This window comes from Serratia sp. CY29653 (genome assembly GCF_052169255.1).
Classification (GTDB): Bacteria; Pseudomonadota; Gammaproteobacteria; order Enterobacterales; family Enterobacteriaceae; genus Serratia; species Serratia sarumanii.
The window spans coordinates 340539-453570 of the sequence record NZ_JBJNLC010000001.1 but is presented as its reverse complement, the minus strand read 5'-3'; the positions used below and the strand labels follow the sequence as shown (position 1 = coordinate 453570).

Below are 113032 nucleotides of genomic sequence, written 5' to 3'. Positions count from 1 at the left end.
GGCGGTCCGCGCGAAAGCCTGGCGCAGAACCTTTCACGCGCAGCGCGCAAGTTCGACGTCATGCAGCAATTGGGCTGCTCGCGCATGCTGCTCTGCAGTAATGTCTCGCCCGACAGCAGCGAAGACATGGCCACGCAAGTGAGCGATTTGCGCGCGTTGGCGGAGTTGGCCGCCGAGTATGATATTACTGTCGGTTATGAAGCGCTGGCATGGGGACGTCACGTGAACCTGTGGCGCGACGCCTGGGCGCGGGTTAAGGCCGTAGACCATCCGGCGCTGGGGATCATTCTCGATAGTTTTCATATCCTGTCGCGCGGCGATAATCTTGACGGCCTTGATGAAGTCCCGCCCGAAAAAATTGTGTTTGTACAACTGGCGGACGCCCCGCTGCTGAAGATGGACGTGCTCGCCTGGAGCCGCCATTTCCGCTGTTTCCCCGGCCAAGGGGAGCTGAACCTGGCTCAATTCATGACTCAACTTTCCGCGCATGGCTATCGCGGCGCCTGGTCGCTGGAGATATTTAACGATGGTTTCCGCGCCTCGCCGGTGCTTCCCACGGCTCAGGACGGTTTCCGATCGTTGTTGTGGCTGGAGGAACAAACCTATGACTGGTTGGCCAAACAGCCTCTGCTGCCCAACGCCATGGCCTCGCTCATAGAACATTCATTATTTCATTCAGAAGCGCATCCCCCCTTGCTGGCGCTGGAGTTTATCGAATTTGCCGTCTCGCACAGCGATGGGCTGGCGATGGGCCAATGGCTGACGCAGTTGGGATTGGTTCACGCCGGCGAACACCGCTCCAAAAGCGTCGCCCTCTATCGCAACGGCAAAGTGAATGTCATTCTGAATGCCCAGCCGGAAAGTCAGGCCAGCGGCTATTATCACTTGCACGGCATTTCTCTTTGCGCCGTGGCGTGGCGGGTTCGCGGCGTAGCGCGTTTACTGCAACGGGCGCAAGACTACGGTTACGCCCTCTGGCAAGGAGAAACCGGCCCCAACGAGCGGCAAATTCCCGCCCTGTGCGCACCGGACGGCAGCCTGATTTATCTGGTCGAGGCGGACGAAGATCCCAAGAACGATATTTATCACACCGATTTTCATCTGACTCATCGCAGCGCGCCGCCGCCTGCACTGCAGAGCATCGATCACCTCGCGATAGCGCTGACGGACGAATCTTGCGGCAACTGGATCATGTTCCTGCGCAGCGTGCCGGGTTTTGTGCAGGACAACGAGTGGGAACTGCCCGATCCGTTGGGTTTGGTGCGCAGCCGCGTGTTGCGCAGCCCCAACGACGCCATCCGGCTGCCGCTGAATATGTCGGTGAGCCGGGAAACCCAAATCGCCCAGGCATTAACCACCTATCAGGGCGCGGGATTACAGCATGTCGCCTTTGGCTGTAATGATTTGTTCAGCGTCGTGAAAGCGGCTCAGCAGCGTGGATTAAAAACACTGAGCATCCCCGATAACTACTATCAAGACCTCAGAGCGCGTTTCGATCTTGATCCCGTTTTCCTTTCGCAGCTGCAAGCGTTCAATGTGCTCTACGATCGAGACGAGCAAGGTGGAGAATTACTGCACGTCTACACCGTCGCCTACGAGAAAGGGCGCTTCTTCTTCGAGTTATTGGAACGTCGGGGCGGCTACCGCGGCTTCGGGGCCGCCAACGCCCCGGTTCGGCTCACCGCCATGCGTTAACCGTGCGGGCCATCAAGGCCCGCTCATTCTTTCATCTTACTGAAAAGGTTAATGATCGCGCTCACACTCTCAACCGCTTCCGGCTCAGCCATTCCCACGGCAATCCCTTTTCATAACATAAGGTTAACATTCCACCCTCACTTCCCTCTCACCTCATCGTCCGATAAACGCACATTATTTCGATAATCGACATTTATTGCCCCACCAACGGCTGCTTATAGTGATGACACTAAACTACTGCACCGGGAGCCCCCCATGTCGGGAAACAACGCAATCAATGTTCGGGCGCTGATCGACAGCCGCCCCTTAGGGAAATGGCAAAAGATGGTCGTGCTGCTCGGCTTTTGCATCATTGCTCTGGATGGATTCGATATCGTTATCATGGGATTTATTGCGCCAGAGCTTAAGGCCGATTGGCAAATCACTAATCGCGAGCTGGGGCTGGTGATCAGCGCGGCGCTGATTGGCCTGTCGCTGGGCGCGATGCTTTCCGGGCCATTGTCAGACAGGTTCGGCCGCAAAGTGGTCATCATCAACAGCGTATTCTTTTTTGGCGTTTGGACGCTGGTGACGGCGTTTTCTCAAAATATGGAGCAGATGATGTTATTTCGCCTGCTCACCGGCTTGGGGCTGGGCGCCGCCATGCCGAATGTCGGCACCCTGGTGGCGGAATTCGCGCCTGCCCGGCGCCGCGCTTTCTTGATTACCGTGGTCTTCTGCGGCTTCACCTTTGGCGCCGCCTTGGGCGGATTCGCCGCCTCCTGGCTGATGCCACGCTTCGGCTGGCATTCCGTGCTGCTGCTCGGCGGGATCTTGCCCCTGCTGTTCGCGCCCGTGCTGATGGCGGCATTACCCGAATCGGTGTGTTTCCTGGTGGAGAAACGGGCGAAAAACGACGGAATTCAGCGGATTTTGGCGAAACTGGCGCCCGACCTCGATCTTCGGCACAGCACCATCATATTGCCCCCGCCAAACCAGGCCTGCGCGCACCCCATCAAATTAGTGGTGAGCTCGCAGTACCGTTTCGGCAGTTTAATGCTGTGGGGATCGTATTTTTCCGCGCTGTTTCTGTTCTATACGTTGGGCAGTTGGCTGCCGTTGCTGATTAAAGACGGCGGCTTCAACGTCACGCAAGCGGCGATCATCACCGCCCTGTTTCAGGCGGCCGGCACGCTGGGCTCACTGTTTTCCGGCTGGCTGATGGACAGATCCGAACCGCATCGCGCTTTGGCGTCCATTTATGGGATGGGGGCGCTGTTCACCCTGCTTATGGGGCCGGCGATGGGCTACCCCGTCCTGATGGGAGGCTGCGCGATGGCGATCGGATTCTGCATCGGAGGAGCCAACACCGGCATGAACGCCCTGTCGGCCAGTTTTTATCCCACCGAAGCCCGGGCTACCGGCTCCAGCTGGATGCACGGCATCGGTCGTTTGGGCGCCATATTGAGCGCGCTGGCCGGCGCTGAAATGCTGGCGCTCGGTTGGAGTTTAAGCACCATTTTCACCGTGCTGGCGCTGCCGGCGCTATTGACGGTGGCGATGATCGTCGCCAAAGGGCGCCATCAAGTTCGCCAAGCGGCAGGGCATGGGTATAAGGCTTACCTTGACGCACGTTCAAATGACATGCGCTGAACGCGCGGAGTAGCCCCTGTTTGAACAGCGCGACAGGATAGCGGGAATGACATTCCCTCCCTTCCTTTCTTCGGTACAGACGCCTTCCGGCTGCAAACACGCGACGCCTGAGACGGAAGGCGCACCGCCACCTCATTCCCCTTTTTAACCGCCTCAGAGAAAAATCACTAAGGAGCTCATATGCAAAAAGCGCACAGGACGCGGGACGGGAAGAAGTACCTCCTGTGGTTTCTTGCCGGATTGATGTTCATTATCGGCCTGGCAATCTGCCTTCTCGGCGCCAGATTGGCCTTCGTCGGCGGAACGTTTTATTTCGTGGCGATGGGTCTGGCGATGATTATCGCCGCCGTACTGATTGCCCGGCGCCGTCGCAGCGGCATTATCCTGTACGCGATCGCCTTCGTCGCCTCCCTGTTTTGGGCCGTCGCCGATGCCGGCTGGCATTACTGGCCGCTGTTCTCGCGCCTTTTCACCCTCGGCGTTTTAGCATTTCTTTGCGCTATCGCCTGGCCATTGATGCCAGGCCATTCGGCCAAAAAAGGCCCGGCTTTCGGCTTAGCGGCGATCCTGGCCATCGGGCTGGGGGTCAGCTTCGGGTGGATGTTCAGATCCCAACCGCTGGTCAGCGCGACGAAAGCCATCCCCGTATTTCCAGTAGCCGCCGGCGAGCAACAAAAGAATTGGGAGCACTGGGGAAATACCCCGCACGGCGATCGCTTCGCCGCACTTGATCAAATAAACAAGCAGAACGTTTCCCGCTTGCAGGTGGCCTGGACTGCCCATACCGGCGATCTTCCCGTGAGCAAAGGTTCGGGTGCGGAAGATCAGAATACGCCTTTGCAGGTCGGCGACACGCTTTATGTCTGCACCCCGTACAGTAAAGTGCTGGCTTTAGATGTGGATAGCGGGAAAGAAAAATGGCGTTTCGATCCGCAAGCCGCCTCGCCGAACTGGCAGCGCTGCCGGGGCCTGGGTTACTACGAGAATCACGCCGCTCCTGCAGCAACAGGCTCGAGTCGCCCACCCGCGATCTGTTCGCGTCGTTTGTTCCTGCCCACGATTGACGCCAGACTCATCGCCCTTGATGCCGACACGGGGAAATTGTGCGACGCCTTTGGCGATCGCGGTACCGTCGATCTCGGCAGCGGCATGGGCGAAATCAAACCGGGTTATTATCAACAAACCTCCACACCGCTGGTGGCCGGAGAAATCGTCGTCGTGGGGGGACGCGTAGCGGACAACTTTTCCACCGATGAGCCTCCCGGCGTTGTTCGAGCTTATGATGTTCACTCCGGCAACCTCGTGTGGGCCTGGGATCCGGGCAACCCTGAACTGAGCGGCCTGCCGCCGGAGGGGCAAACCTATACTCGCGGCACGCCGAATGTCTGGTCAGCCATGTCCTATGACAAGCGGTTGAACCTCATCTATTTACCCACAGGCAACGCGACGCCAGACTTTTTCGGCGGCACTCGCAGCGCGCTGGACGACAAATACAGCTCCGCCGTCGTCGCCGTAGACGCCGCTACCGGCAAAGTTCGCTGGCACTATCAGACGACCCACCACGATTTGTGGGACTTCGATCTGCCCTCACAGCCACTGTTGTTCGATTTGCCCGACGGCAAAGGCGGCATTACGCCGGTTCTGGTGCAAACCAGCAAGCAAGGCATGATTTTCATGCTCAACCGCGTGACCGGCGAGCCCGTCGCGCAAGTTGAAGAACGCCCGGTGCCAACGGGAGCTATCAAGGGTGAACGCTATTCCCCCACTCAGCCGTACTCAGTGGGGATGCCGATGATTGGCAATGAACAACTGAAAGAGTCGGATATGTGGGGCGCAACGCCGATTGACCTGCTGTTATGCCGCATTCAGTTTAAAGAAATGCGCTATCAAGGCATTTTCACCCCGCCGGGTGAAGACCGCGCCCTGCAATACCCTGGCTCTCTGGGAGGAATGAACTGGGGCAGCGTCGCCGTGGATCCCCACAATAACCTGATGTTCGTTAACGACATGCGTCTGGGATTGGCGCATTATCTGGTGCCGCGGGATAAGGTGCCGACCAACGCCAGCGGTATTGAAATGGGGATAGTCCCGATGGAGGGCACCCCGTTCGGGGCCCTGCGAGAACGGTTCCTCTCCCCGCTGGGGATCCCCTGCCAGAAACCGCCGTTCGGCACGATGTCCGCCGTGGACCTGACTACCGGCAAATTGGTGTGGCAGGTCCCTGTCGGGACAGTCGAGGATACCGGGCCGCTCGGCATCAGCATGCATATGCCGATCCCTATCGGCATGCCAACGCTGGGCGCGCCGCTGTCGACGCAGTCGGGTCTTCTGTTTTTCGCCGGCACGCAGGACTTCTATTTACGCGCCTTTGACACCGCCAACGGTAAAGAGATTTGGAAATCACGCTTGCCGGTCGGGAGCCAATCCGGCCCGATGACTTACCTTTCGCCGAAAACCGGCAAACAGTACATTGTCATCAATGCGGGGGGCGCACGCCAATCACCGATGCGCGGCGACTACATTATCGCCTATGCGCTGCCGGACAAGTAATCTCGCACGAGAAATATCAAGGCGCATCGGGTTTACAGAGTGAGTCAATCCCATCGGCAACGGGCGGCGTCAAACCCGCCCTATCGTTCACAACATGACAAACGGTAAGACGAAAAGACAGTTTGATAACGTCGGCAAAGGGTCGGGACAGGAAAATAAGGACGACAGCCGATAAGAACGGTGGTTTTACTGTGATGGGGATCGTTGAAAGATTTATTCGTAAGTGATTGAATAGTGGCGGAGAGAGGGGGATTTGAACCCCCGGTAGAGTTGCCCCTACTCCAGTTTTCGAGACTGGTCCGTTCAGCCGCTCCGGCATCTCTCCTGACAACGCTTGCTATCATGCCCGCTTTTGCGGCATTTTTACAGCATTAGCATACCGCTGAACGTTCAAGTGATGAGTTTACGAGCAACCTGATGATTAAATGGCCGTGGAAAGCGACTCAACCCTCTCAATCCCAGGCAGACATCGAGGCCCAGTGGCAGGACGCGCTGGCGATCCCGCTGCTCTCGCCGCTGAATGAGCAGGAGCGGCAGCGGCTGGTGGCCGTCGCCGGGCAAATCTTGCAGCAAAAGCGCATCGTGCCGCTGCAGGGGCTGCAGCTCACCTCACAAATGCAGGCGCGCATCGCCCTGCTGTTCGCCCTGCCGGTGCTGGAGCTCGGCGCGGAGTGCCTCGACGGCTTCAACGAAATCCTGCTCTACCCCACCCCGTTCGTGGTGGAAGACGAATGGCAGGACGAAATCGGCCTGGTGCACTCGGGGCCGGTGGTGCAGTCCGGCCAGAGCTGGGAACAGGGGCCGATCGTGCTCAATTGGCAAGACGTGCAGGACTCTTTCGATCTCTCCGGTTTCAATCTGGTGATCCACGAAGCGGTGCACAAGCTGGATATGCGCAACGGCGGCGTCGCCACCGGCGTGCCGCCGATCCCGCTGCGCGAAGTGGCCGCCTGGGAGCACGATCTGCACGCCGCAATGGAAAGCCTGCAGGACGAGATCGACATGGTCGGCGAAGAGGCCGCCAGCATGGACGCCTACGCCGCCACCGATGCGGCCGAGTGCTTCGCCGTGCTGTCGGAGTATTTTTTCAGCGCCCCCGAGCTGCTGGCAGAACGCTTTCCGGCGCTGTATCAGCACTTTTGCCGCTTCTACCGCCAGGATCCGCTGGCTCGCCTGCTGCGCGGCCAGGCGGAAAACGATGCGCAATGGGCTGACTGACGGGCATATTGCTCAGATACCGAGCAGTCGCGCCGCCTGGGGCAATTTAGCGTTGACACACCCGGGGCGGCTGGATATGATGCGCCCCGTTCACACGATTCCTCTGTAGTTCAGTCGGTAGAACGGCGGACTGTTAATCCGTATGTCACTGGTTCGAGTCCAGTCAGAGGAGCCATATTTAGAGAAGCCCGCTTAAGGAAACTTAAGCGGGCTTTTTGCTGTTGGGCGTTTACAGCCCGCGTTTTTCCATCAGCAGCGCCAGATCGACCAAGCGGTTGGAGAAGCCCCACTCGTTGTCATACCAGGCGAGCACCTTCACCAGATTGCCGCCGATCACCAGCGTGGACAAACCATCGATAATCGACGAGCGCGCATCGCCCCGATAGTCGCTCGACACCAGCGGTTCATCGCTGTACCCCAGGATCCCTTTCAGCGGGCCGGACGCCGCCGCCGCGCGGAAAGCGGCGTTGATCTCCTCCACCGTCGCCGGGCGTTTCAGCGTCACCGTCAGATCGACGATCGAGACGACCGGTACCGGCACCCGCAGCGAGTAACCGGTCAGGCGGCCGTCGAGATCCGGGATCACCTTGCCGAGCGCCTTGGCCGCGCCGCTGGAGTAAGGCACGATCGACTCCGCCGCCGCCCGCGCGCCGCGCAGATCTTTTTCCGGCTGATCGTGCAGCGCCTGGCTGTTGGTATAGGCGTGAGTGGTGTTCATCAGCCCGTATTCGATGCCGAACGCCTGATGCAACACCTGCGCGGCGGGCGCCAGCCCGTTGGTGGTACAGCTGCCGTTGCTGACCACTTTATGCCGCGCCGGATCGTAGAGCTGGTCGTTAACCCCCATGACGATGGTGATGTCGTCGTTCTTGGCCGGCGCCGAGATAATCACCCGCTTAGCGCCGCCGTGCGTGATGTGCACTTCCGCCTTGGCTTTATCGGTAAAGAAGCCCGTCGCTTCGATCACCACGTCCACGCCCACGCTGCGCCAGGGGATCTCGGCGGGATCGCGCTGGGAAAACACCTGAATTGGCCGGCCGTCCAGCAGCAGCCGATTGTCGCCGGCTTCCACTTTGGCCGCCAGCGTGCCGGAAAGCGTGTCGTATTTCAGCAGGTGCGCCAGCGTTTTGCTGTCCGTCAGATCGTTGATCGCCACCACTTCAAAATCGCTGCGCCCCAGCGCCGCGCGCAGCACGTTGCGCCCGATCCTGCCGAAGCCGTTAATGCCTACTTTCACCATGATGCTCTCCTCATTTGGGCTTTGCCTCAAATCTAGCCCTGCCCCGAGGCGGCGTAAATGACGTTTAACGATCAATTTACGCCAACTTGCGCGCGTGGAAGCGTTCGCGGTATTCGCTTGGGGTCAGCTGCAGTTTGCGCTCAAACACCCGCCGCAGGTTAAGGCCGTTGCCGAAGCCGGTGGCCAGCGCGATCTGTTCGATGCCCTCCGCACTCTGCTCGAGGCGCTGTCTGGCGGTATGCAACCGCCCCTCTTCGACGAATTTGGCGGGAGAAATGCCCGTCTCGCGGGTGAACACGCGGGTAAAGTTGCGCGGGCTCATCGCCACGCGTTCGGCCAACCGATCGACGCTGAGATCGTCGGCGAGGTTTTCCAGGATCCAGGACTGCAGGTCGCGGATCGGGCCCGGCGATTTGGCCTGGTTGAGCGGGTAGCGGCTGAACTGCGCCTGCCCGCCGGGGCGGCGCAGAAACATCACCAGATCCTGCGCCACTTCGCGCGCCTGCACGAAGCCGTAGTCGTCCTCCACCAGCGCCAGCGTCAGATCGAAGCCGGAACTGACGCCGCCGGAGGTCCAGATCGGCCCGTCCTGCACGTAGATCGGGCCGTTCTCGACCTGCACCCGCGGGAAGCGCGCCTGCAGCGTTTCCGCCAGCCGCCAGTGGGTAGTCGCCCGCCGCCCGTCCAGCAATCCGGCTTCGGCCAGCAGCAGAGCCCCGCCGCAAACGGAGGCAATACGGCGCGCCTGCGGGGCCGCGCGGCGCAGCCAATCCGCCACCAGGGCGCCCTCTTCTTCGGTCGCCCCCTTGCCGGCGACAATGACGGTATCGCGCGGCAGGGCCGGATCGAGATCCGCCAGGCGGTGGTCGGCCAACAGGCTCAGCCCGGACAGGCCATGTACCACCCGATGGGATTGCGTGGTGGCGACCGCGATCTGATACAGCGGCGCCTCGGCAGGGCTCAGACGGTTAGCCTGCATCAGGATATCGGCGATGCCCGCCGCTTCGAACAGCATGCCCCCTTCAGGGACGATAATCAGGAATGTATGCATGGCGATAATAGGAAGAACAAGCAAAACAGGTCAGACAGCCACTGTATAAGAAAAGCCTCGCCGGTTCACCCTGCGAGCATAAAAAAGCCCGCCGGCAAGCGCCGACGGGCCAACAAAGCACTGTCCTCAAGCCTGCGGCAGGCTCACCCCGCCGGCGCGCGCCAATTGCGCCAGCAGCGCTGTTTGAAACGCCTCGTCGTATACCGCCGCGTGAGGTTCGAAGCGCTGTTGATGGTGCCAATAGCCGCCGGACGCCAGAGCCTGCGGCTCATCGCTGCTCACCAGCCACGCCTGCGTCACATGCCCCAGCGCCAGATCGTCTGACGCATCCGCGCCGCCCATTTTGGTCGGCACCCAGCCGGGATCGACCGCGCTGCTGATCACGTCAGGCCACAGGCGCGCCACGGCGGCGGCCAGCGCGGTGACGAACAGTTTGCTGTCCGAATAGGAGCCGGCTGCGCCGCCGAGCCAGTCCACGCCGCTCAGTTCCGCCACGCCGTCAAAGTGCATGCTGCTGCTCAGATAGACGATACGCTTGGGGCGTTCGATCAGGGCCGTCAGCAGGTAGGGCGCAACGACGTTCACCGGCATCACCTGCGGCCCGGTAAACATACCGGCGTTGTGGATCACCGCGTCCGGGCGGCCGAGGCGGTTGACCTGCTCGGCAAGCTGCCGGATCTGCTGCACATCGGACAGATCGCCGATCGTCGCCTGTGCGCCGCGATCCAGCAGATCGCGCACCGCGTCCAAACGGCCGGGCTCACGCGCATGCAGAATTACCTGATGCCCTTCGTCCAACAGCGTTTGCGCGGCGGCGCGGCCCAGCCCGTCTACCGAACCGGTAATGAAAATGCGTGACATGCCACTCCTCCGTTTAGCGCCAGCCGAGCGCCGGCGCGACATGGGTTAAAATCGATTCGATGACGTGGGCGTTGTAATCCACGCCCAGCTGGTTAGGCACGGTCAGCAGCAGCGTATCCGCTTCGGCGATGGCCTCGTCCTGCGCCAGCTGCTTGATCAGCTCGTCCGGCTCGGCGGCATAGCTGCGGCCGAAGATCGCCCGGGTCTGCGCGTCGATATACCCCAGTTGATCGCCCTCCTTGCCGCCGCCGCCGAAGTAGTTGCGATCCCGCTGATCCACCAGCGCGAAGATGCTGCGGCTGACGGAAACCCGCGGCTCGCGCGCATGGCCCGCCTCTTGCCAGGCGGCGCGGTAGGCGCGGATCTGCTTGGCCTGCTGGATATGGAAGGGTTCGCCGGTTTCGTCGTTCTTGAGCGTCGAGCTTTGCAGGTTCATGCCCAGCTTCGCCGCCCAGACGGCGGTGGCGTTCGAACCGGCGCCCCACCAGATGCGGTCGCGCAGCCCGGCGGAAAACGGCTCCGGCCGCAGCAGCCCGGGCGGATTCGGGAACATCGGCTGTGGATTGGGCTCGGCGAACCCTTCGCCGCGCAGCGCTTCCAGGAACACTTCGGTATGGCGGCGAGCCATGTCCGCGTCGCTCTCGCCGTCGGCCGGGGCATAGCCGAAATAGCGCCAGCCGTCGATCACCTGCTCCGGCGAGCCGCGGCTGATGCCAAGCTGCAGCCGCCCGCCGGCGATCAGATCCGCCGCGCCGGCGTCTTCCACCATGTACAGCGGATTTTCATAACGCATGTCGATCACGCCGGTGCCGATCTCGATGCGTTGGGTTTTGGCGCCGATGGCGGCCAGCAGCGGGAACGGTGACCCCAGCTGGCGTGCGAAGTGGTGTACGCGAAAATAGGCGCCGTCCGCCCCCAGATCTTCGGCGGCGACCGCCAGATCGATGGACTGCAGCAGCGCATCCGCCGCGGAACGGGTGCCGGACTGGGCGGAAGGCGACCAGTGGCCAAACGAGAGAAAACCAATCTTTTTCATCGGGAATCGTCCTCAAAGGCAAATCATCGGCCTACAGTGACAAAAACCGCGCGCCCTGCGCCAGCAAAATCGCCCCCGATCGCACTAAACGAACCGATTGCCGCCGCGCCGCCCGGCGATTGTAATCAAAAAACAAATGTCGTATAACAAGCAGCTCCGAGGGGTGTCCTGTTACGGGCTGAGATGGCGCAAGCCGAACCCTTTGAACCTGATCTGGGTCATGCCAGCGAAGGGACGGTTAGGCAACAACGCTCTCACCCGTTGCCTGTTCATACCCCAGCGTGCCCGGATCTCCACTGACTCAAGGAGGTCCCATGTCCATCACCACCCTGTTCGAAAGCGGTCTTTACGGCCGGCTGCGCCAACATGCCGGCAGCCACTGGCAAGACTACGTCGATCACCCGTTTCTGCAGCAGCTGGCCGCCGGCACCTTGCCCGAACGCGCGTTTCGCCGCTACCTGACCCAGGACTATCTGTTCCTGCTGCACTTCGCCCGCGCCTATGCGCTGCTGGTCAGCAAGCTGCGCACCCTGCCGGAGATGCGCGCCGCCACCGCGTCGCTCAACGGCATCGTCGCCGAACTGCCGCTGCACGTGGCCTACTGCGCCGAATGGGGGCTGAGCGAAGCGCAGATCGCCGCCCAGCCGGAAGCGGCGGAAACCATGAACTACACCCGCTACGTGCTGGATATCGGCCATGCCGGCGACGCCCTCGATCTGCTGGCCGGCCTGCTGCCCTGCGTGGCCGGCTATGCCGAAATCGGCCTGCGGCTGCTGCACGACCCCGCTACCAAAATGGAGGGCAATCCTTACGCCTCCTGGATCCGCAACTACGGCGACGAGGGCTATCTGGCCGGCGTGCGTGCCGCCATCGAGCTGCTGGAAACCGTCGGCCACCAGCGCGGCGCACCAGGCCGCTTCACCGAGCTGGCGCAGATTTTCACCACCGCCACCCAGCTGGAATCGGCATTTTGGCAAATGGGGCTGAACGCCTCATGACCTCCCCGCTTCTCCCGCCCGGCATCCAGGTGCGGGATCTCACTCTGCGCTTCGGTCAACAGACGGTCTTTGAGCGGCTGAGCTTCGACATCGCCGGCGGCAGCTTCGTCGCCCTGCTCGGCGCCAGCGGCGCCGGCAAAACCAGCCTGCTGAAGATCATCGCCGGCCTGGCGCAGGCCACCTCGGGCACGGTGACCGGCAGCGACGGCCTGCCGATCGCCGGGCGCATCGCCTACATGGGGCAAAAAGACCTGCTCTACCCGTGGCTGACCGTCGAAGAAAACGTCGCCCTCGGCGCGCGGCTGCGCGGCGAAACGCCGGACCGGGCGTGGGCGGCGCACCTGCTGGAGCGCGTGGGCCTGGCCGTTCATGGCCGCAGCCTGCCCGCCGCGCTGTCCGGCGGAATGCGCCAGCGCGCCGCCATCGCCCGCACGCTCTATGAACGCCAGCCGATCGTGCTGATGGATGAACCCTTTTCGGCGCTGGACGCCATCACCCGCGCCGAGATCCAGAGCCTGGCCGCCGAACTGCTGGCGCAAAACACCGTGCTGCTGATCACCCACGACCCGATGGAAGCCTGCCGCCTGAGCCACCGGCTGCTGGTGCTGTCGCCCTGGCCGCTGGGCCTCGACGATACCCACCGCATCAGCGGGCGGCCGCCGCGCGCGCCGGATGACGCCGGCCTGCTGAAAAGCCAGGCCGAGCTGCTGCAGCAGATGGTGAGGGCCGCGCAATGAATATCGCCAAAGAGCGCGGCCTCACCCGCCTGCGGCGCGGGCTGACGGTGTTCGTCGGCCTGCTGCTGCTGTGGTGGCTGGCGGCGCAAAGCGGCATTCCGGCCTTTCTGCTGCCCACGCCGAGCGCGGTGGCGCAGGCGCTGTGGGACGGGCGCGGCTATCTCGCCTGGCACACGCTGATCACCGCTTCGGAGATCGTCAGCGGGCTGGCGCTGGGCGTGCTGCTCGGCGCGGCGCTGGCGCTGTGCATGATCTTCTCGCCGCGCCTACAGCGCTGGCTGATGCCGCTGGTGCTCACCAGCCAGGCGATACCGGTGTTCGCCCTGGCGCCGCTGCTGGTGCTGTGGTTCGGCTTCGGCATGAGCGCCAAGGTGGCGATGGCGGTGCTGGTGATTTTCTTCCCGGTGGTGTCGGCCTTTTTCGACGGGCTGTGCCGGGTCAACAACGACTATCTCGATCTGGCGCGCACGATGCGCGCTTCGCGCTGGGCGCAGCTGCGGCACGTGCGGCTGATGGCGGCGCTGCCGGCCTTCGGCTCCGGCCTGCGCATGGCCGCCGCCGTGGCGCCGATCGGCGCCATCATCGGCGAATGGGTCGGCTCGGCCGAAGGGCTGGGCTACGTGATGCTGAACGCCAACGCGCGCATGCAGACCGACGTCTGCTTCGCCGCGCTGTTTATTTTGGTGCTGATGACCGTGCTGCTGTGGGTCGCGGTGGATGCGCTGCTGCGGCGCCTGATCGCCTGGGCGCCGGAAAACGAGTGATGATTGCAACCATAACCAGGGATAAAGGAACGACCATGATCAAACAAACCGTTTGCGGGCTGCTGCTGGGCGCCGCCCTCACAGGCCAGGCCGGCGCGGCCGACAAGCTGACGCTGGTGCTCGACTGGTACATCAACCCCGATCACGCGCCGATTATGGTGGCCGAGCAGATCGGCGCCTTCAAGGCCGCAGGGCTGGACGTCAAGATCGTGCCGCCGTCCGATCCGGCGCTGCCGCCGCGGCTGGTGGCCGCCAAACAGGCCGACCTCGCCATCACCTATCAACCGCAGTTGCACTTCTTCGCCGATCAGGGTCTGCCGTTGATGCGCGTCGGCACGCTGATCAACACGCCGCTGAATACGGTGATCGCGCTGGATAAAAACATCACCTCGCCGGCGGATCTCAAGGGCAAAACGGTAGGTTACTCGGTCAGCGGCATCGAACAGGCGACGCTGGCCACCATGGTCGAACACGAGCGCCTCAAGCCGCAGGACATCAAGCTTATCAACGTCAACTTCCAGCTGACCAGCGCCCTGCTGGCGGGCCAGGTCGATGCGGTGATCGGCGGCTACCGCAACATCGAAGCGCTGGAGCTGAAGCTGCAGGGTAAAGAACCGGTGGTGTTCAACGTCGAAGATTACGGCGTGCCGGCCTACGACGAGCTGATCATCGTCGCCAACCGCGATGCGGTGAACGAGCCGAAAATCCGCAAATTCCTCGCCGCGCTGAAGCAAGGCAGCGACTACCTGCACGCGCACCCGCAGGACACCTGGCTGGCGTTCGCCAAGGCGCACCCGGAGCTGAATACCGAGCTGAACAAGCAGGCGTGGCAAGCCAGCCTGCCGCTGTTCGCGCGCGATCCGGCCAAGTTGGATCGCGCCCGCTACCAGGCTTACGAACAGTTCCTGTTCGACAACAAGCTGATCAAGAAAATCACCCCGGTGGAACAGTACGCGGTGGAGCTCGACTGATCATGCCGAGGCGGCCGGCGGCGCCACCGTCACCTCGCCCTGGCCACTGCGCTGCAAGGCCGCCTTCACCAACCCGTTGGCCTTGCAGCGTTCGATAAACGCGTTCACGTAGGCGGCGCCCTGCGTTTTTTGCCGCGGCACCGCCATCGCCTGGCGGATAGCGGTGAAATGCCCGTCCAGCACCCGGTAGCCGGGATGGGCGGCCGCAGCGGCCAGCAGCGGTTGGCGCACGCCGGCCGCCGCCTCCAGCCCCCGGTCGAAAAACAGCGCGATCGCCTCGGCAGAGGTTGCCGCCCGCACCAGTTGCGCCTGCTGCAGCGTGCGCGATAAAAACAGATCGTACGCCGCCCCCTGGCCGACCGCGATGCGCACCTCCGGCCTGTCGAGCTGCGCCACCTCAAAGTAAGGCGCGTCGTTCGCCACCAGGTAAGTCCCCTCGATGATCACGTACGGCTCGCTGAAGGCGATCTGCGCCGCGCGCACCGGCTCGATGGCCATAAACGCCAGGTTCCAGGCGCCGCTGTCCAGATCGGCGAACACCTTGCCCGCCGCGTCATAGGTGACCAGTTCGAGCGCCACGCCCAGCTCCTGGGCCAGCGCGGCGGCCAGCTCCACCGAAGCGCCTTGCGGTTTGCCGCCGGCTCCGGCCTGCGCCAGCACCGGATTGCCGTAGTTGATCGCCGCGCGCAACACGCCTTGCGGGGCCAGATCGTCGAGTACCGCGGCGGGAATCGTCTGCATACTTCCTCCTGAATGGCTGATGGGCGCGCCGTCGTGGCGCTCATTAAGCGTAGAGCGAAACCTCGGACCAGCAAGCTTTCGCCGCCGAAGCCGCCGCCGGCGTGATTAACGTCACACTATTGTCATAAAAATGTACAATAGCCGCCGTTCGTCGGCCGTAGCGGGAGATCGCGCGTTGTTCCGCCGCCGGCAATAGGCTATACCCTTCACTTTTCGCGCCGCGGCACGCTCGGCGGCGCAGACCAGGGCAGCAACGGTTTTATTTCAATCAGACAGGGTTTGGCGGATGGTTTTAGCAGTCGTTTCGTTTGTTCTCTTTTTGGCGTCGATTTTGATTTATCGCACCCGGGCCGCCGCCAACCGCTGGTGGTTCGCCATTCTGCTGACGCTGCTCGGCAGCTATCTGGTGCTGAACGTCATCCTGATCGCCAGCAACTACTTCACCGGCGACGGCATCACCGACGCGGTGATCTACACCGTCACCAGCAGCCTCAAAGGCGCGGGCATCAGCAAATACGTGCTGCCGTTTATCGGCCTGCTGGCGGCGCTGGGGCTTATCTTCGCGGTGCTGGCTCGCAGCCTGCTGCGCCGCAAGGCCAAAGGCAGCAGCGTGGCCTACAGCATCGTCGCCGTGCTGCTGGCGCTATTTTCGGTCGGCACCACCCCGGCGTTTCAGGACATCTCGCTGCTGGTCAAGAGCCAGATCGTCGGCGATACCGCCGATTTCGCCACCTATTACAAGGCGCCGAAAAAGACCGTGCAGGGCAAGCGGCCGAACCTGGTGTACATCTATGCCGAGAGCCTGGAGCGCACCTACTTCGACGCCGAGCTGTTCCCCGGCCTGGCCGACGAGCTGAACGCCCTGCGCACGGACAGCATCGATTTCAGCAACACCCAGCAGTTGCCGGGCACCGGCTATACCATCGCCGGCATGGTCGCCTCGCAGTGCGGCATTCCGCTGTTCGCGCCCTTCGACGGCAACGCCTCCAGCGCGGTCTCCACCTTCTACCCGGAGAACGTCTGCCTGGGCGACGTGCTGAAGGCCGCCGGCTACAGCAACTATTTCTATCAGGGCGCCGAGCTGGCGTTCGCCGGTAAAGACACCTTCCTGAAATCCCACGGCTTCGACCACGTTTACGGCTTCAAAGAGCTGCGCGAACAGGTCGCCGATCCGAGCTACAAAAACGACTGGGGCTGGTACGACGACAGCGTGCTGGACGTGGTGTACGGCAAGTTCGTCGAGCTGTCCAAACAGCGCCAACCCTTCTCGCTGTTTACCCTGACCGTCGATACCCATCACCCGGACGGCTTTATCTCCGCCGGCTGCAGCAAGAAAAGTTACGCCTGGCAGAACAAGGAAAACCGCTCGCTGAGCGCGGTGGCCTGCAGCCAGCAACACATCGCCGCGCTGATCGACAAGATCAAACGCTCGCCCTATTTCAGCAACACCGTGATCGTGGTGTCCTCCGATCATCTGGCGATGAACAACACCGCCTACGACATCCTGACCAAACAGAAGCGCCGCAACCTGTTCTTCATCATCGACGGCACCCGGCCGCTGGCGGAACAGCGCAACGAGAAGCGCAGCACGCTGGACAACGGCGCCACGGTGCTGGACGTGATGGGCGGCGACAACTACATCGGCCTCGGCCGCAGCAGCCTGTCGGCGCCGTCGCTGTCTACGGTGTTCCTGAACATCGAAGAGAAAATCAACGGCTGGAAACCGGCGGTGATCAACCAGTGGGGCCTGCCGAACCGCATCAGCGACTACAGCGTGGACACACGCCAGCGCAGCTTCAGCTTTTCCGGCGTCACCTACAAGGTGCCGTTCATCCTGCGGGTGGGCGGCAACCGCATCGAACCGATGTTCAACGTCTACCTTTCCACCCCGCTGCGCAAGCAGCTGGCCGGGCTGGGCGCGGGGGAGAAATTCGTCTGGGTCGATAAATGCTACGAGATCGGCCGGGTCTGGGCGCCGCAGCTGGCGCTGAGCACCGACATCTGCGTGGCCTCCGGCACCCTGGCCTCGCCGCCGCAGATCGTGCAGGCCAGCGGCGAACGCTTCCGCGGCAAGGTGAGCTTTACCGCCCCGGCGGCGGACAGCGTCGCCGATTATCAAAACGCCGTCGCCCGCCTGCAGGTGGACGACGCGGCGATGAAGTACCGGGCGGACAGCATCGAGTTCATGCTGCCCGGCCTGCCGGAGCAGGTGAAGGCCATCACCGGCGTTTCCGGCGTCGAGGAGTGGGGCCGCTGGTCCGACGCCAACCTGGCGCCGGCGGTCGACATCGATTACGTCGATCCGCTGCCGAAGCGCTTCGATCTGGTGCTGCGCGCCCGCGCCTACGGCAATAACGTCGGCGAACCGATTTCGGTGCGCGTCGGCGACGAAGAGCGTTTCGTGTCGCTCGGCGAACAGGACAGCACCGTCACCCTGCGCTTCGACAACCCGCGCGGCGCGCAGAAGATCAGCATTACCCCGCCGGCGCCGACCGAGCCGAAAGAGAGCGCCAGCGGCGGCTTCACGCCGAAAAAGCTGGGCATCGGCCTGGTGTCGCTGAAGGTCGAGGCGGCCGCCCCCTCCTCCTGATCCCCACGCCTTCACGGGCGCGGTATTTTCTTTGCCGCGCCCGTCATTTCGACCAAGCTTTTACGCCTTTCTTCGGCTAACCTGTGACGGTAAAACGCCGCAACCCCGCTACAGAGCCGGGACATCCAAGGAGAAAGTATGAGCTATGCCCCACCTCGCAGCGGCCTCAGCGCCGATCAGGCACTCGATCAACTGGAAGCCCTGTATGACGCCGCGGTAGACGCGCTGCGTCAGGCGGTCAGCGACTTTATCAACCACGGCACCCTGCCGGATGCGCAGGCGCGCGCCGCCGGGCTGTTCGTGTATCCCGAGCTGCGCGTCAGCTGGGACGGGCAGCAATCCGGCCCGAACAAAACCCGCGCCTTCGGCCGCTTTACCCATCCCGGCAGCTACAGCACCACCGTGACCCGGCCGCAGCTGTTCCGCCATTATCTGGCCGAACAGCTGGCGATGCTGGAGCACGATTATGCCGCCCATATCGAAGTGGCGCCGTCGCAGCAGGAGATCCCGTTCCCTTACGTGATCGACGGCTCCAGCCTGGCGCTCGATCGCTCGATGAGCGCCGGCATCGCGCAGCATTTCCCCACCACCGAGCTGGCGCAGATCGGTGACGAGACCGCCGACGGCCTGTACCACGCCACCGACAGCCATTTCCCGCTGTCGCATTTCGATGCGCTGCGCGCGGATTTCTCGCTGGCGCGGCTGCGGCACTACACCGGCACGCCGGTGGAACACTTCCAGCCGTTCGTGCTGTTCACCAACTACACCCGCTATGTGGATGAGTTCGTGCGCTGGGCCTGCGCCCAGATCGCCGATCCGGCCAGCCCCTACATCGCCCTCTCCAGCGCCGGCGGCACCTACATCACGCCGGAAACCCGCGCCCCGGAGCAGGCAGTGTCCGATCTGGCGTGGAAAAACCACCAGATGCCGGCCTATCACCTGATCTCGCGCACCGGCCAGGGCATTACGCTGATCAACATCGGCGTCGGCCCGTCCAACGCCAAAACCATCTGCGATCACCTGGCGGTGCTGCGCCCGAGCGCCTGGCTGATGATCGGCCACTGCGGCGGCCTGCGCGAAAGCCAGAAGATCGGCGATTATGTGCTGGCCCACGCCTATCTGCGCGACGATCACGTGCTGGATGCGGTGCTGCCGCCGGATATTCCGATCCCGAGCATCGCCGAGGTGCAGCGCGCCCTGTACGACGCCACCAAGATGGTCAGCGGCATGCCCGGCGAAGAGGTCAAACAGCGTTTGCGCACCGGCACCGTGGTCACCACCGACGATCGCAACTGGGAGCTGCGCTATTCCGCTTCGGCGCGGCGCTTCAACCTCAGCCGCGCGGTGGCGGTCGACATGGAGAGCGCCACCATCGCCGCCCAGGGTTACCGCTTCCGGGTGCCGTACGGCACGCTGTTGTGCGTCTCCGACAAACCGTTGCACGGCGAAATAAAACTGCCGGGCCAGGCCAACCGCTTCTACGAAGGAGCGATCTCCGAGCACTTGCAGATCGGCATCTGCGCCATCGATCTGCTGCGCGCCGAGGGCGATCGCCTGCACTCGCGCAAGCTGCGCACCTTCAACGAGCCGCCGTTCCGGTAACGGTTCTCAGGCCCGCTGCGGCGGGCCGCTTTTGTTCCTCAACGCACCAACGCCAGCGCGCGCTTCTCCTGGCTGCGGCCGCCGGCGATCGACAGCAGCAGGTCTTTGACCAGCAGCGCCGGGGCGGACAGCGCCTGTTGGCCCGACATGCACAGCGACAGCGGCACCGACATCGTCGGCGCATTGATGCGCGCCATCCAGGCCTTGGCCGGGCCGATCATCGCGCGCGCCACCGATTCCGGCAGCACGGTCGCCCCCAGCCCGCTGGCGATCGCGGCGCTCAGCGCGCCCGAGGATTCGATCTCCCCCACCACGTTGACAGCCAGCTTGCGCAGCGCCATCGCCTCTTCCAACTGATTGCGCACCGCATCGCCCTCGCGCGGCAGGAACAGGTTTAGCCGCGCCACGTCCAGCAGCTCGACGCTGTTGCCGGGATGCGGCACCGCGCGCGTCGCCACCAGATAAAGATCTTCTCGCATCAGTGCGATGGCGTGCAGCCCGGCGGGCATTTTGGCGCCGTAGACCATCGCCATGTCCAACGTCTGGTTGGCCACCTGCCCGGCCAGCGCCGCGCCGCCGTTTTCATGCAGGCTGAGCAGGATGCCCGGCTGCTGATCGCGCAGGCTCTGCAGCAGCGGCAACGCCAGCTGCGCCGCGGTGCTGCCCGACGCCAGCCCGAGAGACACCTGGCCGCTCATCGCCTGCCCGGCGCTGTTGACCGCACTCTGCGCCTGCTCGCACTGGCGCAGAATGGTCTGCGCGTGGGCATACAGAATGTTGCCGGCCTCGGTCGGCTGCACCCCGCGCTTGGTGCGGATCAGCAGCTGTTGCTTCAGCTCCCCCTCCAGCGTCGCCAACTGCTGGCTGAGCGCCGGCTGGGCGATGTGCAACACCTCCGCCGCCTGGGTCAGGCTGCCGATATCGACGATTTTCACGAAGTACTTCAGACGTCTGAAATTCATAGTGCCTCCAGCGAGCCGCTAAATTGAGAATGCCGAAATCCGGTCAGGCAACCACAGCAAGATCCAGGCCAGAGTCGGTAAACGGCCACGGAAGCGGGATATACGGCGGTCAACGGCCGTTCGCCGGGCGGCGCGCGCCACCGCGCAGGGCAGCCGTTGCACCATCGGCAGGCAAATGCGCCAAACAACGGGCAACCCGGCGGCGCTGCGCGCGGGATAAGCGACAAAAGCGAGAAAAAGCAGCAGGTTGGGCAATCTTGCAGCAAACGAACGCGTCGGGCGTTTTCACGCTTTACAAGCCGCAACCGCCCCGCTATTATTCGCCCCGTTCACACGATTCCTCTGTAGTTCAGTCGGTAGAACGGCGGACTGTTAATCCGTATGTCACTGGTTCGAGTCCAGTCAGAGGAGCCATATTTAGAGAAGCCCGCTTAAGGAAACTTAAGCGGGCTTTTTGTTTTTCTGAGTTTTCAATCACATCAAGAATATTGGCTAAAAGTGGCTCGCTATATGAACAGCACTTCATTCACTGTAGCATCAGGTATACGCCCGAGACACTAGCTGCTAGAGGTTTCCATATCAAGGACTCTGGGCTGCTCACAGCAAATAACTCCCGTTTTTATATCTTTCATCCACCAGCGAAGAGGCAAAACCCATTGCGTGAGTAAAGATTCCGCCGCTGATGATGGGTACAACAAAGGGAGCCTAGTTAACTGATTAACTAATGCCGCAGTTAGCCAATAATAGCAAGCGAAGGGTTCAGGAAGCATATCACAGACAATAAAAACTCCGTAGACAAGGCCATCCTAACAGGAAAGATCTAATGTCTGTTAGACAGCATATCGTTGCTGCGGAATGTGATGAATGTCAATAAGTTGTATAACGCGGTCAGCAGTTGATAAAACAGTCCCCAATAAAGAAAAAATGCCTTACTATCTCTGGTAGAAGTAAGAAAAATCAGGCGCAGCGCTCCTTTCTGCTGGAATATTTGGGCTATTCAAAGCGAAGCATTTTGTAACTATGAATTCAATCTTCTATCTTGAACGTAATTTTACTCACGGTGACAGGACGTACACAGAGACAGAGTTGCTGGCTGCATCAACGCACATTGTTGTGTTAGCAGAACCCGGTGGCGGGAAAACAGAGCTGATGAAAAGTATCGCTCAGAAACTGAACACTTCTGTCTTAAATGCCAGCGTATTCGCTTACGTGGGAGCAGATAAAGAAAATAGCCCACTGGTAATTGATGCCGTTGATGAGGTCGCTAGGATCGATCAATCAGGTATTCATAAACTCCTTGCGCTAGCCAGAACATCAAAGCCAACTCGCGTAATCATGTCGAGCAGGTCAAGCGAATGGGGGCTGGCCTCTACCGGTATTTTTGAGAAATTTCTTGGTTTCTCCCCTATGATTGTCAGGCTGAGAGAATTCGATCAAAACGAACAACACGCCATCTTTAAGTACCATGCGCCAGAAGAAGACTTCTTTACATTCCAGACCGAAGTAACACAGTTTAGTTTAGAAATGTTGTTACCAAACCCTCAGTTTCTGAAAATGTTCACCGATGCCTACTTAGAAAGTGGCAGGCGATTTGCTGACAAACGTTCAATCTTTGCTTTAGCGGTCGAACGACTGGCTAAGGAAGTCAACCCAGATATGCCGAAAGCCTCTATACCTCTTTCAGTTGCACAGAAGATTTCATTTTCTGCCGAGGTTTATGTCAAACTTCTGTTGTCGGGCGCAGAGGGAGTCAGCACCATCGACGCGACGGCAAGCCGGATGTATCCCATGCTGCCAGCATTATTTAGCGGCAGTACTGCCTGTTACGACATATTGTCAACTCAGCTTTTCAAACCCGGCGATAAGGAAGATCAGCACCGCCCGGTTCATAAGATCGTCGCTGAATACTGCGCAGCGGATTATCTTATTAAACGAATAACCGACCCAGGGGATGTTCTCACTTTAACAAAGTGCTTGTCTGTTATTGCACCGAACGGTACTGCCAGGGATGAGTTGAGAGGTCTGCTCGGATGGATGGCAGCATTGGGCAACAAGTCAGTACAGGAATCCATTATTGAGCTTGACGCCTATACGGTTCTCGCAAACGGCGATCCATCACAACTTGAACGCTCATCGAAACGACAACTTCTTCATCGACTCAAAGAGATTGAAGCCGCAGACCCCTACTTTCGTCGGAGCGATTTCTGGCGTCGGTTCAGCGCGGCTGGTTTTTTCACGCAAGACGTTATTGAAGAAATAAAGCCTCTTTTAACGATGGGTAATGATGGTCATTTACGTGATTTAATTTTAGAGCTTCTGACAGACTCACCGGTAAACTGTCAGTTGACGCCTGAATTAAGTCTGCTTACCTTAAACCCTAACGAGTCTAAACACATTCGTACCTTAGCAAGCAAATGCTTACTAAATGTCAAAGAATACGATTTCATTGGCGCTTTAGCCATTTTGATTTTTGAGGCCAGTAATATTTCACTCAATATTGCAGCTAAAGCCATCGAAGTCACAGGGCCAGAAAAATTTAACCACACATATCTCTCTGGATTCTTACGCGTCTGTGCGAACCTCTACCCTGCTCACGAAGAACAATTTGAAAGAGTGGTCGGCTCTCGTTATTTTATTAAAAAGCTCATTTCCTGTTTTTCACAGCATACTCTCGAATCTCTTCTGGATGAGCTAACCCATAACCTTCATTGCCACTGTGGGAAAAAATCCTATGAATGTAATTGTCGCAATGGGATAAGCAAGATCGTCGGTTCAATGGTCGATCGCTATTTTGAACTGACTCAAGCACCGTTTGACCCTGTCAGGATCTGGCAATGGATAGGTAATCTCAATTTTCATCGCCAATGCCAACCCGATCAAAGCAAATCGGTACAGGTGCTTCGGGAAAATGACACACTTCGTCAGGAGATCATTTCTTATATATTCGGGCCATTAACGGATCGTAAAGAAATATTCAACATAAGAGTAGAAAAATTCGACGGACACCTGCACTCACATTCAGGCCTTCATTTATGGAGGAATGACTATAAATTCATCCTCAATCTGGCGTTTGAAACAGATAACGTTGACCTGTGGGCAAGTTTTCTTGTCAACCATCAACGTTACAAAAACAAGGAAGAATATGGCCCTGATGATTTGCGGACACAAATGCGTCAGCACGCCCTTTCCAAACCCGCATTTATGCGCGAATGGGCCCGATACAACAATGCAATGAAATTATCCGAACAGGAGCACCAGTTATGGAGATTCAGACATAGCCGAAGCAGGAAACGCCATGAAAAAAAACAACGAGAGATTCACGCTGAAAACATAAAATTTGTTAATGAAAACAGAGATGTTGTAGAACGTGGTCGTCACTGGAGTTGTCTGGTGCGTTTTGCAGAACTTGTGCTCATGCATCCAGAAAGAATTGAATTAGAATTTGGTGACGAGAAACTGGTTCGGACTGCGTTAAGAAATTGTCTGGATTTTATTACTCCCGTGGTTCCCACCCTACCCGAACTAGCGGCTCTACAATGTGAATCTAAGCACAGGTATTCTGAGACAGTTTTATATGCAGCCTGTCTGGAGATTTTACGTGCAGAAGGCAATCTTGAATGCGTCAATACCGAATTGCTTACAGCATTAAGAACCAACATTCACATGGGATATGACTCAGTTTCGACGGAAGAAAGTGACGCTCTACAGACTGAAATAGACCGCCTCATTTTTCCTGATAGTGAAAGTGCTGAAAAATATCTCCAGCAATACGTTGAACCCCAACTCGCTCAACCATGCCCTAACCCTGAAATCTGGATGTTAAGTGGAGAAGAGGTCTTTCGTGATTCACGCGCTAAACTTTCTATTGAATGGCTTCATCGTTTTACTGATTTATCCCTTAACTCAGTAGATACACTTTTTGAAATTGCTGCTCAATACGGCGATCGTGAGGATTTAAAAGAGATTATTGCAGAGCGGTGCTCAGATATGATGTCAGGTTGGCCCAATCCGACAGAAGATGAGGATTTTGAACGCAAGCGAATATTCTGGCTGATACGGGAGTTCTACTTTCTCGAGAGCATTACAGCTACTTATTGGGCATGGTTAAAATCTGCAAAAAATAACTTACTGCATTTTTATGAGCGTTCTGACCGCATGAGCCGAAGCGAGCATCGTGCCTGGCCGGAACTGACCTCAGTTAAAATTGAAGCCATTTTAGACGCTTTCTTTGAACAATGGCCGCGTGTTGAACTGCCAAGTAGTTGGGACAGCGATAGTCCTGAAGAGGAAAAAGCCTACCGCTTTTTGACTGATTTAATTTGGTCAATTGAATCAGATATTCCTGACAATGCAATACCTGTACTAGGCCGCCTTCTTGCCGATCCACGTTTCACGAGCCAGAATAAAGGGCTGCAAAGTATATATGCTGGTCAGCTCAGGAAAAAAGCACTCAGGGATTTTGAACCACCTACGCCAGATGAAATAGTCCAACATCTGGATTGTGATTCAGTGGTTACTGTTGAAAGCCTGCGTCAGTTAGTTCTTCAGGAGCTTCATGATTTCCAGAAAGCGATTGATGGCGGGGAGTTTAACTCGGCAGATCGCTTCTATGAAAAAAATAAACGCCTTGATGAGGTAAAGTCTACGGAGATCATTGCTGAACGTCTCAATTTAAGACTCGAACCTCAGGGCATATCGATAACACCTGAGCATCAGTTGAAAGGTCAAAACAGGAGTGACTTCACGGCATCTAAGTTGATTGGTGGAAAAAGACGGCTGCTGGTTACGGAAGTTAAAGGCCAGTGGCACAGAGAGTTATATTCGGCCGCGTCATCCCAACTCTATGACCGTTATTCTATCCACCCAGATGCCGAGCAGCAGGGTATTTTTCTTGTTATATGGTTTGGAGAGAGTGAGACCGTTGCAGGCCGCAAGCTCCACGGCATCAAAACCGCTCAGGAACTTAAAATCAGTATTGAAGCAGTGTTACCGGTTGATCTCCGTGGTTTAATCGATGTTTTGGTTTTAGATGTTTCACGACAGAATAAACATTAGAATTAGTAACATAGCCCCTACTTTGAATTTCTTGAGGGTGTTTTAAGTAATACACTATAAAAGAACTCAACAGTATTGTTACATCGAACATAAATATCCGATATCACCTCAGGTGTGATAGCAGGCATTTACCACCGAGAGATTAACAAAAATTTGTGGTCATTCTGGTGGTCTTGACAGGAAAGCAATTCTGATTTAGCTTGCTTATTAGCCAGTTACAGACAAAGGCGATCCCAGTCAGAGGAGCCATATTTAGAGAAGCCCGCTCAGGGAAACCCGAGCGGGCTTTTTGCTTTCTGCCGCCGTCAAAAGCTGCGTTTCGCCACCAGATAGGCGCCCGCCACCAGCAGCAGGGCGCCGAACAGCGCCGGCAGATTCTCTCGCAGCGCCGCCGGGCCGGCGCGGTAGACGTCCACCAGCAGCCCCATGCACAGCTGGCTGGCGACCAGGATCGAGATGGTGGCCGCCGCGCCCAGTTTTTGGTAGCCCAGGATGCCGGCAAACACGAACAGCGATCCCAACAGCCCCGGCAGCAGCATCCACCACCTGGCGGCGCCGGTCACTTCCGCCACCGCGCCGAGGCCGTTTTTGGCCAGTAGCAACCCCACCAGCAGCAGCAAACCGACGCTGGAGTTGATCACCAGCGTGATAAGGATGGTCGAGACGCTTTCGGTAATGCGCACCATCAGCAGATTCTGCACCACCAGCCCCATTCCCGCCGCGATCAGCAGCAATAGCATATTCATCGCCCTGTCTCCAGGATCAGCGCGCCGGCGGCGCCGTTCGCTCGTCGAGCGTCAGTTGCAGGAAAGTCAGATCCAGCCATTGGCCAAATTTGGCGCCCACCTGCTCCATGCGCCCCACCTCGCGGAACCCGAGCGCCAGATGCAGCTTAATCGAGGCCTGATTGCCGGATTCGATACCGGCCACCATCACGTGCTTGCCGATCTCCCGCGCCCGTGCGATCAGGGCTATCAACAGCGCTTTGCCAATCCCTTCACCGCGATGCGCCTGATGGACATACACCGAGTGTTCTACGGTATGGCGATAGCCGTCCCAGGCGCGCCAGTCGCCGAACGACGCGTAGCCGATCGCCTCGTCCGCGCCGTTCACCGCCACCAGCACCGGGTAGCCCGCCGCCTGCCGTTCGCCGATCCACGCCGCGCGGTTGGCCGCATCCACGGTTTGTTCATTCCAGATGGCGGTGCTGTTCAACACCGCGTCGTTATAGATGGCGGCAATCGCCGCGCTATCGTTGAGCGTCGCATTTCGTATAATCATGGTTTACCCCGGCCAATTGTCCACTATAATACTACGATATGAATATTAAATTAGACAATCTAAATCAGCTGATCGGCGCACGCATTCGCCTTGAACGCGAGGCGCGCCACTGGTCGCTGTCCGATCTGGCCGAGCAGGCAGGCGTCTCACGGGCGATGGTTCATAAGATCGAGCGCGGCGAGAGCAGCCCGACGGCGATGCTGCTGGCCAGGCTGGCGGGGGCGTTCGGCCTCAGCATGTCCAAGCTGATCGCCCGGGCGGAAACGCAGGAAGGCCGGCTGCTGCGCCGGGAAGATCAGCCGGTCTGGGTCGATCCGGAGAGCGGCTACGTGCGGCGCCACGTGTCGCCGCGCACCGATCTGCCGCTCGATCTGGTGCGTATCGAACTGCCGGCCGGCGCGACGATCCCGATGCCGGCTTCGGTGTATGCCTTTAAGCGCCAGCTGATCTGGGTCTTATCCGGCGAGTTGGTCTTTGTGGAAGGTGACGCGCGCCATGACATGGCCGAGGGAGACTGTCTGGAGCTCGGCCCACCGGCGGACTGCCGCTTTGAAAACCAGAGCGATCAACCGTGCATGTATATGGTGGCGGTGCTGAGCGCCGCCTGATGCCCCGCCCGCGCTAGCCCTGCGTCGGCCGGTTATAGCCGGCGCGGAAAAACTTCTCCGCCAGCCGGCTGTCGCCGCCGGAAAAAAACTCGCTCATCGGCTCGCTGCCGAGGCCATAGGCGCGGCTCAGTTGCCCGGCTTCGAACGCCGCCCGATTCTCGTCGCCGCAGCGCTGCGCTAAATGGTGCGCATAGCCGAGCACAAAGCCGCGCTTGTAGTCGGAGCAAAAGCGCGACAGCTCCGTCTCCGGCTTCAGGTTCTCCGCCTTTAGCCCCGCCAACAGCCCTTTGCCAAAATGGTCACCCACGGTTTCCTCCTCATTACGCCATCGCTATATAACAAAATATACAGCGAATGAGCGAACGAGAACATACTCCCTAAGTTTTACTCGCCGCATAAAAAAGGCCCGCCAAGCGGGCCTGAGGGTAAGCGGGCAATCACAGCGTGAAATTCAGCCCTTCGCTGACGGTTTTGCCCAGCGGCAGGCGGCCCGACGGCGCCTCTTTTTCCTGCAGGAAATCTGGCAGGCGGGCCTTGTCGCCCGGTTTGCCGATCGCCACCATGGCGTGCACCGCATAGTCGTCCGGCAGCTGCAGCGCCGCTTTGATCTTGTCGTGGTGAATGCCGCTCATGCAGTGGGTCAGCCAGCCTTTCAGGTGCGCCTGATGCGCCAGGCTGGCCCAGGCGGCGCCGGTATCGAACGCGTGGGTCGGGTTGTCCACCAGCCGTTCGCCGTTCAGGCTGGTGGTTTTGGAGACGATCACCACCAGCGCCGAGGCATGCTGCGCCCAGCCGCGGTTGAAGTCGATCAGGAATTCCAAGTAGTTCTCCCAGCTGTCGGAACCGTGCTTGCTGTAGGCAAAGCGCCATGGCTGAATGTTGTAGGCCGAAGGCGACCAGCGCGCCGCTTCAAAAAAGCTCAGCAGCGTTTGATCGTCGATGGCGTCGTTGGCCATCGCGCGCGGCGACCAGCGTTCGATAAATTGCGCATCAATCGGATAATCGGAAGTTCTTGGCTGGCTCATGATAGGTTCTCGCAGTGAAGTAAAAACAAAAGTTCGCTGATATTCCCACAGCTTAGGACGATAAAACTTTTATTTCGTGCCATTGCCCTGCGGCAGTTCCTGCTGCAGCCAGGCGAGAAACGCCCTGACCGGCGGATGCCGCTCGCGCCCCGGCGCGCACAGCACGCTGTACGCGGCGCCCGGTACGCGCACCTCCGGCCGGTACGCCACCAGCAGACCGTTGTCCACCATATCGGACACCATCACCGAGCTGGCGAGCACCATCCCCTGCCCGGCCACCGCCGCCTGCAGGGCGTAATGCTCCTCGTGATAGCTGCGCATCGCCGCATGGCGCTGCCACCAGTCCACGCCGGCGGCCAGGCACCAGTCGCGCCAGCCGCTGTCGTACAGCGCCGAATCCCCCCATTTGACGGTGATCAGCACCGGGTTTTCCGGCTCGGCGGCGGCCAGCCCCGGCGCCGCGTAGACGCCAAAGCTTTCCTCCAGCCGCGCCGTCTGATGCAGCGCGGGATACTGCGCGCGGCTGTAGCGCACCGCCACGTCCACGCTGGCGTCCTGCTGCAGATCGATCACCTCGGCGCAGGCCTCCAGGCGCACCAGATAGTGCGGGTAGGTCTGGTAGAAACGCCCCAGGCGCGGCACCAGCCACAGCGCCGCGAAAGAGTGCGTGACCGAGACGCACAGCGATCCGGTGCTGGGCTGCGGCCGCAGGCCCTCGAGCGTGGCGGCAACGTCCAGCAGCGCGCCGTGCACCCCGGCAAACAGCGTTTCGCCTTTCGGCGTCAGCCGCACGCCGCGCGGCACCCGCTCGAACAGCGCAAACCCCAACTGCTGTTCCAGCGCTTTGATCTGGTGCGAAATCGCCGTCGGCGTCACCGCCAGCTCGGCCGCCGCCAGCTTGAAGCTGCGCAGGCGAGCGGCAGATTCAAAGGTGCGTAATGCGTTGACGGGCAGCGTTGCGAACATGGCGAAACCTCTAGAGATGAGTTGAGCTCATCCTGGCAGAAAAGCCGTCATTTGTCGCCTGCCAATACTTGTTTCTAGAGTAGGACTGAATTCACTTCATACCGAGGAATATGACATGAATACAACTCATCAATCCAAACGTCTGGTGGTGCTGGTCGGCAGCCCGCGCCGCGACGGCAACAGCGCCACGCTGGCGCAGGCGATCATGGCGGGCGCCGCCGAAGCCGGCACGTCCGCCAGCCTGCATTTTCTCGATGATTACCTGAGCGGTTTTCTGAGCGATGAACGCCACACGCCGCCACCGGCCGATCGCTACGCCGAGCTGTTTCTGGAGCACTTCCTGCCGGCCGACGGCGCGGTATTCTGCACGCCGATTTACTGGTACGGCATGTCGGCGCAAACCAAGGCCTTTTTCGATCGCTCGTTCAGCTTCTATTCCAATGCCTACCCTCAGGCGGAACAGGTGCACCAACGCATGAGCGGCAAACGCATCGGGCTGGCGGTGGCGTCGGAAGAGACCTACCCCGGCGCGGCGCTGGGCATCGTGCATCAGCTCCAGGAATTCAGCCGCTACACCCATTCCTCGTTCGTCGGCGTGGTGCACGGCGCCGGCAATCAGCGCGGCGAGATCGCCCGCGATCCGCGCAACCCGCTGCAGGCCGCCCGCGAGTTGGGGCGCGAGTTTTTCACTCGCCCCTATTCGGATTATCAGATGGACAGCCCGCGCAGCACGCAGGTGTGGGAGGAGTAAGCGCGGCGCCCGGAGGCAATTGCAAGCATAACGTTAGCATCTGTCGCAATCTGTTGCGGGCCATTGGCCCGCCGTTGCCGCGCTTGTATGATACGACGCGGCGCCAGACGGTGGCCGCCGATCTCAAGCGGAAGCGAACTGCAATGTCTAAACAGTGGAAAATAACGGCGGCCAACGCCGGGCTGCGTCTCTATACCCGCATCGCGGGCAATTTCCGGCCCGTAGCAAGCTTCGATCCGCAGCAATCCTTTGAGCGCATCGTGATTTTCTCCACCAGCGCCCTCGGCGATCTGATGTTCAACACGCCCGCCATTCGCGCACTGTGCGAACGCTATCCCGACGCGCAAATCACGCTGGTCTCCAGCCATAAAAACCGGCAGCTGGTCGAAGGCAGCCCCTGCTTTCATGACGTGATTTACTGGGACCACAAGGCCAAAGACATGTTGGGCGTTATCCGGCGCCTGCGAAAAAACCGGCCTCAGCTGGCGGTCATCCTGCACTCGAAGGCGCCTTACGATGTACTGGTCGCCATCGCCGCCGGCTGCCAATACCTGTTCAAAGACATTTATGGCAACAAACCGAGCGGCATGGAGCGCTGGCTGACCGGCGTCAGCCGCAGCACCGGCGGCCATTTGATTCAGCGCAAGCTGGATATGATGGGGCAATTGGGCTGCCGCACCGATAACCCGGCGATGTTCATTCCCGTCGCTTTCCCTGCGCGCGCCAAACCGGCGGGCAAGATCCTGATCGGCTTTCAGATGGGCGCTTCCGAAACGCTGCGCCGCTGGCCGGTCGACCACTTTGTTCAGTTGGCGCAACGGCTGCTGGCGCACTCTCCCGACTGTCAGATCGAGTTGATTGGCAGCAAGGCGGAGCACAGCCTCGAGCGGGAGTTTATGGCGGGTTTGAGCGAGGCGCAGCAACAGCGGGTAGTAAGCCATATCGGCGCGACCACGCTACCGCAACTGCTGGCGACGATCGCCAATCTGCAGGTACTGGTGACCGGCGATACCGGCCCGCTCCACCTCGCCGTGGCGTTGAAAACCGCCACCGTCAGCCTGTTCGTCACCGCTAACCCGCGGCATACCGGCCCCTATCAGGACAGCGAACGGCATCAGGTGATGCACGTGCCGGTTGACAGCGCCGCGCTGAGTGCCGCTGAGCGACGCCAACCGCTCAGCATCATCGCGGCGGAACAGGTGCTGGAGAAGACGCTGGCGGCGCTGCCGTCCGCACAGTCCCGATCCGTTTAGGCTGCGACAGCAGCAACGCCAGCGGCAGCCAAAACAGGTACCAAAACTCCGCCGGATTGGCGATCACAAACATGCCCTGCGAACTGTAAAATACCAGCATAAACAGAAACAGGCCCGCCTCCCAACGCCGCCCTGCGCGCCAGTGCGCGATGGCGAGCCGCGCGCCGTATCCCAGCAGCGCCAGCAACAACAGGAAACCCACGCAGCCGCCCTTCAGCAACGCGCCAAGGTACAGGCTGTGCGTGGTGTGGTTCAGCTCGCCGGTGTAATTGAGAAAGTTGAGCTGCTTATCAAAGCCGTAGCCGAAGAACGGCGCCTGTTCGATCAGCGCCAAGCTGTGGCGCCAGATGCTGATGCGAACAAAGCTCTGTTGATACAGCTCGCCAAAACGCGTAAGCAACATTTCGCCGATCGCGCTGTAAACGACGGCGAGAACCACAGCCAGCGCGCCGGGCAACAGAAACCACAGCCATCGTCCCGGCCGGTGTCGATAAGGCATCGCCACCACCACCGCGAACGCCAGCGCGATCAGCGGGCCGCGGCTTTGCGTCAGCACCATGAACGCCAGCAGCGGCGGGATAAAGCACAGCGCCGCTTTTTGCCCGGTATCGCGGAAGATCATCAGGCTCAACAAAATGGCGATGGCGGCGTAACCGGCCAGATCGATCACGTTGCTCGGCCCCGGATTGCGGGCGGTGGTTTCCCGCAGATGATAAATCGACGGGGCGTCGACCAGCGTCAGATACAGGCACAGCGCCGTTATGCCGGCCAGCATCGCCCACTGCAGTTGATGACGCCGCTCACCGTCTAGCAGCGTCACCAGCCAGGCGAGATAGAGCAGGATATAGGCGCTGTGGGTCAGGGCCGACTGCATGTCACCCGGCGTCTCGCCCCACAGCGCGCTGAGGGAATAATAAAGCAAAAACATCAGCGCCAGCCCGCCGCCCCAACGCGCCTGGCGATTGATCCACAGCTGCCGCCGCAGCGGCGGCCAGGTGAACACGGCAGCCAGCCACAGCAGCGCTGCCAGATGAAACAGGTTGTTGACGCGGGTCTGCCCGCAAAAGATCGCGCTTAAAAATGCGAAGGCTAAAAACAGCGCGCTGCCGAGGCGATAACACCGCTCAGGCTTGCTGAAAGTAAACATTGCCGTCCACCTTCTCGAAGATATCGCTGCCGATAGCGCTGTGCGGGGAAAGGTTTTTTATCGCGATCTGCTGTTTTTGCATGACCGCGCCGGCATGCCGAAAAGCGGGGATCACCAGCGACTCCACTTTGTCCGACAGGAACGTCGGTAACCGATCCTGCTCCGTTTCGTAAAAGCGCGGCTGGTGGAAGTTGTTCATGTCCAACCCGGCGATAAACAGCTGCCTGAAGCCGAGATAGGCGATGATTTGCAGCGCCCAATAGGCCACGGTGCCGGCATCGAAAATACCACAGCGGATATCCTGGCTGAAGCCGAGCGTGCGGTTCGCGATGCAAAACTCCACGCCGTTTTCCCTGCAGTAGTGATCCCACAGCGCGCCGCTGTCGATCCGGGGACGGTAAATCTTGCAGGCCGCGTCTTCGACAATCGCCAATCGGCAGCCGATCGCCGCCTGTCCAAAACGATCGAGAATGCGCGCCACGCCGTGCACGGTGGTGAACAGCGTCAGCGCCGGCCGTTGAATGACATCGCGCACGATCTCCGGGCGGTTATCGATAAACCCCATGTCCACGATGACGTAGAAGTGAAAATCCACCTGCCGATGCAGGCAATAGGCGCCGTTGACCCCGATCGCGGGCATGGCGGGAATATTTTCGAAGCGCAGCGCCTTCACCGACGGGCCGGTAGCCGTCAACAACGCCGGCCCCCGGCAACTGTTGCGCAGTTCGCTCAGCGGGACGATCGGCACCGGCCGGTGCTTGTACCATAAGGCGGCGATTTCACCGCCCTCGCCGCGCGCAATCTTCACGTAGGGCCAGAGGTTTTCGTTATGCCGATAAGGGCGCGCGTGGGAATAGCGGTAGATCTGCTTAAAAAAAGAGCCCATGGTGGCGATGTCCTGTCCAGAGTGCGTGACGATACCTACAGAGGCATCTTTCTGTATGCTCAGAATTTAAAAACGTGTCAGCACTGGCCAGGCCGCACAGCGAGTATCTAAATATTCGTTTAGTGAGGCAATTTTTGTAATTTGAATTATTAGTCAGCGTATCGGCAAGAAATGTGTCGAAGTGTTATTTGAATGAGGAACTGTTGCCGTGCGTAAAAATACCGTGAATGGCGGCAGCGCCGCCGCTTGGCATTGATGGGGTTTTGTTATAACGTATCACAACTTCAGCCAAAGGAAGACGACGATGAAAATCCAGCTGTCGCTGCTGTTTCTCTGCCTGCTGGCCGGCAAGGCCGCGGCGTTTCAGTCGAAAGTGCCCGAACCGCGCCCGGAACAGGCGCGCGCGGCGGAACAAAACATCGAAAATCTGTTTTACGGCTTTCACGCCATGGACGCCCAGCCGGTGAACATCGGCAGCTGCGCGGCTGTGCCGGTGGCGGGATGCCAATGCGCGTTCTGCACCCAGCTGCGGCAGGCCGGGCGCTGAGCCGCCCCCCTTATTCAATTCAACTCAGCGCATACTGCACGATCAGCTGCCCCTTCTTCATCTTTACGCCGGTGATAGCAATCGCGCCCACCTCGCCCAGCGCGGCGACATGGGTGCCGCCGCAGCCGTAGGCGGGCAGTTCGCCGAAACCGACCTGGCGCATCCCGTCCACCGCCTGTTGGCGGCGCGGCAGATCGGCGGCGATCAAGCGCGCCAGCTCCGCCTGCAAAAAGTCCGCTTCTATCGTCTGCGCATCCGGCCCTGGCGCGAACGTGATGCGCCCCTCTCCCGGCCAATGATGCGCCTTGACCGGCCGCCACCCCCGGCTTTCGCCCAGCCAGCCGATCAGATGCCCGCCGGAGTGCCAGCGGGCGTGCAGGCGGCGCTGCGCCTCATCGACTTGCAGCGTGACCGGCCCGAGCGGCAGCGGCGCGGCGGTAAAGTGCAGCACGGTATCCCCCTGCTGCTGCACCCGCAGCACGGCGACGCCGCCTAACGTCCCCACGTCGGACGGCTGGCCGCCGCCCTGTGGGTGGAACAGCGTGGCGTCCAGCTCTACGGCGTAGGCGCCCGCCTCGGCCGGCGCGCAGCTCAACACCTGCGCCTGGCCCTGTACATCGTCGCTGTAGTAATAACGTCGTTCGGTCATCATTTTTCTCCTCGGTTCGAAGAGCCATTATATTCATGTCATAATCGATGGATAATCCGCCGTCATCACAATGGACCTTTGCGTCATGAGCACAAATTTTTCTTACGCGCTGTTGCCCGAAATGGCCATTTTCGTTCAGGTGGTAGAGAGCGGCAGCTTTTCCGCCGCCGCCCGCAAGCTGGATACTTCGCCTTCCGCCGTCAGCCGCAGCGTGGCAAGGCTCGAACAGGCGCTGGCGCTGCAGCTGTTGCACCGCACCACCCGCAAACTTCGGCTGAGCGAAAGCGGCGAAGAGGCGTATGCGCACTGCCGCACCCTGCTGGCGGCGGCCGACGCGGTTATGGCGATCGGCGGGCGCGGCGCCGCGGAGCCCGAAGGATTGGTCAGCGTCAGCGTGCCCAAGGCGGTAGGCCGCTTCGTGCTGCATCCGCACATGCCGGAGTTCCTGCGCCGCTACCCGAAGGTGGACGTGCGGCTGCGGCTGGAAGATCGCTACATGGATCTGATCGACGATCGGGTCGATCTGGCGCTGCGCATTACCGATCGCCCATCGCCCGGGTTGATCGGCCGCCAGTTGATGAGAATAGACCATCTGCTGTGCGCCACGCCGCACTACCTGGCGCAGTACGGCACGCCGCAGCACCCGCACGATCTGGCGGCGCACAGCTGCATCTATCTGGGTGAAACGCCGAGCGACGCGCAATGGAAATTCCGCCGCAGCGGCAAAACGGTGACGGTCAACGTGCGCGGCCGCTACGCCGCCAACCACACCGGCGTGCGGCTGGACGCGGTGAAACAGCATATCGGCATCGGCAGCCTGCCGTATTTTACCGCCCGCCAGGCGCTCGATGACGGCGAGATCGTGCAGGTATTACCGGCGTGGGATTTCCTCAGCAGCTATCACGGCGGCCTGTGGTTGCTTTACGCGCCTAACCAGTATCTACCGCCCAAACTGCGGGTGTTTATCGACTATCTCGTCGCCTGCCTGGCGCAGGAGCCGCAGCTAAAGCGCCTTGCGTAGCGTGATGTTGATGCGGTGCGGCCCCACCAGCGAGTGGTAGCCTTCCTTGACCGGCAGGATGCCGTGAAAACAGAGCCGCGATGGACCGCCCCACACCACCACGTCACCGTGCGCCAGCGGGATGCGCCGCGCCCGGTCGCTGCGTTGCAGGCCGCCGAACTGAAATACCGCCGGCAGCCCGAGCGACACTGAAACGATGGGTGCGCCGAAGTCGTGCTCGTCTTTATCCTGATGCAGCGACAGCTTGCTGCCCGGATCGTAGCGGTTCATCAGGCAGGAATCCGGCACGAAGGGGCCGAAGCCCGCCTGCTGCGCGGCTTCGTCCGCCAGCGCCATCAGGATGGGGGGAATGGCCGGCCAGCGTTTGCCGCTGCGCGCGTCGCGTTCCGAATAGCGGTAACCGCGGCTGTCGCTGGTCCAGCCGTTGCCGCACCAGCTCATCGCCACCGACATCACGTGCCCGCCGGGCGTGGTCAAATGCCGCCACGGCACCTGGGCGACGACGCCCTGCACCGCCGCCAGCAGTTCCGGCCCGTGATCGCGCACGAAGCCGTGCATCACCACCGCGCCGGGGGCGATTTCTTCGCGCCACGGCGGCGGCAGCGCGTCTTCAAAAAGATCGATTGTCATCGCCAAAGCCTGTATGAATACACAGTATTCATTGTAACCCGCCGCCGCCGATTGTCCAGCGCCCGGCAACGCCATTGTCGTTGGCGGCAAATTTCTCTACAGTAGCCGCCATAAAATCAATCACTCACCAGGAATGCGTGTGATTAAGGGCATCACTCTTTCGGTCGTCGCCTCCATCTTGTTCGGCGCGATGTATTACTTCACCTCTACCCTCACCCCGCTGAACGGCGAGCAGGTCTACGGCTGGCGCACGCTGCTGACGCTGCCGTTCCTGACGCTGTTCATGGCGCTGTCCGGCGATTGGCGCAAAGTGGGCGACACGCTGGGCTGGATCGGCCAACGGCCGCAGCGTCTGCTGGGCCTGCTGCTCACCTCGGCGCTGCTGGGGGTGCAGCTGTGGTTATTCCTGTGGGCGCCGCTGCACGGCAAGGCGCTCGACGTGTCGCTCGGCTATTTTCTGCTGCCGCTGACCATGGTGCTGGCGGGCCGTTTGATCTACCGCGATCGGCTGTCGCTGCTGCAAAAGCTGGCGGTGGCGTGCGCCATGGTGGGGGTAGGCAATGAGCTGTATCAGGCGGGCGGCGTCTCGTGGCCGACGCTGGTGGTGGCGCTGGGCTATCCGCTCTACTTTATTTTGCGGCGGCGTTTCGGCACCGACAATCTCGGCGGGCTGTGGTGCGAGCTGGCGCTGATGCTGCCAGCGGCGGCCTGGTTCGCCTTCGGCGACGGCGGCGCAGCGGCGTTGCCGATCAATACCGAGCTGTATTGGCGCATTCCGCTGCTCGGCGTCATCAGCGCCGTGGCGCTGGTGTGTTACATCCTCGCCAGCCGCCTGCTGCCGTTCAGCCTGTTCGGCCTGCTGAGCTATGTGGAACCGGTGCTGCTGGTGATCGTCGCGCTGCTGCTCGGCGAGAGCATCGGCCAAAGCGAATGGCCAACCTATCTGGCGATCTGGCTGGCGGTGCTGCTGCTGGCGGCGGAAGGTGCGCAGCACCTGCTGCGCCGCCAGCGGGTCTGACTCAGGCGGCCAGCGTGGCGCCGCCGTCGATCACGATATCCTGCATAGTGATGTGGCTGGCCAAATCGGAGGCCAGGAACAACACCGCATTGGCGATTTCGTCCGGGCGGGCGATTTTGCCGAGCGGGATCCCCAGCTTGAACATCTCGGGGAAACCGGCGATGGTGCGTTGCTGCGCATCGTCGGTCTGCCACATGCCGCGCTGCATCGGCGTGTCGGTCGAGCCCGGCGACACCAGATTGCAGCGCACGCCGAACGGCGCCATCTCCAGCCCCACGCAGTGGTTCAGGCTGGTCAGCGCCGCCTTGGAGGCGCAGTAGGCCGCCATCTGCGTGCGCGGCACGTGCGCGGCGTTGGAGCCGATGCTGACGATCGCCCCGCTGCGCTGCGCCTTGAAGTGCGGCAGCACGGCGCGGAACAGGTAAAACGCCCCCGAGGCGTTGACGTTGATGCACTGATGCCAGTCATCCACGCTCAAATCTTCGGTATTGCCCATGCGCAGAATGCCGGCGGCGTTGACCAACACGTCCAGTTTTGGGTTCTCCGCCAGCTGTTGGCGGCACACCGCCTCCACCTGCTCCGGCCGGCTGATGTCCAGCGTCACGCAGGGGTAAGGCAGATCCGGGTTGGCGAACTCGCGGTCAAATCCCACCACCTCGGCGCCCTGCGTCAAAAAATGCCGGGCGATCTGCTCGCCGATGCCGCGCGCCGCGCCGGTCACCCACACGCGTTTGCCGGTGAAATCCATCTGAATGCTCATGCGCGCACCGCCATCCGGGCGCACAGCCGGGTCATGTTGTTGTTCATCGTTGTCTCCTGCGAAAGCGTATGACGCGGCGCGCACTGCGCCGCAAAGAGGCCTACAGCGCGCCGCTGTTCAGGCCGAAAGCGTTGAGCATTGTGCCCAGTTTGGCGGCGGTTTCCATCCACTCGGCCTGCGGCGTCGAGGCGGCGACGATGCCCGCGCCGGCGAACAGCCGCACCCGGTTGCCGCGCAGCAGGCCGCTGCGGATGACGATCGCCCACTCGCCGTCGCCGTTGGCGTCGCACCAGCCGACAATGCCGCTGAACAGGCCGCGATCGTGCGGTTCCAGATCGGCGATCAGTTGGCGGGCGCTCTCGGTCGGGAAGCCGCACAGCGCCGGCGTCGGATGCAGCAGGCAGGCCAGCTGCATCACATTGAGATTCGGGTTCAGCAATTCGCCGCGAATGCGGGTGGACAGGTGCCACATGGTGCCGGTGCTGAGCAGCGACGGGCCGCTGGGCACGCTCAGGCTGGCGCACAGCGGCGCCAGGTGACGGCGAATGTCGTCGATCACCAGCTTGTGTTCGTATTTGTCTTTGGTCGAGCGCATCAGGCGCTCGCTGCCGAGGCGATCCTGCTGCGGATCGTCCTGACGGCGCGCCGAGCCCGCCAGTGGATTGGTGTGGATCTCGCCGCCCTGCTTGCGGATCAGCAGCTCCGGGCTGGCGCCGATCAGCACGCCGCCATCGGCCAGCGGCAGGGAAAAGTGGTAACCGGTCGGGTTCTGCACCATCAGGTTATTGAGGATCTGGTGGCCCGCCACCGGCTGCTCCAGCTCAATGTCGAGGATGCGCGACAGCACCGCCTTGTCCAGCTTGCCTTGTTTAAAGCGGCTGACCGCTTCCGCCACCGCGTGCTTGAAGCGCGGCTCGTCCGGAATGCTGGTGCAGGCGGCCAGGCGATGCGGCTGTTGCAGCATCGGGCGCGCGGCGCGGGTAAAGCTGTCGTTGGCGACAAACTGGCAGTTTTCAGGCACGTACAGGCTGGAAGGCCGGCGCGTATCGAACGGAATGGCGCCCACCACCACCGGCGTCTCCTGGCCGGCGGCTTTGGCGCGCGCCAGCGCCTGGCGGATATGCTGCGCCAGCGCGCTGCCTTCCTGCTCGCCGCCGAACGCCGGCGTCTCGATACGCTCGAACACGCCATCGGCGGAGAGGGAACGGAATTCGGACCGGTACAAAAAGGTCGATTGTTCGGCGTACACAAACCCGGGGAAGGTTTGGTTTTCTGTCGTCAGTGTCGCCACAAGACCACTCCTTTGTTGCGCCTTACCAATGATAATGTTTATGCGAATAATTATCATTAGCTGTAAAAGGAGGATAAATTACACCGGATCCCCAGCGTGGGTCAATCTCCGATGAATGAATCTTTCCGCCCGCCGCGGCAAACCTGCGTTACGGCAAATAAAGAAATAACACACTGTTATTATTGGATTTTAGCAAAAGATAAAAGTCGTGACATCGTCACCTTTACGCCAAAAACGCCCGCTAAACCGGCGACCGGCGGGGCAATTTGGCGTCAGCGTCTTAAGCAACGTTAATACAAACGTCTGCCGCTGCGCATCCACGGCGACCATGCGCGCATCGAGAAAATCGAAGTAACAGCGCACCTGCGGATACAGCGCCTTGAACAGGCTCTCTTTGGCGGAAAACGTCAGCGTCAGCAGTTCATTGAACGGCAGCGCCTCGCGCAGCAACGCCTCGCGCTCCGCCGGGGAAACGATCGCCCCCCACAGCTCCTCCGCCCGCACGTCGGAGAGCAGCGTCTCCACATCCAACCCAACGCCGCCCAGCCCGCGCTCGCGGTGCACGGCGCACAGCGCGGTATCCGAATTATGGCTCAGCGCCCCGGCGATGCCCGGCGGCCACTGCGGCGCGCGATCTTCGCCGCGCGCCAGGGTGAAGTCGGCAAAACCGAGCGGCGCCAACAGCTGCCGCGCCAGAACACGCCCGGCCAGATACTCCGCGCGGCGCTTCGGCACCGCGCGCGCCAGATGATCCGGCAGTGCAAAACCCGCCTCGGGAAAACTGTCGTCGCGATACTCCGCCAGCGTAAAATGGCAGCGCGCCACCTGGCCCGGATAGCCGTCCGGCGTGAAAAATTCGATATTGCGGATAAAAGTGGGCAACGGCGGTATCCATGATAAACAGGCAGGCTGATGATGTTAGCCCCCGAAACGGCCTGCAACAATGACCCTGGGCAAAATAAATGGCGTTAACGCCTGCACGGCGGCGCGTTAGCCGGGATGGGGAGAGGCCTCTCCCCCGCGCTCGGGAGAGAGGCTGGGCATTACAAGATGCCTTTCATGGTCTTTTCGAAATCGCTCCAGGCGCAGAAGCCGTCCTTGTCGATCGGGCAGCCTTTCAGCGCCAGCGTCACGCGCTGCGGCGGGGTTTGCAGCGTCAGCGGCGTCGCCTTGCGCAGTTGCTCAGTGGACTGATAGACGTACTCGATCTTCAGCAATTCACGGTCGTTCTGCGCGTCGCGCCAGCGCTGGAACACCAGTTTGCCGCCGATCGGCGTTTTCTCGTATTGCTGCGGCAGCTGATACGGCTGGAACTGCATGGCCGACAGCAACGAGGCAATATTGGAATCGTGGCCGACCAGCACCGTCAGCTTCGGCGCGTCCGGTTTGCGCTCGCCGAGCAGCGCGTTGTTGATGTAGGTCAGCAGCGGCTTGGCGACGTTCTGCGCCACCACCGGCGAGGTGAACAGCGAGTCCTGATAGCCGTCTTTCAGCTGCGCCAGCTGCTGCCACTGATGCGGGGTGGCGATTTTGCCCCAGGCCACCTCTTTCATCGGGAATCCTTCGTAGTACTGCAGCATAAAGGCGTCCACCAGCGAGTTGCCCACCCGCAGCGGGCCGGAGACGCCCGGCTCTTTGCCCGGCACCGCGCTCATCACGCTGGCTTCTTTGCTCAGGTCGCAGTGTTTGTCGGTCTTGCAGGCGGCGGAATCCTTGTAGTCGATGATCTTCGCCAGCTGTTGGTAAGAGGCGGCCAGCTTCAGCGATCCCAGCGCGGCGTTCATCGCCGCCAGCGCCTGCTGGTTGAAGGCTTCGCTGGTGTCGGTGATGATCGGGTTGAAGGTCGGATCCATCTCGCCCATCTTGTCCTGATGGTGCACGCCGACGTCGCAGCCGGGGAACGCGCCGTTGCTGAAGAACTGCGCGGTGGCCACCGTGCGCTGCAGGCTGTTGGCGTAGACGTACACGCTGCCGTCGGTCGGGCAGCCTTCTTGCGGCAACAGGCCGGTCTGCTTCAGCCAGGCGTTGAAGTAGTGCCCCATATACACTTCCAGCACCCCGCCCTTGGTGGTCAGCTGGCCGCCCGGCGTTTCCCAGGCCGGCCAGGCCTTCGGCGTGGACTGCGCCAGCACGCTGCCGTTGTTGGCCAGCGGCGCACGCAGGTTATGGCGGCTCATCACCAGCACCTGTTCCAGCTGATAACCGCCGGCTTCCGCCAGCGCGTTCCCGGTGAATAGCAAAGGCAGGCACAGCAATAACGTTTTTTTTCTCATCCGCAGAGGCTCCCGGAAAATGATTATTTTTAAGGTGTTAGCGTTTGCCCGAGTATGATGGCGGGGTTAGTGTGACAAGTGTGTGACAGGGTTCACGGGAAAAGATCGTAACCGCGGCCACCGGGCGGTGGCCGCGTGGCTTCAACTCAGTACCACAGGCTCATGATCGGCCAGCCGATCAGCAGCAGCGCGGCAATGTACACTACGCCGAGAATGCCGCCCAGGCGCCAGTAGTCTTTCGACTTCACGTAGCCGCAGCCGTAGATGATCACCCCCGGCCCGGTGGCGTACGGCGTCAGCACGCCCATGATGCCGATCGACAGCACCAGCAGCATCGACAGCTGCTCCATCGGCACGCCCGGCAGCCCTTTACCGACCGCCAGGATCACTGGCAGCATGGTGGCGGTGTGCGCCGACAGGCTGGCGAACAGGTAGTGGGCGAAGTAGAACACCAGCACCAGCGCCACCACCGTCATGTTCGGCGAGAAGCCGTCCAGGTGGGTGCTCATGGTCTGGGCGAACCAGTCGATAAAGCCGGAGCGCGTCAGGCCGTTGGCCATCACCACCAGCGTCGCCAGGTTAACCAGCGTGTTCCAGGCGCTGGAGTATTTGGTGATCTCTTTCCACGACACCACGTGCAGCGCCAGCATCAGCGACACCGCCAGCAGGCACACCGCGGTGGCGTCCAGCACTTTGCCGCCGAACACCCACAGGCACAGGCTGAGCAGCACCAGGCCGATCAGGGTGTATTCCTTGCGCGTCAGCTTGCCCATTTCCCCCAGCGCGGTATCCGCCCAGGCGGCCACTTCGCTGCTGTGGGTCACGCCCGGTTTGTACAGGTAGTAGGAGATCAGCGGCGCAACGATCAGCAGCAGCAGGCCGACCGGCAGGAACGCCAGGAACCACTGCATCCAGCTGATGTGCACCCCGGCGATCTTGCCGACGAACTCGATGCCCAGCACGTTCGGCGCGGCGCCGGTGACGAACATCGAGGAGCTGATGCTGGTGCCGACCACCATCATCCACATCAGGTAACCGCCGATGCGGCGTGAAGAGGGATCGTTGGGGAAAGAATCGAACAGCGGCGGCAGGTTTTTCACCACCGGGAATACCGTGCCGCCGGTGCGCGCGGTGTTGGACGGCGTGAACGGCGCCAGCAGGATATCGATGATCACCACCGCATAGCCCAGCGTCAGCGTGCGCTTGCCCATGAACTTCACCAGGAACAGTGCGATGCGCCGCCCCAGCCCGGTGGCCTCGTAGCCCAGCGCGAAGATAAAGGCGCCGAACACCAGCCAGACGGTGGTGCTGGAGAAGCCCGCCAGCCCCCATTTCAGCGCCTCTTTACCGGCCTTGAAGCCCGGCTCCGCCAGTTCCTGCGCGCCGAACAGCACCCAGTTGGCGCTGAGCACGCTGACGGTCACCGCGATAAAGCTGATGGCGGTGGCCGGGATCGGCTCCAGAATCATGCCGACGATCATCGCCACAAAGATGGCGAAGTAGTGCCAGGCCTGCGGCGGCATGCCGTCGGGCACCGGTATCAATAACAGGATCGCGAGCACCGCCAGCGGCGCTATCGCTTTCCAGATCTTTTCCTGGGTTTGGGACATAGGGACTCTCCTGAAGGCTTGGTTATTATTCTTGGGCACCCAGCTGCGCCAGCAGCCAGGTCACTATCAACAGGTCGGCGCTGCCGCCGGGGCTGAGGTTGCGGGCGATGCAGTCGGCATCGAAGCGCCGCAGGCGCGCCAGACCCGCCTCCCCCGCCGAGCCGCCCTGCGCCAGCAGCAATGCCGCCCGGCGCCGCAGCCAGCGCAGCCCTTGCAGGCCGCCGCGCGAGGCGACGTTGGTGTCGTCGTTGTGAGCCATCAGCCACAGCAGGCTGTCCAGCAGCGCCCGCTGTTCGTCGCCGCCGGCGGCCAGCCGTTGCCGATACAGCGGCAGCGCGCCGTCAAGCACCAGCCGGAAACCGGCCTCCGCCTCGCCGCGCGCGCCGCTCAGCCCGTGCGCGGCGAACAGCCGCTGGCCGGCGGTCTGCCCGGCGTTGTTGCGCCGCAGCTCGCGATCCACCAGCCCCCGACACATCGCCGCCACCTCGGCGCACAGCGCTTCGGCGCCGATGGCGCGCCCCTGCTGCTGCAGGCGGCCGAAGGCGGTGCACAGCAACCCGAGCGAGAACACGCTGCCCTTGTGGGTGTTAATGCCGCCGGTGGCGCGAAACATCTGGTTTTCGCAGGCCAGGCCGAGCGGCCGCAGCCGCGCCAGCTGCTGCTCTGCCGGCAAAGTGGCGTCTTCGCGCCCGCGTTGGATAAAGCGCGGCAGCCACACGCCGATGGCGCGAGCGCTGCGATAGAAGTGCCCGAGATCCATGTCGCGGTGGGCGCCGGTGTTATGGCGATCCACCAGCCCCGGCTTGGGCGTGAGGTTGACCTCCACCAGCAGCGCGCGGAAAGCGGCGCGGGCGAAGTCGCAGGCCGGTTCGGCACGGTGGGCGGGCAGGTTAATCGGCAGAGATCGCATCGTTGAACATCCTTTCCATTTCATGCAGCAGATGCTCGCTGCTGTGCCGCCGCTGGCGGGCGCAGATCTTGGCCGGTTGGCCGCACAGCAGGCAGCGCCGTTCCGGCAGGCCGATGTCGCGGCGCGACAAAATGCGCCCCTGCGTATCCAGCACGTCGATATCCCACAGCCGGCCGATCGGGCGGCTCACCTCCAGCTGCATGGCGCAGTCCTTCACCCGCTGGGCATCGGCGCGCAGCGCGACAAACCCTTCGCAGCCGGTGGAGAGCGCCAGCGCCTCGGCCTGCGGGCTGGGCCAGCCCTGTTCGGCGCACAGCCGCAGCAGCGCCGCCCACCCGAGGTTGAAGATGCCGCGCGTCAGCGCGCTGTCCTTCACCGGGCCGGGCACCACTAGCGTCAGCACCAGCAGCGTGCACTGGTGCTGCGCCAGCCACGCCTGCTGGCGCGCCTGACGGCATTCGCGGCTGGTGAGCAACTCCGGCAGGCTGACCGCACGTTCGGCAGCCAGTTGGGGATCGACGGCGGCCATCGGCTACTCCGCCACCTGATGCACCACGTCGATCACCGAGCCGTCGCGGTAGCGCACCACCGCCACCACCTTATCGGTAAAGGCGATCGGCTGCGGTTCGCCGGTCAGCTGCAGCGCGCGGGCGCGCAGCCAGTCGATGCTCACCACCTCGAGGCCGGCCTCCCGCAGGCGCTGCGCCAGCTCCGGCCGCGCCGGGTTGACGGCGATGCCGTGGTCGGTCACCAGAATGTCGATACTGGAGCCCGGCGTGACGCAGGTGGTCACCTGCTCCACCAGCGTCGGGATGCGCCCGCGCACCAACGGCGCAACGATGATCGCCAGCCGCGCGGCGGCGGCGGTGTCGCAGTGGCCGCCGGACGCGCCGCGCAGCACGCCGTCGGAGCCGGTCAGCACGTTAACGTTGAAGCCGGTGTCGATTTCCAGCGCGCTCAGCACCACCACGTCGAGCCGATCAACAGAGGCGCCCTTGGAGCTGAAGTTGGCATATTGGTTGGCGCTGATTTCGATATGGCGCGGGTTGCGCGCCAGCGAGGTCGCCGCCGCCCGATCGAAGCTCTGCACGTCCAGCAGCTTGCCGATCAGCCCTTTCTCGTGCAGATCCACCATGGTCGAGGTGATGCCGCCGAGGGCGAACGCGGCGCGAATGCCGCGGGCGCGCATCTTGTCCTCCAGGAACCGGGTCACCGCCAGCGAGGCGCCGCCGGTGCCGGTTTGCAGCGAGAAGCCTTCGGTGAAGTAGCCGGAACCGGCGATCACCTCGGCGGCGCGGCGGGCGATCAGCAGCTCGCGCGGGTTCGAGGTCATGCGCGTGGCGTCGGCGCCGATCTTGTCGGCGTCGCCCACTCGCTCCAGCTGCACGACCAGATCCACCCGATCCTGCGCCAGGCTGGCGGGATGATGCGGATACGGCACCAGTTGCTCGGTCAGCAGCACCACGGTGCCCGCCACCTCGGCGTCCACCCGCGCATAGCCGAGCGAGCCGCAGCAGGCTTCACCGCTGTAACCGTTGGCGTTGCCGAACTCATCGCAGGCCGGCACGCCGAGGAAGGCCACGTCTATCTTCAGCTCGCCGGATTCGATCAGGTTGACCCGGCCGCCGTGCGAGTGAATTTGCACCGGCTCCGCCAGCAGGCCGCGCGAAACCGCGTCCGCCAGCGGGCCGCGCAGCCCGGAGGTGTAAATGCGGCTCACCACGCCGTGGCGGATATGCTCAACCAGCGGCGCATGGCAGTCGGTCAGCGAGCTGGAGGCCAGCGTCAGGTTGCGGAACCCCATCGCCGCCAGCGTCTCCATCACCTGATTGAGCGCCAGATCGCCACCGCGAAACGCATGGTGGAAGGAGATGGTCATGCCGTCCTGCAGCCCGCTGCGGCGCACCGCTTCCTGCAAGGAGTCGCACAGCTTGAGATCGCGCGGTTTGCGCGCCTGCAGATTGGCTTTGGACACGTCCTGATAACCCGGCAGATCCGCCGGGTTGGCGAAGGTCATCAATCGTTGTTGGCGGTTCATCATGCTTCCTCCCCGTGCTGCGCCGGTTCTTCCCGTAAGCCGGACAGCGCAGCGCGCTCCAGCACCAGCCGGGCGCGCTCAATCACCGGGCTGTCGACCATTTTTCCGTTGAGCGACACCACGCCGCGCCCTTCCCGCTCCGCCGCTTCGGCGGCGTCCACCACCCGCTGCGCGTGCGCCACCTCTTTGGCGGTCGGCGCGTACAGGTTGTGCAGCAGCTCAATCTGGCGCGGGTTGATCAGCGATTTGCCGTCGAAGCCGAGCTGTTTGATCAGCGCCGCTTCCTGCAGGAAGCCGGCTTCGTCGTTGGCGTCAGAGTAGACGGTGTCGAACGCCTGAATGCCGGCGGCGCGCGCCGCCTGCAGCAGCGAACAGCGGGCGAACAGCAGCTCGATGCCCTCCGGCGAGCGCTCAGTGCGCAGGTTGCGCACGTAGTCTTCCGCCCCCAGCGCGATGCCGATAAGCCGCGGCGAAGCCTGCGCGATCGCCACCGCGTGGGTGATGCCCTGCGCCGATTCGATCGCCGCCAGCAGCCCGGTGCTGCCGACTGGCCGCCCGCAGGCCGCTTCGATGGCGGCAATCTCGCGCTCCATGTCGACAACGTCCTGCGCGCTGTCGGTCTTCGGCAGGCGCACGATGTCCGCGCCGCCGCGCACCACCGCCTGCAGGTCCGCCAGGCCGTAGGCGGAGTCGAGCGCATTGACGCGCACGATGGTTTCCACCTCCTGGTACAGCGGGTGCTGCAGCGCGTGGTACACCAGCCGGCGCGCCGCGTCTTTTTCACGCAGGACAACCGAATCTTCCAGATCGAACATCAGCGCATCGGCCTGGTAGATAAAGGCGTTGCTGACCATCGCCGCGTTGGCGCCGGGGACGAACAGCATGCTGCGGCGCAGCCGGGTTTTATTCAGCGTTTTCATCTTTCGCCTCCCACGGCAGCTGGCCGCCCTCGCAGGCGCGCATCAGCGCGGTTTCCAACCGGGCGCGCAGCACGCAGTCCAGCGCCCCCTTGTCGTCGACGATCACCTGCACCGGCTCCACCTCATAACGCTGCAGCACCTCCAGCAGGGTGTGGCGGATCGCCGCGCCGAACTGTTTTTCCACGCTGCTGGCGATCAACAGATCGTGCTGCGGCCCCTCGGCGGGCGCGATGCGCACCATGACATCGCTGGATTCCAGCGTGCCGGCCATTGCTTCTCGGATAATTTTCATCATTCACCTGATTGTGCGGACTCAAAAGGATGCGGGGCCGCCTTGGCCCGGCGCTGCGTTTGCAGATCCTGCAGGTAGTACAGGGTGTCCGGCGGCACCAGCGGCGCGGCGGCGTGGAAGTCCCCCGCCGCCAGCAGCTTGCGCACCCAGGAGGCGGAGATCGCCGTGCCCTGATATTGCAAACGCTCGATTTCCACCAGCGCGATCGGCGGGCTGGGCAGCGCCGGCGTTTCCAGCCAGTAACGCATGTCGCGGTTGTATTTCGCGGTCACCGCGCAGAACGGCTCGTTGCCGACGAAGCGGTGGGTAATGCCCAGCGCGGGCGCCAGATACTGGCGGAAGATCTTCAGATCGATTTCGGTGTAACAGTCATCGGCCACGCCCTGATCCTTGATGAAGTAACAGGGGAAGGTGGCGCGCGAGATCACGTACTGCGAGCCTTCGTGTACCGTAAGGTTGGGGATATCGGCGGTGCCGGCCAGCACCAGCCGGCGGCGGTCTTCATAGCTGAAGCGCGAGGTGTTTTCCTTCACCAGAAACAGGTGCAGCCAGTCGCAGCGTTTGGCCGCCTGGCGCACCAGATACTGATGCCCGCGGGTGAAGGGGTTGGCGTTCATCACAATGCTGCCGATGGTGTCGCCCGGCCGGCGCTGGCTCGCCAGCTGGGCGGCGTAGCGCTTCAGGCGGCACGGGCTGTTTTCCATCAGCACCACGATGCCCGGCACGGTGGCGATCGGGTAGAAACCGCACTGGCGGAACAGCGGCTCGTTCTGCACCTTGGTGTAGATAAACAACTGGGTGTGGTGGCGCTCGTAGGCCAGGTTCACCAGCTCGGTCGCCAGCGCCAGCGCCAACCCTTCGCCGCGCATCAGCGGGCTGATGGCGACGCATTTGATAATATTGTCGGCGATGCCGCCGCAGGCGACCAATTTGTCGTGCTGGGTAACGGTAATAAATATTTCAACCGTGGTGTCGATATTCAGATCGTTACTGCGCAAGAAGGCGCTTATTTCCGAAATCGCTTTATGATCCGATCGCTTTACCCGATTAAATACGGCATCGCCTAACATAACACGCTCTCTGGGTTAACTGGCAAACAACAAATTAAATACAAAAAGGCATTTTAATTAACATCAACAAGGGTAATTAAAACCTTAAAAACCATGCAGATAAACGCGACTGCACGTTCGATAAATTAATGGTAAACAGAAAAAAAACGCCGATTATTGACCTATTTCACAAACCGATTCCCGTTAATAAGTTATTTAATGTTCTTTATTTGCTTAATTAATCTTATGGTGTTTATTATTGAGATAATCTTTATTTGGCGCCGCAATTTACTTACATTCATTTAGCATCTTGATTGCAATAGTAGGTTTCATTATGGAATGGCTGAACATCCTGATCGTTGAAGACGAAACGCCGCTGGCGGAGATGCACGCGGAGTTTATCCGCCAGAACGGCGGCTGCCGCCAGATTTGGCTGGCCGGCACGCTGGCGCAGGCGCGCGCCATGACCGAGCGCTTCAAGCCGGACCTGATCCTGCTGGACAACTTTCTGCCCGACGGCCAGGGCATCACCCTGCTGCGCGAACTGACGCTGAGCGGGTATCGCGGCGGCATCGTGTTCATCACCGCCGCCAGCGACATGGCCACCGTGGCCGAGGCGTTGCGTTACGGCGTATTCGACTACCTGATCAAACCGCTGGCCTATGACCGGCTGAGCCAGACCCTGCAGCGCTTCAGCCAGCGCCGCGAAGCGCTGAAAGACAAAGCGCGCCTCAACCAGCGCCGCATCGACGAGATGTTCAACACCTACGCCCGCGGCGAACAGCAGGCAGCGCTGCCCGCCGGCATCGACGAGCTGACGCTGGGCAAGGTCCGCGCGCTATTTGCCGAACCCGCCGCGCGCCACACCGCTGAAAGCGTTGCGCAAAAAATGGGGCTCAGCCGCACCACCGCGCGCCGTTATCTGGAGTTTTGCACCGCCGCGCAGCAGCTGCGCGCCGAGATCATTTACGGCAAGGTCGGCCGCCCGCAGCGGATCTACCGCGCCGGCGAACCGCATTAGCGGTTATTTGATCGCCCTTGCAAGGTTGCGTGTAACCGCTTTACTTTTTATGCGCCGGTCAGCATCTTGGTGAGCATCACCTAGCCGACTGGACGATCGCCGATGCCCGCTGCGCCCCTTGCTTCCCTGACCGAGATCCTCGCCCGCCGTGACTGGCAAAACCCGGCCTGCACCCACTACCGCCGGCTGGACGCCCACCCGCCGTTCGCCAGCTGGCGCACGGTGGAAGACGCGCGCAACGATGCCCCCAGCGCCAGCCGCCGCTCGCTGAACGGCGAGTGGCGCTTCAGCTATTTCCCGCGCCCAGAGGCGGCGCCGGAAGGCTGGCTGCAGCAGGATCTGCCGGATGCCGCCCCGCTGGCGGTGCCGAGCAACTGGCAGCTCGCCGGCTACGACGCGCCGATTTACACCAACGTGCGCTACCCGTTCCCGGTCGCTCCGCCTCGCGTGCCGGAAGACAACCCGACCGGCTGCTACTCGCGCACCTTCAGCGTCGATCCGGCTTGGCTGGCCGCCGGCCAGACGCGCATCATCTTCGACGGCGTCAACTCGGCGTTCTATTTGTGGTGCAACGGCCACTGGGTCGGCTATTCGCAGGACAGCCGCCTGCCGGCGGAGTTCGATCTCAGCCCGTGGCTGCAGCCGGGTGAAAACCGGCTGGCGGTGATGGTGCTGCGCTGGTGCGACGGCAGCTATCTCGAAGATCAGGACATGTGGCGCATGAGCGGCATCTTCCGCGACGTCAGCCTGCTGCACAAACCCGCCGCGCACCTGAGCGATGTGCGCATCACCACGCCGCTGCATGACAGCTTTACCCGCGGCGAACTGGTGGTGACGGCGCGCGCCAACCGGCCCGGCCCGCTGCAGGTGCAGGTTCAGCTGTGGCGCGATGGCGCACGGGTGGCCGAACACACCCAGCCGCTCGGCAGCGAGATCGTGGACGAGCGCGGCGCCTATGACGATCGCGTCACGCTGCGCCTGCCGGTGGAACGCCCGGCGCTGTGGAGCGCCGAAACGCCCGCGCTGTATCGCGCTACCGTCGCCCTGCTCTCACCTGAGGGGGAAATTATCGAGGTGGAGGCCTATGACGTCGGCTTCCGCCAGGTAGAAATCAGCGGCGGGTTGCTGAAGCTCAACGGGCAGCCGCTGCTGATCCGCGGCGTTAACCGCCACGAGCATCATCCGCGCCACGGCCAGGTGATGGACGAGGCGACGATGCGCCACGACATCCTGCTGATGAAGCAGCACAACTTCAACGCGGTGCGCTGCTCGCACTATCCCAACCACCCGCTGTGGTATCGGCTGTGCGACCGCTATGGGCTGTACGTGGTGGACGAAGCCAATATCGAGACCCACGGCATGCAGCCGATGAACCGTCTGGCTGACGATCCGCTGTGGCTGCCGGCGATGAGCGAGCGCGTCACCCGCATGGTGCAGCGCGATCGCAACCACCCCTGCATCATTATCTGGTCGCTGGGCAACGAGTCCGGCCACGGTGTGAACCACGACGCGCTGTACCGCTGGGTGAAAAGCCAGGATCCGACCCGCCCGGTGCAATATGAAGGCGGCGGCGCCGACACCGCCGCTACCGACATCATCTGCCCGATGTATGCGCGGGTGGATCAGGATCAGCCGTTCCCGGCGGTGCCCAAATGGGCGATCGGCAAGTGGATCGGCCTGCCGGAGGAACAGCGGCCGCTGATCCTGTGCGAATACGCCCATGCGATGGGCAACAGCTTCGGCGGCTTTGAACGCTACTGGCGCGCGTTCCACGAACATCCGCGCCTGCAGGGCGGCTTTGTCTGGGACTGGGTCGATCAGGCGCTGATCAAGTGCGACGCACAGGGCGAAGAGTTCTGGGCCTACGGCGGCGACTTCGGCGATACCCCCAACGATCGCCAGTTCTGCCTGAACGGGCTGGTGTTCGCGGATCGCACCCCGCACCCGGCGCTGTTCGAAGCGCAGCGGGCGCAGCAGCTGTTCCGCTTCGCCTTCGACGCCGCCTCGCTGACGCTGACCGTCACCAGCGATTACCTGTTCCGCCAGACCGACAACGAGCAGCTCAACTGGCGGCTGGAGCTGGACGGCGTGGAGCGCGCCAGCGGCAGCTTCGATCTGGCGCTGCCGCCGCAGGGCAGCCATAGCTTCACCCTGCTCGACCGCCTGCCGATGCTGCATCAGCCCGGCGAGCTGTGGCTGAACGTGGAGGTGGTGCAGCCGCAGGCCACCGACTGGTCCGAAGCGCATCACCGCTGCGCCTGGGATCAGTGGCGGGTGCCGCGCGCGCTGCATCCCGCACCGCCGCCGCCGCAGGGCGTGCCGCCCACGCTGATTGAAGACGATCAGGGGCTGACCCTCACGCACGGCGACCAGCGCTGGCGCTTCGAGCGCAGCAGCGGCCACCTGACGCAGTGGTGGCAGAATGAGCAGCCACTGCTGCTGACGCCGCTGCGCGACGGCTTTGCGCGCGCGCCGATCGATAACGACATCGGCGTCAGCGAGGCGGACCATATCGATCCCAACGCCTGGGTCGAACGCTGGAAGCTGGCGGGCCTGTACCGGCTGGAGGAACGCTGCACGCGGCTGCAGGCCGATGCGCTGCAAAACGGCGTGCAGGTGGTGAGCGAACACCAGTTCGGCGTGGACGGACAGATTTTGCTGCTTAGCCGCAAACAGTGGCTGTTCGATGCGCTGGGCGCAGTGAACGTGAGCGTGGAGGTCGAGGTGGCCGACGCCCTGCCGCCGCCGGCGCGCATCGGCCTGCACTGCCAACTGGCGACGGTGCAACCGCAGGCGGAATGGCTGGGCCTGGGCCCGCACGAGAACTACCCGGATCGCCGCCTGGCCGCGCAGCACGGGCGCTGGCGCCTGCCGCTGGCGGATCTGCACACGCCGTATATTTTCCCCGGCGAGAACGGCCTGCGCTGCGACACCCGCAGCCTACGCTACGGCGGCTGGCGCATCGACGGCCGCTTCCATTTCTCGCTCAGCCGCTACGGCCTGCAACAGCTGATGGCCTGCAGCCACCAGCATCTGCTGCAGCCGGAAGCAGGCACCTGGCTGCATCTGGACGGCTTCCACATGGGGGTAGGCGGCGACGACTCCTGGAGCCCGAGCGTGCACCGGGATTACCTGCTCACCGCCGGCGTTTACCGCTATCAGCTGCGCCTGCAGCGGGCGCCCGAGGGCTAAATCTGCCAAAAAACTCAACGGGTTGCGCATTCTGTAAGCAAACAGTCACAGAATGTGTAATCCGCCTTTGACATGCCGACGGCGCCTCGCTATTATTCGCCCCGTTCAAACGATTCCTCTGTAGTTCAGTCGGTAGAACGGCGGACTGTTAATCCGTATGTCACTGGTTCGAGTCCAGTCAGAGGAGCCATATTTAGAGAAGCCCGCTCAGGGAAACCTGAGCGGGCTTTTTGCTGTTGGGCGTTAGGCATGGGCAGTTATGAGCGAGGAGCGGACATATCCTCCTATGCTGGAGTCACGGTATGTGAATCAATCGGTTCAGAAAAGCTCAAAAACGTGAACACATGTCACGTTCATTTGGATGGTACTAGATCTAGCCCTTTATCGATTTAAAGTCTATGCTGAATAAGTTAAAATAGAATTTATCGCATTCTTGATAGTCGAACGCCGCCTAAACTTTGTCCTCGCACGCGCCTTAAATTAAACCAAATTGACAACCTTGATTCTCATCGGAGGAAACATGGAAAAAGATACCAAGCGTGGTTCTGCATTAATAAGTGTTATTAAATCAGAATCAGTCGTTGATCTCAGCAAAGAGTACGCTGAATACGGACTGGATATGCTGATTGACTCAGACGTTCTGAAAGACATTCCTTTCATTAATACTGCCGTTGGGCTATTTAGTGCTGTAGGTTCTGCAAGAGACTATATATTCACCGAGAAACTTATCCGCTTCTTGACACAATTTTCTGTTCTTTCGGAAAGCGAGCGCGAGGCTATGGTAGACAAGTTGAATGAAGACGATAAATTTGCCGGAAAGGCTGGCGCAAGAATAATAGAGATAATCGACCGAATGGAGAGTGAAGGCAAGCCAGAGTTGGCAGCAAATTTTTTTAAAGCATTCGCCTGTGAAGAGATTAATTTCTCTGATTTTCGTCGTGTGCTGGTCGCTTTGGAACGTATTCCTGCGTTTGACATTCCTGCATTGGCTGCGTTTTCGATGTATGATATTTCTGAGTCTGTACGAATGGAACAATCTCTTCTGCTTGCATTTGTTAATGCGGGACTTGGACAAAACAATGGCGGATTCGATGGTGGTGCAATACTCCCAACAGAACTCTGCAAAACATTTGTAAAATCCGGAAAATTAAAATCATGCTAACTAATAATCTCACAAGTATTACACATAACATCGGCATGATCGATATTGAGCAAAAATATAGTTCTATAAGTAAAAAAGAACTTTCTCTTAATATTACGTCATCATTGATAGGTTTTATTAGCACGCCAAATTGAGTGTCATTGACCACAGGCGCACTTACGATTCCAAAAGATATTTTAATACAAACCATTCTTCATAAATAAATAGTAGCCATTCACGCCTCCTTCTCATGACGTCAAAAATAAAAAACTTTTTTAACTAAAGCTGGATGATATTATTTAAAATAATATTCACTTAAGAAAAAGATGCTAGATGGGAATAATTATTTTAGCCTAAACGCTCACGTAAGCAACGTTCCTTGCTGGCACGAAGCAGCCAAACGACTAAGAGCAGTTTCGTGTCAAGAGCAGGTATCACATCTTGTTAAGAAACAATTAACCCTGTGCTATTGTTAGTAATGAGTGACAGGCGCCACATTACTCCACTAGGCCATGATAAGAACCGACAGAAATTACGGCATCAACAAATCTCTTTGCCATTCCTCTATCCATTATTACAGTTTTCCCGTCAACAGTTAAATAGATGCTATCTTCGGCATAGAATGAAGAACGACCGAGTTCTAGATCCATAGAGGTTTTACCTCCTTGATCCTTGATTGTTTCTTCAAAAAACATTGTAGTAGCCATAGAAAGTTCCTTTTTAAATTCCAAAAGATTATATTTTAAGGAGAAATTTAGCTTCTTAGCTTACGCTAAGTGGATTATAACACAATAAATGATAGCAACTTCCACTGCTGATACAAAACCGACTATCAGATTTCCGACTCCCCCCAACAAAAAAGCCCACCCAGTCCCCAGGGCGGACTGTTTACTCTCTGCAATCTCCCATAAGTCTCACTCCCTATCCCGCTCCGCAACCCGAGCCATCAACGCCCCCAGCAACGCCAGATCGACCAGCAACGCCAGCGCGAAACAGCTTCCTCTCACGCCCGGCGCGGCATAGGTTTGAACCAGCAAAGCGGCAACCCCCACGGCCACGATGGTCACCACCGTCACCAGCCTGCGCGCCACGGCGAACGCCGTTTTCTCCCCCACCGCCGTGCGGTAAGCCACGCCCTGGCCCAGACCGCCGAGGGCGATGCCCGCCAGCAGGGCCAGGCAATCATGCCCGCCGAACAGCATCAGCAACGCCAATAGCCATCCCGCCGCCGCCAGCAAAAAGCCGTAGCGGAGCATAGCCAGCGCAGGCCGCTTCCGCAGCGGCTGCCAGCGGGCCAGCGCGGCGCCGCCGAGAAACGCCAGCGCCAATGCCGTTAGCAGCATCAGCGTTGCGCCGATGCCCAGCAGGCTTTCGGTCTTCAGCAGCAAGGCGCCCGCCGCGACCGGCACGCTGAGCGCCAGACCGCTCGCAGCCGTACCCGTGTGTTCCATGGCGCCCAGGGCGCCGTTGTTGACATATATGCTCATCGTTAACTCCCGACATGGTGGAAATGATGAAATAAATTCATTTCCCTGTTCACATGTCAGTAGCCTATCTCTTGTATAATCGGTCAGACAAACTCATAGTTTTCAGCCTTAGATGAGAATAACTCAGCCATGAGAAAACCCCGTTTGCCGCCGCTGGGCGCGCTGCGCGCCTTCCACGCCGTGGCCGGCTGCCGCAGCTTCAAACTGGCCGCCGAGGAGCTGGGCGTCAGCGCGACGGCGGTCAGCCATCAGATCAAGCTGCTGGAGTCGGTGCTGGCATGCCGGGTGTGCGAGCGCAGCGCGCAGGGCGTCAGCCTGACCGAGACCGGCGAGATCCTGTATGCCGGCACCCAGCGCGCCTTCGCCGCACTGGAGCAGTCCGTCGCCCAAATCACCCGCGCCCAGCAGCCGCCGGCGCTGACCGTCACCACCACCTCCAATTTTCTCACCCACTGGCTGGTGCCGCGCCTGGCGGATTTCAAGGCGGAGTTTCCCGCCATCGATCTACGCCTGCACACCAGCGTCGAGCGGGTCGATCTCAACCAGCGCACCGTGGACGTCGCCATCCGCTACCGCGAAACGCCGGAAAGCGATCTGCACTGCACCCTGCTGCATGAGGATCGCTTTATCGTGGTGGTCAGCCCGGCGCTGGCGCTGGAGCGCAGCGAGGATTTGCAGCGGGTAACGCTGTTTCACGTGGAACATCGGCAGGTGCCCGCCGACGCGCCGACCTGGGAAAACTGGCGGCGGCGCTACGGGCCGGAAGGGTTGAACGTGGAAGCCGGGCTGACCTTCAGCGACGAGACGCATGCGCTGCAGGCGGCGGTGGCGGGCCAAGGGGTGGTGATCGCCAGCCGGCTGCTGGCGCGCGATTTGTTGCAGCGCGGCGTGCTGGCCGCGCCGTTCGAGATGTCGTTACCCGGCGCCAACTATTACCTGGTAGTCACCGAAGAAACCGCGCAGCGCCCCGATATTATTGCGCTGCGCAAGTGGCTGCTGCGGCAAATGGCGGCGGGCTAATCTCTAATTGAAATACTAGAAGACGAACATTTAAAAAATATATATCCGCCTTCTTAATCTTTATTAAAGTTATATAGGACAAGTCATTTAAATCTTGAGAACAAAACAGAATAATTCTCTATTGGCACTTCAACAACTTGGGTTCCACTTCTTTCAAAATGTTTTTTATTATAATGCGAGGGTTGCTCTTGCCCTACAACTTCAAAAACAAAAATTGTCTTATCGTAATACCTCACACACTTAAGATGACTATTTACATAAGACTTTAGAGGCTCAGACATTTCTGATGATTTAATTTTCTCAGTTATTAGATGGAATAACTGATCCATGGTTTTCCCTAAATGCGTCGCTTCATGCTCGACACCTGTTATTTGAAAGCCATTAAATGTTACCGGAGCTACTTGAAAAATATTTTGAACCCTTATAGCAGTATGATTATTATCGCAAACGCCAACGATTACGTAACCCTTATGCCCTTTTTGAATATTTGCGATAGCTGTACATGTCTCTAATATCTTTTCGAATGAGTTCTCATCAAAACTAGGTCTTTTACTTAACTCAAGAAAACCTTGCTTAAAATCATAAGCAGACTGTTCTGTTTTCGAGTTCGTCAGCAAATTTTGGAGGTTAGTGACCCAATGCACTTTAGCTGGATCAGGATTACTATCATCTTCAAAGTATTGCTGAATCATTCCCACGACCGAGTTAACAGCCACACCTCTATTTTCGGCCCCCCATCTCCCCCCCTCTTGGATAGAAATATTCTTTCCTTTATTCGTAAGTGCCGCAATTGCTCCTGCCCTATCTGCAAGTACTTTTCCTTTACGGACAATGAGGTCATGGAATGCTAAAAATACAGCCTGGAAGTAACGAGGCACTGGGTTTCCAGCATTTCCGTCAGGATAAATTAAATTAGAAAATGTTGTTTGCGCTTCTGCCAGAAGCAACATTAATGTATCATGGGTACGTTGATAATCCAGATCTACCAAATCAGGATTTCTTCTTCGAATCGCTTGATCCATTTCCTCAAACCTTTCGAGGTTTGCTCCTCTGAGCGGGTAGGTTGCACCATAATAATCATCAAACAATTCGGTACGTGAAGAAACTGGTGTATCTGATAACATATAAGCCAGAAGATCCGCTACAATTTCTTCGTCTCGACTTTGCCTCAAATGATCTTTGGTTAAAATACCATTTTTAACCCAAAACACATTATCAGCATTAATTCCATACGGTAGCTCTCTGTTAGTTATACTTATTGACTTCATATCATTTAGTAAAAGTATCGGTGTGTTAGACGTATCTCCACGTACTCTAGAGGAAATAATGCGCACACAGTCAGCAAAGGAATTAATTGCTCCAGCAGCTCGCAATTCTTGACGAGAAAGTTGGCGACCACCTGAATTTATACGTCTAAATATTTCATCAACAGACTCACCATCAGAAAACTCATAAATTGACAGAGGTACAGGATAAGCAGAAATTGCCAGGCAATCAGCTCTTGTCATCACTGGTTCTTTTTGTATTAGAACCCCTCTATCTAGTAAATCTTTAGTAGTTGCAAATGTGTTTAAATCAAAGTAAGAATCATTTACTGGAAAATCATTGCTAATAAATGATGTGATTGCATCCATTCTCTGCATTCCATCAATTATCTCCACTAAGTTATCCTGACTTCCTTTTTGATCTGCTAATAGAATGATAGGGACAGGATAGCCATTGATGATGGAGTCTATAAAACTCTGCTTTTCTTCGATAGTCCAGATGAGCTTTCGCTGATATCGTCTATTAACTATGTATTTGTTGTTAACATAGTTAATATATATCCTTTCCACTTGTTCACCACGAACTGTTAGTTCTTGCTGAGTTATTGCCATGATAAAAACTCCTTTTGCAGAAGAAAAAAGCATTAAAAGTCAAAATGATTAACTTAATATTAAGAAGTGCATAATACAAGTAAACCAATGTTCTGCATTAAAGCATAATTCCATATAAAATCCAGCCACATTCACGATTGTGCTGCGGCAAATGGCGGCGGGCTAACGGCGCTCGGTGGCGATTTCCCCCAGGCGGATCGCCACGCTGATGGCCTGCGCGGTGGTGGCGGCACCAAGGCGTTGGCGAATGCGCCGCAGGTGGTTTTCCACCGTGCGTTCAGACAGGCCGAGCATCGCAGCGATATCCGCCTGCCGCCGGCCGATGGCGGTCCAGCTCAGCACCTCGCGCTCACGCGCCGACAGCCTGCTCTCCCCCTCGCCGGCCGCCGGTGCGAACAGCCGCCGCGCCGCCTGAAAGGCCGCCGTGCCCACCAGCGACAGCGCCAGCCGCGCCGGCGGCGAAGCGTCGATGCGCTCGCCCCCCAGGCTGACGGCGCCCTCCAAACCGGCCGGGCCGAACACCGGGATCTGCACGCCGTGCAGGCCGGCGCCGCGCGGCGTGCGTACAATCCGGTAGCGCTCGCCCTGCTGCGCCCGGTTCTTGGTCCAGAAAAACGGCTCGCTGACCCGCAGCATATGCCGGGTCACCGGGCAGTGCCGCACGTAGGTCAGCGCATCGACGGCCTCGCCGTCGCCGAACCAGTCGCCCTCGACCCAATAGATATGCTCGATCCCCGCCTCCGCCGCAGCGGAAGCGGAAAACAGCACAAAGCGATCGAAGCCGAACGGCGCGGCGAAGGCACGAACCCGCCCCTGAATGGCGGACAGGGTTCGCTCGTGGTCCATCGCCAGCGCCGTCTGGAAAGCGCGCTGCGCGATCTCGTCGCTCATCGCACGGCGACGTCGGCCAGCAGCGTCTCCGCCGCCAGCTTGCCGAGGTTGTTGGAAGCCAGCGGGCTGTCGCCGGTCAGCAGGCGCCGATCTTTATGCACCTTGCCGGTAATGTCGGCGTTAACGATCTTAACGCCCCGCTCGCGCAGGCGTTCGCCCACCAGCCAGGGCATCGGGCCGGGGATGTAGCCAATGTCGATGTTGGCGCCGGTATCGAGCGAGTCCGGGAACACGCACATTTCATAGCCACGATAGAGGAAATCCTCTTTGCTCTCGTCGATGCCCGCCGCCAGCAAACCGGCCGGCCCGTGGCACAGCGAAATCACGTAGCGATCGTTGTCGTGCGCCCAGTGCAGGGTCTTTTTCACCTCTTCGCTGAACGGGATACCGTTGAGCACGCCGTGGCCGCCGGGGATGAAAACGCCGAGGTAGTTGCCGCCATCCAGATCCTTCACCACTTCCGTCAGCTTTTTCGGCTGCTTGAGCTGGCTGCGGTACTTCTCGTAGGTGGCCTTGACCGCGTCGTCTTCCTGCGGGAACGCCCACATCTCCAGCTTCACCGGATCGCCGGACGGCGTGGCGATGTCGATCTCGAAACCGGCCAGATCCAGGTGATGCATCGGCAACAGCATCTCGACCGGGTGATTGCCGGTGGAGAAGAACTTGCCGTTTTGCATCAGCAGGTAGCGCTCCTGCGAGGCGATCATCAGCACCTTCCATTTGCCGCCGCGATAGGCGTTCGGGTAGCTGGCGCCCGCGAAATCGGTTTTGGACGAGGTGTACTGGCTGAGGGAGTAAGGCGATGGGAAGAACGCGTTGTCTTCCGCCACATCCGGGGTGGGATTACGATCGTTGGACACTGAATCAGTCATGATTATCTCCATATTCACCGTTACGTTGCCCTTTCAGCTTAAATAACCGCCGGCGGAGCCGCAATGAGGGATATCCCTCAAGCAATCTTTGCAGCCGAAACTCAGGCGAGATTGCGTAGAGCGATAATAAAGGTTTCTTCGCCGGCGCCCTGGTGTTGATAGTGGCACTTTCTTACCGGCACCCGGAAATAGCGCTCCAGGATATCTTCCCGCAGCACAGCGCTTTTAACGCCAAACAACGACTGCCGTTTTGCCATCAGTAAACACTTGTCGGAGATGCGTTCGGCGTAATTGAGGAAATGCGTATTCAGCACGATCGTCATCTGCCGCTCTTTGGCGAGGCGCCACAGCATCTCGATCATTTTGGCCTGATTGTAAAAATCCAGATTCGATTCCGGTTCGTCGAGGATCATGACGTCGGGATCTGCCACCAGCGCCTTGGCGAAATAACACATCTGCAGTTCACCGCCGCTGATCTGGTTGATATTTTTCTGCGCCAGCGGCGCGATCTCCAACGCGTGCAACACCGCCTGCGCCCTGGTGAAATCTTGCCGCCGCGGCCCGGCGAACCATCCCGCATGGCGGGCGCAGCCGAAAGTGACAAAATCGAGTACGCCATAGGAAAAATGTGGCGCCTTCGCCTGCGGCACGTAGGCCAGGCGCGCCTCTCGATTATCGACGCGGCCGATCTCGCACCTGCCGGCGCTGGGCCGACACAGGCCCGCAATATTTCTCAGCAGCGTCGTTTTGCCGGCGCCGTTCGGGCCCAGCACGCTGAGGATCTCGCCGCGCTTAAGCTCGAAGCTGACGTTGTCGAAAATGGGCTCCCGCCCCTTGAAACCAAAGGCTAGCCGGCTAGCGGTGATCATATCGATTCCCCAGAATAAAAAGCACCGCGAAAAGCGGCGCGCCGATCAGCGCGGTCAGGATACCGATTGGAATTTCCGTATAGGTGGCGCCTCTCGCAATATTGTCGATAACCAGCAAAAACAACGCGCCGCCGAGCGCCGATGCTGGGATCAAACGGCCGTGGTTATATCCCAGCACGCTTCGCACCAAATGGGGGATCACCAAGCCAACCCACCCCACCACGCCGGCCAAGCTCACGGAAGCGGAAACCAGCAGAGAGGCGGCGATCAGCAATAGGATCTTCAGCCGGGGCGGATTCAGGCCGGCAATGCGCGCCTCGTCGTCCCCCAGCGAGAGAATGTTCATGTTCCACCTGAGCCGGTAGATAGTCAGGTAACACGCCGCAAACAGCGGGATCAGCCAATAGACCTGCGCTTTCGCCACCGAAGCGAAGCTGCCCATCAGCCAGAAGACGATGGCGGGCAAGGTATCCTGCGGATCGGCGACATATTTGATGGCCGAGACAAACGCGATAAACACCGACGCGATAATCATGCCGGACAGGATCGTCGTCAGCGCATCCTGCCGGCGTTTCAGGCGGCAAATGCCAAGCACCAGCAACAAACTCACCACGCCGAAAAGAAACGACAGCAGGGAACTCAGGGCAAAAGGCAAACTCAATAAAATGCCCAGCGCGGCGCCAAAGGCGGAGGCGGAAGACGTGCCCAGCACGTCCGGGCTGGCTAACGCGTTTTTCAGCACCGCCTGAAAGGTCGCGCCGGCGACCGCCAACCCGCCGCCCACCAGCATCACCGCCACCACCCGCGGCGCACGCAGGTTAAAAATCACCGAATAGTGGGCCTGGTTTTCCCCCGGCATGTTCCCCTGCCATAAAATCTGCAGCACGTCATGGGCCGACAAGGCGTAACGGCCGGCAAACAGTGATGCGACGGCAACCACACACAAGGCTAAAAACAGCCCTACCATGATCGCCATATATTTTCCTCTGCCCGGCATCCCCAAGCTCCTCCAACCCACTAACGCAATTCAACCGTGGTGCTAGCGCTGTGCCAGCACCTCATCCAACAAACGGTCCGGGATCGCATAGGAGAACATCGTCTGATAATAGCGGCGCGTCTCCTCCCGCAGCGTCTTGTCGCTAATGTCTTCAGGGGCATAGCGGTTGATCATAAACAGCGGCAGCAGTGACGTTTCCGCCGACAGGCCCCCCCAGTTATGAATGCCCACCGGCGTCGAGAAAACCTTGCCGTTTTTTACCGCCCTGAGCGTCTCCCAGGCCTGGCCGGGGATCCCCCCGTGCAGCAGCGCTTTAGCGCTGCCGAAAACCACGAAAATCACATCCGGGTCCCAGGCCATGATCTGCTCCATCGAAACGTTGATGTACCTGCCGGCATCCCCTTTCACCGGCAAATCCCCGGCGACGTTGTCCATGCCGGCCATTTTCAGGTAGGTGTCGCCGTAGGTATGCGGGCCGCTCACCTTCAGCTGCCTGCCGTCGCTTTCTTCGAGATACAACGCCCTGACGTGCTGCGCGCGGATGGCTGCGGCATAGGGGCGGATCTGCTTCAGGGTCTTTTCCCAGGCGTCTTTGAATTTGTGCGTGCGCGGCAGGCCGAGCGTGTCGGCGAAGGTATTTTCCCAATACATCTGGGTGACCATCGGTTGGTACTTTGTCTTCCCGCCGGCATCCAGATCGACGGTCATCACGCCCGCCCTTTCCAGCCGATCGTCCTGGCTTTTGCCGTAGTAATAAATAATGTCGGGCCGTAGATTCATTAACGACTCCATGTTGACCCGGTAGTCCTTATTGATGAAGGCGGAGGTGATCCTGCCGATGTCAGGCTTCATGTCCTTCAACACATGCATATCGGCATGCATGAACGCCCAGGGCCCCACGCCGACGACGTGCCGGTAGGCCGCCTCGTTCGCCAGGATCACGCCGAAGGGGCAGTTGCCGGTGATGACGATCCGCTGATAGTGGCCAGGCAACTTTTGCACCGCTGCGCTCTGCGGCCGTTCGGCCGCCGCCGGCTGACTACCGCTGGCGCAAGGCGCCGTCGGCAAGGCGAATATTGCCAGCAGCGCGGTGGCGATAAATTTCACTGTGACGCACATGGAGCCTCCTGTGCGCACGCTCGGTGGCGTGCGGCGATGGGCTGCGTTAGGCCGACGCGGCGATGCCGGCGGCCATGATGGTTATCCCGGCCACAAAGACGATTGCCGTGGTGGCGACCGCGCCGCCGCCGACCAACGCGGCGGTTTTTCCTGTGGAAAGGTCTTTTCGTTGCAGGAAAGAGAGCTGCGACAGGGGAATGATTTTTCCGCTGTCGGCGACCAGGTCTTTCGGTTCAACCTTCGCCACCGTCAACTCGCCGCCGCTGCCGTCCTTCAGACCATATTTCAACCGGTCGCCGACATAGACCGGCGGCTGCAGCAGGTAATATTGGCTATTGAGCCCCGTCTCTTTTTGTTGCAACGCCACGTCGTGGTAGGTCGTGCAGCCGGCAAGGGAAAACGCCGCCATGCCGATAACCAACGGCACTAATGGGATAAATCGCATGGGAAACCTCGTGCTTCTATTTACTGGTTTTTAACGTAACGGCGGACTTGAAGCGCATATAGCTCACGACCAGAGAAAGGAACGAGAATGCCGCCCCCGCCATTAAACTGATATTCGTCGCTTGCGCGCCCCGCATGTTGAAGAAAATCGCCACCAACGCCGAACCGACGATTTGCCCAATCAGCCGGGAACTGCCCAACAGGCCGCTGGCGATGCTGCTGTTTTCATGGGAGACCGACGTCATGATCAACAGGTTGTTCGGTGATTGAAACAGGCCGAAACCGATGCCGCACAGCGCCACGCGCCATACGATCGCCCCATTCGACGGATCGCTCGGCAGATTGGCCATCAGCAGCATGCCTGCCAGCAGACAGGCAAGGCCCGAGAGGGCAACAAGATTGGGATCGTACTTCTTGGCCAAATCGCCGGAAATTAGCGAAGACGCCATGGTGGCCAGCGGCCAGGCGGTCAGCAACAGACCGATTTCCACCACGTTTCTTTGCAGAACGTTGTGAAAATAAAAAGGCAGCGAAACATAGGCCAAAAGCTGGGTGCTGTAGGACAGCATCGACATCAGCAAAGACAATGACAGCGTCGGGTTATGCAGCATCGCGATCGGGATCAGCGCGGCGTCGGCCTTTCTTTTTTGATTGATGTACAGCAACCCGGCCAGCCCGGCGAATACCGCAAAGCTCAGCGCCGCCGCCGGCAGATGGTGAGTGGTCATGCTCATGGTGCTGAGCGAGAAAGCGATAAACAGCACAAACACCAACAGGGCGCCCCCGCTGTCGAACCCAACGCTGCGCCGCTCGCGGGAACCCAGGAATATCACGCTCAGCAGCAGCGACAGGCAGGCGATGGGAACATTAATGGTAAACAGCCAGTTCCAGCTCGTTTGAGAAAGTATCGCCGAGGCGATGGATGGCCCGGCGGCGGCGGAAACCGACACCACCATCACGTTTATGCCCAGGCCGCGCCCAAGCAGCCTTGCCGGGTATATCTCCTTGATCAGCGCCGCATTGACGCTGAGCACCGCCGCCGCGCCGAAGCCCTGTATCACCCTGAATGCCGTCAGCATCTCCAGCGTCGTGGACAGCGCGCAGCCCAGGGATGAAAAAGCGAACAGCACCACCCCGGCCATAAAGATTTTTTTATTGCCCACCGCGCGACCCAGCGCCGCGAAGGGCATCAAAGAGGCCACGACGGCAAACTGGTAGGCATTAATAATCATGATGGAGGCCGATTCGGAAACGCCGAAATCTTTGGCGATCACCGGCAGCGCCACGTTGGCGATGGTACTGTCGAGCATGGCGATAACCGTGCTTAACGAGACGGCGAGAACGGCGAATATATTTAATGTCTCTTTTTCCTGGTGTTTAAAAGTCATGTTAACGCTCCAAAAACGTGAGTGACTTCATGCCGGCGGCAAAGACCCCGTTTTTTATCCGTTTTAGTAATTACGTTATAACATATCAATTAAAGAGGAGAATAAATCTCATTTGAAATATTAGATTAAATAGTGTGTCAAAATAAGAATTAACAAATACAAAACAAATTAATAGCAATACGAATATTCAATAAACAAAATAAATGCAGTATAAAAAACCAGTGAATTTAAGGAATGACATTAAAAGTAACAGCCGCTAACAGACAACCCCGCTGGCGCGTGAAATTGTTATGTTATAACAAAAACACCCTTTCCTTTTATGCTGGTTAACCTTATGGCTAAGACGGACCTTTTGAACACCCGGTTATCTCGCCGCAGAATGATGTTGGCAGGGCTGGCGGCCCTGACGCTGAACGGCGCCGTTTCCCCGCTGGCTCACGCCCACGGCCTGCCGCGCCCCAAACCTCAGGGGGCGCGAAAAAGATTCCTGGTCATGTTGGATCCCGGTCATGGCGGCATCGACTCCGGTGCCATTGGCCACACCGGTTCGCTGGAAAAACATGTCGTTCTGGCGATCGCCAAAAATGTGCGTGCACAGCTCGATCGACACGGCATCGATGCCCGCCTGACGCGCGACAGCGACGTTTTTATTCCGCTTTACGATCGGGTGGAGATCGCGCACCGGCACGGTGCGGATCTTTTCATGTCCATCCACGCCGACGGTTTTACCTGCCCCAGCGCCTGCGGCGCTTCGGTCTTTGCGCTTTCCAATAAAGGCGCCAGCAGCGCGATGGCGAAATACTTATCGAACAGTGAAAACGCGGCGGACGATCTCGCCGGCCCTAACGTCATCAAGAAAGACCGCTATTTGCAGAAGATACTGTTTGATTTGGAGCAGACGGAAACGATCAAAGAAAGCCTGACGCTGGGCTCGCACCTGATTCAACATATTGCGCCCATTCATCACCTGCATGCCAAAAATACCGAACAGGCGGCCTTCGTGGTCTTAAAATCCCCGTATATTCCTTCCGTGTTGGTGGAAACCTCTTTCATCACCAACCCTGAGGAAGAAAGGCTGCTCGGCACCCCCGCATTCCGCAATAAAATTGCCACGGCGATCGCTCAGGGGATCGTCAGCTACTTTAAACGCGAAACGCACGCTTAAGCTTCGCCGAGGCGGCAAGCTCACGGGCTTGCCGCGCACAGGGACGGTGTCATCATGATAAAATGCAATCCGCGTTATTTTTCGGCGGGCATGCTTTTCCCCCTGCTGGCCCTATTACCACGCGGCGCCTTCGCCGTGTCGTTGACGGGGTCGCAGCAAAACAGCCTGAATTTCTACGGCACGATTATCGCCAGACGCTACAGCGGCCAAAACGCGCGCGACGACGGCGACCGCAGCTACCTCTATTTCGGCCTGATAGGCAAAAAAAAGATCGCGCCGCGCTGGCGGGCCTACGCCCACTGGGAATATACCGTCAGCTTCGCCGACGCGACTCGCAACAGCACCCGACTCGCCTATATTGGGGTGCAAAACGCAACCTTCGGCAGCCTCGATATCGGCCGCAATTGGGGCGTGCTCTATGATGTGACCGCCCTGACCGATCGCTCTCCGCTGTTTAGAGAGATGGCCTACAACTACATCGACAATTTTATGCGCGGCCGGGCGCGTAACCTGCTCACTTACCGCCGCCCCTTCAGCCTGTTTCAGCGGCGCGCCGCACTCGCGTTGCAATATCAGTTCAAAGACGGCGACGACCGGCAAACGCCGGGCAAACAAAACGGCAACGGATTCGGCCTCTCCTTCCGTTATGCGCTGACGCCGACGCTCAGCCTCATCGCCGCCGCCTCGGCGTCTCAAACCACGCAGCGGCAACAACGCGCCGCCGGCTATCGCCGGCGCATCGATACGCTGGCCGAAGGGGTTCTCTATGCGTCGAAAAAAATCTATCTTGCGGCCGTGTTCACCCAAAGCGACAACGCCATCAGCCCGCAACAAACCGCTAACCGCGGTTCGGCGTCAAGTTATGAAGCGCTCGCCAAATATCGGCTGACGGACCACATCCAACCCAACATCGGCTATACCCTTTTGATACAGACCCGGGCAGGCCGGAACATGGACTTATTGAACTATGAGGAGCTGGGGGTCACCTGGTTACTCAACAGCAATATGCAGGTGTTTATTAACTATGAATTCAATAACCTTTCGCAGCACACGCCCGGCGTCGATGCGTCGGACAAGCTCGATATGGGCATCAGCTATCATTGGTGATCCGCTCTCCCGCAGCCAATAAAAAGCCCCGCCCGGTGAAGGGCGAGGCTCGCGACGCGTTGAGTCTTTAGCTGTTCACGAACGCCAGCAGATCGGCGTTGACCTGATCGGCATGGGTGGTCGGGATGCCGTGCGGCGCGCCCTTATAGGTATTGAGCGTGCCGTTCTGCACCAGCTTGGCCGACAGCACGCCGGAATCCTGATAAGGCACCACCTGATCGTCGTCGCCGTGGATCACCAGCACCGGAATGGCGATCTTCTTGAGATCTTCGGTGAAATCGGTCTGCGAGAAGGCGACGATGCCGTCGTAGTGCGCCTTGGCGCCGCCCATCATGCCCTGGCGCCACCAGTTCCAGATAATCGCCTCCGACGGTTTGGCGCCCGGGCGGTTATAACCGTAGAACGGGCCGGCGGGCACGTCGTAATAGAACTGCGCCCGGTTGGCGGCCAGCTGCGCCTGGAAATCATCGAACACCGCTTTGGGGGTGCCCTGCGGATTGGCGTCGGTTTTCACCATCAGCGGCGGCACCGCGCTGATCAGCACCGCTTTGGATACCTTGTCCTCGCCGTGGCGCACGATATAGCGCACCACCTCGCCGCCGCCCGTCGAGTGGCCCACGTGCATCGCGCCCTGCACGCCCAGGTGTTTTACCACCGCGGCGACGTCATCGGCGTAGTGGTCCATGTCGTGCCCTTCCCACACCTGGCTGGAGCGGCCGTGGCCGCGGCGATCGTGCGCAACCACGCGGAACCCTTTGTTCACGAAGAACAGCATCTGGGCATCCCAGTCATCGCTGGACAGCGGCCAGCCGTGGTGAAAATAGATAACCTTGCCGTTTTTGGGGCCCCAATCCTTGTAGAAAATCTCGACGCCATCGCTGGTCGTTACGTAACCCATGTCGTTTCTCCCATTTACACTTTGGTTAAAAAAGAAGGTTTATACTGCGCGCGGCGCCGGGATCTCTGGCTCCCTCATCCCGGTTGGCCGACGATCTTGCGTTGATCGTTTAACGAGTATAGGTTTAAAGTTCACTTTAAGGTCAAACACGATTCGGCAAACCGCATTCCCGCTTTCACTCGGCATCAGGAGAATTCAAGTGCAGGGAGATGACATCCTCATGACGATGGAGCAACGGCTTGCCGCCCAACGTCATGCCTTCCTGCGCGACGGCGCACCGACGATCGCTCAGCGCAAGGCCGCCCTGCGCCGCCTGCGGAGCGCCATTTTGGCCCAGCGCGACGCGCTGACGGCGGCCGTCAGCGCAGACTTCGGCCACCGTTCGCCTTACGAAACCGACATCCTGGAGATTCTGGTCACCGTGCAGGCGATCGATTACCTGCTGCGCAATCTGAAGCGCTTCATGCAGCCGGAACGCCGCCACGTCGCCCTGCCGTATCAGGCCGGGCGCGCCTACGTGCAGTATCAACCCAAGGGCGTAATTGGCATCATGGCGCCGTGGAACTACCCGTTTTCGTTGACCTTCATCCCGCTGGCCACCGCCCTGGCCGCCGGCAACCGCGTGATGCTGAAACCTTCGGAGCTCACGCCGCACACCAGCCAGCTTATCGAAACGATGCTGGCGGCGCTGTTTCCCGCCGATGAGGTCGCCGTGGTGACCGGCGGGCCGGACGTCGGGGCCGGGTTCAGCACACTGGCGTTCGATCACCTGGTGTTCACCGGCAGCACGGCGATCGGCCGTCAGGTCATGCAGGCGGCCGGTAAAAATCTGGTGCCCTTGACGCTCGAGCTGGGCGGCAAAAGCCCCGCCGTGGTGGCGCCCGGCGCGGTTAACGCCAGAACCGTTAACAGCCTGGCGTTCGGCAAGCTGTCGAACGCGGGCCAAACCTGCATCGCGCCCGATTTCCTGCTGATCCATCAGGACGATGTGGAAAACTTCATTGCGCTCTACGACGCGACGGTCAAAGCGTTTTACCCCGACGGGCCGACGAGCCATGACTACGGCGCCATCATCAACGACAGGCACTACCACCGTTTGCAGGATCTGCTCACCGACGCCCAGGCGCGGGGCGCGCGGATCGTTCCGGTGGGCCACCGCCCGGACTCGGCGGTGGAACGGCCGAAAACCCTCGCCCCCACGCTGATCGTCGGCGCCCCCGACGACAGCCGGATCATGCAAGAGGAGATCTTCGGGCCGCTGCTGCCGGTGCGCACCTACACCGCCTTTGATGAAACGATCGACGTTATCAACGCCGGGCCGCGCCCGCTGGCGCTGTACTACTTTGGCCCAGGCGGCACGCTGCAGGACAGGCTGCTGGCACGCACCACCTCCGGCAACGTCAGCGTCAACGCCACCCTGCTGCACTTTGCCCAGGACGATCTGCCGTTCGGCGGCATCGGCCCCAGCGGCATGGGGGCCTGTCACGGCATCGAAGGATTCCGGGCGCTGAGCCATGCCAAGGGCGTCTTTATCCAAAGCCGCTGGCGCTTCACCGATCTGCTGCGCGCGCCGTTCGGCAGGCTGGCAGACGCGGTGCTCAAGGTGATGCTGCGGCGCCGATAGAGCGCCGCGCTGACTATCAATAACACAGCCATGAATCGCCGCAAGCTATCACAGTATTCAATCATTCCTATTTTATCTCTCCGCCGCCGCTGACTAAGCTTAGCCATGAGTCACCCTTTGCCCGTTAGCGGCCGGGGCGATGTGATTCCATTGAGTTCAGTTATTTAGCGCAACACCCGACGCAAGCCTTACCCGCATGCCTTGTTAACCGCTCCACGCCCGGCGGCTGGAGCACCCTTACGGAAGCAGAGAGCGCATTATGACAACTGAAAGCAAATGCCCGTTTTCGGGCGGCAAGCAGCCCGCACCGCAGAACGGCCCCACCAATCAGGATTGGTGGCCCAATCAGCTCAGCCTGAAACCGCTGCATCAGCACTCCCCCCTGTCCGATCCGATGGATAAAGACTTCAACTACGCCGATGCCTTCAACAGTCTCGATCTGGCGGCGGTCAAACAGGATCTGCACGCCCTGATGACCGACTCGCAGGAATGGTGGCCGGCGGACTTCGGCCACTACGGCGGCCTGTTCATCCGCATGGCCTGGCACAGCGCCGGCACCTACCGCATCGGCGACGGCCGCGGCGGCGCGGGCGAAGGCCAGCAGCGATTCGCCCCGCTCAACAGCTGGCCGGACAACGTCAGCCTCGACAAGGCGCGCCGCCTGCTGTGGCCGATCAAACAGAAATACGGCCGCAACATCTCCTGGGCCGACCTGATTATCCTGACCGGCAACGTGGCGCTGGAATCGATGGGCTTCAAAACCTTCGGCTACGCCGGCGGCCGTGCCGACACCTGGGAGCCGGACGACGTCTACTGGGGCTCGGAGAAGATCTGGCTGGAGCTGAGCGGCGGGCCAAACAGCCGCTACTCGGGCGACCGCGACCTGGAGAACCCGCTGGCGGCGGTGCAGATGGGCCTGATCTACGTCAACCCGGAAGGCCCGGACGGCAATCCCGATCCGGTGGCCGCCGCGCGCGACATCCGTGAAACCTTCGCCCGCATGGCGATGAACGACGAAGAAACCGTGGCGCTGATCGCCGGCGGCCACACCTTCGGCAAGACCCACGGCGCCGGTCCGGCGTCTAACGTCGGCGCCGATCCGGAAGCGGCCGGGCTGGAGTCGCAGGGCCTCGGCTGGCACAGCACCTTCGGCACCGGCGTCGGCAAAGACGCCATCACCAGCGGCCTGGAAGTCACCTGGACCACCACCCCAACCCAGTGGAACCACGATTTCTTCCGCCACCTGTTCGAATACGAATGGGAACTGAGCCAAAGCCCGGCCGGCGCGCACCAGTGGGTGGCGAAAGACATCGGTGAAACCATTCCCGACGCCTTCGATCCGAACAAGAAACGCCGCCCGACCATGCTGACCACCGACCTTTCGCTGCGCTTCGATCCGGCCTACGAGAAGATTTCGCGCCGCTTCTATGAGCATCCGGAAGAGTTGGCCGACGCCTTCGCCCGCGCCTGGTTCAAGCTGACCCACCGCGATATGGGGCCGCACCCTCGCTACCTCGGCCCGGAAGTGCCGCAGGAAGAGCTGATTTGGCAGGATCCGATCCCGGCGGTCGATCATCCGCTGATCGACGAGCAGGACATCGCCGCGCTGAAAAACGCCGTGCTGGCTTCCGGTCTGCCGGTATCGGCACTGGTCTCCACCGCCTGGGCTTCCGCTTCGAGCTTCCGCGGTTCCGACAAACGCGGCGGCGCCAACGGTGCGCGCATTCGCCTGGCGCCGCAAAAAGACTGGGCGGTCAACCAACCTGCGCAGCTCGCCGCGACGCTGGCCAAGCTGGAGAGCATCCAACGCGCCTTCAATGATGCGCAGGCCGGCGGCAAGCGCGTCTCGCTGGCGGATCTGATCGTGCTGGCCGGCGCGGCGGGCGTGGAACAGGCGGCGAAGAACGCCGGTTTGGCCCTGACGGTGCCGTTCGCGCCGGGCCGCATGGACGCTTCGCAGGAGCAGACCGACGTGGACTCCTTCGAGGCGATGGAGCCGCTCGCCGACGGTTTCCGCAACTTCCTGAAGGGCAAATACCGCGTGCCGGCCGAGACGCTGCTGGTCGACAAGGCGCAGCTGCTGACCCTGACCGCGCCGGAAATGACGGTGCTGGTCGGCGGGCTGCGGGTACTCGGTGCCAACGTCGGCGGCACGCCGCACGGCGTATTCACCCAGCGGCCGCAGGCGCTGACCAACGACTTCTTCGTCAACCTGCTCGACATGGGCACCACCTGGCACCCGGTGGGTGAGGACGGCCTGTTCGAAGGGCACGATCGCCGCAGCGGCGCGGTCAAATGGACCGGCACCCGCGTCGATCTGGTGTTCGGTTCACACGCGCAGCTGCGCGCGCTGGCCGAAGTCTACGGCAGCGCCGACGCGCAGGAGAAGTTCGCCCACGACTTCGTCGCCGCCTGGAACAAAGTGATGAACCTCGATCGTTTCGATCTGGCGTAAATATCCCCCAACGGCCTGCTTCGGCAGGCCGTTTTTCCTCCCGAGATCAACACCGCCTCCGCTCAACGCCGGCCTTAGCACGCGCCGTTATATTTTATTTTCCGCTTATTCGTATTTACTCAACAAGTCATATAAAAATTTGATGGGCGACAATTCTTTTAATGCTGTATTTATATTTAGACGGCAATGAAGACCGTAAACTCAGCTGGCTAATGCGATATATCCCATCCAGGAGAACACCGTTATGGATTATCCTCGATTCGCCTCAGCGCGCGGCGAGGCGGGCCTTATGACCCTCGCCGTTCCTTAGCGACAGCGGGCTTAGCCGGCAAAGGCACCCCACCGTTTTTATGCCAATAAAAAGAGAGGTTCTGCACCTGCGCGATATTCGCTTAGGCGCCAGAATTTCGCCCTTATTTAATGTTTCACGACGCGCATTGCGTTTTTAGTTTTTATTTTTCAGCCGACGGGAAAGCTCATAGGAAATCACGCTTCACTCAGGAAAATAACCGCTACCTGGAGGTCATCATGCAACATATTATCGGTATTTCTTCTCGTCGGCTGAGGATATCAGCCCTTGCGCTGCTGCTCCCTGCCGTATCATGGGCGGCCGATACGGCGTCTCTTGCCGTGGGGCCGCAATATGACACCACCCATGTCTACGTCGAACGCGGAAAAATGGATGCCTTTGTCGACAGCATCCTGAAAACCTTCGGCGGCACCAGCACCGAACGCGTGCTGGTCAACGTCACGCCCACGCCGAGCGAAACCTACTCCCAGCTGATACTGACGCCGGCCGGCAGCTTCTCGGTGTTCGATTTCAAAACGCCGATCCCACACCCGTTCGGCACCGAGCGCAACGGTTTTCTGGTCAGGGATATGGACGCCGCCATCCGCCAGGCCAGAGCCGCCGGCGCCGATGTGCAGGTTGCGCCTTTCGACGATCCGATTGGCCGCGACGCGGTGATCCAGTGGCCCGGCGGCGTCAACATGCAGCTCTATTGGCACACCAAGGCGCCCAACTACAAGCCGCTGCTGAGCGTGCCGGAAAACCGCCTGTATCTCTCCGCCTACCGCGTCGACGATTTCCTGAAAAGCTACCAGGCGTTCTCGCACGCCACGGTGGTGAGCGACGAACAGGTCAGCGATACGGCGATCGGCCGCAGCAACAACGGCAAGATCCGCCAGATCGAACTGGACTCGCGCTTCGGCAAAACGCGCATTTTCGTCACCGACGGGCATCTGCCTTATCCGTTCGGCCATGAGCGCACCGGCTATGGCGTCGACGATCTGCCGGCCACGCTGGCCAAAGCGACGGCCAGCGGCGCGCAGGTGCTGTGGCGTTCGACGGCGGCGGAGCGCCGCGCCTCGGCGCTGGTGCGTTTCCCCGGCGGCTACATCGCCGAAATTCACCAGACGGCTAAATAAACCCAAGGCGCGCTGCGGCGCGCTTTTTTCTTCGGATATCCATAATGAAACGCACGCTTCCCGCACTGTTGCTGTTCTCCACGCTCCCCGCCCTGGCGGCGGAACCCGCCGCTTCCCCCTGGAAAAACATCCCGTTGGGCGATGCGGCCACCCTGTCTTTCGACGGTTCACTGCGCGAGCGCTATGAATGGACGGATCAACGCGATCTGAGCGGCGGACGCGACGACACCTTCATGCAGCGCCTGCTGCTTGGCGCGCGCCTCGACTATGGCGACGACTTTGGCGCCTATCTCCAGTTGGGATCGTCACTGGCCACGCCGCGCGATCGCGGGCGCAAACCGACCGACGAAGATCATGCCTATCTCGGCCAGGGCTATGTGGACTTAAAACTGCCCACCGCCTATGGCCTCGGCACCCTGCGGGCCGGCCGCCAGGAGATTGCGCTGGGTTCGCTGCACCTGATGGGCACCCGCGACGGCCCCAACGTGCGTCGTTCTTTCGACGCCATCCGCGCCAGCTGGGCCAAGGATAAGAACCGCCTCGACGCCTTTATCGGCCACCCCGTCACCCTCAAAGCCGGCAGTTTCGACGACGATACCGACAACAGCCAAAAGGTGTGGGGGCTGTACGGCACCACGCCGCTGGCAGCGCTGGCGTCCTCGCTCGATCTCTACACCTTTGGCTTTGAGGATAACGACGCCCACTACGCGCAGCTCAGCGGGCAAGAACGGCGCTATACCGTCGGCGCGCGCATTTTCGGCGCGGCGCAGGGGTTCGACTGGGATAATGAAGCCGCCTGGCAGTTCGGCAGCGCAGAACAGCGCGACATCCGCGCCTGGTCGGCGTCGGCGCACGCCGGGTATAGGATGAGCGACTGGCGCTGGCAGCCGCGCTTTGGCGGCAAGATTGGCATCGCCAGCGGCGATAAAAACGGTCACGATGGGCAGCTCAATACCTTTAACGCCATGTACCCCAAGCTGCCCTACCTGACCGAAAACGGGCTGGTGGCGCCGGCTAACCTGATCGCCATTCATCCTTCGGTCACGATTACGCCGTGGCAAACCCTGGCCATCGACTTCAGTTGGGACGCGTTGTGGCGGCAACGCCGCGAGGATGCCTTCTACCTCGGGCCGATGCGCCCGGTAAAGGGCAGCGCGCAGGGCTCGCGCTTTATCGGCAATCAGTATCAGGTCGAAACCATCTGGACGCCGCGCAGCGATCTCCAGTTCAAGGTGGCCTATGTCTACTTCGACGTCGGCCACAGCCTGCAGCAGCATGCCGGGCTGAAAAACATGAACTTCATCCTGGCGCAGGGCACCTACAGTTTTTAATTATCAGGCAAGTTAATCGGTGTACGCGAGCGCCCTTAATAATCCCTTACTCAATTAATGACGTTCGCCGGCGTGTAGCCGCCTATATGCATTGCGGCAATGGTGGCTACTCGCCGCTATTCACAGATGAAAATTAATGAAAAGCAAAAAGATAAATCAGTTACGTAAACTCCACGAGCCAATTACAGAGTAATATTAAATAAAGATTTAATTCCACCTGGTTATTTAAGTGCGCCTTTTACACATATCTTATGTAAAAGATTCATATAAGAATAACTCATTAATAAAATAATTATGCCTATACTGCTTTCAGCCAACCATTGCGCGCCATTAATTCCTCACCGTGATTAATGATAAGGACATATTCCGCTTGAGTGCGATATTCAAGCCAGACAAGGAGGCAAGCCAATGATAACCCAATAACCCCCCCCTATTTTCAAACCTGTGTACGAGCATATAGAGCGTTAGGTGCAATATTGTCAACGTCCAAAGGAGTTTGATATGTCATTAGCTACCGATAAAATCTCAGATTATTTAACCGATTATGAAAGAGGCGATCGCGAGGGAAGCAGCAAGCCTTCATACGCCACGGAAGACGTTTCAGATCTGTTGCTGAGGAGCCATTATTCCGCCAATGGCAAAGGCGTGACTGACCATGCGGCAACAATAACCTACTCTTTCCCCGTGTATACCGACAGCGATAAGCCAGGATCCGCACAGCTTACCGCCGCCCAACAGGCCCAAACCAAGCTTTCATTGCAGTCCTGGTCAGACGTGGCCAATATCACCTTCACCGAAGTCAAAGGCACCGATGCCAAAAGTGCTGATATAAAGTTTGGTTTTTATAAGGCGGCCAGCGGAGGCAATTACACCTCCTATGAAAGTACGCAAAACAACCTGAAAAGCACCATCTGGATCAGCGGCAACAAAGGCTACGACGCTTCGAATCCGCAGACCAATAACTATGCCAGGGATACGCTGACCCATGAAATAGGGCATGCGCTCGGGCTCTCCCACCCCGGAAACTATGATGCCTCCAACGCGACCTACCCCACCTACACCAACTCGGCGAAATATTATGAGGACGACCATCAATACTCTTTGATGAGCTATTTTAGTGAACAAAACACCGGCGCCGACTATAAAGGCGTATGGCCCTCGGGGCCGCAGCTGGATGATATTACCGCCATTCAGAAGCTGTACGGCGCGAACACCACCACGCGCACCGGTGATACCACTTATGGTTTCAACTCGAATACGGATCGAGACTTTTTGAGCGTTAAGGCGTCCACGGACAAAATCGTGGCGGCTATCTGGGATGCCGGCGGCAACGACACGCTGGATTTTTCGGGCTACAGCCAAGATCAGCGCATCAACATTAACGAAGGCTCATTCTCAGATGTGGGCGGATTGAAGGCGAATATCGCCATCGCCTATGGCGCGCAGATTGAAAATATCATCGGCGGCAGCGGCGCCGATATCTTAGTGGGCAACGCACTGAACAATACGCTCAAAGGCGGCGCAGGCAACGATATCATTTACGGTGCCGACGGCGCCGATCAGCTCTGGGGCAATGCAGGTGCCGACACCTTCGTCTTCAGCACAGCCGACGACAGCCAGGCCGCCGCGCCGGACTGGATCCGTGATTTCCAAACGGCGGTGGATAAAATCGATCTGTCGTGGCTCAACCAGACGGTTAAGGCCGAGGGGGGCGAGTTGCACTTCGTCGATAATTTAAGCGGCTCGCTGTATGAAGCGGCGCTGAATTATGACTCGCAGCAGAATGTCACCGATCTGGCGATCAATCTCTCCGGCCATAACCAGCCTGATTTCCTGGTTAAAATCGTTGGGCAGGTCGACGCTTCCGCCGATATTCTCGTCTAGCCAAGAAATCCGCAGTCCGGCGCGAACGCCGGACTGTTTACCTCTTCTCAGGCATCACCCTGGCGATTTTTTGCGCTACCCCCACACTGTCAGAGCAATAAATCGCGCAGACGAGCTCACACCGCCTCCAGCTCCGCCGCCAGGGTGGCGACCAGCTCCGCCGCCGGCATCGGCCGCGCCAGGCCCACGCCCTGCCCGGCCCACAGCGACATAAACTCTCCGCGCCCGGCCTTGGCCGCCGCCTGGCGGATATCGCCGGTGAGCGCGTTCTGCACCGGATAAGGCAGGATCTGCGCCTCTTCCGCGCGCATCTGGCGCATGAAATCATTGACGATGCCGCGCGCCGGGCGGCCGCTGAAGGCGCGCGTCAGGCGCGTGCTGTCATCACCGGCGTTGCTCAGCGCCGCCCGCCAGGCTTCGGCGATGCCCGACTCCGGGCTGCACAGAAACGCGGTGCCCAGCTGCGCCGCCTGTGCGCCCAGCAAGCGCGCAGCCACGATGCCGCGCCCGTTCATGATACCGCCCGCGGCGATCACCGGGATCTTCACCGCCGCCACCACCTGCGGCAGCAGGGCCATCAGGCCGACGCAGGATTGCTCGATATCGCCAAGGAAAGTCGGGCGGTGGCCGCCCGCCTCCGAGCCAGAGACGCAAACGAAGTCGGCGCCCGCTTCTTCCCAGGCGCGGGCTTCCGCCACCGTGGTGGCGGTGCCGATCACCCGCGAGCCAGCCTTCTTGAACTGCGTAACCGTGGCGCGCGGCAGCACGCCGAAGGTGAAGCTGGCCACCGGCGGCGCCGCCTCCAGCAAGGCCGCGATCTGGTCACGGTTGTTTTCGGCAAATTGGGTGGGGATCGGCGGCTCGCTCAGCCCCAGCGCTTCGCGGAACGGCCGCAGCAGGTGCTGGGCACGCTTGAGCTCGGCGAGATCCGGGTGCTGCTCATCGAGCAGAAACAGGTTGATGTTGAACGGCGCGGCGGTCTGCGCGCGGATCTGCTGCACCCGTTCGAGGATCACCGCCGGTGAAAACAGCGCCGCCGCGCACGAGCCCAGCGCCCCGGCGTTGCTCACCGCCACCGCCAACGCCGGCGGCGACGCGCCGTTCATCGGCCCCTGAACGATCGGATAGCGCAGCCCAAGCTCGCGGGCAAAAGCAGAAGGTGCCGTCATCAATGTGTCTCCCTGTGCTGACTACATTCGTCTTACGGCGGCCGCGCCGCCGAACCGACCAAAAGCATAGCACCTTCTCACCGCCTGGCCGCGCAGTTAATGCTTCACCTGATGCCGGTCGAGCGACAGGAAGTGATGCACCACCGGTTTCTCCGGCCCGATATGGAAGCGCAGCGCCGCCTGCTGCAGATCGGCGTCGGCGTGCGACACCCGCTGGTGCTGCCGCAGGTGCTCCGCCCAGGACTCCACCAGGAACCACTCCATGATGCATTCCGGATCGCCGGTGTGCTCGGTAATGCCCCAGGCGTAAGCGCCGTCGCGGCGACGCGCCCGCTCCAGCATCAGCAGCGTGCGCAAGAACTGCGGCCGATCCTGTTCGCGGATGCGGTACTCCACCTGAATCATCACCGGGCCGCGATCGTTCTCAACCGGCGTGTTGACCAGCGGCTCCGGCCAATGGTTCGACGGCTGCAGATCGGCTTCGCCGGTCGGCAGACGCAGGCGGTGGAACAGCAGCCCCGCCGCCAACAGGCCGACGCCGCCGACCAGCAGCGTGGCGGCCACGCCCAGCTCCTGCGCCACCAGCCCCCACAACAGGCTGCCTGCCGCCATCGCGCCGTTGAACACCATCAGGTAGATGGCCAGGCCGCGGCCGCGCACCCAGTTGGGCAGCACGCCCTGCGCCGCGCCGTTGAGCGTGGTCAGCGCAATAATCCAGCCGGCGCCCAGCACCAACAGCAGCACCACCGCCAGCCACTGCGGCGGCGCCAGTGACAGGGCCGCCATCACCACGGCGGTCAGCACCGCCGCCAGCAACACCAGCCCGTCGGCATTCAGCCGCTGGCGCAGGCGCGGCAGCGCGATCGCCCCGAGGATCGCCCCGGCGCCTACCGCCCCCAGCAGAACGCCGTAAAAGCCGGCGCTGCCGCCCAGCATGCGGCGCGCCACCAGCGGCAGCAGCGCCCAAACCGAGCTGGAGAAAGCGAAGAACACCGCCGCCCGCAGCAGTACCACGTGCAGTTCGCGGCTGGAACGGGCATAGCGCAGCCCGGCGCGGAAGGCGCCGAAGAAATGTTCCGACAGGCCGCTGTCCTCGGCCTTCGGCCGCTTCCACCACAGCAACGCCGCGATCACCAGCACATAGCTCATCACGTCCGCACCATAGGCCGCGCCGGCGCCGAAGCTGGCCAGCAGCAGGCCGCCGGCCGCCGGGCCGATGGAGCGGGCGATGTTGATGCCCAGCGAATTCAGCGCCACGGCGTTTTTCAGCTCGGTGCGCGGCACCAGCTCCGGCACGATCGCCTGCCAGGTCGGCCCCATCAGCGCCGCGCCGATGCCGCCGACAAAGGTCAGCGCCAGCAGGTATTCCACCGTCAACGCACCGGTCTGCGACAGCACCAGCAGGCTGCCGCTGACGCAGGCCAGCAAAATTTGCACGAAGATCAGAAAGCGCCGTCGATCGAGGATGTCCGACAGTACCCCGGCCGGGATCGCCAGCAGGAACACCGGCAGCGTGGCGGCGGTCTGCATCAGCGCCACCGCCGAAGGGTTGCTCGACAGATCGGTAATCAGCCACGAGCTAGCGACGTCGCGCATAAAGCTGCCGACGTTGCCGAGCACCGTGGCGCCCCACAGCACCGCAAATAAGGGGATTTTCAGCGGCGCGAAGCCGCCCGCCGCCGCCTTGTTGTCCGTCTGTTCAGCCATCCGTTCGCTCCTTCAAATCGTTAAATGCCACCAGCAACAGCGCGCCGGCCAGCCCGAGGTGTTCAAAAAATCCGTTCATCATCTGGCCGCGCTCCGCCCCGTCGAACTGCCAGAACGGATTGGCCATCAGCGTCGCCATCAGGGTAAAACCGGCCAGCGCCAACGCGCCGAGCCAGCGATAAAAGCCGCTCAGGATCAGCGCCGACGCCGCCAGTTCCAGCAGCGTCACCAGCACGGCGAACAGCGCCGCCGGCTGCAGGCCGAAGTGGGTCATCTCGGCAACCGCGCCTTCGACGTTCAGCGCCTTGACCAACCCGCCCTGGATGTAGGCGGCGCAAATGGCGAGCAGCAGCAGCCAGCGCACCGCGGGCGCATGCAGCCGCTGCGCGCAGCGGGCGGCGATAGCAGTCAGGTTCATCGCGCCCCCTTAAAACGGCGAATTCTGGATAAAGGCCAGCAGATCGGCGTTGAAGCGATCGGGATCGACCTGCGCCAAGCCGTGAGCGCCGCCGGCGTAAACGTTCAGCTCCGCCTGTTGCATAAGCTTAGCGGCTTTCAGCGCCGAGGCGCCGATCGGTACGATCCGATCGGCGTCGCCATGCACCAGCAGCGTCGGCCTGTCGATCGCCAGCAGATCGGCGGTGAAGTCCACTTCGGAGAACGCGCTCACGCCGTCGTACTGCCCTTTCATGCCGCCCTGCATGCCCATCAGCCAGAAGTGGTCGATCAGCCCCGCATTGCTCTCCACCTCGTCGCAGTGGAGACCGTAGAACGGCACCGCCAGATCTTTGAAGAACTGCGAGCGGTTGCCCGCCACGCCGCTGCGAATGCCGTCGAAGGCCGCCATCGGTGTGCCTTCCGGGTTGACCGGCGTTTGCAGCATCAGCGGCGGCACGGCGCCCACCAGCACCACTTTCGCCACCCGATCGCTGCCGTGGCGGCCGATGTAGCGCGCCACTTCGCCGCCGCCGATGGCGTGGCCGACCAGGATCAGATCGCGCAGATCCAGCGTTTCGATCAGCAGAGCCAGATCGTCGGCGTATTGGTTGATGTCGTTGCCGTGCCAGGTCTGATCGGAACGGCCGTGGCCGCGGCGATCGTGGGCGATCACCCGGAACCCGCTCTGGCCGAAAAACAGCAGCTGGTTGTCCCAGGCATCGGCGGACAGCGGCCAACCGTGGGAGAACAGGATCGGCTGGCCGCGGCCCCAATCCTTATAGAAAATGCGCGCGCCATCGGGCGCGGTGAGGATGCTCATGACGTGTTCCCCGCTCGGTATTGAATTGGATTTTGTACCGGGTAACAGTACGGCAGGCGCAAAGGCAGTGATAACGGAATAATTTTCGCATGATCGCGAGTTTTTTTGCTGAAGAGGCCGGCGTCGCCGCCGGCGCAAAACGTCAGATGTTTTCCAGATCGATACCGCGCGTTTTCGGGCCGAACAGCCCGATCACCAGCATCACGATCAGCATGCTGGCGACGATAAACGCGATCACCCCCAGCGAGCCGCCGTACTGCAGGATAATGCCGATGATGATGCTGCTGAACACCGTCGACAGCCGGCTGAAGGAGTAGCAAAAACCGACGGCGCGGGCGCGAATATGGGTCGGGAAGATCTCGGATTGATACGAGTGGTAGCTGTAGGTCAGCCAGGCGTTGGACCAGGTGATGAAGAAGCCGCACAGGATCAGCCACAGCGGGTTGTTCTGCAGCGCGAACAGCGAGCCGAAGACCACCGTCACCAGGCAAGACAACACGATCTGCCACTTATTCTCCATCTTGTCGGCGTAGAAGCTGCACAACAGCGAGCCCAGCGGGTAGGCCAGCGTAATGAAGAAAGCGTACAGCAGGCTGTGGGTGACCGATGCGCCCTTGCCCGACAGCAGCGCCGGCAGCCAGTTGCCGAAGCCGAAGAAGCCGATGGCCTGAAAGAAATTCATCACCACCAGCATCAGCGTGCGATCGCGATACTGCGGCGCCCAGATGTCGCGAAAGCGGCCGCGCAGCGGTGCCCCCTCGGCATCGTCCACCGGGCGCGACGGGAAGTCCATAGCCGCCACGCCGCAGCGCCGTTCCATATCCCGCATCACCTGCCGGGCCTGCGCATAGCGCCGCTGCTGCACCAGCCAGCGCGGCGACTCAGGCAGCCCCTTGCGCACCAGCCAGATCACCAGCGAGGCCAGCGCGCCGGCGATCACTACGTAGCGCCAGCCGCTCAGGCCCCAAATCGTCTGCGGCACCAGCCACCAGGACATCAACGCCACCGCCGGCACCGACAGGAACTGCACGAAGAACGCGAAGGCGAAAGCCCGGGTGCGCAGATGCGCAGGCACCCACTCCGTCAGATAAGTGTCGATGGTCACCAGCTCAATGCCGAGCCCGACGCCCACCAGAAAGCGCAGAAAGATCACCCACTCCGCCTGCTGTTGAAACGCCAGCAGCAGCGAGAAGGCGCCATACCAGATCAGGGCGAACATAAAGGTGGCGCGGCGGCCGAAGCGATCGGCGTACGGGCTCAGCAGGCTGGCGCCGACGAACAGGCCAAGAAAGGTGGCGGAGGCGAAGGCCGCCTGGTCCGACACGCCGAAGACGCCCTGCGCGCCGGTGTGGAAAATGCCGTCGGCGATAAGGCCGGTGCTAATATAACCGGTCTGGAAAAGATCGTAGAGTTCGAAAAAGCCGCCCAGCGACAGCAGAATGATAAAGCGCCACAGGCCGGCCGACGCGGGCAAGGCGTCGATTCTGGCCGCCAAATCCCGCGCATGGATCGGCGACGCCGCTACAGAGTCACTCACCATTAACCTCGCATTAACATTTTTGATGACTTTCTATGCTAGCGAAGCGGCGTCGGAGTTAAATTTTTAATTAGCAGACTATGAAAAAAAGTTAAGCATAAAACGCTGCAGCAGCCTGTTTTATAGCAGGAAAATGCAACGCGGGATGCCGTAGCGGCATCCCGAATCGGTGGCTTAACGGCTGGGGTGCTGCTGCAGCCGTTCGCTGCGGTAGAAGCTCAGCAGGCACCAGCCGAGGGCGATCAGCGCCAGCGGCGCGGCGACGAAACCGATGTTGCCCATGCCCAGATGCAGGCTCACCTGGTTGCCCAGCAGCGCGCCGCTGCCGATGCCGAAGTTGTACAGGCCGGAGAAGATCGCCATCGCCACGTCGGTGGCGTCCGGCGCCAGGCTCAGCACTTTGGCCTGCATAGACAGGCCGATGGCCATGATCGCCATGCCCCAGAAGATGCACAGCACCGTCAGGTGGCTTTCGCTGCCGGCGGCCGGCAACAACAGCAGCAGGCTCAAGGCCAGCAGCGCGATGGCGCCGATAAAGAAGCCGGAAGGAAAACGCTCGCTGTAGCGGCTGAACAGCAGGCTGCCGACGATGCCGGCGGCGCCGAACAGCAGCAGCATCAGCGTGGTGAAGTTCTCCGACAGCCCGGCCAAGGTCTGGATAAACGGCTCGATGTAGCTGTAGGCGGTGAAGTGCGCCGTCACCACGATGACGGTCAGCATGTACAGCGCCAGCAGCGCCGGGCGTTTGAACAGCAGCGGCACGCTGGCCAGCGAACCGGAGTGCTCGCTTTTCAGCACCGGCAGCAGGCGCCACAGCAGCACCAGCGCCAGGGTGGCGCACACCGCGATGCCGATAAAGGTCATGCGCCAGCCGAGCAGCTGCCCCACCACCCGCCCGAGCGGCAGCCCGAGCACCATCGCCAGCGCGGTGCCGCCCGCCAGCAGGCTCAACGCCTGGGCTTTCTTGCCCGGCGGCGCCACGCGGATCGCCAGCGAGGCGGTGATCGACCAGAACACTGAGTGCGCCAGCGCCACGCCGGCGCGCGAAATGACCAGCGTGGTGAAGTTCCAGGCCACGGCGGTCAGCACGTGGCTGGCGATAAACAGCATGAACACGCCGATCAGCAGCTTGCGGCGCTCGATTTTGCTGGTCAGCAGCATGCACGCCAATGAGGCGGCGGCGACGATCCAGGCGTAGATGGTGATGATCAGGCCGACCTGTTCGGTTTGCATCGAGAAGCTGGCGGCGATGTCGCTCAACAGACCGACCGGAATAAATTCGGTGGTGTTGAAGATAAAGGCCGAGACGGCGAGGATAACCACGCGCAACCAGGCGGTTGAGCGCGAAACGGGAGCATGTTCCATGGTAAACAAAATCCGGACAGGTGCGGGCAAGTAGCGATATTTTAACCAACCGGCCCGCTAAATGCGATACGCGTCACACTTTAATTGTGTGGTTTTTTTCGCCGCATTTCGACACATTCGCAGACACACGGTTGCACAAATGTTGTGCTAATCTATTGAAGCGTACCAATTTTTCCTGCCGCTCTTCCCCTCCGGCCGCCGCAGACGACGCGCCGCGCCGAAGAACCGCGCGCAGTGTCCATTTGGCGTTTTCTGAGGCGAGGTCATTATGTCCGCGATTTATGATTGGTCCGTGCTCGCATTGCGCAATGTTTACGATCGCCGCATTCAGGGCAAGCCGGTGCTCGACAGCGCCGCGCTGTTCCCCGACGCCGAACGTTTCACCGCCCAGTGGCGGCAGATCCGCGAAGAGGCGCTGACCGTCGCCCACGATCTGCACAATATTCCCCGCTTTCACGAGATCATGATCCAGCAGGCGTCGATTTCCGCCAACGACGCGCGCGACTGGCGTATGTTCATCATGAAGGCCTACGGCCAGCCGATCGCCCGCAACCTGGCGCGCTGCCCGACGCTGGCGGCGCTGATCGCCTCGTCGCCGGACGTGCTGTCCGCCTCGCTCTCTTTCCTGGCGCCCGGCAAGCAGGTGCCGCCCCACCGCGGACCGTTTCGCGGCATTCTGCGCGGCTATCTGGTGCTGGACATGCCCAAACGCACCGACGGCGCGCCGGCGGCGGTGCTGAAAGTGGACGGCCGCGAATACCGGCTGCACGAGGGGGAGTTCATGCTGTGGGACGACACCTTCGAACACGAAGTGTGGAACGACAGCCCGCAGGTGCGCACCGTGCTGCTGCTGGACATCCGCCGCCGCGACATGCCCGGCGGGCTGCGGCTGCTCTCCAGCGCCATCATCGCCCTGGTGCGGCTGAACGTGCGCTGGATGCAGCGCCAGTTCTGACTGCGGCGCTCAGGCGCTTAACCGTCCTGAGAGGTCGGGCATTGCTGCGCCAGCCACTGCTCGGTGGTGGTGGTGGTTATGCCCTGGCGCGCATTGAAGGTTTTCGCCTTATCCCAGGCCACGCCGTCGGGCCGGGCGAAAGCCAGCCGGTATTTGGCGCCGACGTCACGCGGATGGTTCCGCACCTCCTCCTGCAGCCGCTCTTTGTCCAACAGGACTCTGTTGACCTCTACGCCCCAGTGCGCCTGCATGACATCGGCAAGCTCGCGGTAGGTCAGCGTGTCCCCGGCGATATAGACCACCTGGTTGCGAAACGCGGGCCGATGGAAAAAAATCGCGGCCGTCAGCCGGCCAATGTCCTCGGGGGTGGTCAGCGTCACCGCGTAGCCCCAGTCGCCCAGCGCGCGCACCGTTTTGGTTGCCGCATCCACCACGCCAAAACCCGAGTCAAACAGGTAGCTGGTGAAAATACCCGTGGAAACAATCACCCACTCCGTCGCCTTCTGCGCACGCAGCAGATGGCGCACTTCGAGCTGTTCATCCCACACCTGTTGCCCGCTGCCTGTGCCGACAACATCGTAGTCCACGCCGAACTGCCACGGGAAGTAACGCGCCACGCCCGCCTGCAAAACGGCCCAGGTGATCTTTATCTGCGTGCCCGCCCCGCCGACAAAGCCGCTGCAGTTGATCACCGCATCAAAGCAACGCAGCAGCGCGCTCAGCTCATCCACGCTGTTTTGCTGCAGATCGCCTTCCACTACAGCGATACCGAGCCGCGCCAGCGCATCCCGCCGCGCCCGATGCGGGCCGGTGACGGCGCGAGCGGCCTCCGGCCGGAGGAGCACGCTGATTTTTAAAGCGTGGTGTAACCGGGCCTGCCGGCTCATCGCGCGCAATACCGGCAGCCCCAGTTCACCGGCGCCGAGTATGAGCACGGTATTGATGGATGGATTTGTGGATTTCATTCTTGCCTCCTGTCTTGACACTGCGTCATCCTGACAGCTGACAAAAACGGGTTCAATTAGGTACACGCGTGATACTGGAGATGAATATGACGAGCGATCGGGAAGCGCTGTTGCAATTTTCGCAGGCGTTCTGTGAAGAATTGAGCGACGACGATGAAGGGTTGAAGCGTGAGGTCCTCGCGCATGCGGGCAACCGTTGGTCGCTGGGGGTATTGCATATCCTGGGCACCCACGGGCCGCTGCGCCACGGCGAAATAGGCCGCCAATTAGCGGGCGTGACGCAGAGAATGCTGACGCGGACGCTGCGCCATCTCGAGAGGGACGGGTTGATATCGCGCTGCGATTATCAGGAAAAGCTGCCCCGCGTGGTTTACACCATCACCGACGCGGGGGAAGAGATGCTGCTCAACATGCTGCCGCTCTGGTCGTGGATTATCGCCTCCGCCGATGCCTTCAGGGCGGCCCGCTCGCACTACGATGATCAAGAACGTCACGCCACCGAGAGATGACTGCGGGCCTCCCTGCCCGTGGGGCGGCATTCAGCCGCCGCCCAGATAGGCCTTTCTCACCTCCGGATCGTTCAACAGCTCCTGGCCGCTGCCGGTGAGGCGGATCTGGCCGTTGACCATCACATAACCGCGATCGGACAGCTTCAGCGCGTGGTTGGCGTTCTGCTCCACCAGAAACAGCGTCATGCCGCTGCGGGTCAGCTCGCGCAGCACGCCGAAGATCTGCCGCACCACGATCGGCGCCAGCCCCAGACTCGGCTCGTCCAACAGCAGCAGCTTCGGCCGGCTCATCAGCGCGCGGGCAATCGCCAGCATCTGCTGCTCGCCGCCGGACAGGGTCATCGCTCGCTGGTTGCGCCGTTCCTTGAGGCGCGGAAACAGCTCGAACATGCGCTGCAGATCCTCCGCCAGATAGCGGTTGCCGACGGTGATGGTGCCCATCAGCAGGTTCTCCTCCACGCTCATGTCCGGAAAGATGCGCCGCCCTTCCGGCGCTTGCGCGATGCCGCCGGCCGCCACGTAGTGCGTGGAGCGGCGGCTGATGTCCTCGCCGCCAAACAGGATCTGCCCGCCGGCGATACGCGGCTGGCCGAAGATCGACATCAACAGCGTGGATTTGCCCGCGCCGTTGGCGCCGATCAGCGCCACCGTCTCCCCGGCGTTGACCCGCAGCGACACCTTGCGCAGCGCCTGGATCGGCCCGTAAAACACGTCCACTTCGCGAAATTCCAGCATCGCTTCGCTCATCCCGCCAGCTCCTCTTCGTCCGCGCCCAGGTAGGCGGCGATCACCGCCTCGTTGTGCTGGATCTCCTGCGGCGTGCCGCGGGCGATCACGTCGCCGTGATCGAGCACGATCACCCGATCGGAGATCTCCATCACCATGCCCATGTCATGCTCGATCAGCAGCACCGTGATGCCGTGATGCTGGCGCAGGAAACGGATGATGCGGCTCAGCGTGGCCGTTTCCACCGGGTTCAGCCCGGCGGCCGGTTCGTCGAGACAGATCATCTCCGGCGCAGTGCACATGGCGCGCGCGATCTCCAGCCGCCGCTGCTGGCCGTAGGACATCTCCCCCGCCAGCCGGTTGGCGCAGTCCACCAGATCCACCACCTCCAGCCAGTAGAAGGCGTGATCCAGCGCGGCGCTCTCCGCCCGGCGGTAGCCCGGCGTATTCAGCACCCCGGCGATCAGGTTGCGGTTGCTCTGCATGTGCTGCGCCACCAGCAGGTTCTCCACCACCGACATTTCGCGGAACAGGCGGATATTCTGGAAAGTGCGCGCCAGCCCGGCGCGGTTGACCAGGTGGGTGCCGCCGAACATCTTGTAATAGAGACGCGAGCCAAGCCGCTTCGGGCGTATCCAGTCGCCGGCGCGGAACTTCTGCCCCAGCACCTGGATCACGTCGGTCGGCCGCTTGTGGGTATTGAGCAGGATCGCGCCGCCGCTGGCGCGGTAAAAGCCGGTCAGGCAGTTGAATACCGTGGTCTTGCCGGCGCCGTTGGGGCCAATCAGGGCGGTGATGGAGCCGCGCTCCACCTCCAGATTGACGTCGTTCAGCGCCTTGATGCCGCCAAAGCGCATCATCAGGTGCTCCACCCGCAAAATGGCGTCGCTCATGGCGCCACCCCCTTGCGCTCGGCGAAGCTGGCGCGGCTGATGCGCACCAGCCCGCGCGGCCGCCAGATCATCATCGCCACCATCAGCACGCCGAACAGCAGCACCCGGTATTCGGCGAAGCTGCGCAGCAGCTCCGGCGCCACCGTCAGCACGAAGGCCGCCAGCACCACGCCGAGGGTGGAGCCCATGCCGCCCAGCACCACGATCGCCAGGATCAGCGCCGACTCGAAGAAGGTGAACGAGGTCGGGTTGACGAAGCCCTGATAGGTGGCGAAAAACACCCCCGCCAGCCCGGCGGTGGAGGCACCCAGCATAAAGGCCGACAGCTTCACCAGCACGTGATTGAGCCCGAGAGAGCGGCAGGCGATCTCATCCTCGCGCAGCGCCTCCCAGGCGCGGCCGATCGGCATGCGCGTCAGCCGGTGCTTGATGTACAGCACCAGCAGCACCACCAAAAACAGCACCGCGTAGATGAAAATGAACTTGAGGTTGGGGTTGTAATCGATGCCAAGAAACTCGTGGATCGGCACCCCGCCGTCTTTGGCGCGGCGGCCGAACTCCAGGCCGAACACCGTCGGCGCCGGCACCGAGACGCCGTTCGGCCCGCCGGTGAGCGACATCCAGTTGTTCAGCACCAGCCGGATGATCTCACCGAACCCCAGCGTGACGATCGCCAGGTAGTCGCCGTGCATGCGCAGCACCGGAAAGCCCAGCAGCGCGCCGGCCAGCGCCGCCATCAGCGCCCCCAGCGGCAGCATCGCCCAGAAGCCCAGCCCGAGGTACTGATAGCCCAGCGCCAGCCCGTAGGCGCCGATGGCGTAAAACGCCACGTACCCCAGATCGAGCAGCCCCGCCAGCCCGACCACGATGTTCAGCCCCAGGCCGAGCAGCACGTAGATCAGGCCGAGGATCGCCACCGTCAGCAGGTATTTGGTGGCGACGAACGGGAACAGCAGCGCGATCGCCGCCATCAGCGGCAGGAGCCAGCGCAGGTTGGATTTATAGCCCAGCGGCCGCACGTAAACGCCGTCGTTGCCACCGTCGAAGCGCGCCAGCACCCTGCGCCCCGGCGCGGTTTGCAGGAACAGGCTCAGCAGCAGCCGCCCGGCCATCACCGCGACGATAATCCACACCAGCCGGTGCGGTTCGAAGTTAAAGCTGTAGCCGTTCAGCACGATGCCGACGATCGGCCCGAACACGATCAGGGCGATCAGCCCGGCCAAGACAGCGTCCAGCAGGCTGCGTTTAACGTCCAGCCCGCCGTGGATCACGGATTGCGACATGGCGTTCTCCTTAAACCTTGGCGATCAGCGGCCGGCCAAGCAGGCCCTGCGGACGGAAGATCAGGATCGCCACCAGCAACCCGAAGGAGAACACGTCCTTGTAATCCGAGTTCACCATGCCGGCGAACTGCGCCTCCGCCACCCCGAGCAGCAATCCGCCCAGCATGGCACCCGGCAGCGAGCCGATGCCGCCCAGCACCGCGGCGGTGAAGGCCTTGATGCCGATGATAAAGCCGACGTAAAAATCGAAGGTGCCGTAGTTCATGGTGATCAGCACCCCGGCCAGCCCGGCCATGGCGGCGCCGATCACGAACACCAGCGAGATCACCCGATCGGTATTGATGCCGAGAATCGAAGCCATTTTGCGATCCTGCTGGGTGGCGCGGCAGATGCGCCCCAGGCGGGTGCGCTGAATGATGTAGGTGAGGATCGCCATGCCGAGCAGCGACGCCACCAGAATAAACACTTTGGTGTAGGTGATTTGCACCACGCCGCCGTCGAACTCCAGGCGGAACACGCCGCTCAGCAGCGTTGGGATGCCCTGCTGGCGCGGCCCTTGGCTTATCTGCGCGTAATTTTGCAGGATTAACGACATGCCGATGGCGGAGATCAGCGGCGCCAGGCGGGTGGAGTTGCGCAGCGGCTTGTAGGCGATGCGCTCGATCACCCAGCCGTACACCCCGGTGATGACGATGGTGAACACCAGCGTGCCGAGGATCAGCAGCGGGAACGAGTGCAGCCCGAAGAACGACAGCAGCGCCAAACCGATGGCGCACAGGTAGGCGGAGATCATGTACACCTCGCCGTGGGCGAAGTTGATCATGCCGATGATGCCGTAAACCATGGTGTAACCGATGGCGATCAGGCCATACACCGCACCGAGGGTCAGGCCGTTGATCAGCTGTTGCAGAAAGAATACATCCATAATGAGCAGTCTCGCCTGGTAAGGCCGCCAACGCAGTCCGACGCGGCCCAAAGGTCATCGCGGAACGGGCTCGCCAGAGCGGCGAGCCCGTCGGTCATAGGGTTACAACTTCAAGGTTCGGCCGTTTACAGCTGGTGATATTTGCCCTTGTCATCCCATTGGTAGACCACGTAGTCCGAGACCTTCAGGTCGCCCTTCTGGTCCCAAGCTTTTTTGCCCATCACGGTATCCACATCGTGCGACTTCAGCCATTCGGCGGCCTTGGCGCTGTCTTTGCCGCCGGTGGCGTTGAAGGCGGCGGCGATCGCCTGGATCGAGGCGTAGGAGTAGAGGGTGTACCCTTCCGGCTCAAAGCCGCTGGCGCGGAACTTGGCGATCACCGCCTTGCCTTCCGGGATCTGACGCGGATCGTTGCCGAAGGTCATCAGCACGCCGTTGGTGTACTGCGGCCCGCCGGCAGCGGTCACCAGTTCTTCGGTCACCACGCAGTCGCCGGAGAAGAACTTGGCGGTCACGCCCTGCTCGCGCATCTGGCGCACCAGCGGCCCGGCTTCCGGATGGCAGCCGCCGAAGTAGACCACGTCCGGCTTGACCGAGGCGATCTTGGTCACCAGCGCGTTGAAGTCTTTCTCGCCGCGCGACAGCCCCTCATACAGCACTTCCTTGACCCCGCGCTTGTTCATCGCCGCCTTCGCCGCGTCTGCCAGCCCCTGGCCATAGGTGTCTTTATCGTGGATCACCGCGATGCGCTTGGCCTTCAGGGTGTCCAGCATGTAGTTGGTGGCGATCACGCCCTGCTGATCGTCGCGCCCGCACATGCGGAACATGGTCTTCATGCCGCGCTCGGTGATCTGCGGGTTGGTGGAGCCGGGGGTGATGGCGATGATGCCGGCCTCGTCATACACCTCGGAGGCGGGCATGGTGGAAGAGGAGCAGAAGTGGCCGACCACCGCCGAGACCTTTTCCTGATCCACCAGCCGGTTGGCGACCGCGACCGCCTGTTTCGGTTCGCAGGCGTCATCCCCCTGCACCAGCTTGATTTTTTCCCCTTTGATGCCGCCGGCGGCGTTGATGTCCGCCGCCGCCTGAGAAGCGCCGCGCCAATACTGATCGCCGTAGGTGGCGTTAGGCCCGGAGAACGGCCCGGCGACGCCGATGACAATATCGGCCTGCGCGGAAAACGCCGTACCTAAACAACCGATGAGCAAAGCAGCGAGCGGACTTTTTATCAATTTCGATGACATTGTTATCTTCCTCAGCACTGGTGTAGCGGAACGCCCTGGGGCGCGGAACTTTCACTTTATGTGTAGACGGGGAAAATAATTTTCTTGAGAGCGCAGTCGCATTCCCCAAAAATGGGTAAGCAAAAATCCAGCCATTGTGACGACGAATACATATTATTTGCTTATTCATCCTACATATCAGTTGCGGCGCGGCGTTTGACGGGGTTAACGGGGGATAAGCCGTACGGCTAAGAGGGAAGGTGCGGGATAGCGAGAGTGGCCCTGCACCATCGCCGTGCAACGGCTTGTGCAAACGACGTCAAAACGATTTGGGATGCAAAAATCAGCACATAGCGATGGGAAATGCCGAAAAACAGCGCAAGGTGCTCATTCCCTCAGCAAACGCGCTTTTTTTGCAGTTTAGCGCTTTGACAAACCCCAGGCGCCCCGCTATTATTCGCCCCGTTCCAACGATTCCTCTGTAGTTCAGTCGGTAGAACGGCGGACTGTTAATCCGTATGTCACTGGTTCGAGTCCAGTCAGAGGAGCCATATTTAGAAAAGCCCGCTCAGGGAAACCCGAGCGGGCTTTTTGCTTTAACGCTAAATGCGTCGACAGGCAACGTTACTCTTTGGCTATCGGCGCGGCATTTTCATCAATTTTTACCTTACCCTGAATATCAGCAATCTTCTTCTCCAGATCAGCCACCTGCGCTTTGCTGTGCAGCAAGGTATAGGTCAGATCAAACTGCGCACTGGCGCCAGGCTGCAATTGCTTAACGCGTTTTTGTTCGCGCTCGATGGTGACCGGGTAGGCATAGCTGGTGCCCGGCTCAATCCCCGTCACATATCCCTGTTTTAACGTATCGGTATTCTTCCACAGCGTCAGGACGGGCAATTGGCGGGTATCGAACTGAATCGCCACCCCTTTGTCGCCCGCGTGATTGACCAGCGCCGCCAGTGTCTGATGATTCGGATCCGATAATGGCTTAATGTTAAAGACCATTTCATCGAACCCTTTGGTGGGGCCGGCATAGGTTCCCCAGGTCTTCAACCCGGCTTTGGCATAGTCGTTAAACGGGCTGATGCTGGCCATCGGCGCCAGGAAGCGGGCGCCATTTTCCAGAATCGGCGCGCCGAAATTGCTGTGGTAGATAATCTGGTAGTCGTGGGGATAATCCGCCCGGTTGGTTAACACATCATGCAGGCTGAAACTGTTGCTGCCGGGTACGTAGCGCAGTTCGGTCAGGGTTTGCAGATCGGCTTTTTTGAATGTGCTCTCTTTGATCAGGCCGCGAATACGAATTTCATACGGCGCCGTATCCGCTACCTCAACCTCAACCAGTGAGGCCGGCGTATTGCCCGCTTTACCGTGCAAGGTGTAAATTTGCCCTCCTTCGGTCACCGGATGACCGGTCCACTCATAGCCGCAGCGCACCATCATCTCATTGAAACCTTCCAGCCAGCCGAGCCCATTGCGGCTTTCCAGGTTGATAAAGGCGGGGTTGACCACCTCTTTGACCGGAGAATCCCACCCCATTTTCGCGCCAAATCCTTCCGCCCGCAGGAGGTTCATGCCGCGCGTGGGACTCAGCGTGATGGTCAGGCCATCCTCGCTGCGGATAATCACGACTTTGCTGCCTTCCTGCTTGCCGCCGTGCAACACTTTCTGCTCAATGCTGAACGTTTTATCCTTAACCTTCAGCGCCTCACTCGAAATCTTCCAGTTTCCTTTCTCCACGCCATCTTCAGCGCTGGTCAGCACCCAACTCTGCGCCGCCGCCTGCCCTGAAATCAGAGCCGAAAACACCGCCATAACCCACGTTTTCTTCATTTCCCTTCCCCTTTAGCTGAATCGATTTTTTACTCACGAGAAAAATCTACTGTTAAGCAGGTTAAAGAAATGTGATGAACTTCACCGGGTGAATATTTGAATAAATAGTGCGATAAAAATACGAATTTGTTCGCAGTTTTAATGAAACACGTTGAGCTATTGCACGTTAAATGAGCGATTAATCAACATAAGACGTATCGTTTCAGCTTTGAGCAGGGGAGGGTTTATCGCGAAGGTACGGCGGGTGGCTTGTTAACGCTATCTGGCTCAAACGGCAGCGCCCATACAGCCAGCTCGCCTTGAGCCTCTTTGCTTTCACGGCTGCCTCCTGATATCGGAGGCGCCATATTGCGAACAGCCCGCTCAGGGAAACCCGAGCGGGATTTTTGCCGTTAGCGCTTACAGCACAAATTCGTAGTGAGAGCCGTCCGGCAGTTCAACATCCAGGCGCAGCTTGCCGCCGGCCGCCTCAACATAGCGTTTGAGCGAAGACAGTTTCAGATCGCGGCCCGGTTTTTCCATCACGGCAACGGTTGGTTGCCGGATACCCAGCGCCTGCGCCATTTCAACCTGCGTTTTCTGCACCTTCTCGCGCAGCTCGGCAAGGTGGATGTTCAGCATGATGTCAGCCGCCAGCGCTTGCGCTTTGGCCACGACCTCGGGCTTTTCATCCGCAATAAGCTGTTCCAGCGTTCTGCCCATCGCGTCACTCCTTCTCGTTTAATGTGTTCAGCCAGTTCGTGAATTCCCGATCGGCAGCCTGAATCATCCGATCGTAAAAACGTTTTTCATTACCGGCTTTATTGCCCGCGCAAAGTACAATGCCGATACGGTACGGATCGAAGGCGAAGAATGCCCGCAACGGTTCGCCACGGCTCTGAATGCGCAGCTCTTTCATATTGCTGTAACGCGAACCTTTAACCGTATCGGCATAGGGTCTGGGCAGCCCCGGCCCCTTTTCCCGCAGGATCATCAATGCGGCAAGCACGCCAGCCCGATCGGCATCGTGGAGTGAGCTAAACCAGTTATCAAACGCATCCGTTGTTTTAATTTCCCACACGGGCCCCCCCTGCAAATATAGATCAACAACTATATAGATGTAAAGCTATAGCGGAGAGGCGTCAGAATGGCATGCAAAAGCATTCGTGGTTACTGCAATGCTGAACGCATATTCAGGCGTTTTTGCAAACGCAGTGCGAGGCATTCACCTTTTTACGAGCGGTAACGGACAATCGGTCAGAGGCACGGGGCGTTTCCCCGCCGCCCCTTTATGAACCCTGTCACAAAATGCGCATAACGTTTTCGGCGCTCTGCGCCGCGGGCGGCGAGCGATACGTTTGTTAACGCCACGTTACATCAGGTTAGGCAACATTGTTAACGGCGATTGATGCGCCAAACGCATCGCGCCATGCGTTTATTGCGCTTATTTAGTTTATTTTCCTGAGCGAGTCTTCAGCAACAGGCGCGGCGTCAGGCGCCCATAACAAACTGGAGATAAAGATGCATTCCTCTACCTCACCCATGACCACCCGGGCCAGAACCGGCGCGATACTGCGCGTCACCTCCGGCAACTTTCTGGAACAGTTCGACTTCTTTCTGTTCGGCTTTTACGCCACCTACATCGCACACACCTTTTTCCCGGCCAGCAGCGAGTTCGCCTCGCTGATGATGACCTTCGCGGTATTCGGCGCAGGTTTTCTGATGCGCCCCATTGGCGCCATCGTGCTGGGCGCCTACATCGATAAAGTCGGCCGCCGCAAAGGGCTGATCGTCACCCTGTCGATCATGGCCGCGGGCACCTTCCTGATCGTGCTGATCCCCTCTTACCAGAGCATCGGGCTTTGGGCGCCGCTGCTGGTACTGTGCGGGCGCCTGTTGCAAGGCTTCTCGGCGGGCGCGGAGCTGGGCGGCGTGTCCGTCTATCTGGCCGAAATCGCCACGCCGGGCCGTAAGGGCTTCTACACCAGTTGGCAGTCCGGCAGCCAGCAGGTGGCGATCATGGTGGCGGCGGCCATGGGCTTCGCGCTCAATGCGGCGCTGGAAGAAAGCGCCATTCGCGAATGGGGCTGGCGCCTGCCTTTCCTGTTCGGCTGCCTGATCGTTCCCTTCATCTTCTTACTGCGCCGCAAGCTGGAAGAGACGCAGGAATTTACCGCCCGCCGCCACCACCTGGCGATGCGCGACGTGTTTAAAACCCTGCTGAAAAACTGGCCGGTGGTGATGGCCGGCATGCTGATGGTCGCCATGACCACCACCGCGTTTTACCTGATCACCGTGTATGCGCCGACCTTCGGCAAAAAGGTGCTGTTGCTCAGCGCCTCCGACAGCTTGCTGGTCACCCTGCTGGTGGCGATCTCCAACTTCATCTGGCTGCCCATCGGCGGTGCGCTGTCGGATCGTTTCGGCCGCAAGCCGGTGCTGGTCGCCATGACGCTGCTGACGCTGGCCACCGCCTACCCGGCGCTGAGCCTGCTCGCCGCCGCCCCCAGCTTCAGCATGATGCTGGCCGTGCTGCTGTGGCTGTCCTTCATTTACGGCCTCTACAACGGCGCCATGATCCCGGCCTTAACCGAGATCATGCCAACGGAAGTGCGGGTGGCCGGGTTCTCGCTGGCCTACAGCCTGGCAACGGCGGTGTTCGGCGGCTTTACGCCGGTGATCTCCACCGCGTTGATCGAATACACCGGCGATAAGGCTTCACCGGGCTACTGGATGAGCTTCGCCGCGCTGTGCGCCTTGCTGGCGACGCTGTATCTGTATCGCCGCATCGCCATGCCGCTGCAAACCGCACGCTAACGCGCCATCGCCATAAGGAATCATGCCATGCAAAAACTCACTCGTTCGATCCTCGCCGCGCTGGTGTGCGCCTCCTTCAGCACCGCGGCGCTGGCCAAAGACGTGACCGTGATGATCTCCGGCGGCTTCAAGGCCGCGCTGGAGAAACTGGCCCCGGAATATGAAGCCCAAAGCGGCGACAAAATCATTCTGGTGTCCGGCCCTTCCATGGGGAAAACGCCGCAAGCGATCCCCGCGCGGCTGGCGCGCGGAGAGCAAGCCGATGTGGTGATCATGGTGGGCGATGCGCTGACCCAACTGGACAAAGGCGGCTGGATCCAGCGGGGTTCGCGCGTGGAGCTGGCCGATTCGCCGATCGGCATGGTGGTGAAACAGGGCGCGCCCAAGCCGGCGATAAAAACGGATGCCGAGCTGCGTAATGCCTTGCTGCAAGCCGACTCTTTCGCCTATTCCGACAGCGCCAGCGGCCGCTACGTCAGCGGCCAACTATTCAAAAAGCTGGGCATCGAGGAACAGGTGAAAGGAAAAGCGCACATGATTGAGCGCATTCCGGTGGCCTCTGAAGTGGCGCAGGGGAAATACGCGTTGGGCTTCCAGCAGGTCAGCGAATTGCTGCCCGTGGCGGGCGTCACCTTTATCGGCGAACTGCCGGAAAACGTGCAGTACATCACCCGCTTCGCCGGCGCGGTAACGGCCAAGGCGGAACATCGCCGCGAAGGCAAAGCGCTGCTGGAGTTCCTCGCCTCCTCTCAGGCACAGCCGACCATTCGCGCGACCGGCATGCGAAGCGTGCCGGCGCAGCAGCCGGTCAGGCAGAGTGATACCGTTCAGTAATCAGCTTTTCCAACTCGGCGGCGACGAAAGACTGCATGCGGCCGCCGCGCCGGATCAGGCCCACGGTGCGTTTCACCACCGGCTCGACCAGCGGCACCGACGTCAACACCGAATGCTCTGAAGCGGGCATCGACATGGCGGGCACGGCGGCAATGCCGATGCCCGCCTCAACCATGCCCAGCATGGTCGTCACATGGCGAGTTTCGCACACGCTGGGGCGCTCCGGCACGAGGTGTTCCAGGCGCTGATCGAGCAGATTGCGATTGCCGGAGGTTTTATCCAGCGACACGTAATCCTGCTGATAAAATTCCCGCCAGGTGAGGCTCTTTTTAGCGGCGAGCGGATGGTCGCGCCGGCAAGCGGCCACGTAAACGTCCCCCACCAACGGCACAAATTCAAGGTTAGGCTGCAGCCGCCCGGCAAAGCAGATGCCGAAGTCAGCCTGGCCGCCGGTGACCGCCTCAATCACATTGCCCGCGCTACCGTCGATCAGCTTGACGCGCACGCGCGGATAGCGAAGCCGGAAACGGCGTATCACGTCGGGCATGAAATAGTAGGCCGCCGACGGCACCGTGGCGACGGTGACCAGCCCGGTACGCTCCTGGCTGACCTTATCGATATCGGCCAACACCGCTTCGACATTCATCAGCAGCTGATCCGAACGCTCGGCAAAGGCCTGCCCGTACAGCGTCAGCGTCACGCGCCGGGTAGTACGATCGAACAGTTTGCTGCCCAGCGCGTTTTCCAGCTTCTCAATCCTGCGGCTCAAGGCCGACTGCGACAGGCAGATGGATTCTGCTGCCAGCCGAAAATTGCCGTACTCCACCAGCGCGCGGAAGGCATAAAGATCGTTGAGATCAAAATTCACGGGCATAGCGGCCGACTCTCCTTGCTGAACGCAAAACATCGATGATAACCGCTTATAGCGCCACGGCAACCGGCCTGGCAATTGAGCCACCCAAGCCCTTATCGCCCCAGCAGCACCATTCCCCAAATAATGATAGTCATCACCACCGCCACCAGCTGCGCAGCGCCGCCCAGATCTTTAGCGCGTTTGGATAACGGATGTAATTCCAGCGAAATGCGATCGACCACGGTTTCAATCGCCGTATTAAGCAGCTCAACCACCAATAGCAGAAAACTGCAGGCGATTAATAACAGCCGTTCTATATTTGTAATATCTAAACCAAATGTAACAACCAGTAAAATGGCGTTAATAACCAATAATTGGCGAAACGCATCTTCGGTAAGCACGGCGTCAATAAATCCGGCCCAGGAATTCCTTATGCTGTAGGTTAATCGGCTTATTCCTTTTTTCTTTTCCACAGGCATGCAATCAGCTCTCGTCAATACTGCCACAATCACTCGCGAATAAATCACGCGGCGTGAATTTATCTCGAGTTTATTAATTAAAGGCCTTAACCGTTCTCTTCCCGGAGGCGATGCATGCACTCACGCGCCGTCACCCTGCCCCTGAAACGGCACCGCCCGAAAATGCCCCGGCGCGGTTATTATTCTGAGAACGTGAAAAGGCGATGCGTTATCAGCCGGTTAAAGCGTTTTCTCGTATAAGCGGTAGCGCTTATAGGGAACCGCGCCGATGCGTTCTAAAATCGTCCGCATGCCGGTATTGGTTTCCAGGATCCACGACATTTCCAGCGCGTCGATATTGCGCTTGGCAAAAGGCTCGCGCAGCGCCTCAATCAGCAGCAGCGCAATAATCGGCCCGATGCGGCTGAATTGATATTCCTGGCGCACGCCCATCAACGGCACGCGCGCGGTGCGCACGCCGCTGACTTTCAGCCGCCACAAGAGCTTCGCCCAGCCGAACGGCAATAACCGCCCCTGCAGATCGGCAATCGCTTCGTTGATGTTCGGCAGACCGACGATAAAGGCGCAGGGGGCGCCATCCACCTCGGCGATATGGATCATATCGTCGGGTACCAGAAACTTCAGCTGATCCCCCATGGTGGCGAACTCGTGCTCGGTGAACGGAACAAACCCCCAGTTATGCTGCCATCCGGAGTTGAACACCTCGCGCAGCACCTGCATCTCCTCGCGAAAGCGCTTGCGGTTGAGGCGGCGAACGGTCACCTTTTTGCGCACCTGCTCCATCATCCGGGTTAACGACGGCGAAAAATGCAGGTCGGTTCTTTTCATCCAATAGGCAAGCAAATCAATCCCTTCGCTATAGCCCTGCTGCGCTATTTGCGCCGCATAGTAGGGCTTCGCGTGCGTCATCAGGGCGGAAGGCGGCGTATCGAATCCTTCGACCAACAGGCCGCTTTCCTGATTGATATTGAGGCTGAACGGCCCGGTGATTTTGCGCGCGCCTTTCGACCTCAGCCACTCCTCCGCCACCGTGAATAAGGTGCTGAAAACAGCGGGATCGTCAACGGCGTCAATCATGCCGAAGTGGCCAGTATCCTCGCCATGCAGCTCCCGGTGCAGAGCATCGATTTGCGCCGTGATGCGCCCAACGACTTTGCCCTGTTTTTTGGCCACCCATGCCTGCCATTCAATATGGTCGGTGCCGGGATTCTTCTTTGACAGATGCTCTTCGCGCTCTACATGCAGCGGCTCAATCCAGTTCGGATCATCGCGAAACAGTTGCGAGGGGAAAGCAATAAATTCTTTAAGTTCGCGTTTACTCAGAACTTTCTCAACACGGATCATAAATAGCCTTACGTTTTAATAAAATAATTAAATAAGCGCGCGACAACGCCTTTAGCATTTTTTATGCTGTTCTCATTTATTGGATTGTGTATTGCCTCCGGTTCAATGATAAGAAAAACCGAATATTACCCCCTGTGAATCAGCGCATTATTGCGCCCGACATTCACCCTTTGATGTCCGTAATTGATAAAAAAAGGAAACAGAAAGCGGCGCAGCCAGGCTACGCTAATGGTGCTCTTTTATTATTTTGTGCTGTTATGGCAAAAGAAACTCGCCGCTTTTAGTGTACCGACTTTAATCAGGAGGTGTACCGCCATCTTTACCACTTAATGCTCTTTTTAAGATTAGCCTTAAATGAATCGTTCACTTTTGGATTTCTTGCGGCATACTGTTTAGGAAGTGTTTAAGTTCCAAGATAGCCATGCATGAGGTCATAACCTATGAGCCGACAGTTATTTCCTGCCCGAAAGAGACAGGCTAAAGAACGGCGCTGCCCGGATATTACAATAGTCTCACGTATATCACCAGGGTGCCGCTCAAGGCTGATAACACGGGCTACTCACGCTCTGCCCGGTTAATAACCGGCGTGCCCTCAAGCACGGCAATATACGCTGTTCGCGGAATGAAGATGGTTGAATAACAAACTTATTCAAAACCTATTCATAGTAAAACATCAATTACCTCGCCAAGAGCGATTTCTCTCTTTTGGTGATTTTTAATCTATGGCTAAGTTTGTCTATGTCTGAAACAAGTTCCGTTCATTCTCTTCCCATGCGCTATGCGGACTTCCCCACCTTAGTGGACGCGTTGGATTACGCGGCGCTGGGCAATACGGGAATGAATTTTTACGACCGTCGCAATCAACTCGTGACCGTTCTCGAATATCGCACGCTGCAGCAAAAAGCGATCTCGGGCGCGCGGCGTTTATTGTCCCTGAAACTCAAGAAAGGCGATCGCGTGGCGCTTATCGCCGAAACCAGCGCGGGATTCGTCGAAGCCTTTTTCGCTTGCCAGTACGCCGGCCTGGTGGCGGTGCCGTTGGCGATCCCGATGGGCGTGGGCCAGCGCGACTCCTACACCGCCAAACTGAAAGGGCTGATCGCCAGCTGCAACCCCGCGGCGATCGTCAGCAGCGAAGAGTGGACGCCGCTGATCGCCTCAGCCACGGAAAACACCTCGGCGCTGCACATCCTCAGCGATGCGGATTTTAACGCCTTGCCGGAGCCGGAAATCGCGTTGCCCGCACCTTCGCCCGACGACATCGCCTATCTCCAATACACCTCGGGCAGCACCCGCTTTCCGCGCGGCGTGATCATTACCCAGCGGGCGGCGATGGCGAACCTGAACGCGATCAGTCGCGACGGGATCAAGCTGCGCGCGGGCGACCGCTGCGTTTCGTGGCTGCCCTTCTATCACGATATGGGCCTGGTCGGTTTCCTGCTGACGCCGGTGGCGACCCAGCTGTCCGTCGATTACCTGCGCACGCAAGATTTCGCCATGCGCCCGATGCAGTGGCTGAAACTGATCGCCAAAAATCGCGGCACGGTGTCCGTCGCCCCGCCGTTCGGCTACGATCTGTGCCTGCGCCGCAGCAACGCCAAAGAGCTGGCCGATCTGGATCTTTCCAGCTGGCGGGTCGCGGGCGTGGGCGCCGAGCCGATCCCGGCCGAGCTGCTCGGCCAGTTCGGCGAACACTTCAGCAGCATCAACTTCGACAGCAAAGCCTTCATGCCGTGCTACGGCCTGGCCGAGAACACCCTGGCGGTGAGTTTTTCCGATCCCTGCTCCGGCCCGCAAACCAACGCGGTCGACCGCGATATTTTGGAGTACGAGGGTAAAGCGGTCGCGCCCGGCAAGAAAACCCGCGCCGTCTCGACCTTCGTCAACTGCGGCCGAGCGCTGCCCGGCCACCGCATCGAGATCCGCAGCGAAACCGGGCAACCGCTGCCGGAACGCCAGGTCGGCCATATCACGATCTCCGGCCCCAGCCTGATGAACGGTTATTTCTGCGACGACGAGTCCCAGCAGCAAATTCAGGTGACCGGCTGGATGGATACCGGCGATCTGGGCTACCTGCTGGACGGCTATCTGTACGTCACCGGCCGCAAGAAGGATTTGATCATCATTCGCGGCCGCAATATCTGGCCGCAGGATATCGAGTACGTCGCGGAATCCGAACCGGAAATCCGTTCCGGCGATGCGATCGCCTTCGTAACCGAAGAGCACGACGAAGCGGCCAGGATCATTTTGCAAATCCAGTGCCGAGTCAGCTCGGAAGAACGCCGGGAACAAATCGTGCGTTCGCTGAGCGCGCGCATTCAAAGCGAGTTCGGCATCGCGGTGGACATCGAGCTGCTGCCGCCGCACAGCATTCCCCGCACGTCGTCGGGCAAACCCGCGCGCGCGGAGGCCAAAAAACGCTGGCTGAGCGCCTCGCTCTACCCGCACATGCCGCAGCTGGCCGGTTTCGCGCAATGAGCGGCACGGTGGCAGTGACGGGCGCGACCGGTTTTATCGGCCGGCACATCGTCCAGGAACTGCTGGCGCAAGGGTTTAACGTGCGCGCCCTGACGCGGCGCGCGGGAAAAGCCGCCACCGACAACCTGCAGTGGATCCCCGGCGCGCTGGAGGATCGGCCCTCGCTCACCGAGCTGGTGCGCGGCGCGGAGTGCGTCGTGCACTGTGCGGGCCAGGTGCGCGGGCATGCGGAAGCGGTGTTCACCCGCTGCAACGTCACCGGCAGCCTGAACCTGATGCAGGCGGCCAAACAGAACGGCCGCTGCCGTCGCTTCCTGTTCATGTCGTCGCTGGCGGCCCGCCATCCGGCGCTGTCCTGGTACGCCCATTCAAAACAGGCCGCCGAGCAGCAACTCATCGCCGCCACCGGCGAGATCGCGCTGGGGATTTTCCGCCCGACGGCGGTTTACGGGCCCGGCGATAAAGAGCTGAAACCGCTGTTCAACGGCCTGCTGCGCGGCGTGCTGCCCCGGCTGGGCGCGCCTGACGCCAGGCTCTCTTTTCTGCACGTGAGCGATTTGGCCAAGGCGGTCAGCCAATGGGTGCAGGCCGAACCCGCGCAGCCGAATATTTACGAACTGTGCGACGGCGTGGCCGAAGGCTATAACTGGCTGCGCCTGCGGGACATCGGCGCCGCCGTGCGGCACGGGCCGGTGCGCCTGGTGGGCATTCCGCTGCCGCTGCTGAAAGCCCTGGCGGATATCAGCGTGGTGTGGAACCGCCTGGTAAAACAGGAGCCGATGCTGACGCGCAGCAAAATACGCGAATTAACCCATCACGACTGGTCCGCCAGTAATCACGCGCTGTCGCAACAGATTAATTGGTTTCCACAGGTAAGTTTGGAGCGCGCGCTGCGCGAAGGGCTGTTTTAATTATTCCAAATAGAGGTGTGTCAACGTTCTTATGCTAAATCGCGATGCTGTAATGGATTATATCCTGACGTGTTTGCAAGGTATCGTCGAAGGCGGAGTGGAAATAAAACCTGATAGCGATCTCGTCAATGATCTTGGCCTGGAATCCATCAGAGTCCTGGATCTGCTGATGATGCTGGAAGATGAATTAGATATCTCCATTCCTATCAATATATTGCTTGATGTCAGAACGCCTGAGCAACTGCTTGACGCGCTGCGCCCTTATCTGGAGAAAAACCATGGGACTGTATGATAAGTTTGCGCGCCTCGCCAATGACCGCGAACAATTTCAAACGTCCGGTCTGAATCCGTTCGGCACCTGTATCGACGAAGTCTATTCCGCCACCCAGGGCCGCATCGGCGATCAAAAGATTGTCCTCGCCGGCACCAATAATTACCTTGGCCTGACGTTCGATGCGCAGGCGATCGCCGCCGGCCAGGCGGCCCTGGCCGCGCTCGGCACCGGCACCACCGGCTCGCGCATGGCGAACGGCAGCTACGGATCGCACCTGACGCTGGAGCGGGAGCTGGCGGAATTCTTCGATCGCCCCAGCGCCATCGTATTCTCCACCGGCTATACCGCCAACCTGGGCGTCATCAGCACGCTGGCAGGGCCGGGCGCCGTGGTATTGATCGACGCGGACAGCCACGCAAGCATTTACGACGCCTGCGCCCTCGGCGGCGCGGAGATTATTCGCTTCCGCCACAACGACGCCGCCGATCTGGAGCGCCGCATGGTGCGCCTGGGCGAGCGTGCGCGCGAGGCGATCATTATCGTGGAAGGCATCTACAGCATGCTGGGCGACGTCGCCCCGCTGGTGGAAATCGTCGACATCAAGCGGCGGCTCGGCGGGTATCTGCTGGTCGACGAAGCGCACTCCTTCGGCGTGATGGGCGAGCACGGCCGCGGCCTGGCCGAAGCGCTGGGCGTCGAGCAAGACGTGGATATCATCCTGGGCACCTTCAGCAAAAGCCTGGCTTCGATCGGCGGTTTCGCCGTCGGCGGCAAGGGAATGGACGTGCTGCGCTACAGCAGCCGGCCGTATATCTTTACCGCGTCGCCGTCGCCGTCGAGCATCGCGTCGGTGCGCACGGCGCTGCAAAAAATCGCGCGCCATCCCGAACTGCGGGAAAAGCTTTGGAGCAACGCGCACCGCCTGTACCACGGCCTCGCCGAGCTGGGGTATACCCTGGGGCCGCGCATCAGCCCGGTGGTGCCGGTGATGATCGGTTCGAAGGAAGAAGGGCTACGTTTCTGGCGCGAGCTGATCGCCCACGGCGTGTATGTAAACCTGGTGCTGCCACCGGCCGCGCCGGCGGGCGTCACCCTGCTGCGCTGCAGCGTCAATGCCGCGCACAGCGATGAAGAGATCGACACCATCGTGCGCGCCTTTGCGGCGCTGAAAAAATAAGGCCTTTCCCTCTCGGCCGCGGCGGCGGTGCCGAAAATGGCATCGCCGCCCTGCCGAACCGATGCGCGCCTCAGTGCGCAGCCGTTGATACTTCATCAGCGGAATAGCGATAACCCTGCGCCGCCATAAATTCCGCGATGGCTTTTTCCGCCGCCGAAAGCACCTCCTCGATCGGCCGATCGGCATCGAGATCCACGATGTCGGCGCCTTCGAACGTCAATAACGGCGTGACGGCGATCTTCTTCTCCAGCGCCGCCTTGCGGTGATCGGGTTTGCGCGCGCAGGCCACCGCCAGACTGACATTCAGCTTGAGCACCAGATCCGGTTTTTGCCCCGCCATCCATTGGAACGCCGCCCGCTCGCGCGCCGCCAGCCAATGGACGAAACGGCTCCCTTCAACGTCAACGGGAAAAACCGTGCCGTCGTAAGCGCCGGGGATCTGCGCCTGCGGAAAACGGTCGGTCAACACGATGAACCCTTGCCGCCGATACGCCAGCATGCGGCGAAACCGCAGCAGCCGCCGCCCCACGAAAGCGATGATCACCGCCGACGGCAGCAGGCCAATGCGGGATTTTTTCGTTTTGACTTTTTTGGTATTGCTCTCGATAGCCTTGCCCACCGAGCGCCCGAGCAGCGGCAACTTCGCCGCCGCGCGGCCGACGTTACCCGCCTGTTTGCCCAGATGCACCTGCACCGCCGGGCCATAATGTTTCATATACGCGATCAGATGTTCACAAACGGTGGACTTACCCGATCCGTCGCTGCCGATAACCGCAATCAGCGGCGGAAATTTTGCACTCATAATAAGACTCTCTTTCAATACACCAGAAACGGCGTGCCATATTTGAAGCGAACTACCGCTTATCATTGCCGTGGCGGCCGCGTGGAAAAATTTTCCGTAACGCGACGCCAAAAAAGCACAAAACATTAAGCGAAAATTGAAAAGCCCTGCTCTTTTTTCGCCGTTAGCCCGGCCGGAAATTAACATAAAAAGCGAAACCGGCCCACGCACCAACAATTAGCACAAAATAACAAGAACGAACGCTATAAATATCAATTCAAATAACGAACAAGAATACCAACCTCATTATTTTATCGCAGCAAAGCACAATAAATATCTTGAACCCAAGGCGTATTGGAATACAATAGTTTTTTTCGCATTGGATCAATTATTGTGAGTCAGCAGATAAGACCTTCATCTGATCGCTCGCCCGTGCGCGTAATAGCGATAACCGGCTGTGACGGCTCGGGAAAATCCACGTTAGCCGCCCGCCTGGTCAACGCCTTATCGCCACAAGAACCTGCCGAACTGCTTTATCTCGGCCAGTCCTCCGGGCGTATTGGCGAATGGATCAGTTCGCTACCGATTATTGGCGCCCCTTTCGGGCGTTATTTATTGAAGAAGTCGGAGCGCGTGCATGAGCGCCCTTCCACGCCGCCGGATAATGCCACGGCGCTGGTGATTTTTTTACTCTCCTATTGGCGCGTTTATAAATTCCGTCGCATGCTGAAGAAAAGCCGCAGCGGCGCATTGCTGATCACCGATCGTTATCCGCAGGCCGAAGTGGCGGGGTTTCGTTTCGATGGCCCACAGCTGGCGAAAACCGCCGGCGGCAATCGATGGATCCGCTGGCTGAGAAAGCGCGAACAAAACCTCTACCAATGGATGGCGTCTTATCAGCCCTTATTATTAATTCGGCTGGATATTGACGAACAAACGGCCTATTCACGCAAACCCGATCACTCGCTGGCGGCGTTGCGTGAAAAAATCGCCGTCATCCCGCACCTGACGTTTAACGGCGCTAACATATTGGATTTAGACGGCCGCGAGCCAGCCAATCGTATTTTCGACGAGTCTCTGCGCGCCGTTAAAATATCGCTGAGGGCCGCCAATGCCTAGCCGCCAAATAACCTTTTCGTACCGAAACAGATGAAAAAAAATAAACTCACCGCCGAACAGAATACCTCTTCCGCCTGCATCACCGGGCTGATTGCCGTGGTGGGCAGCGACGGCACCGGCAAGTCCACGCTGACCGCCGATCTGGTCAAGAACCTGCAGCAACATCGCCCCACGGAGCGGCGCTATTTGGGGCTGATCTCCGGCGAAGACGGCGACAAAATCAAGAAGTTGCCGTTCATCGGCGTGTGGCTGGAACGGCGCCTGGCGGCCAAATCCGATAAAACCCAGCGCATGAGCAACAGGCCGCCGGCGCTGTGGGCGGCGCTGATCATGTACGGCTTTTCGCTGTGGCGCGCATCCAACCTGCGCAAGGTGCGGCGGCTGGCGCAGAGCGGCGTGCTGGTGATCAGCGATCGCTACCCGCAGGCGGAAATTTCAGGTTTTTACTACGACGGGCCCGGCATCGGCGTGGAACGCGCAAAAGGCTGGCTATTGAGCCGCCTGGCGGCGCGCGAACGCCGTTTGTATCAGCAAATGGCCGTCTATCGGCCGGAGCTGATCATTCGCCTCGATATCGACGTCGATACGGCGTTTTCCCGCAAGCCCGATCACAGCTATGAAGAGCTTAAAGACAAGATTTCCGCCATGGTACGCCTGCAGTACAACGGCGCGCGCATCATCGAGCTGGACGCCAGAGCGCCTTACGACGAGGTGCTGAGCAACGCGCTCAACGCCATTTCCGCCGTGGTGAACCCCGCGAAGCGCCCACAGAGCGACATCGGGCAACCCGGCGAAAACGCCGGCGAAGAAACTCAGGTTTATTAAACGCATACAGGGCAAGCGCATGACAGCGGAACACAAGATGCAGCAAAACAACGATAACGGCTGGTTTGGGTTATGAAACGGTGGTTTTCCGATGGCGCATTTCGCTCCATTTTACGTAATGCCGCCTATTTAGGCTCCGGCAGCGTGGCCAGCGCGCTGCTCGGCCTGCTGGCGCTCTCCTGCGCCGGTAAAGGCATGTCGCCTGAAATGTTCGGCGTGCTGGTGGTGATCCAGGCCTATACCAAAGCGGTCAGCGATTTCATCAAATTCCAGACCTGGCAGTTTGTGGTGCAATTCGGCACCCCGGCGCTGGAGCATCAAAACACCGGGCGCTTCCGCGACGTCGTCGCCTTCTCCTTCGGGCTGGATATCGCCAGCGGCGTCATCGCCGTGCTGGGCGGCATGATCATGCTGCCGTTCTTGTCCCATGCCCTGGGGCTGGACAGCGAAAGCTTCTGGCTCGCCATGCTGTACTGCACCCTGATCCCGTCGATGACCTCGTCCACGCCGACCGGCGTGCTGCGCGCCTTCAACCGCTTCGATCTCATCGCCATTCAGCAGGCGATCAAGCCGTTCCTGCAGGCGGTGGGCAGCGTCATCTCCTACTATTTCGATCTGGGATTCCCCGGCTTTATCGTCACCTGGTACGCCTCTAACCTGATCGGCGGCACGCTGTTCTGGTGGTTCACCGCGCGCGAGCTGCGCCGCCGCGATATCCACGGCGCGCTGAGGCCACGGCTGTTCAACGTCGCGCGCCGCATCGAGGGCGCCTGGAACTTCGTCTGGACCACCAACATCGCCCACACCATCTGGGCCGCGCGCAACTCCTGCACCACCGTGCTGGTGGGCGTGGTGCTCGGGCCGGCCGCCGCCGGGCTGTTCAAGATCGCCATGACCTTCTTCGATGCGACGGGCACCCCGGCCAAGCTGTTGGAGAAAAGCTTCTATCCGGAGATCATGCGCCTGGATCCGCGCACCAAGACCCCGTGGCTGCTGGGCCTGCGCTCCTCGCTGCTGGCCGGCGGCATCGGCCTAGCCGTCGCGGTGTTGATGCTGCTGGTGGGTAAACCGCTCATTTCCGCGGTGTTCGGACAGCAATACCTGGAAGCCTATGACCTGATTCAAATCATGCTGGGCGCGATCATCGTCTCCATGATGGGCTTCCCGCAGGAGTCCTTACTGTTTATGGCAGGCAAGCAGCGCGCTTTCCTGATCGCGCAGGCGACGGCCTCGGCGGCCTACATTGCGCTGCTGGTGTCGATGGCGTATGCCTTCGGCGTGCAGGGCGCCGCCTTCGCTTATTTACTGGGGCAATGTTTAGACGTTCTGTTATCCCTGATACCGACGATCGGCGCCTACCGCAATCGCTTTATGTTGGGGCTGAATGCGCCCAAAGAGAGTAATCAATGACCGCTAACGATAATTGGAAGAAGTTCTCCGCCGAAACCACCCAGGCGCTGTTTGTCGCGGTGGAAGAAGACGACCTGGTTGAGGCGAATATCAGCCTGCCGCAGCAGATCGATCTGGAATGCTCCCCCGAGAGCATCCGGGACAACTACGCGCTGTGCCTGCAGTTTTGGGAAGACGGCTTTTCCCGCCGCGAGCTGCTGCAACTGGTGAACGGTTTCCTGCAAGATCCGCAGTTGGCGGCGCCCACCCGCATGCGCTACAAATATATCCGCGCCCGCTACAAGCACCTGCGCTTCGCCCAGCAGCTGTACGGCGCGCCCCACCGCGCCAACCGCCTGTTCCACACCACCACCGTGGTGCTCGGCCATTTTCAGGACGCGTTTCGCAACGGCAACCAGAAGAACCTGACGCTGTACGGCAACCTGCTGCGGCTGCTGCTCAGCAAGCCGGTGTGGTCATATGTGCGCTATGCACTGCGCCACACCCGGCTGGAAAGCGCACAGGGCTTTATCACCTACCGCCAGGAGCAAATGCGCCAGCTGCAGACGCTGATCGCCAGCCCGGCGCTGACCGGGCACCAGTTCCACAACGTGCGCAAAATCGTCAGCCGCCAGGTGTCGTTTTACGACACGCTGAGATCGATCGACCCCGACAATCGCGAAGCCCGGCAGATCTCGCGCTTCCTGGCGGCGATTAACGGCCTGATGGGCGACCGGCACGACGTGATGGTGGCGGACAAGCTGGCCGGCGGCGATATCTACGATCGGCCGGCGATCCTGGATATCGACATTCGCCAGCGCCTGGAGCTGCTGCTGGCGCGCTTTCCGCTGTCGTTTTCCCCGCCGGCCGTCGCGGCGGGCAGATAAGCGCGTTGCAAGGAGCCATGATGACGTTGCGTCGCTTGCTGATCTTCACGCTGCTGCTGTCGCCGCTGGCGGCATCCGCGCATAACTTCGTGTATGGGCGGCCGGTGGCGCCGATCGCCATCGCCGATCGCGGCGAACTGCTGCTGCGCAACGGCGATTTCAGCTACCGGCCGTGGAACAGCGCAAAACTGGCGGGCAAAGTGCGGGTGATCCAATACATCGCCGGGCGCACCTCCGCCAAGAAGAAGAACTCGCTGCTGATCAACGCCGTCAAGGACGCGAACCTGCCGGGCGATCGCTTCCAGCCCACCACCATCGTCAACACCGACGATGCGATACCAGGCTCCGGCTTTTTCGTGCGCGGCAAGATCGAGAAAAACAAGCGGAATTACCCCTGGGCGCAGTTCATCGTCGACAGCGACGGGCTGGGGCGCATGGCCTGGCGGCTGCCGGAGGAGAGCTCCACCATCGTGGTGCTGGACCAGGCCGGGCGCGTGCAGTGGGCGAAGGACGGCGCACTCACCCCGCAGGAAGTTGACCAGGTGATCGCCCTGCTGCGCGCGCTGATCGCGCGGGAGACGCCATGAAGCGCACGCCGCCGGGAGCCGATGACGCATGTCTTTGATTGAACGCTATATCACGGTTGAGATCCGCCGCCTGGTGATGATGATCGCCGGGTTTCTGATCTTCATGTTCGCCAGCTACTCCGCCCAGCGCTACCTGACCGACGCCGCCAACGGCACGCTGGCGCTGCGGGTGGTGGCCGACGTGGTGTTCTATAAATCGCTGATCGCGCTGGAGATGATATTGCCCGTCGCGCTGTATGTCTCGGTGGCGGTGGCGCTCAGCCAGCTGTACAGCGATGCGGAGATCACCGCCATGCTGGCCGCCGGCGCCAGCCCGCTGCGGCTGTACAAGGCGGTGCTGATACTGGCCGTGCCGCTGGCGATAGCGGTCACGCTGCTGTCGCTGTATGGCAGGCCCTGGGCGTACGCCAATATCTATCAGCTGCAGCAAGAGTCGCAGTCGGTGCTGGACGTGAGCCACCTGCAGGCCGACAAATTCAACGTTAGCGGCAACGGCCGCATGATCCTCGCCAACCACGTCGACAAAACGGCCAACCACCTGACGGACGCCCTGATTTATGTGCGCGGCGGCCATCACACCAACCTGTACCGCGCGCAGTCGGTGGAGGTGCTCGACGCCTCCCCCGCCAGCCCCGCCGTGCGGCTGAAAACCGGCACCGCCTATGTGCTGGATCGCCAGGGCACCGACGACAACGGGCAGAATTACGACAACTTCGACATCGCGCTCAAGCCGTTCGTGCCCAGCGCCGAGAGCCGGCACAAATCGGCCTCGCCGGCGGAGCTGGCACGCTCCGCCGATCCGGGCGACGCCGCCGAACTGCAATGGCGCGAAAGCCGCGGGCTGACCACCGTGCTGATGGTGCTGTTGGCGATCCCCTTTAGCCGCATCAAGCCGCGGCAGGGGCGCTACGCCGCGCTGCTGCCCCTGACGGTGCTGTTTACCGTGATTTTCTATGGCGGCAACATTTGCCGCACGCTGGTCGCCAACGGCTCTGTGCCGACGATCCCCGGCGTTTGGCTGGTGCCGCTGGCGATGGCTGCCGGCATCGCCCTGCTGCTGGCGCGCGACTTATCCCTGCTGCGGAAACCCTCCCGATGACTATTTTTAGCCGTTACCTGATCCGCAACGTGTTCATCGGCTTCGCCGCCGCGGCCGGGCTGCTCATTCCGCTGTTCACCACCTTTACGCTGATCAACGAGCTGGAGGACGTGACCCCGGGCGGCTACCGCTGGCAGCAGGCGCTGCTGGTGACCGTGCTGACCCTGCCGCGCAGCCTGGTCGATCTGGGGCCGTTTATCGCGCTGCTCGGCGGCATCGTCGGGCTGGGGCAGCTATCTAAAACCCTGGAACTGACCGCGATCCGCTCCGCCGGGATGTCGATATTCCGCATCGCGCTGGTGATGCTCGCCGCCGGGCTGCTGATGAACCTGTCGCTCGGCGCCCTCGATGAGTGGGCCGCCTCGCCGCTGCAGCAACGCGCGCTGCAGATGAAGAACAACGCCCTGGCGCAGTCGAACGATAACGACGTGACCGTGAACCCGCTGTGGGCACGGCGCGGCAATGAGTTTGTGACGGTCAAAACCGTCGATGAGAACGACCAGCCCCAAGGCATTGAGATCTTCCGTTATCAGGCCAACCGCGCGCTGGAATCTTATATCTACGCCGACAGCGCCAGCACCGCCGCCGACGGCAACTGGCTGCTGCACAACGTGATGCAGAAAAGCTGGCAAGGCAGAAAAGAGACGATTGAGCGGCATAGCAGCCTGCCGTGGCGCTCGCTGTTCGCGGTGCCGAGCCTGAAAGAGCTGACCCTGCCGGCCGGCAGCTTCTCGCTGCAACAGCTGGAGCGCTATATCGATTACCTGCAGGGCTCGGGGCAGCCCAGCACCGAATACCGCCTGGCGCTGTGGAAAAAACTCGGCCAGCCCCTGCTGGTGCTGGCGATGATTTTGCTGGCCATCCCGTTTACCTTTACCGCCCCGCGCGCGCCCGGCATGGGCAGCCGGTTAGCGCTTGGCGTGATCGTCGGGCTGCTGACCTACATCGCTTATCAGATCGCCCTCAACCTGGGGTTGCTGTTCGCCCTCAACGCGCCCTTCACCGCCCTCGCCCCGCCGCTGCTGATCCTGGCGCTGGCGTTAGTGCTGGTTTATCGGTTTGATCGGCGGGGTTAAAAGCCCGCAGCAGCCTTTGGAAAACAAGAACTTTCCGGTTAACCTTTGGCCGGCTTTACAAATTGGCCTGAGCCGTTATTATCCCTTATTTGGTGTCCTATGCGCCGTTAGCTATCGCTGACTGCCGTTCGATAACATGCCCCTCAGGGGGCCATCGAGTGCAAGGAGTGCGAGCGCCCGCCTGAACAGGCCAAGACGCAGCAAGCAAAGGAAGAGACACACTATGTTTTCCCGTTTGAAACTGCTGTATATCGCCGATGATATTATTTCACCTGATGAATTCCCCCGTATAGTCAGCCCTTCCAGCGCCTGTCACAGCCTTTCATACATGCCGGACAATGACATTCTGTCGCTTTTTTCTGGTTTTCGCGGTGGCGAACGGATCCGCCGTGAAGTCGGCGTTACGCAAAACGGAATAAGCTCTAACCTGCGCGCAAGAGTGCAGAGCGACCTGATGAGCGGCGTTGTCGTAGCGGTTGAAACCCGGCCCGGCGTGTTGGCGACGATGGGGCCATTTTACGCCGACATCGACGGCTACCTGATACCGCAGGGAAGACAAGAGCCCAACTACCCGGTGGACAAGATAGTGAAGCGGTACGAAGAGGCCGTGAAGTCTTATGGCGGCCGCCGGGCGCGCCCGTCCGTCTTCCCCGCACAAGTCACGCGGGCCAAACCGGCCCTTGGCCCGGATATCCCGGCGCAAGGTGGAAGAGCCTCACAGTCGGTCGTGTCTGGCCCCTTGACCAAAGCGCAACGCTGGCAGGAGCGAAAATACCTCATTGGCCGCGGGCAACGGAGTATCTACCCGGATGCCCGAATCGCCTCGGAACGCCTGGCGGCAAACAATGTCGCCGTCGAGAAGGCAAAGCTGGCGGAGAATATCTACAAGACCACGAATCCGCTAAAGGAGACTCCCGGCGTTCCCGAAGGTTGGAAA

100 protein-coding genes, 5 tRNA genes and 1 riboswitch (2 of these 106 only partly in view) are annotated in these 113032 nt (G+C 60.4%); of the genes, 48 read left to right on the top strand and 57 right to left on the bottom strand.

Going from position 1 to position 113032, the window contains the following annotated elements; all coding sequences use genetic code 11:
* The 3 genes from ACJ8HN_RS02115 to ACJ8HN_RS02105 all read left to right on the top strand — a co-directional run.
* Positions 1 to 1695, top strand: the 3' portion of a protein-coding gene (locus tag ACJ8HN_RS02115) for a bifunctional sugar phosphate isomerase/epimerase/4-hydroxyphenylpyruvate dioxygenase family protein (protein WP_033647895.1). 201 nt of this gene lie to the left of the window's left edge; only the last 1695 of its 1896 coding nucleotides appear in the window; its start codon lies beyond the left edge, outside the window; it ends in the stop codon at positions 1693 to 1695.
* A 255-nt stretch (positions 1696 to 1950) separates the two neighbouring features.
* A complete protein-coding gene (locus ACJ8HN_RS02110; protein WP_442522988.1) occupies positions 1951 to 3327 on the top strand; it encodes an MFS transporter in 1377 nt (458 codons plus the stop codon).
* 180 nt (positions 3328 to 3507) lie between these two features.
* On the top strand, positions 3508 to 5877 hold the full coding sequence (locus tag ACJ8HN_RS02105) for a glucose/quinate/shikimate family membrane-bound PQQ-dependent dehydrogenase (RefSeq protein WP_442522987.1): 2370 nt from the start codon (positions 3508 to 3510) through the stop codon (positions 5875 to 5877).
* Positions 5878 to 6112: 235 nt separating this feature from the next.
* On the opposite strand, the gene ACJ8HN_RS02100 is transcribed toward ACJ8HN_RS02105, so the two are convergent.
* Positions 6113 to 6202 (bottom strand) — tRNA-Ser (locus ACJ8HN_RS02100).
* A 92-nt stretch (positions 6203 to 6294) separates the two neighbouring features.
* On the opposite strand from ACJ8HN_RS02100, the gene mtfA reads away from it, so the two are divergent.
* Complete coding sequence (gene mtfA, locus ACJ8HN_RS02095) at positions 6295 to 7095, top strand: DgsA anti-repressor MtfA (RefSeq protein WP_033635147.1); 801 nt, start codon at positions 6295 to 6297, stop codon at positions 7093 to 7095.
* Positions 7096 to 7194: 99 nt separating this feature from the next.
* Positions 7195 to 7270 (top strand) — tRNA-Asn (locus ACJ8HN_RS02090).
* 54 nt (positions 7271 to 7324) lie between these two features.
* On the opposite strand, the gene gap is transcribed toward ACJ8HN_RS02090, so the two are convergent.
* The 4 genes from gap to ACJ8HN_RS02070 form a co-directional block, all read right to left on the bottom strand.
* On the bottom strand, positions 7325 to 8335 hold the full coding sequence (gap, locus tag ACJ8HN_RS02085; protein WP_041035793.1) for a type I glyceraldehyde-3-phosphate dehydrogenase: 1011 nt from the start codon (positions 8333 to 8335) through the stop codon (positions 7325 to 7327).
* A gap of 76 nt (positions 8336 to 8411) precedes the next feature.
* Positions 8412 to 9386 carry a GlxA family transcriptional regulator gene (locus ACJ8HN_RS02080; protein WP_308343710.1) on the bottom strand — a complete coding sequence of 325 codons (975 nt, stop codon included), beginning with the start codon at positions 9384 to 9386 and terminating at the stop codon, positions 8412 to 8414.
* A 126-nt stretch (positions 9387 to 9512) separates the two neighbouring features.
* On the bottom strand, positions 9513 to 10247 hold the full coding sequence (locus ACJ8HN_RS02075; RefSeq protein WP_442522986.1) for an SDR family NAD(P)-dependent oxidoreductase: 735 nt from the start codon (positions 10245 to 10247) through the stop codon (positions 9513 to 9515).
* Positions 10248 to 10260: 13 nt separating this feature from the next.
* Positions 10261 to 11283 (bottom strand): LLM class flavin-dependent oxidoreductase, encoded by a 1023-nt coding sequence (locus ACJ8HN_RS02070; protein ID WP_033635151.1) that lies wholly within the window; start codon positions 11281 to 11283, stop codon positions 10261 to 10263.
* A 149-nt stretch (positions 11284 to 11432) separates the two neighbouring features.
* A riboswitch (TPP riboswitch) is annotated at positions 11433 to 11535 on the top strand.
* Positions 11536 to 11597: 62 nt separating this feature from the next.
* Here ACJ8HN_RS02070 and ACJ8HN_RS02065 point away from each other — a divergent pair.
* From ACJ8HN_RS02065 to ACJ8HN_RS02050, 4 genes are read left to right on the top strand one after another with little or no spacing between them, the layout of a single operon-like run.
* Positions 11598 to 12281: a TenA family protein gene (locus ACJ8HN_RS02065; protein WP_060420420.1), complete on the top strand. Its 684-nt coding sequence runs from the start codon at positions 11598 to 11600 to the stop codon at positions 12279 to 12281.
* Complete coding sequence (locus tag ACJ8HN_RS02060; protein ID WP_442522985.1) at positions 12278 to 13018, top strand: ABC transporter ATP-binding protein; 741 nt, start codon at positions 12278 to 12280, stop codon at positions 13016 to 13018. Before ACJ8HN_RS02065 ends, ACJ8HN_RS02060 begins: the two co-directional genes overlap by 4 nt.
* Entirely contained in the window at positions 13015 to 13782 is a 768-nt protein-coding gene (locus tag ACJ8HN_RS02055) for an ABC transporter permease (RefSeq protein ID WP_442522984.1), read from the top strand. Before ACJ8HN_RS02060 ends, ACJ8HN_RS02055 begins: the two co-directional genes overlap by 4 nt.
* Positions 13783 to 13817: 35 nt before the next feature.
* Complete coding sequence (locus ACJ8HN_RS02050) at positions 13818 to 14753, top strand: ABC transporter substrate-binding protein (RefSeq protein ID WP_115116790.1); 936 nt, start codon at positions 13818 to 13820, stop codon at positions 14751 to 14753.
* Here ACJ8HN_RS02050 and ACJ8HN_RS02045 read toward each other — a convergent pair whose 3' ends face one another.
* On the bottom strand, positions 14754 to 15494 hold the full coding sequence (locus ACJ8HN_RS02045; protein WP_442522983.1) for a transporter substrate-binding domain-containing protein: 741 nt from the start codon (positions 15492 to 15494) through the stop codon (positions 14754 to 14756).
* A 286-nt stretch (positions 15495 to 15780) separates the two neighbouring features.
* On the opposite strand from ACJ8HN_RS02045, the gene opgB reads away from it, so the two are divergent.
* Positions 15781 to 18084, top strand: a complete 2304-nt coding sequence (gene opgB, locus ACJ8HN_RS02040) for a phosphatidylglycerol--membrane-oligosaccharide glycerophosphotransferase (protein ID WP_442522982.1) — start codon at positions 15781 to 15783, stop codon at positions 18082 to 18084.
* 138 nt (positions 18085 to 18222) lie between these two features.
* Positions 18223 to 19686 carry an AMP nucleosidase gene (locus tag ACJ8HN_RS02035; RefSeq protein ID WP_060436469.1) on the top strand — a complete coding sequence of 488 codons (1464 nt, stop codon included), beginning with the start codon at positions 18223 to 18225 and terminating at the stop codon, positions 19684 to 19686.
* A 38-nt stretch (positions 19687 to 19724) separates the two neighbouring features.
* Here ACJ8HN_RS02035 and nac read toward each other — a convergent pair whose 3' ends face one another.
* Positions 19725 to 20648, bottom strand: a complete 924-nt coding sequence (gene nac / locus ACJ8HN_RS02030; protein ID WP_041035809.1) for a nitrogen assimilation transcriptional regulator NAC — start codon at positions 20646 to 20648, stop codon at positions 19725 to 19727.
* Positions 20649 to 20986: 338 nt separating this feature from the next.
* Between nac and ACJ8HN_RS02025 the strand changes: the two genes are divergently transcribed.
* Together ACJ8HN_RS02025 and ACJ8HN_RS02020 are read left to right on the top strand one after the other, a co-directional pair.
* Positions 20987 to 21062, top strand: a tRNA-Asn gene (locus ACJ8HN_RS02025).
* 606 nt (positions 21063 to 21668) lie between these two features.
* Positions 21669 to 25703, top strand: a complete 4035-nt coding sequence (locus tag ACJ8HN_RS02020; protein WP_442522981.1) for a hypothetical protein — start codon at positions 21669 to 21671, stop codon at positions 25701 to 25703.
* A gap of 305 nt (positions 25704 to 26008) precedes the next feature.
* Here the strand turns inward: ACJ8HN_RS02020 and ACJ8HN_RS02015 are convergent, their stop codons facing one another.
* Positions 26009 to 26449 (bottom strand): DMT family transporter, encoded by a 441-nt coding sequence (locus tag ACJ8HN_RS02015; RefSeq protein WP_043143187.1) that lies wholly within the window; start codon positions 26447 to 26449, stop codon positions 26009 to 26011.
* A gap of 16 nt (positions 26450 to 26465) precedes the next feature.
* Positions 26466 to 26984 (bottom strand): GNAT family N-acetyltransferase, encoded by a 519-nt coding sequence (locus tag ACJ8HN_RS02010; RefSeq protein ID WP_033654908.1) that lies wholly within the window; start codon positions 26982 to 26984, stop codon positions 26466 to 26468.
* 38 nt (positions 26985 to 27022) lie between these two features.
* Between ACJ8HN_RS02010 and ACJ8HN_RS02005 the strand changes: the two genes are divergently transcribed.
* The gene (locus ACJ8HN_RS02005; RefSeq protein WP_342180531.1) at positions 27023 to 27592 is read left to right on the top strand and encodes a helix-turn-helix domain-containing protein; all 570 of its coding nucleotides are present in this window, start codon (positions 27023 to 27025) and stop codon (positions 27590 to 27592) included.
* A 13-nt stretch (positions 27593 to 27605) separates the two neighbouring features.
* Here ACJ8HN_RS02005 and ACJ8HN_RS02000 read toward each other — a convergent pair whose 3' ends face one another.
* From ACJ8HN_RS02000 to ACJ8HN_RS01990, 3 genes are all read right to left on the bottom strand, one after another.
* Complete coding sequence (locus ACJ8HN_RS02000; protein WP_038878018.1) at positions 27606 to 27899, bottom strand: DUF2623 family protein; 294 nt, start codon at positions 27897 to 27899, stop codon at positions 27606 to 27608.
* 130 nt (positions 27900 to 28029) lie between these two features.
* The gene (locus ACJ8HN_RS01995; RefSeq protein ID WP_033635168.1) at positions 28030 to 28617 is read right to left on the bottom strand and encodes a nitroreductase family protein; all 588 of its coding nucleotides are present in this window, start codon (positions 28615 to 28617) and stop codon (positions 28030 to 28032) included.
* A 69-nt stretch (positions 28618 to 28686) separates the two neighbouring features.
* A complete protein-coding gene (locus ACJ8HN_RS01990; protein ID WP_193169392.1) occupies positions 28687 to 29583 on the bottom strand; it encodes a LysR substrate-binding domain-containing protein in 897 nt (298 codons plus the stop codon).
* Between the two features lie 115 nt (positions 29584 to 29698).
* On the opposite strand from ACJ8HN_RS01990, the gene ACJ8HN_RS01985 reads away from it, so the two are divergent.
* Entirely contained in the window at positions 29699 to 30334 is a 636-nt protein-coding gene (locus ACJ8HN_RS01985; RefSeq protein WP_101427115.1) for a flavodoxin family protein, read from the top strand.
* 143 nt (positions 30335 to 30477) lie between these two features.
* Positions 30478 to 31587, top strand: a complete 1110-nt coding sequence (locus tag ACJ8HN_RS01980; protein ID WP_033647916.1) for a glycosyltransferase family 9 protein — start codon at positions 30478 to 30480, stop codon at positions 31585 to 31587.
* Here the strand turns inward: ACJ8HN_RS01980 and ACJ8HN_RS01975 are convergent.
* A complete protein-coding gene (locus ACJ8HN_RS01975; RefSeq protein WP_193169393.1) occupies positions 31517 to 32734 on the bottom strand; it encodes an O-antigen ligase family protein in 1218 nt (405 codons plus the stop codon). The two genes, ACJ8HN_RS01980 and ACJ8HN_RS01975, sit on opposite strands and share 71 nt — an antisense overlap.
* Positions 32712 to 33620: a hypothetical protein gene (locus tag ACJ8HN_RS01970; RefSeq protein ID WP_060421735.1), complete on the bottom strand. Its 909-nt coding sequence runs from the start codon at positions 33618 to 33620 to the stop codon at positions 32712 to 32714. The genes ACJ8HN_RS01975 and ACJ8HN_RS01970 overlap by 23 nt, the downstream gene beginning before the upstream one ends.
* A 304-nt stretch (positions 33621 to 33924) precedes the next feature.
* Between ACJ8HN_RS01970 and ACJ8HN_RS01965 the strand changes: the two genes are divergently transcribed.
* Positions 33925 to 34167 carry a hypothetical protein gene (locus ACJ8HN_RS01965; RefSeq protein WP_033635174.1) on the top strand — a complete coding sequence of 81 codons (243 nt, stop codon included), beginning with the start codon at positions 33925 to 33927 and terminating at the stop codon, positions 34165 to 34167.
* Between the two features lie 19 nt (positions 34168 to 34186).
* Here the strand turns inward: ACJ8HN_RS01965 and ACJ8HN_RS01960 are convergent, their stop codons facing one another.
* Positions 34187 to 34816 (bottom strand): alanyl-tRNA editing protein, encoded by a 630-nt coding sequence (locus ACJ8HN_RS01960; RefSeq protein ID WP_442523538.1) that lies wholly within the window; start codon positions 34814 to 34816, stop codon positions 34187 to 34189.
* Between the two features lie 85 nt (positions 34817 to 34901).
* Between ACJ8HN_RS01960 and ACJ8HN_RS01955 the strand changes: the two genes are divergently transcribed.
* A complete protein-coding gene (locus tag ACJ8HN_RS01955; protein ID WP_442522980.1) occupies positions 34902 to 35837 on the top strand; it encodes a LysR family transcriptional regulator in 936 nt (311 codons plus the stop codon).
* On the opposite strand, the gene alkB is transcribed toward ACJ8HN_RS01955, so the two are convergent.
* The gene (gene alkB, locus ACJ8HN_RS01950) at positions 35820 to 36467 is read right to left on the bottom strand and encodes a DNA oxidative demethylase AlkB (RefSeq protein WP_033635177.1); all 648 of its coding nucleotides are present in this window, start codon (positions 36465 to 36467) and stop codon (positions 35820 to 35822) included. The genes ACJ8HN_RS01955 and alkB overlap by 18 nt on opposite strands.
* Positions 36468 to 36606: 139 nt before the next feature.
* Between alkB and rarD the strand changes: the two genes are divergently transcribed.
* Positions 36607 to 37485 (top strand): EamA family transporter RarD, encoded by an 879-nt coding sequence (rarD, locus tag ACJ8HN_RS01945; RefSeq protein WP_060421744.1) that lies wholly within the window; start codon positions 36607 to 36609, stop codon positions 37483 to 37485.
* Position 37486: 1 nt separating this feature from the next.
* On the opposite strand, the gene dhbA is transcribed toward rarD, so the two are convergent.
* The 11 genes from dhbA to citC form a co-directional block, all read right to left on the bottom strand.
* The gene (dhbA, locus tag ACJ8HN_RS01940; RefSeq protein ID WP_033638538.1) at positions 37487 to 38245 is read right to left on the bottom strand and encodes a 2,3-dihydro-2,3-dihydroxybenzoate dehydrogenase; all 759 of its coding nucleotides are present in this window, start codon (positions 38243 to 38245) and stop codon (positions 37487 to 37489) included.
* A 100-nt stretch (positions 38246 to 38345) separates the two neighbouring features.
* Positions 38346 to 39536, bottom strand: a complete 1191-nt coding sequence (locus ACJ8HN_RS01935; protein WP_033635179.1) for an isochorismate synthase — start codon at positions 39534 to 39536, stop codon at positions 38346 to 38348.
* A gap of 189 nt (positions 39537 to 39725) precedes the next feature.
* The gene (locus ACJ8HN_RS01930; RefSeq protein ID WP_080437593.1) at positions 39726 to 40418 is read right to left on the bottom strand and encodes a 4'-phosphopantetheinyl transferase family protein; all 693 of its coding nucleotides are present in this window, start codon (positions 40416 to 40418) and stop codon (positions 39726 to 39728) included.
* A 161-nt stretch (positions 40419 to 40579) separates the two neighbouring features.
* The gene (agp, locus tag ACJ8HN_RS01925; protein ID WP_060422485.1) at positions 40580 to 41809 is read right to left on the bottom strand and encodes a bifunctional glucose-1-phosphatase/inositol phosphatase; all 1230 of its coding nucleotides are present in this window, start codon (positions 41807 to 41809) and stop codon (positions 40580 to 40582) included.
* Between the two features lie 146 nt (positions 41810 to 41955).
* Positions 41956 to 43419, bottom strand: a complete 1464-nt coding sequence (locus ACJ8HN_RS01920; RefSeq protein WP_033635183.1) for an anion permease — start codon at positions 43417 to 43419, stop codon at positions 41956 to 41958.
* A 25-nt stretch (positions 43420 to 43444) separates the two neighbouring features.
* Positions 43445 to 44329 (bottom strand): triphosphoribosyl-dephospho-CoA synthase CitG, encoded by an 885-nt coding sequence (gene citG, locus ACJ8HN_RS01915; RefSeq protein ID WP_193146418.1) that lies wholly within the window; start codon positions 44327 to 44329, stop codon positions 43445 to 43447.
* Positions 44310 to 44858, bottom strand: coding sequence for a citrate lyase holo-[acyl-carrier protein] synthase (citX, locus tag ACJ8HN_RS01910; RefSeq protein WP_442522979.1), 549 nt, complete (start codon positions 44856 to 44858; stop codon positions 44310 to 44312). Before citX ends, citG begins: the two co-directional genes overlap by 20 nt.
* A 3-nt stretch (positions 44859 to 44861) precedes the next feature.
* A complete protein-coding gene (gene citF, locus ACJ8HN_RS01905) occupies positions 44862 to 46367 on the bottom strand; it encodes a citrate lyase subunit alpha (protein WP_442523537.1) in 1506 nt (501 codons plus the stop codon).
* The gene (gene citE / locus ACJ8HN_RS01900; RefSeq protein WP_442522978.1) at positions 46367 to 47287 is read right to left on the bottom strand and encodes a citrate (pro-3S)-lyase subunit beta; all 921 of its coding nucleotides are present in this window, start codon (positions 47285 to 47287) and stop codon (positions 46367 to 46369) included. The genes citF and citE overlap by 1 nt, the downstream gene beginning before the upstream one ends.
* A complete protein-coding gene (gene citD / locus ACJ8HN_RS01895; protein WP_019452464.1) occupies positions 47271 to 47579 on the bottom strand; it encodes a citrate lyase acyl carrier protein in 309 nt (102 codons plus the stop codon). The genes citE and citD overlap by 17 nt, the downstream gene beginning before the upstream one ends.
* The gene (citC, locus tag ACJ8HN_RS01890) at positions 47579 to 48649 is read right to left on the bottom strand and encodes a [citrate (pro-3S)-lyase] ligase (protein ID WP_004940809.1); all 1071 of its coding nucleotides are present in this window, start codon (positions 48647 to 48649) and stop codon (positions 47579 to 47581) included. Before citC ends, citD begins: the two co-directional genes overlap by 1 nt.
* Positions 48650 to 48962: 313 nt before the next feature.
* On the opposite strand from citC, the gene dpiA reads away from it, so the two are divergent.
* The 4 genes from dpiA (at position 48963) to ACJ8HN_RS01870 (ending at position 54003) form a co-directional block, all read left to right on the top strand.
* On the top strand, positions 48963 to 49649 hold the full coding sequence (gene dpiA / locus ACJ8HN_RS01885) for a two-component response regulator DpiA (protein WP_021505854.1): 687 nt from the start codon (positions 48963 to 48965) through the stop codon (positions 49647 to 49649).
* Between the two features lie 102 nt (positions 49650 to 49751).
* Positions 49752 to 52841 carry a beta-galactosidase gene (locus tag ACJ8HN_RS01880; protein WP_442522977.1) on the top strand — a complete coding sequence of 1030 codons (3090 nt, stop codon included), beginning with the start codon at positions 49752 to 49754 and terminating at the stop codon, positions 52839 to 52841.
* A gap of 114 nt (positions 52842 to 52955) precedes the next feature.
* Positions 52956 to 53031: transfer RNA gene (locus tag ACJ8HN_RS01875), tRNA-Asn, on the top strand.
* A gap of 330 nt (positions 53032 to 53361) precedes the next feature.
* The gene (locus ACJ8HN_RS01870; protein ID WP_442522976.1) at positions 53362 to 54003 is read left to right on the top strand and encodes a hypothetical protein; all 642 of its coding nucleotides are present in this window, start codon (positions 53362 to 53364) and stop codon (positions 54001 to 54003) included.
* Positions 54004 to 54479: 476 nt separating this feature from the next.
* On the opposite strand, the gene ACJ8HN_RS01865 is transcribed toward ACJ8HN_RS01870, so the two are convergent.
* On the bottom strand, positions 54480 to 54689 hold the full coding sequence (locus ACJ8HN_RS01865) for a hypothetical protein (protein WP_442522975.1): 210 nt from the start codon (positions 54687 to 54689) through the stop codon (positions 54480 to 54482).
* A 207-nt stretch (positions 54690 to 54896) separates the two neighbouring features.
* Positions 54897 to 55469 (bottom strand): hypothetical protein, encoded by a 573-nt coding sequence (locus tag ACJ8HN_RS01860; protein ID WP_442522974.1) that lies wholly within the window; start codon positions 55467 to 55469, stop codon positions 54897 to 54899.
* A 129-nt stretch (positions 55470 to 55598) separates the two neighbouring features.
* On the opposite strand from ACJ8HN_RS01860, the gene ACJ8HN_RS01855 reads away from it, so the two are divergent.
* Positions 55599 to 56489, top strand: a complete 891-nt coding sequence (locus tag ACJ8HN_RS01855) for a LysR substrate-binding domain-containing protein (protein ID WP_442522973.1) — start codon at positions 55599 to 55601, stop codon at positions 56487 to 56489.
* 83 nt (positions 56490 to 56572) lie between these two features.
* Here the strand turns inward: ACJ8HN_RS01855 and ACJ8HN_RS01850 are convergent, their stop codons facing one another.
* The 8 genes from ACJ8HN_RS01850 to ACJ8HN_RS01815 form a co-directional block, all read right to left on the bottom strand.
* On the bottom strand, positions 56573 to 58366 hold the full coding sequence (locus tag ACJ8HN_RS01850; protein WP_442522972.1) for a GmrSD restriction endonuclease domain-containing protein: 1794 nt from the start codon (positions 58364 to 58366) through the stop codon (positions 56573 to 56575).
* A 162-nt stretch (positions 58367 to 58528) separates the two neighbouring features.
* On the bottom strand, positions 58529 to 59257 hold the full coding sequence (locus tag ACJ8HN_RS01845; protein WP_442522971.1) for a PA1136 family autoinducer-binding transcriptional regulator: 729 nt from the start codon (positions 59255 to 59257) through the stop codon (positions 58529 to 58531).
* Positions 59254 to 60129 carry a glyoxalase III HchA gene (hchA, locus tag ACJ8HN_RS01840; protein WP_442522970.1) on the bottom strand — a complete coding sequence of 292 codons (876 nt, stop codon included), beginning with the start codon at positions 60127 to 60129 and terminating at the stop codon, positions 59254 to 59256. Before hchA ends, ACJ8HN_RS01845 begins: the two co-directional genes overlap by 4 nt.
* Positions 60130 to 60230: 101 nt before the next feature.
* Positions 60231 to 60998 carry an ABC transporter ATP-binding protein gene (locus tag ACJ8HN_RS01835; protein ID WP_048321770.1) on the bottom strand — a complete coding sequence of 256 codons (768 nt, stop codon included), beginning with the start codon at positions 60996 to 60998 and terminating at the stop codon, positions 60231 to 60233.
* A complete protein-coding gene (locus tag ACJ8HN_RS01830) occupies positions 60985 to 61974 on the bottom strand; it encodes a FecCD family ABC transporter permease (protein WP_225369036.1) in 990 nt (329 codons plus the stop codon). The genes ACJ8HN_RS01835 and ACJ8HN_RS01830 overlap by 14 nt, the downstream gene beginning before the upstream one ends.
* Before the next feature lie 63 nt (positions 61975 to 62037).
* Positions 62038 to 63114, bottom strand: a complete 1077-nt coding sequence (locus tag ACJ8HN_RS01825) for an ABC transporter substrate-binding protein (protein ID WP_202637324.1) — start codon at positions 63112 to 63114, stop codon at positions 62038 to 62040.
* 46 nt (positions 63115 to 63160) lie between these two features.
* Positions 63161 to 63559 carry a hypothetical protein gene (locus ACJ8HN_RS01820; RefSeq protein ID WP_223181972.1) on the bottom strand — a complete coding sequence of 133 codons (399 nt, stop codon included), beginning with the start codon at positions 63557 to 63559 and terminating at the stop codon, positions 63161 to 63163.
* 16 nt (positions 63560 to 63575) lie between these two features.
* Positions 63576 to 64946, bottom strand: coding sequence for an MFS transporter (locus ACJ8HN_RS01815; RefSeq protein WP_041035867.1), 1371 nt, complete (start codon positions 64944 to 64946; stop codon positions 63576 to 63578).
* 334 nt (positions 64947 to 65280) lie between these two features.
* On the opposite strand from ACJ8HN_RS01815, the gene amiA reads away from it, so the two are divergent.
* Together amiA and ACJ8HN_RS01805 are read left to right on the top strand one after the other, a co-directional pair.
* Positions 65281 to 66111 carry an N-acetylmuramoyl-L-alanine amidase AmiA gene (gene amiA / locus ACJ8HN_RS01810; RefSeq protein ID WP_049195279.1) on the top strand — a complete coding sequence of 277 codons (831 nt, stop codon included), beginning with the start codon at positions 65281 to 65283 and terminating at the stop codon, positions 66109 to 66111.
* A 135-nt stretch (positions 66112 to 66246) separates the two neighbouring features.
* Complete coding sequence (locus ACJ8HN_RS01805) at positions 66247 to 67218, top strand: porin (protein WP_308382649.1); 972 nt, start codon at positions 66247 to 66249, stop codon at positions 67216 to 67218.
* 67 nt (positions 67219 to 67285) lie between these two features.
* On the opposite strand, the gene ACJ8HN_RS01800 is transcribed toward ACJ8HN_RS01805, so the two are convergent.
* Positions 67286 to 68116, bottom strand: a complete 831-nt coding sequence (locus tag ACJ8HN_RS01800; protein ID WP_043147674.1) for an alpha/beta fold hydrolase — start codon at positions 68114 to 68116, stop codon at positions 67286 to 67288.
* A gap of 220 nt (positions 68117 to 68336) precedes the next feature.
* Here ACJ8HN_RS01800 and ACJ8HN_RS01795 point away from each other — a divergent pair, with 220 nt between their 5' ends.
* The 5 genes from ACJ8HN_RS01795 (at position 68337) to ACJ8HN_RS01775 (ending at position 76838) form a co-directional block, all read left to right on the top strand.
* The gene (locus ACJ8HN_RS01795) at positions 68337 to 69740 is read left to right on the top strand and encodes a coniferyl aldehyde dehydrogenase (RefSeq protein ID WP_049195264.1); all 1404 of its coding nucleotides are present in this window, start codon (positions 68337 to 68339) and stop codon (positions 69738 to 69740) included.
* A 259-nt stretch (positions 69741 to 69999) separates the two neighbouring features.
* Positions 70000 to 72195: a catalase/peroxidase HPI gene (gene katG / locus ACJ8HN_RS01790; protein WP_442522969.1), complete on the top strand. Its 2196-nt coding sequence runs from the start codon at positions 70000 to 70002 to the stop codon at positions 72193 to 72195.
* A 630-nt stretch (positions 72196 to 72825) separates the two neighbouring features.
* Positions 72826 to 73623, top strand: coding sequence for a glyoxalase (locus tag ACJ8HN_RS01785; protein ID WP_197791519.1), 798 nt, complete (start codon positions 72826 to 72828; stop codon positions 73621 to 73623).
* A 44-nt stretch (positions 73624 to 73667) separates the two neighbouring features.
* The gene (locus ACJ8HN_RS01780; RefSeq protein ID WP_194243211.1) at positions 73668 to 74954 is read left to right on the top strand and encodes an alginate export family protein; all 1287 of its coding nucleotides are present in this window, start codon (positions 73668 to 73670) and stop codon (positions 74952 to 74954) included.
* Positions 74955 to 75455: 501 nt separating this feature from the next.
* Entirely contained in the window at positions 75456 to 76838 is a 1383-nt protein-coding gene (locus ACJ8HN_RS01775; RefSeq protein WP_049233595.1) for a serralysin family metalloprotease, read from the top strand.
* A gap of 116 nt (positions 76839 to 76954) precedes the next feature.
* Here the strand turns inward: ACJ8HN_RS01775 and ACJ8HN_RS01770 are convergent, their stop codons facing one another.
* The 6 genes from ACJ8HN_RS01770 to ACJ8HN_RS01745 form a co-directional block, all read right to left on the bottom strand.
* The gene (locus ACJ8HN_RS01770) at positions 76955 to 78007 is read right to left on the bottom strand and encodes an NAD(P)H-dependent flavin oxidoreductase (protein ID WP_041035879.1); all 1053 of its coding nucleotides are present in this window, start codon (positions 78005 to 78007) and stop codon (positions 76955 to 76957) included.
* A gap of 96 nt (positions 78008 to 78103) precedes the next feature.
* Positions 78104 to 79714: an MFS transporter gene (locus ACJ8HN_RS01765; protein ID WP_197846175.1), complete on the bottom strand. Its 1611-nt coding sequence runs from the start codon at positions 79712 to 79714 to the stop codon at positions 78104 to 78106.
* Positions 79707 to 80132, bottom strand: coding sequence for a DoxX family protein (locus ACJ8HN_RS01760; RefSeq protein ID WP_033635204.1), 426 nt, complete (start codon positions 80130 to 80132; stop codon positions 79707 to 79709). The genes ACJ8HN_RS01765 and ACJ8HN_RS01760 overlap by 8 nt, the downstream gene beginning before the upstream one ends.
* Before the next feature lie 9 nt (positions 80133 to 80141).
* On the bottom strand, positions 80142 to 80972 hold the full coding sequence (locus tag ACJ8HN_RS01755) for an alpha/beta fold hydrolase (RefSeq protein ID WP_077039044.1): 831 nt from the start codon (positions 80970 to 80972) through the stop codon (positions 80142 to 80144).
* Between the two features lie 142 nt (positions 80973 to 81114).
* The gene (locus ACJ8HN_RS01750; RefSeq protein ID WP_442522968.1) at positions 81115 to 82512 is read right to left on the bottom strand and encodes an MFS transporter; all 1398 of its coding nucleotides are present in this window, start codon (positions 82510 to 82512) and stop codon (positions 81115 to 81117) included.
* Positions 82513 to 82683: 171 nt separating this feature from the next.
* Positions 82684 to 83874, bottom strand: a complete 1191-nt coding sequence (locus ACJ8HN_RS01745; RefSeq protein ID WP_442522967.1) for a sugar transporter — start codon at positions 83872 to 83874, stop codon at positions 82684 to 82686.
* Positions 83875 to 84142: 268 nt separating this feature from the next.
* Here ACJ8HN_RS01745 and ACJ8HN_RS01740 point away from each other — a divergent pair, with 268 nt between their 5' ends.
* On the top strand, positions 84143 to 84829 hold the full coding sequence (locus ACJ8HN_RS01740) for an aspartyl/asparaginyl beta-hydroxylase domain-containing protein (RefSeq protein WP_442522966.1): 687 nt from the start codon (positions 84143 to 84145) through the stop codon (positions 84827 to 84829).
* A gap of 17 nt (positions 84830 to 84846) precedes the next feature.
* Here the strand turns inward: ACJ8HN_RS01740 and ACJ8HN_RS01735 are convergent, their stop codons facing one another.
* On the bottom strand, positions 84847 to 85794 hold the full coding sequence (locus ACJ8HN_RS01735; RefSeq protein ID WP_079656627.1) for an aromatic alcohol reductase: 948 nt from the start codon (positions 85792 to 85794) through the stop codon (positions 84847 to 84849).
* Positions 85795 to 85880: 86 nt separating this feature from the next.
* Here ACJ8HN_RS01735 and ACJ8HN_RS01730 point away from each other — a divergent pair, with 86 nt between their 5' ends.
* A complete protein-coding gene (locus ACJ8HN_RS01730; protein ID WP_048321785.1) occupies positions 85881 to 86303 on the top strand; it encodes a winged helix-turn-helix transcriptional regulator in 423 nt (140 codons plus the stop codon).
* A 30-nt stretch (positions 86304 to 86333) separates the two neighbouring features.
* Here the strand turns inward: ACJ8HN_RS01730 and ACJ8HN_RS01725 are convergent, their stop codons facing one another.
* From ACJ8HN_RS01725 to ACJ8HN_RS01705, 5 genes are all read right to left on the bottom strand, one after another.
* Complete coding sequence (locus ACJ8HN_RS01725; protein ID WP_172904643.1) at positions 86334 to 87050, bottom strand: ABC transporter ATP-binding protein; 717 nt, start codon at positions 87048 to 87050, stop codon at positions 86334 to 86336.
* Entirely contained in the window at positions 87047 to 87922 is an 876-nt protein-coding gene (locus ACJ8HN_RS01720) for an ABC transporter ATP-binding protein (protein WP_033635209.1), read from the bottom strand. The genes ACJ8HN_RS01725 and ACJ8HN_RS01720 overlap by 4 nt, the downstream gene beginning before the upstream one ends.
* On the bottom strand, positions 87919 to 89205 hold the full coding sequence (gene livM / locus ACJ8HN_RS01715; protein ID WP_033647953.1) for a high-affinity branched-chain amino acid ABC transporter permease LivM: 1287 nt from the start codon (positions 89203 to 89205) through the stop codon (positions 87919 to 87921). The genes ACJ8HN_RS01720 and livM overlap by 4 nt, the downstream gene beginning before the upstream one ends.
* A 10-nt stretch (positions 89206 to 89215) precedes the next feature.
* Complete coding sequence (locus tag ACJ8HN_RS01710; protein WP_004928592.1) at positions 89216 to 90130, bottom strand: ABC transporter permease subunit; 915 nt, start codon at positions 90128 to 90130, stop codon at positions 89216 to 89218.
* Between the two features lie 125 nt (positions 90131 to 90255).
* Complete coding sequence (locus ACJ8HN_RS01705; RefSeq protein WP_033647954.1) at positions 90256 to 91374, bottom strand: branched-chain amino acid ABC transporter substrate-binding protein; 1119 nt, start codon at positions 91372 to 91374, stop codon at positions 90256 to 90258.
* A gap of 454 nt (positions 91375 to 91828) precedes the next feature.
* On the opposite strand from ACJ8HN_RS01705, the gene ACJ8HN_RS01700 reads away from it, so the two are divergent.
* Positions 91829 to 91904, top strand: a tRNA-Asn gene (locus tag ACJ8HN_RS01700).
* A gap of 73 nt (positions 91905 to 91977) precedes the next feature.
* Here the strand turns inward: ACJ8HN_RS01700 and ACJ8HN_RS01695 are convergent.
* The 3 genes from ACJ8HN_RS01695 to ACJ8HN_RS01685 all read right to left on the bottom strand — a co-directional run bounded on the left by ACJ8HN_RS01695 (position 91978) and on the right by ACJ8HN_RS01685 (position 94246).
* Positions 91978 to 93186 (bottom strand): aldose 1-epimerase family protein, encoded by a 1209-nt coding sequence (locus ACJ8HN_RS01695; protein WP_039565158.1) that lies wholly within the window; start codon positions 93184 to 93186, stop codon positions 91978 to 91980.
* 399 nt (positions 93187 to 93585) lie between these two features.
* On the bottom strand, positions 93586 to 93888 hold the full coding sequence (locus tag ACJ8HN_RS01690; RefSeq protein WP_033635213.1) for an XRE family transcriptional regulator: 303 nt from the start codon (positions 93886 to 93888) through the stop codon (positions 93586 to 93588).
* Positions 93889 to 93892: 4 nt separating this feature from the next.
* Positions 93893 to 94246: a type II toxin-antitoxin system RelE/ParE family toxin gene (locus tag ACJ8HN_RS01685; RefSeq protein ID WP_033647956.1), complete on the bottom strand. Its 354-nt coding sequence runs from the start codon at positions 94244 to 94246 to the stop codon at positions 93893 to 93895.
* Between the two features lie 440 nt (positions 94247 to 94686).
* Between ACJ8HN_RS01685 and ACJ8HN_RS01680 the strand changes: the two genes are divergently transcribed.
* Positions 94687 to 95982, top strand: a complete 1296-nt coding sequence (locus ACJ8HN_RS01680; RefSeq protein ID WP_033647957.1) for an MFS transporter — start codon at positions 94687 to 94689, stop codon at positions 95980 to 95982.
* Positions 95983 to 96009: 27 nt separating this feature from the next.
* On the top strand, positions 96010 to 96816 hold the full coding sequence (locus ACJ8HN_RS01675) for a substrate-binding domain-containing protein (protein WP_039565152.1): 807 nt from the start codon (positions 96010 to 96012) through the stop codon (positions 96814 to 96816).
* Here the strand turns inward: ACJ8HN_RS01675 and ACJ8HN_RS01670 are convergent.
* From ACJ8HN_RS01670 to ACJ8HN_RS01660, 3 genes are all read right to left on the bottom strand, one after another.
* Positions 96791 to 97690 (bottom strand): LysR family transcriptional regulator, encoded by a 900-nt coding sequence (locus ACJ8HN_RS01670; RefSeq protein ID WP_033647959.1) that lies wholly within the window; start codon positions 97688 to 97690, stop codon positions 96791 to 96793. The two genes, ACJ8HN_RS01675 and ACJ8HN_RS01670, sit on opposite strands and share 26 nt — an antisense overlap.
* A gap of 92 nt (positions 97691 to 97782) precedes the next feature.
* Positions 97783 to 98148, bottom strand: a complete 366-nt coding sequence (locus tag ACJ8HN_RS01665) for a diacylglycerol kinase (protein ID WP_033635218.1) — start codon at positions 98146 to 98148, stop codon at positions 97783 to 97785.
* Between the two features lie 219 nt (positions 98149 to 98367).
* The gene (locus tag ACJ8HN_RS01660) at positions 98368 to 99492 is read right to left on the bottom strand and encodes a hypothetical protein (protein ID WP_033655214.1); all 1125 of its coding nucleotides are present in this window, start codon (positions 99490 to 99492) and stop codon (positions 98368 to 98370) included.
* A gap of 738 nt (positions 99493 to 100230) precedes the next feature.
* Between ACJ8HN_RS01660 and ACJ8HN_RS01655 the strand changes: the two genes are divergently transcribed.
* Genes ACJ8HN_RS01655 through spt form a run of 4 tightly spaced genes read left to right on the top strand, consistent with a single transcriptional unit; the run spans position 100231 to position 104332 of the window.
* The gene (locus tag ACJ8HN_RS01655; protein ID WP_033655213.1) at positions 100231 to 101970 is read left to right on the top strand and encodes a fatty acyl-AMP ligase; all 1740 of its coding nucleotides are present in this window, start codon (positions 100231 to 100233) and stop codon (positions 101968 to 101970) included.
* Positions 101967 to 102881, top strand: a complete 915-nt coding sequence (locus ACJ8HN_RS01650) for an NAD-dependent epimerase/dehydratase family protein (RefSeq protein WP_048321791.1) — start codon at positions 101967 to 101969, stop codon at positions 102879 to 102881. Before ACJ8HN_RS01655 ends, ACJ8HN_RS01650 begins: the two co-directional genes overlap by 4 nt.
* 31 nt (positions 102882 to 102912) lie before the next feature.
* Complete coding sequence (locus ACJ8HN_RS01645) at positions 102913 to 103173, top strand: acyl carrier protein (protein ID WP_015378483.1); 261 nt, start codon at positions 102913 to 102915, stop codon at positions 103171 to 103173.
* Positions 103160 to 104332 (top strand): serine palmitoyltransferase, encoded by a 1173-nt coding sequence (gene spt / locus ACJ8HN_RS01640; RefSeq protein ID WP_004935542.1) that lies wholly within the window; start codon positions 103160 to 103162, stop codon positions 104330 to 104332. The genes ACJ8HN_RS01645 and spt overlap by 14 nt, the downstream gene beginning before the upstream one ends.
* 70 nt (positions 104333 to 104402) lie before the next feature.
* On the opposite strand, the gene ACJ8HN_RS01635 is transcribed toward spt, so the two are convergent.
* Positions 104403 to 105134 (bottom strand): thymidylate kinase, encoded by a 732-nt coding sequence (locus tag ACJ8HN_RS01635; RefSeq protein ID WP_125460723.1) that lies wholly within the window; start codon positions 105132 to 105134, stop codon positions 104403 to 104405.
* A gap of 372 nt (positions 105135 to 105506) precedes the next feature.
* Between ACJ8HN_RS01635 and ACJ8HN_RS01630 the strand changes: the two genes are divergently transcribed.
* From ACJ8HN_RS01630 to ACJ8HN_RS01595, 8 genes are all read left to right on the top strand, one after another.
* Complete coding sequence (locus tag ACJ8HN_RS01630; protein WP_041035917.1) at positions 105507 to 106232, top strand: lipoprotein; 726 nt, start codon at positions 105507 to 105509, stop codon at positions 106230 to 106232.
* A gap of 30 nt (positions 106233 to 106262) precedes the next feature.
* Positions 106263 to 107057: a hypothetical protein gene (locus ACJ8HN_RS01625; protein WP_103774550.1), complete on the top strand. Its 795-nt coding sequence runs from the start codon at positions 106263 to 106265 to the stop codon at positions 107055 to 107057.
* Between the two features lie 72 nt (positions 107058 to 107129).
* Positions 107130 to 108467: a lipopolysaccharide biosynthesis protein gene (locus ACJ8HN_RS01620; protein ID WP_033655209.1), complete on the top strand. Its 1338-nt coding sequence runs from the start codon at positions 107130 to 107132 to the stop codon at positions 108465 to 108467.
* The gene (locus ACJ8HN_RS01615; RefSeq protein WP_049235459.1) at positions 108464 to 109333 is read left to right on the top strand and encodes a hypothetical protein; all 870 of its coding nucleotides are present in this window, start codon (positions 108464 to 108466) and stop codon (positions 109331 to 109333) included. Before ACJ8HN_RS01620 ends, ACJ8HN_RS01615 begins: the two co-directional genes overlap by 4 nt.
* A 20-nt stretch (positions 109334 to 109353) precedes the next feature.
* Entirely contained in the window at positions 109354 to 109920 is a 567-nt protein-coding gene (locus tag ACJ8HN_RS01610) for a YtfJ family protein (protein ID WP_308414483.1), read from the top strand.
* A gap of 28 nt (positions 109921 to 109948) precedes the next feature.
* Positions 109949 to 111019 carry an LPS export ABC transporter permease LptF gene (gene lptF, locus ACJ8HN_RS01605; protein ID WP_033647969.1) on the top strand — a complete coding sequence of 357 codons (1071 nt, stop codon included), beginning with the start codon at positions 109949 to 109951 and terminating at the stop codon, positions 111017 to 111019.
* Complete coding sequence (gene lptG, locus ACJ8HN_RS01600) at positions 111016 to 112095, top strand: LPS export ABC transporter permease LptG (protein ID WP_033647970.1); 1080 nt, start codon at positions 111016 to 111018, stop codon at positions 112093 to 112095. Before lptF ends, lptG begins: the two co-directional genes overlap by 4 nt.
* Before the next feature lie 223 nt (positions 112096 to 112318).
* Positions 112319 to 113032 carry the 5' portion of a phospholipase gene (locus ACJ8HN_RS01595; protein ID WP_442522965.1) on the top strand. 789 nt of this gene lie beyond the right edge of the window, so 714 of the gene's 1503 nt are visible here — the first part of the coding sequence; its start codon is at positions 112319 to 112321; its stop codon lies off the right edge, out of view.

What these genes read in the sequence shown, in the direction of transcription:
- ACJ8HN_RS02110 (WP_442522988.1), top strand. Translation starts at nt 1,951, where the DNA reads ATGTCGGGAAACAACGCAATCAATGTTCGGGCGCTGATCGACAGCCGC.
- ACJ8HN_RS02105 (WP_442522987.1), top strand. Translation starts at nt 3,508, where the DNA reads ATGCAAAAAGCGCACAGGACGCGGGACGGGAAGAAGTACCTCCTGTGG.
- mtfA (WP_033635147.1), top strand. Translation starts at nt 6,295, where the DNA reads ATGATTAAATGGCCGTGGAAAGCGACTCAACCCTCTCAATCCCAGGCA.
- gap (WP_041035793.1), bottom strand. Translation starts at nt 8,335, where the DNA reads ATGGTGAAAGTAGGCATTAACGGCTTCGGCAGGATCGGGCGCAACGTG.
- ACJ8HN_RS02080 (WP_308343710.1), bottom strand. Translation starts at nt 9,386, where the DNA reads ATGCATACATTCCTGATTATCGTCCCTGAAGGGGGCATGCTGTTCGAA.
- ACJ8HN_RS02075 (WP_442522986.1), bottom strand. Translation starts at nt 10,247, where the DNA reads ATGTCACGCATTTTCATTACCGGTTCGGTAGACGGGCTGGGCCGCGCC.
- ACJ8HN_RS02070 (WP_033635151.1), bottom strand. Translation starts at nt 11,283, where the DNA reads ATGAAAAAGATTGGTTTTCTCTCGTTTGGCCACTGGTCGCCTTCCGCC.
- ACJ8HN_RS02065 (WP_060420420.1), top strand. Translation starts at nt 11,598, where the DNA reads ATGTCCATCACCACCCTGTTCGAAAGCGGTCTTTACGGCCGGCTGCGC.
- ACJ8HN_RS02060 (WP_442522985.1), top strand. Translation starts at nt 12,278, where the DNA reads ATGACCTCCCCGCTTCTCCCGCCCGGCATCCAGGTGCGGGATCTCACT.
- ACJ8HN_RS02055 (WP_442522984.1), top strand. Translation starts at nt 13,015, where the DNA reads ATGAATATCGCCAAAGAGCGCGGCCTCACCCGCCTGCGGCGCGGGCTG.
- ACJ8HN_RS02050 (WP_115116790.1), top strand. Translation starts at nt 13,818, where the DNA reads ATGATCAAACAAACCGTTTGCGGGCTGCTGCTGGGCGCCGCCCTCACA.
- ACJ8HN_RS02045 (WP_442522983.1), bottom strand. Translation starts at nt 15,494, where the DNA reads ATGCAGACGATTCCCGCCGCGGTACTCGACGATCTGGCCCCGCAAGGC.
- opgB (WP_442522982.1), top strand. Translation starts at nt 15,781, where the DNA reads ATGGTTTTAGCAGTCGTTTCGTTTGTTCTCTTTTTGGCGTCGATTTTG.
- ACJ8HN_RS02035 (WP_060436469.1), top strand. Translation starts at nt 18,223, where the DNA reads ATGAGCTATGCCCCACCTCGCAGCGGCCTCAGCGCCGATCAGGCACTC.
- nac (WP_041035809.1), bottom strand. Translation starts at nt 20,648, where the DNA reads ATGAATTTCAGACGTCTGAAGTACTTCGTGAAAATCGTCGATATCGGC.
- ACJ8HN_RS02020 (WP_442522981.1), top strand. Translation starts at nt 21,669, where the DNA reads ATGAATTCAATCTTCTATCTTGAACGTAATTTTACTCACGGTGACAGG.
- ACJ8HN_RS02015 (WP_043143187.1), bottom strand. Translation starts at nt 26,449, where the DNA reads ATGAATATGCTATTGCTGCTGATCGCGGCGGGAATGGGGCTGGTGGTG.
- ACJ8HN_RS02010 (WP_033654908.1), bottom strand. Translation starts at nt 26,984, where the DNA reads ATGATTATACGAAATGCGACGCTCAACGATAGCGCGGCGATTGCCGCC.
- ACJ8HN_RS02005 (WP_342180531.1), top strand. Translation starts at nt 27,023, where the DNA reads ATGAATATTAAATTAGACAATCTAAATCAGCTGATCGGCGCACGCATT.
- ACJ8HN_RS01995 (WP_033635168.1), bottom strand. Translation starts at nt 28,617, where the DNA reads ATGAGCCAGCCAAGAACTTCCGATTATCCGATTGATGCGCAATTTATC.
- ACJ8HN_RS01990 (WP_193169392.1), bottom strand. Translation starts at nt 29,583, where the DNA reads ATGTTCGCAACGCTGCCCGTCAACGCATTACGCACCTTTGAATCTGCC.
- ACJ8HN_RS01985 (WP_101427115.1), top strand. Translation starts at nt 29,699, where the DNA reads ATGAATACAACTCATCAATCCAAACGTCTGGTGGTGCTGGTCGGCAGC.
- ACJ8HN_RS01980 (WP_033647916.1), top strand. Translation starts at nt 30,478, where the DNA reads ATGTCTAAACAGTGGAAAATAACGGCGGCCAACGCCGGGCTGCGTCTC.
- ACJ8HN_RS01975 (WP_193169393.1), bottom strand. Translation starts at nt 32,734, where the DNA reads ATGTTTACTTTCAGCAAGCCTGAGCGGTGTTATCGCCTCGGCAGCGCG.
- ACJ8HN_RS01970 (WP_060421735.1), bottom strand. Translation starts at nt 33,620, where the DNA reads ATGGGCTCTTTTTTTAAGCAGATCTACCGCTATTCCCACGCGCGCCCT.
- ACJ8HN_RS01965 (WP_033635174.1), top strand. Translation starts at nt 33,925, where the DNA reads ATGAAAATCCAGCTGTCGCTGCTGTTTCTCTGCCTGCTGGCCGGCAAG.
- ACJ8HN_RS01960 (WP_442523538.1), bottom strand. Translation starts at nt 34,816, where the DNA reads ATGACCGAACGACGTTATTACTACAGCGACGATGTACAGGGCCAGGCG.
- ACJ8HN_RS01955 (WP_442522980.1), top strand. Translation starts at nt 34,902, where the DNA reads ATGAGCACAAATTTTTCTTACGCGCTGTTGCCCGAAATGGCCATTTTC.
- alkB (WP_033635177.1), bottom strand. Translation starts at nt 36,467, where the DNA reads ATGACAATCGATCTTTTTGAAGACGCGCTGCCGCCGCCGTGGCGCGAA.
- dhbA (WP_033638538.1), bottom strand. Translation starts at nt 38,245, where the DNA reads ATGAGCATTCAGATGGATTTCACCGGCAAACGCGTGTGGGTGACCGGC.
- agp (WP_060422485.1), bottom strand. Translation starts at nt 41,809, where the DNA reads ATGAGAAAAAAAACGTTATTGCTGTGCCTGCCTTTGCTATTCACCGGG.
- ACJ8HN_RS01920 (WP_033635183.1), bottom strand. Translation starts at nt 43,419, where the DNA reads ATGTCCCAAACCCAGGAAAAGATCTGGAAAGCGATAGCGCCGCTGGCG.
- citG (WP_193146418.1), bottom strand. Translation starts at nt 44,329, where the DNA reads ATGCGATCTCTGCCGATTAACCTGCCCGCCCACCGTGCCGAACCGGCC.
- citX (WP_442522979.1), bottom strand. Translation starts at nt 44,858, where the DNA reads ATGGCCGCCGTCGATCCCCAACTGGCTGCCGAACGTGCGGTCAGCCTG.
- citF (WP_442523537.1), bottom strand. Translation starts at nt 46,367, where the DNA reads ATGAACCGCCAACAACGATTGATGACCTTCGCCAACCCGGCGGATCTG.
- citE (WP_442522978.1), bottom strand. Translation starts at nt 47,287, where the DNA reads ATGAAAACGCTGAATAAAACCCGGCTGCGCCGCAGCATGCTGTTCGTC.
- citD (WP_019452464.1), bottom strand. Translation starts at nt 47,579, where the DNA reads ATGAAAATTATCCGAGAAGCAATGGCCGGCACGCTGGAATCCAGCGAT.
- citC (WP_004940809.1), bottom strand. Translation starts at nt 48,649, where the DNA reads ATGTTAGGCGATGCCGTATTTAATCGGGTAAAGCGATCGGATCATAAA.
- dpiA (WP_021505854.1), top strand. Translation starts at nt 48,963, where the DNA reads ATGGAATGGCTGAACATCCTGATCGTTGAAGACGAAACGCCGCTGGCG.
- ACJ8HN_RS01880 (WP_442522977.1), top strand. Translation starts at nt 49,752, where the DNA reads ATGCCCGCTGCGCCCCTTGCTTCCCTGACCGAGATCCTCGCCCGCCGT.
- ACJ8HN_RS01870 (WP_442522976.1), top strand. Translation starts at nt 53,362, where the DNA reads ATGGAAAAAGATACCAAGCGTGGTTCTGCATTAATAAGTGTTATTAAA.
- ACJ8HN_RS01865 (WP_442522975.1), bottom strand. Translation starts at nt 54,689, where the DNA reads ATGGCTACTACAATGTTTTTTGAAGAAACAATCAAGGATCAAGGAGGT.
- ACJ8HN_RS01860 (WP_442522974.1), bottom strand. Translation starts at nt 55,469, where the DNA reads ATGAGCATATATGTCAACAACGGCGCCCTGGGCGCCATGGAACACACG.
- ACJ8HN_RS01855 (WP_442522973.1), top strand. Translation starts at nt 55,599, where the DNA reads ATGAGAAAACCCCGTTTGCCGCCGCTGGGCGCGCTGCGCGCCTTCCAC.
- ACJ8HN_RS01850 (WP_442522972.1), bottom strand. Translation starts at nt 58,366, where the DNA reads ATGGCAATAACTCAGCAAGAACTAACAGTTCGTGGTGAACAAGTGGAA.
- ACJ8HN_RS01845 (WP_442522971.1), bottom strand. Translation starts at nt 59,257, where the DNA reads ATGAGCGACGAGATCGCGCAGCGCGCTTTCCAGACGGCGCTGGCGATG.
- hchA (WP_442522970.1), bottom strand. Translation starts at nt 60,129, where the DNA reads ATGACTGATTCAGTGTCCAACGATCGTAATCCCACCCCGGATGTGGCG.
- ACJ8HN_RS01835 (WP_048321770.1), bottom strand. Translation starts at nt 60,998, where the DNA reads ATGATCACCGCTAGCCGGCTAGCCTTTGGTTTCAAGGGGCGGGAGCCC.
- ACJ8HN_RS01830 (WP_225369036.1), bottom strand. Translation starts at nt 61,974, where the DNA reads ATGGCGATCATGGTAGGGCTGTTTTTAGCCTTGTGTGTGGTTGCCGTC.
- ACJ8HN_RS01825 (WP_202637324.1), bottom strand. Translation starts at nt 63,114, where the DNA reads ATGTGCGTCACAGTGAAATTTATCGCCACCGCGCTGCTGGCAATATTC.
- ACJ8HN_RS01820 (WP_223181972.1), bottom strand. Translation starts at nt 63,559, where the DNA reads ATGCGATTTATCCCATTAGTGCCGTTGGTTATCGGCATGGCGGCGTTT.
- ACJ8HN_RS01815 (WP_041035867.1), bottom strand. Translation starts at nt 64,946, where the DNA reads ATGACTTTTAAACACCAGGAAAAAGAGACATTAAATATATTCGCCGTT.
- amiA (WP_049195279.1), top strand. Translation starts at nt 65,281, where the DNA reads ATGGCTAAGACGGACCTTTTGAACACCCGGTTATCTCGCCGCAGAATG.
- ACJ8HN_RS01800 (WP_043147674.1), bottom strand. Translation starts at nt 68,116, where the DNA reads ATGGGTTACGTAACGACCAGCGATGGCGTCGAGATTTTCTACAAGGAT.
- ACJ8HN_RS01795 (WP_049195264.1), top strand. Translation starts at nt 68,337, where the DNA reads ATGACGATGGAGCAACGGCTTGCCGCCCAACGTCATGCCTTCCTGCGC.
- katG (WP_442522969.1), top strand. Translation starts at nt 70,000, where the DNA reads ATGACAACTGAAAGCAAATGCCCGTTTTCGGGCGGCAAGCAGCCCGCA.
- ACJ8HN_RS01780 (WP_194243211.1), top strand. Translation starts at nt 73,668, where the DNA reads ATGAAACGCACGCTTCCCGCACTGTTGCTGTTCTCCACGCTCCCCGCC.
- ACJ8HN_RS01775 (WP_049233595.1), top strand. Translation starts at nt 75,456, where the DNA reads ATGTCATTAGCTACCGATAAAATCTCAGATTATTTAACCGATTATGAA.
- ACJ8HN_RS01770 (WP_041035879.1), bottom strand. Translation starts at nt 78,007, where the DNA reads ATGACGGCACCTTCTGCTTTTGCCCGCGAGCTTGGGCTGCGCTATCCG.
- ACJ8HN_RS01765 (WP_197846175.1), bottom strand. Translation starts at nt 79,714, where the DNA reads ATGGCTGAACAGACGGACAACAAGGCGGCGGCGGGCGGCTTCGCGCCG.
- ACJ8HN_RS01760 (WP_033635204.1), bottom strand. Translation starts at nt 80,132, where the DNA reads ATGAACCTGACTGCTATCGCCGCCCGCTGCGCGCAGCGGCTGCATGCG.
- ACJ8HN_RS01755 (WP_077039044.1), bottom strand. Translation starts at nt 80,972, where the DNA reads ATGAGCATCCTCACCGCGCCCGATGGCGCGCGCATTTTCTATAAGGAT.
- ACJ8HN_RS01750 (WP_442522968.1), bottom strand. Translation starts at nt 82,512, where the DNA reads ATGGTGAGTGACTCTGTAGCGGCGTCGCCGATCCATGCGCGGGATTTG.
- ACJ8HN_RS01745 (WP_442522967.1), bottom strand. Translation starts at nt 83,874, where the DNA reads ATGGAACATGCTCCCGTTTCGCGCTCAACCGCCTGGTTGCGCGTGGTT.
- ACJ8HN_RS01740 (WP_442522966.1), top strand. Translation starts at nt 84,143, where the DNA reads ATGTCCGCGATTTATGATTGGTCCGTGCTCGCATTGCGCAATGTTTAC.
- ACJ8HN_RS01735 (WP_079656627.1), bottom strand. Translation starts at nt 85,794, where the DNA reads ATGAAATCCACAAATCCATCCATCAATACCGTGCTCATACTCGGCGCC.
- ACJ8HN_RS01730 (WP_048321785.1), top strand. Translation starts at nt 85,881, where the DNA reads ATGACGAGCGATCGGGAAGCGCTGTTGCAATTTTCGCAGGCGTTCTGT.
- ACJ8HN_RS01725 (WP_172904643.1), bottom strand. Translation starts at nt 87,050, where the DNA reads ATGAGCGAAGCGATGCTGGAATTTCGCGAAGTGGACGTGTTTTACGGG.
- ACJ8HN_RS01720 (WP_033635209.1), bottom strand. Translation starts at nt 87,922, where the DNA reads ATGAGCGACGCCATTTTGCGGGTGGAGCACCTGATGATGCGCTTTGGC.
- livM (WP_033647953.1), bottom strand. Translation starts at nt 89,205, where the DNA reads ATGTCGCAATCCGTGATCCACGGCGGGCTGGACGTTAAACGCAGCCTG.
- ACJ8HN_RS01710 (WP_004928592.1), bottom strand. Translation starts at nt 90,130, where the DNA reads ATGGATGTATTCTTTCTGCAACAGCTGATCAACGGCCTGACCCTCGGT.
- ACJ8HN_RS01705 (WP_033647954.1), bottom strand. Translation starts at nt 91,374, where the DNA reads ATGTCATCGAAATTGATAAAAAGTCCGCTCGCTGCTTTGCTCATCGGT.
- ACJ8HN_RS01695 (WP_039565158.1), bottom strand. Translation starts at nt 93,186, where the DNA reads ATGAAGAAAACGTGGGTTATGGCGGTGTTTTCGGCTCTGATTTCAGGG.
- ACJ8HN_RS01690 (WP_033635213.1), bottom strand. Translation starts at nt 93,888, where the DNA reads ATGGGCAGAACGCTGGAACAGCTTATTGCGGATGAAAAGCCCGAGGTC.
- ACJ8HN_RS01680 (WP_033647957.1), top strand. Translation starts at nt 94,687, where the DNA reads ATGCATTCCTCTACCTCACCCATGACCACCCGGGCCAGAACCGGCGCG.
- ACJ8HN_RS01675 (WP_039565152.1), top strand. Translation starts at nt 96,010, where the DNA reads ATGCAAAAACTCACTCGTTCGATCCTCGCCGCGCTGGTGTGCGCCTCC.
- ACJ8HN_RS01670 (WP_033647959.1), bottom strand. Translation starts at nt 97,690, where the DNA reads ATGCCCGTGAATTTTGATCTCAACGATCTTTATGCCTTCCGCGCGCTG.
- ACJ8HN_RS01665 (WP_033635218.1), bottom strand. Translation starts at nt 98,148, where the DNA reads ATGCCTGTGGAAAAGAAAAAAGGAATAAGCCGATTAACCTACAGCATA.
- ACJ8HN_RS01660 (WP_033655214.1), bottom strand. Translation starts at nt 99,492, where the DNA reads ATGATCCGTGTTGAGAAAGTTCTGAGTAAACGCGAACTTAAAGAATTT.
- ACJ8HN_RS01655 (WP_033655213.1), top strand. Translation starts at nt 100,231, where the DNA reads ATGTCTGAAACAAGTTCCGTTCATTCTCTTCCCATGCGCTATGCGGAC.
- ACJ8HN_RS01650 (WP_048321791.1), top strand. Translation starts at nt 101,967, where the DNA reads ATGAGCGGCACGGTGGCAGTGACGGGCGCGACCGGTTTTATCGGCCGG.
- ACJ8HN_RS01645 (WP_015378483.1), top strand. Translation starts at nt 102,913, where the DNA reads ATGCTAAATCGCGATGCTGTAATGGATTATATCCTGACGTGTTTGCAA.
- spt (WP_004935542.1), top strand. Translation starts at nt 103,160, where the DNA reads ATGGGACTGTATGATAAGTTTGCGCGCCTCGCCAATGACCGCGAACAA.
- ACJ8HN_RS01635 (WP_125460723.1), bottom strand. Translation starts at nt 105,134, where the DNA reads ATGAGTGCAAAATTTCCGCCGCTGATTGCGGTTATCGGCAGCGACGGA.
- ACJ8HN_RS01625 (WP_103774550.1), top strand. Translation starts at nt 106,263, where the DNA reads ATGAAAAAAAATAAACTCACCGCCGAACAGAATACCTCTTCCGCCTGC.
- ACJ8HN_RS01620 (WP_033655209.1), top strand. Translation starts at nt 107,130, where the DNA reads ATGAAACGGTGGTTTTCCGATGGCGCATTTCGCTCCATTTTACGTAAT.
- ACJ8HN_RS01615 (WP_049235459.1), top strand. Translation starts at nt 108,464, where the DNA reads ATGACCGCTAACGATAATTGGAAGAAGTTCTCCGCCGAAACCACCCAG.
- ACJ8HN_RS01610 (WP_308414483.1), top strand. Translation starts at nt 109,354, where the DNA reads ATGACGTTGCGTCGCTTGCTGATCTTCACGCTGCTGCTGTCGCCGCTG.
- lptF (WP_033647969.1), top strand. Translation starts at nt 109,949, where the DNA reads ATGTCTTTGATTGAACGCTATATCACGGTTGAGATCCGCCGCCTGGTG.
- lptG (WP_033647970.1), top strand. Translation starts at nt 111,016, where the DNA reads ATGACTATTTTTAGCCGTTACCTGATCCGCAACGTGTTCATCGGCTTC.